At 72.7% G+C, this 113,753-nt stretch carries 102 protein-coding genes and 2 pseudogenes (1 of these 104 cut by a window edge); 43 read left to right on the plus strand and 61 right to left on the minus strand.

The features are described 5' to 3' along the window. Positions 1-557 carry the 3' portion of a YihY/virulence factor BrkB family protein gene (locus tag HNR68_RS21915; RefSeq protein WP_179723634.1) on the plus strand. It extends 607 nt beyond the left edge of the window, so the window shows 557 of its 1,164 coding nt (coding positions 608-1,164); the start codon falls outside the window, past its left edge; it ends in the stop codon at positions 555-557. A 21-nt stretch (positions 558-578) separates the two neighbouring features. Here the strand turns inward: HNR68_RS21915 and HNR68_RS21920 are convergent, their stop codons facing one another. Next, positions 579-827, minus strand: a complete 249-nt coding sequence (locus tag HNR68_RS21920; protein ID WP_179723635.1) for a DUF3039 domain-containing protein — start codon at positions 825-827, stop codon at positions 579-581. Between the two features lie 54 nt (positions 828-881). After that, a complete protein-coding gene (locus HNR68_RS21925) occupies positions 882-1,226 on the minus strand; it encodes a DUF3099 domain-containing protein (protein ID WP_179723636.1) in 345 nt (114 codons plus the stop codon). A 143-nt stretch (positions 1,227-1,369) separates the two neighbouring features. On the opposite strand from HNR68_RS21925, the gene HNR68_RS21930 reads away from it, so the two are divergent. Then, positions 1,370-2,041 (plus strand): 1-acyl-sn-glycerol-3-phosphate acyltransferase, encoded by a 672-nt coding sequence (locus tag HNR68_RS21930; protein WP_179723637.1) that lies wholly within the window; start codon positions 1,370-1,372, stop codon positions 2,039-2,041. Positions 2,042-2,059: 18 nt separating this feature from the next. On the opposite strand, the gene HNR68_RS21935 is transcribed toward HNR68_RS21930, so the two are convergent. Both HNR68_RS21935 and HNR68_RS21940 read right to left on the minus strand, forming a co-directional pair. Then, complete coding sequence (locus HNR68_RS21935; protein WP_179723638.1) at positions 2,060-2,371, minus strand: RNA 2'-phosphotransferase family protein; 312 nt, start codon at positions 2,369-2,371, stop codon at positions 2,060-2,062. Further along, on the minus strand, positions 2,326-2,907 hold the full coding sequence (locus tag HNR68_RS21940) for an HhH-GPD-type base excision DNA repair protein (RefSeq protein WP_179723639.1): 582 nt from the start codon (positions 2,905-2,907) through the stop codon (positions 2,326-2,328). The genes HNR68_RS21935 and HNR68_RS21940 overlap by 46 nt, the downstream gene beginning before the upstream one ends. A gap of 112 nt (positions 2,908-3,019) precedes the next feature. Between HNR68_RS21940 and HNR68_RS21945 the strand changes: the two genes are divergently transcribed. After that, entirely contained in the window at positions 3,020-3,904 is an 885-nt protein-coding gene (locus tag HNR68_RS21945; protein WP_179725362.1) for an aminoglycoside phosphotransferase family protein, read from the plus strand. A gap of 6 nt (positions 3,905-3,910) precedes the next feature. Here the strand turns inward: HNR68_RS21945 and HNR68_RS21950 are convergent, their stop codons facing one another. Continuing rightward, entirely contained in the window at positions 3,911-4,471 is a 561-nt protein-coding gene (locus tag HNR68_RS21950; protein WP_179723640.1) for a GNAT family N-acetyltransferase, read from the minus strand. Between the two features lie 174 nt (positions 4,472-4,645). On the opposite strand from HNR68_RS21950, the gene HNR68_RS21955 reads away from it, so the two are divergent. From HNR68_RS21955 to HNR68_RS21965, 3 genes are all read left to right on the plus strand, one after another. Then, positions 4,646-6,163, plus strand: coding sequence for a DUF7782 domain-containing protein (locus HNR68_RS21955; RefSeq protein WP_179723641.1), 1,518 nt, complete (start codon positions 4,646-4,648; stop codon positions 6,161-6,163). Then, positions 6,160-6,585 (plus strand): D-aminoacyl-tRNA deacylase, encoded by a 426-nt coding sequence (gene dtd / locus HNR68_RS21960; protein WP_179723642.1) that lies wholly within the window; start codon positions 6,160-6,162, stop codon positions 6,583-6,585. Before HNR68_RS21955 ends, dtd begins: the two co-directional genes overlap by 4 nt. A gap of 293 nt (positions 6,586-6,878) precedes the next feature. Then, entirely contained in the window at positions 6,879-7,850 is a 972-nt protein-coding gene (locus tag HNR68_RS21965) for a sigma-70 family RNA polymerase sigma factor (RefSeq protein WP_179723643.1), read from the plus strand. 293 nt (positions 7,851-8,143) lie between these two features. On the opposite strand, the gene HNR68_RS21970 is transcribed toward HNR68_RS21965, so the two are convergent. Further along, a complete protein-coding gene (locus HNR68_RS21970; RefSeq protein ID WP_179723644.1) occupies positions 8,144-9,634 on the minus strand; it encodes a carboxylesterase/lipase family protein in 1,491 nt (496 codons plus the stop codon). A gap of 210 nt (positions 9,635-9,844) precedes the next feature. Continuing rightward, positions 9,845-10,573, minus strand: a complete 729-nt coding sequence (locus tag HNR68_RS21975) for a tyrosine-protein phosphatase (RefSeq protein ID WP_179723645.1) — start codon at positions 10,571-10,573, stop codon at positions 9,845-9,847. Positions 10,574-10,756: 183 nt separating this feature from the next. On the opposite strand from HNR68_RS21975, the gene HNR68_RS21980 reads away from it, so the two are divergent. Further along, positions 10,757-12,412 carry a FumA C-terminus/TtdB family hydratase beta subunit gene (locus HNR68_RS21980; protein ID WP_179723646.1) on the plus strand — a complete coding sequence of 552 codons (1,656 nt, stop codon included), beginning with the start codon at positions 10,757-10,759 and terminating at the stop codon, positions 12,410-12,412. A gap of 253 nt (positions 12,413-12,665) precedes the next feature. Here HNR68_RS21980 and HNR68_RS21985 read toward each other — a convergent pair whose 3' ends face one another. Next, on the minus strand, positions 12,666-13,001 hold the full coding sequence (locus HNR68_RS21985; protein ID WP_246330512.1) for a hypothetical protein: 336 nt from the start codon (positions 12,999-13,001) through the stop codon (positions 12,666-12,668). A gap of 273 nt (positions 13,002-13,274) precedes the next feature. Here HNR68_RS21985 and HNR68_RS21990 point away from each other — a divergent pair, with 273 nt between their 5' ends. Further along, positions 13,275-14,522, plus strand: coding sequence for a YeeE/YedE family protein (locus HNR68_RS21990; RefSeq protein WP_179723648.1), 1,248 nt, complete (start codon positions 13,275-13,277; stop codon positions 14,520-14,522). A gap of 67 nt (positions 14,523-14,589) precedes the next feature. Here the strand turns inward: HNR68_RS21990 and HNR68_RS21995 are convergent, their stop codons facing one another. From HNR68_RS21995 to HNR68_RS22010, 4 genes are all read right to left on the minus strand, one after another. Next, entirely contained in the window at positions 14,590-15,492 is a 903-nt protein-coding gene (locus HNR68_RS21995; RefSeq protein WP_179723649.1) for an alpha/beta fold hydrolase, read from the minus strand. A gap of 42 nt (positions 15,493-15,534) precedes the next feature. Further along, positions 15,535-18,219 carry a GNAT family N-acetyltransferase gene (locus HNR68_RS22000; protein ID WP_179723650.1) on the minus strand — a complete coding sequence of 895 codons (2,685 nt, stop codon included), beginning with the start codon at positions 18,217-18,219 and terminating at the stop codon, positions 15,535-15,537. A 10-nt stretch (positions 18,220-18,229) separates the two neighbouring features. Beyond that, a complete protein-coding gene (locus HNR68_RS22005) occupies positions 18,230-19,405 on the minus strand; it encodes an acetoin utilization protein AcuC (protein ID WP_179723651.1) in 1,176 nt (391 codons plus the stop codon). A gap of 71 nt (positions 19,406-19,476) precedes the next feature. Next, positions 19,477-20,328 (minus strand): sulfurtransferase, encoded by an 852-nt coding sequence (locus tag HNR68_RS22010; RefSeq protein WP_179723652.1) that lies wholly within the window; start codon positions 20,326-20,328, stop codon positions 19,477-19,479. Between the two features lie 123 nt (positions 20,329-20,451). Here HNR68_RS22010 and HNR68_RS22015 point away from each other — a divergent pair, with 123 nt between their 5' ends. The 3 genes from HNR68_RS22015 to galE all read left to right on the plus strand — a co-directional run bounded on the left by HNR68_RS22015 (position 20,452) and on the right by galE (position 23,357). Beyond that, a complete protein-coding gene (locus tag HNR68_RS22015) occupies positions 20,452-21,147 on the plus strand; it encodes an iron-dependent transcriptional repressor DtxR (protein WP_179723653.1) in 696 nt (231 codons plus the stop codon). Then, positions 21,144-22,322: a galactokinase gene (gene galK / locus HNR68_RS22020; protein WP_179723654.1), complete on the plus strand. Its 1,179-nt coding sequence runs from the start codon at positions 21,144-21,146 to the stop codon at positions 22,320-22,322. The genes HNR68_RS22015 and galK overlap by 4 nt, the downstream gene beginning before the upstream one ends. Before the next feature lie 72 nt (positions 22,323-22,394). Then, the gene (gene galE / locus HNR68_RS22025; RefSeq protein WP_179723655.1) at positions 22,395-23,357 is read left to right on the plus strand and encodes a UDP-glucose 4-epimerase GalE; all 963 of its coding nucleotides are present in this window, start codon (positions 22,395-22,397) and stop codon (positions 23,355-23,357) included. 38 nt (positions 23,358-23,395) lie between these two features. Here the strand turns inward: galE and HNR68_RS22030 are convergent, their stop codons facing one another. Together HNR68_RS22030 and HNR68_RS22035 are read right to left on the minus strand one after the other, a co-directional pair. Beyond that, the gene (locus HNR68_RS22030) at positions 23,396-24,511 is read right to left on the minus strand and encodes a DUF4192 domain-containing protein (protein ID WP_179723656.1); all 1,116 of its coding nucleotides are present in this window, start codon (positions 24,509-24,511) and stop codon (positions 23,396-23,398) included. A gap of 246 nt (positions 24,512-24,757) precedes the next feature. Continuing rightward, positions 24,758-26,539, minus strand: coding sequence for a Xaa-Pro dipeptidyl-peptidase (locus tag HNR68_RS22035; RefSeq protein WP_179723657.1), 1,782 nt, complete (start codon positions 26,537-26,539; stop codon positions 24,758-24,760). Between the two features lie 157 nt (positions 26,540-26,696). Between HNR68_RS22035 and HNR68_RS22040 the strand changes: the two genes are divergently transcribed. Together HNR68_RS22040 and HNR68_RS22045 are read left to right on the plus strand one after the other, a co-directional pair. Beyond that, a complete protein-coding gene (locus HNR68_RS22040; protein WP_179723658.1) occupies positions 26,697-26,996 on the plus strand; it encodes a hypothetical protein in 300 nt (99 codons plus the stop codon). Between the two features lie 812 nt (positions 26,997-27,808). Continuing rightward, on the plus strand, positions 27,809-29,068 hold the full coding sequence (locus HNR68_RS22045; RefSeq protein ID WP_380574279.1) for an aspartate aminotransferase type Ic: 1,260 nt from the start codon (positions 27,809-27,811) through the stop codon (positions 29,066-29,068). Positions 29,069-29,304: 236 nt separating this feature from the next. Here the strand turns inward: HNR68_RS22045 and HNR68_RS22050 are convergent, their stop codons facing one another. The 4 genes from HNR68_RS22050 to HNR68_RS26985 form a co-directional block, all read right to left on the minus strand. Next, positions 29,305-29,886 (minus strand): hypothetical protein, encoded by a 582-nt coding sequence (locus HNR68_RS22050; protein ID WP_179723660.1) that lies wholly within the window; start codon positions 29,884-29,886, stop codon positions 29,305-29,307. A 134-nt stretch (positions 29,887-30,020) separates the two neighbouring features. Next, positions 30,021-32,840, minus strand: coding sequence for a vitamin B12-dependent ribonucleotide reductase (locus HNR68_RS22055; RefSeq protein ID WP_179723661.1), 2,820 nt, complete (start codon positions 32,838-32,840; stop codon positions 30,021-30,023). Between the two features lie 163 nt (positions 32,841-33,003). Then, positions 33,004-33,486, minus strand: coding sequence for a transcriptional regulator NrdR (gene nrdR, locus HNR68_RS22060; RefSeq protein WP_179723662.1), 483 nt, complete (start codon positions 33,484-33,486; stop codon positions 33,004-33,006). Positions 33,487-33,748: 262 nt separating this feature from the next. Then, positions 33,749-34,192 (minus strand): hypothetical protein, encoded by a 444-nt coding sequence (locus HNR68_RS26985; RefSeq protein WP_246330513.1) that lies wholly within the window; start codon positions 34,190-34,192, stop codon positions 33,749-33,751. A 217-nt stretch (positions 34,193-34,409) separates the two neighbouring features. Between HNR68_RS26985 and lexA the strand changes: the two genes are divergently transcribed. Continuing rightward, the gene (lexA, locus tag HNR68_RS22070; protein ID WP_179723663.1) at positions 34,410-35,126 is read left to right on the plus strand and encodes a transcriptional repressor LexA; all 717 of its coding nucleotides are present in this window, start codon (positions 34,410-34,412) and stop codon (positions 35,124-35,126) included. 61 nt (positions 35,127-35,187) lie between these two features. Here lexA and HNR68_RS22075 read toward each other — a convergent pair whose 3' ends face one another. From HNR68_RS22075 to HNR68_RS22095, 5 genes are all read right to left on the minus strand, one after another. Further along, on the minus strand, positions 35,188-36,219 hold the full coding sequence (locus HNR68_RS22075; protein WP_343050321.1) for an NHL repeat-containing protein: 1,032 nt from the start codon (positions 36,217-36,219) through the stop codon (positions 35,188-35,190). Beyond that, on the minus strand, positions 36,216-37,679 hold the full coding sequence (hflX, locus tag HNR68_RS22080) for a GTPase HflX (RefSeq protein WP_179723664.1): 1,464 nt from the start codon (positions 37,677-37,679) through the stop codon (positions 36,216-36,218). Before hflX ends, HNR68_RS22075 begins: the two co-directional genes overlap by 4 nt. A gap of 115 nt (positions 37,680-37,794) precedes the next feature. After that, on the minus strand, positions 37,795-38,637 hold the full coding sequence (dapF, locus tag HNR68_RS22085; protein ID WP_179723665.1) for a diaminopimelate epimerase: 843 nt from the start codon (positions 38,635-38,637) through the stop codon (positions 37,795-37,797). Positions 38,638-38,647: 10 nt separating this feature from the next. Continuing rightward, on the minus strand, positions 38,648-39,559 hold the full coding sequence (gene miaA / locus HNR68_RS22090) for a tRNA (adenosine(37)-N6)-dimethylallyltransferase MiaA (RefSeq protein WP_179723666.1): 912 nt from the start codon (positions 39,557-39,559) through the stop codon (positions 38,648-38,650). A 53-nt stretch (positions 39,560-39,612) separates the two neighbouring features. Further along, positions 39,613-40,089: a class III extradiol ring-cleavage dioxygenase family protein gene (locus HNR68_RS22095; protein WP_246330514.1), complete on the minus strand. Its 477-nt coding sequence runs from the start codon at positions 40,087-40,089 to the stop codon at positions 39,613-39,615. Positions 40,090-40,660: 571 nt separating this feature from the next. Here HNR68_RS22095 and HNR68_RS22100 point away from each other — a divergent pair. Next, a pseudogene (locus HNR68_RS22100) lies at positions 40,661-41,987 on the plus strand (DUF349 domain-containing protein). A 15-nt stretch (positions 41,988-42,002) separates the two neighbouring features. Here HNR68_RS22100 and HNR68_RS22105 read toward each other — a convergent pair. Genes HNR68_RS22105 through miaB form a run of 3 tightly spaced genes read right to left on the minus strand, consistent with a single transcriptional unit; the run spans position 42,003 to position 44,710 of the window. After that, a complete protein-coding gene (locus tag HNR68_RS22105) occupies positions 42,003-42,731 on the minus strand; it encodes a tyrosine-protein phosphatase (RefSeq protein WP_179723668.1) in 729 nt (242 codons plus the stop codon). Positions 42,732-42,776: 45 nt separating this feature from the next. After that, the gene (locus HNR68_RS22110) at positions 42,777-43,238 is read right to left on the minus strand and encodes an Rv2732c family membrane protein (protein WP_246330515.1); all 462 of its coding nucleotides are present in this window, start codon (positions 43,236-43,238) and stop codon (positions 42,777-42,779) included. Next, positions 43,235-44,710 (minus strand): tRNA (N6-isopentenyl adenosine(37)-C2)-methylthiotransferase MiaB, encoded by a 1,476-nt coding sequence (gene miaB / locus HNR68_RS22115; RefSeq protein ID WP_179723670.1) that lies wholly within the window; start codon positions 44,708-44,710, stop codon positions 43,235-43,237. Before miaB ends, HNR68_RS22110 begins: the two co-directional genes overlap by 4 nt. A 242-nt stretch (positions 44,711-44,952) precedes the next feature. Here miaB and HNR68_RS22120 point away from each other — a divergent pair, with 242 nt between their 5' ends. Genes HNR68_RS22120 through HNR68_RS22135 form a run of 4 tightly spaced genes read left to right on the plus strand, consistent with a single transcriptional unit; the run spans position 44,953 to position 48,183 of the window. Further along, the gene (locus tag HNR68_RS22120) at positions 44,953-45,681 is read left to right on the plus strand and encodes an amino acid ABC transporter ATP-binding protein (protein WP_179725368.1); all 729 of its coding nucleotides are present in this window, start codon (positions 44,953-44,955) and stop codon (positions 45,679-45,681) included. A gap of 28 nt (positions 45,682-45,709) precedes the next feature. After that, the gene (locus tag HNR68_RS22125; RefSeq protein ID WP_246330516.1) at positions 45,710-46,612 is read left to right on the plus strand and encodes a glutamate ABC transporter substrate-binding protein; all 903 of its coding nucleotides are present in this window, start codon (positions 45,710-45,712) and stop codon (positions 46,610-46,612) included. 60 nt (positions 46,613-46,672) lie between these two features. After that, positions 46,673-47,323 carry an amino acid ABC transporter permease gene (locus tag HNR68_RS22130; RefSeq protein WP_179723671.1) on the plus strand — a complete coding sequence of 217 codons (651 nt, stop codon included), beginning with the start codon at positions 46,673-46,675 and terminating at the stop codon, positions 47,321-47,323. Further along, positions 47,320-48,183 (plus strand): amino acid ABC transporter permease, encoded by an 864-nt coding sequence (locus HNR68_RS22135; RefSeq protein WP_179723672.1) that lies wholly within the window; start codon positions 47,320-47,322, stop codon positions 48,181-48,183. The genes HNR68_RS22130 and HNR68_RS22135 overlap by 4 nt, the downstream gene beginning before the upstream one ends. Positions 48,184-48,355: 172 nt before the next feature. Here HNR68_RS22135 and HNR68_RS22140 read toward each other — a convergent pair whose 3' ends face one another. Then, complete coding sequence (locus tag HNR68_RS22140; protein ID WP_179723673.1) at positions 48,356-49,834, minus strand: FAD-dependent oxidoreductase; 1,479 nt, start codon at positions 49,832-49,834, stop codon at positions 48,356-48,358. A 36-nt stretch (positions 49,835-49,870) separates the two neighbouring features. Between HNR68_RS22140 and HNR68_RS22145 the strand changes: the two genes are divergently transcribed. Continuing rightward, complete coding sequence (locus HNR68_RS22145; RefSeq protein WP_179723674.1) at positions 49,871-50,593, plus strand: TetR/AcrR family transcriptional regulator C-terminal domain-containing protein; 723 nt, start codon at positions 49,871-49,873, stop codon at positions 50,591-50,593. A gap of 4 nt (positions 50,594-50,597) precedes the next feature. Here the strand turns inward: HNR68_RS22145 and HNR68_RS22150 are convergent, their stop codons facing one another. Then, entirely contained in the window at positions 50,598-51,980 is a 1,383-nt protein-coding gene (locus HNR68_RS22150) for a DHA2 family efflux MFS transporter permease subunit (protein WP_179725372.1), read from the minus strand. A gap of 208 nt (positions 51,981-52,188) precedes the next feature. Further along, positions 52,189-52,803 carry a transporter substrate-binding domain-containing protein gene (locus HNR68_RS22155; RefSeq protein ID WP_179723675.1) on the minus strand — a complete coding sequence of 205 codons (615 nt, stop codon included), beginning with the start codon at positions 52,801-52,803 and terminating at the stop codon, positions 52,189-52,191. Between the two features lie 178 nt (positions 52,804-52,981). Here HNR68_RS22155 and edd point away from each other — a divergent pair, with 178 nt between their 5' ends. The 3 genes from edd (at position 52,982) to HNR68_RS22170 (ending at position 57,000) form a co-directional block, all read left to right on the plus strand. Further along, on the plus strand, positions 52,982-54,814 hold the full coding sequence (gene edd / locus HNR68_RS22160; RefSeq protein WP_179723676.1) for a phosphogluconate dehydratase: 1,833 nt from the start codon (positions 52,982-52,984) through the stop codon (positions 54,812-54,814). A 72-nt stretch (positions 54,815-54,886) separates the two neighbouring features. Then, complete coding sequence (gene eda, locus HNR68_RS22165) at positions 54,887-55,510, plus strand: bifunctional 4-hydroxy-2-oxoglutarate aldolase/2-dehydro-3-deoxy-phosphogluconate aldolase (protein WP_179723677.1); 624 nt, start codon at positions 54,887-54,889, stop codon at positions 55,508-55,510. A 137-nt stretch (positions 55,511-55,647) separates the two neighbouring features. Beyond that, positions 55,648-57,000 (plus strand): polysaccharide deacetylase family protein, encoded by a 1,353-nt coding sequence (locus HNR68_RS22170; RefSeq protein WP_179723678.1) that lies wholly within the window; start codon positions 55,648-55,650, stop codon positions 56,998-57,000. A gap of 160 nt (positions 57,001-57,160) precedes the next feature. Here HNR68_RS22170 and HNR68_RS22175 read toward each other — a convergent pair whose 3' ends face one another. The 3 genes from HNR68_RS22175 to recA form a co-directional block, all read right to left on the minus strand. Further along, positions 57,161-57,820, minus strand: coding sequence for an HAD family hydrolase (locus tag HNR68_RS22175; protein ID WP_179723679.1), 660 nt, complete (start codon positions 57,818-57,820; stop codon positions 57,161-57,163). A 247-nt stretch (positions 57,821-58,067) separates the two neighbouring features. Then, a complete protein-coding gene (locus HNR68_RS22180) occupies positions 58,068-58,688 on the minus strand; it encodes a regulatory protein RecX (RefSeq protein WP_179723680.1) in 621 nt (206 codons plus the stop codon). 19 nt (positions 58,689-58,707) lie between these two features. Beyond that, positions 58,708-59,754, minus strand: coding sequence for a recombinase RecA (gene recA, locus HNR68_RS22185; protein WP_179723681.1), 1,047 nt, complete (start codon positions 59,752-59,754; stop codon positions 58,708-58,710). Positions 59,755-60,022: 268 nt separating this feature from the next. Here recA and HNR68_RS22190 point away from each other — a divergent pair, with 268 nt between their 5' ends. Continuing rightward, positions 60,023-60,754, plus strand: a complete 732-nt coding sequence (locus tag HNR68_RS22190) for a DUF4383 domain-containing protein (protein ID WP_218888386.1) — start codon at positions 60,023-60,025, stop codon at positions 60,752-60,754. Positions 60,755-60,775: 21 nt separating this feature from the next. Here HNR68_RS22190 and HNR68_RS22195 read toward each other — a convergent pair whose 3' ends face one another. Further along, on the minus strand, positions 60,776-60,970 hold the full coding sequence (locus HNR68_RS22195) for a DUF3046 domain-containing protein (RefSeq protein WP_179723683.1): 195 nt from the start codon (positions 60,968-60,970) through the stop codon (positions 60,776-60,778). A gap of 37 nt (positions 60,971-61,007) precedes the next feature. Between HNR68_RS22195 and HNR68_RS27290 the strand changes: the two genes are divergently transcribed. Further along, positions 61,008-61,142, plus strand: coding sequence for a hypothetical protein (locus HNR68_RS27290; RefSeq protein ID WP_281377720.1), 135 nt, complete (start codon positions 61,008-61,010; stop codon positions 61,140-61,142). Between the two features lie 6 nt (positions 61,143-61,148). On the opposite strand, the gene HNR68_RS22205 is transcribed toward HNR68_RS27290, so the two are convergent. After that, the gene (locus HNR68_RS22205) at positions 61,149-62,966 is read right to left on the minus strand and encodes an Hsp70 family protein (RefSeq protein ID WP_179723685.1); all 1,818 of its coding nucleotides are present in this window, start codon (positions 62,964-62,966) and stop codon (positions 61,149-61,151) included. Positions 62,967-63,121: 155 nt separating this feature from the next. Here HNR68_RS22205 and HNR68_RS22210 point away from each other — a divergent pair, with 155 nt between their 5' ends. After that, positions 63,122-67,696 carry an ATP-dependent helicase gene (locus tag HNR68_RS22210; protein WP_179723686.1) on the plus strand — a complete coding sequence of 1,525 codons (4,575 nt, stop codon included), beginning with the start codon at positions 63,122-63,124 and terminating at the stop codon, positions 67,694-67,696. Positions 67,697-67,968: 272 nt separating this feature from the next. After that, positions 67,969-68,175, plus strand: coding sequence for a hypothetical protein (locus tag HNR68_RS22215; protein ID WP_179723687.1), 207 nt, complete (start codon positions 67,969-67,971; stop codon positions 68,173-68,175). Positions 68,176-68,188: 13 nt separating this feature from the next. Here HNR68_RS22215 and HNR68_RS22220 read toward each other — a convergent pair whose 3' ends face one another. The 3 genes from HNR68_RS22220 to HNR68_RS22230 are packed head-to-tail and all read right to left on the minus strand — an operon-like array spanning position 68,189 to position 69,975. Next, positions 68,189-68,707, minus strand: a complete 519-nt coding sequence (locus HNR68_RS22220; protein WP_179723688.1) for a GNAT family N-acetyltransferase — start codon at positions 68,705-68,707, stop codon at positions 68,189-68,191. A 54-nt stretch (positions 68,708-68,761) separates the two neighbouring features. Next, positions 68,762-69,532, minus strand: coding sequence for a maleylpyruvate isomerase N-terminal domain-containing protein (locus HNR68_RS22225; protein ID WP_343050327.1), 771 nt, complete (start codon positions 69,530-69,532; stop codon positions 68,762-68,764). Next, a complete protein-coding gene (locus tag HNR68_RS22230; protein ID WP_179723689.1) occupies positions 69,529-69,975 on the minus strand; it encodes an SAV_6107 family HEPN domain-containing protein in 447 nt (148 codons plus the stop codon). The genes HNR68_RS22225 and HNR68_RS22230 overlap by 4 nt, the downstream gene beginning before the upstream one ends. Before the next feature lie 334 nt (positions 69,976-70,309). Here HNR68_RS22230 and HNR68_RS22235 point away from each other — a divergent pair, with 334 nt between their 5' ends. Together HNR68_RS22235 and HNR68_RS22240 are read left to right on the plus strand one after the other, a co-directional pair. Beyond that, the gene (locus HNR68_RS22235; protein ID WP_179723690.1) at positions 70,310-70,879 is read left to right on the plus strand and encodes a GNAT family N-acetyltransferase; all 570 of its coding nucleotides are present in this window, start codon (positions 70,310-70,312) and stop codon (positions 70,877-70,879) included. Between the two features lie 108 nt (positions 70,880-70,987). Next, positions 70,988-71,983: an SGNH/GDSL hydrolase family protein gene (locus tag HNR68_RS22240; RefSeq protein ID WP_179723691.1), complete on the plus strand. Its 996-nt coding sequence runs from the start codon at positions 70,988-70,990 to the stop codon at positions 71,981-71,983. A gap of 42 nt (positions 71,984-72,025) precedes the next feature. Here HNR68_RS22240 and HNR68_RS22245 read toward each other — a convergent pair whose 3' ends face one another. Next, positions 72,026-73,705 (minus strand): DUF885 domain-containing protein, encoded by a 1,680-nt coding sequence (locus HNR68_RS22245; protein WP_179723692.1) that lies wholly within the window; start codon positions 73,703-73,705, stop codon positions 72,026-72,028. 97 nt (positions 73,706-73,802) lie between these two features. On the opposite strand from HNR68_RS22245, the gene HNR68_RS22250 reads away from it, so the two are divergent. Then, on the plus strand, positions 73,803-74,480 hold the full coding sequence (locus HNR68_RS22250) for a DUF3153 domain-containing protein (RefSeq protein ID WP_179723693.1): 678 nt from the start codon (positions 73,803-73,805) through the stop codon (positions 74,478-74,480). Between the two features lie 9 nt (positions 74,481-74,489). On the opposite strand, the pseudogene metF reads toward HNR68_RS22250, so the two are convergent. After that, positions 74,490-75,357: pseudogene (metF, locus tag HNR68_RS22255) on the minus strand (methylenetetrahydrofolate reductase [NAD(P)H]). Positions 75,358-75,465: 108 nt separating this feature from the next. Here metF and HNR68_RS22260 point away from each other — a divergent pair. Further along, positions 75,466-76,593 (plus strand): polyprenyl synthetase family protein, encoded by a 1,128-nt coding sequence (locus HNR68_RS22260; protein WP_179723694.1) that lies wholly within the window; start codon positions 75,466-75,468, stop codon positions 76,591-76,593. Further along, entirely contained in the window at positions 76,593-78,062 is a 1,470-nt protein-coding gene (crtI, locus tag HNR68_RS22265) for a phytoene desaturase family protein (protein ID WP_179723695.1), read from the plus strand. The genes HNR68_RS22260 and crtI overlap by 1 nt, the downstream gene beginning before the upstream one ends. A 42-nt stretch (positions 78,063-78,104) precedes the next feature. Here crtI and HNR68_RS26990 read toward each other — a convergent pair whose 3' ends face one another. Next, positions 78,105-78,470, minus strand: coding sequence for an Rv2175c family DNA-binding protein (locus HNR68_RS26990; RefSeq protein WP_343050328.1), 366 nt, complete (start codon positions 78,468-78,470; stop codon positions 78,105-78,107). A gap of 229 nt (positions 78,471-78,699) precedes the next feature. Between HNR68_RS26990 and pknB the strand changes: the two genes are divergently transcribed. Next, positions 78,700-80,646 (plus strand): Stk1 family PASTA domain-containing Ser/Thr kinase, encoded by a 1,947-nt coding sequence (gene pknB, locus HNR68_RS22275; RefSeq protein WP_179723697.1) that lies wholly within the window; start codon positions 78,700-78,702, stop codon positions 80,644-80,646. 159 nt (positions 80,647-80,805) lie between these two features. Continuing rightward, positions 80,806-82,365, plus strand: coding sequence for a polyprenol phosphomannose-dependent alpha 1,6 mannosyltransferase MptB (gene mptB / locus HNR68_RS22280; protein ID WP_179723698.1), 1,560 nt, complete (start codon positions 80,806-80,808; stop codon positions 82,363-82,365). A gap of 53 nt (positions 82,366-82,418) precedes the next feature. On the opposite strand, the gene HNR68_RS22285 is transcribed toward mptB, so the two are convergent. Both HNR68_RS22285 and HNR68_RS22290 read right to left on the minus strand, forming a co-directional pair. Further along, positions 82,419-83,807, minus strand: coding sequence for a class II 3-deoxy-7-phosphoheptulonate synthase (locus HNR68_RS22285; RefSeq protein ID WP_179723699.1), 1,389 nt, complete (start codon positions 83,805-83,807; stop codon positions 82,419-82,421). Between the two features lie 81 nt (positions 83,808-83,888). Beyond that, positions 83,889-84,362, minus strand: a complete 474-nt coding sequence (locus HNR68_RS22290) for a pyridoxamine 5'-phosphate oxidase family protein (protein ID WP_179723700.1) — start codon at positions 84,360-84,362, stop codon at positions 83,889-83,891. A 169-nt stretch (positions 84,363-84,531) separates the two neighbouring features. On the opposite strand from HNR68_RS22290, the gene HNR68_RS22295 reads away from it, so the two are divergent. After that, entirely contained in the window at positions 84,532-85,335 is an 804-nt protein-coding gene (locus tag HNR68_RS22295) for a hypothetical protein (RefSeq protein ID WP_179723701.1), read from the plus strand. A 1-nt stretch (position 85,336) separates the two neighbouring features. Here HNR68_RS22295 and HNR68_RS22300 read toward each other — a convergent pair whose 3' ends face one another. The 4 genes from HNR68_RS22300 to HNR68_RS22315 form a co-directional block, all read right to left on the minus strand. Next, entirely contained in the window at positions 85,337-86,794 is a 1,458-nt protein-coding gene (locus tag HNR68_RS22300) for an MFS transporter (RefSeq protein ID WP_343050330.1), read from the minus strand. A gap of 301 nt (positions 86,795-87,095) precedes the next feature. Further along, a complete protein-coding gene (locus HNR68_RS22305; protein WP_179723703.1) occupies positions 87,096-88,121 on the minus strand; it encodes a 6-phosphofructokinase in 1,026 nt (341 codons plus the stop codon). Between the two features lie 209 nt (positions 88,122-88,330). Beyond that, a complete protein-coding gene (locus HNR68_RS22310; protein ID WP_179725376.1) occupies positions 88,331-88,831 on the minus strand; it encodes a polyadenylate-specific 3'-exoribonuclease AS in 501 nt (166 codons plus the stop codon). Between the two features lie 75 nt (positions 88,832-88,906). Beyond that, positions 88,907-89,656, minus strand: a complete 750-nt coding sequence (locus tag HNR68_RS22315) for a 1-acyl-sn-glycerol-3-phosphate acyltransferase (protein ID WP_179723704.1) — start codon at positions 89,654-89,656, stop codon at positions 88,907-88,909. A gap of 182 nt (positions 89,657-89,838) precedes the next feature. On the opposite strand from HNR68_RS22315, the gene HNR68_RS22320 reads away from it, so the two are divergent. Both HNR68_RS22320 and HNR68_RS22325 read left to right on the plus strand, forming a co-directional pair. After that, on the plus strand, positions 89,839-90,606 hold the full coding sequence (locus HNR68_RS22320) for an alpha/beta fold hydrolase (protein WP_179725378.1): 768 nt from the start codon (positions 89,839-89,841) through the stop codon (positions 90,604-90,606). After that, complete coding sequence (locus HNR68_RS22325) at positions 90,603-91,067, plus strand: DUF308 domain-containing protein (RefSeq protein ID WP_179723705.1); 465 nt, start codon at positions 90,603-90,605, stop codon at positions 91,065-91,067. The genes HNR68_RS22320 and HNR68_RS22325 overlap by 4 nt, the downstream gene beginning before the upstream one ends. Here the strand turns inward: HNR68_RS22325 and HNR68_RS22330 are convergent. The 5 genes from HNR68_RS22330 to HNR68_RS22350 form a co-directional block, all read right to left on the minus strand. Beyond that, complete coding sequence (locus HNR68_RS22330; protein WP_179723706.1) at positions 91,064-92,017, minus strand: ROK family protein; 954 nt, start codon at positions 92,015-92,017, stop codon at positions 91,064-91,066. The genes HNR68_RS22325 and HNR68_RS22330 overlap by 4 nt on opposite strands. Continuing rightward, positions 92,011-92,373, minus strand: a complete 363-nt coding sequence (locus HNR68_RS22335) for a hypothetical protein (protein WP_343050332.1) — start codon at positions 92,371-92,373, stop codon at positions 92,011-92,013. Before HNR68_RS22335 ends, HNR68_RS22330 begins: the two co-directional genes overlap by 7 nt. Then, positions 92,370-93,581 carry an ArsA family ATPase gene (locus HNR68_RS22340; protein WP_179723707.1) on the minus strand — a complete coding sequence of 404 codons (1,212 nt, stop codon included), beginning with the start codon at positions 93,579-93,581 and terminating at the stop codon, positions 92,370-92,372. Before HNR68_RS22340 ends, HNR68_RS22335 begins: the two co-directional genes overlap by 4 nt. Positions 93,582-93,585: 4 nt before the next feature. Beyond that, positions 93,586-94,029 carry an SRPBCC family protein gene (locus tag HNR68_RS22345; RefSeq protein ID WP_179723708.1) on the minus strand — a complete coding sequence of 148 codons (444 nt, stop codon included), beginning with the start codon at positions 94,027-94,029 and terminating at the stop codon, positions 93,586-93,588. A 64-nt stretch (positions 94,030-94,093) separates the two neighbouring features. After that, positions 94,094-94,882 (minus strand): metallophosphoesterase family protein, encoded by a 789-nt coding sequence (locus tag HNR68_RS22350; protein WP_179723709.1) that lies wholly within the window; start codon positions 94,880-94,882, stop codon positions 94,094-94,096. A 219-nt stretch (positions 94,883-95,101) separates the two neighbouring features. Here HNR68_RS22350 and HNR68_RS22355 point away from each other — a divergent pair, with 219 nt between their 5' ends. Continuing rightward, positions 95,102-96,910 (plus strand): AMP-binding protein, encoded by a 1,809-nt coding sequence (locus HNR68_RS22355; protein ID WP_179723710.1) that lies wholly within the window; start codon positions 95,102-95,104, stop codon positions 96,908-96,910. A 116-nt stretch (positions 96,911-97,026) separates the two neighbouring features. Here the strand turns inward: HNR68_RS22355 and HNR68_RS22360 are convergent, their stop codons facing one another. The 3 genes from HNR68_RS22360 to HNR68_RS22370 form a co-directional block, all read right to left on the minus strand. Next, positions 97,027-98,277: a M48 family metalloprotease gene (locus tag HNR68_RS22360; protein ID WP_343050334.1), complete on the minus strand. Its 1,251-nt coding sequence runs from the start codon at positions 98,275-98,277 to the stop codon at positions 97,027-97,029. Positions 98,278-98,378: 101 nt separating this feature from the next. Beyond that, the gene (locus tag HNR68_RS22365) at positions 98,379-99,350 is read right to left on the minus strand and encodes an NlpC/P60 family protein (RefSeq protein WP_179723711.1); all 972 of its coding nucleotides are present in this window, start codon (positions 99,348-99,350) and stop codon (positions 98,379-98,381) included. Between the two features lie 454 nt (positions 99,351-99,804). Beyond that, positions 99,805-101,157 carry an NYN domain-containing protein gene (locus HNR68_RS22370; RefSeq protein ID WP_179723712.1) on the minus strand — a complete coding sequence of 451 codons (1,353 nt, stop codon included), beginning with the start codon at positions 101,155-101,157 and terminating at the stop codon, positions 99,805-99,807. Positions 101,158-101,246: 89 nt separating this feature from the next. On the opposite strand from HNR68_RS22370, the gene HNR68_RS22375 reads away from it, so the two are divergent. Next, on the plus strand, positions 101,247-102,965 hold the full coding sequence (locus tag HNR68_RS22375) for a DEDD exonuclease domain-containing protein (protein WP_179723713.1): 1,719 nt from the start codon (positions 101,247-101,249) through the stop codon (positions 102,963-102,965). A gap of 81 nt (positions 102,966-103,046) precedes the next feature. Here HNR68_RS22375 and qcrB read toward each other — a convergent pair whose 3' ends face one another. The 4 genes from qcrB to ctaE form a co-directional block, all read right to left on the minus strand. Then, complete coding sequence (gene qcrB / locus HNR68_RS22380; protein WP_179723714.1) at positions 103,047-104,708, minus strand: cytochrome bc1 complex cytochrome b subunit; 1,662 nt, start codon at positions 104,706-104,708, stop codon at positions 103,047-103,049. Next, positions 104,705-105,826, minus strand: a complete 1,122-nt coding sequence (gene qcrA, locus HNR68_RS22385; RefSeq protein WP_179723715.1) for a cytochrome bc1 complex Rieske iron-sulfur subunit — start codon at positions 105,824-105,826, stop codon at positions 104,705-104,707. Before qcrA ends, qcrB begins: the two co-directional genes overlap by 4 nt. Then, the gene (qcrC, locus tag HNR68_RS22390; RefSeq protein ID WP_179723716.1) at positions 105,823-106,629 is read right to left on the minus strand and encodes a cytochrome bc1 complex diheme cytochrome c subunit; all 807 of its coding nucleotides are present in this window, start codon (positions 106,627-106,629) and stop codon (positions 105,823-105,825) included. Before qcrC ends, qcrA begins: the two co-directional genes overlap by 4 nt. Positions 106,630-106,717: 88 nt before the next feature. After that, entirely contained in the window at positions 106,718-107,329 is a 612-nt protein-coding gene (gene ctaE / locus HNR68_RS22395; RefSeq protein ID WP_179723717.1) for an aa3-type cytochrome oxidase subunit III, read from the minus strand. Positions 107,330-107,415: 86 nt separating this feature from the next. Between ctaE and HNR68_RS22400 the strand changes: the two genes are divergently transcribed. From HNR68_RS22400 to trpD, 3 genes are all read left to right on the plus strand, one after another. Next, positions 107,416-107,862, plus strand: coding sequence for a hypothetical protein (locus tag HNR68_RS22400; protein ID WP_380574825.1), 447 nt, complete (start codon positions 107,416-107,418; stop codon positions 107,860-107,862). A gap of 113 nt (positions 107,863-107,975) precedes the next feature. Continuing rightward, a complete protein-coding gene (locus HNR68_RS22405; protein WP_179723718.1) occupies positions 107,976-108,383 on the plus strand; it encodes a response regulator in 408 nt (135 codons plus the stop codon). Between the two features lie 173 nt (positions 108,384-108,556). Beyond that, positions 108,557-109,603: an anthranilate phosphoribosyltransferase gene (gene trpD / locus HNR68_RS22410; protein WP_218888392.1), complete on the plus strand. Its 1,047-nt coding sequence runs from the start codon at positions 108,557-108,559 to the stop codon at positions 109,601-109,603. Positions 109,604-109,621: 18 nt separating this feature from the next. Here trpD and HNR68_RS22415 read toward each other — a convergent pair whose 3' ends face one another. From HNR68_RS22415 to ctaC, 3 genes are all read right to left on the minus strand, one after another. Then, on the minus strand, positions 109,622-109,906 hold the full coding sequence (locus tag HNR68_RS22415; protein ID WP_179723720.1) for an Lrp/AsnC ligand binding domain-containing protein: 285 nt from the start codon (positions 109,904-109,906) through the stop codon (positions 109,622-109,624). Between the two features lie 142 nt (positions 109,907-110,048). Continuing rightward, on the minus strand, positions 110,049-110,447 hold the full coding sequence (locus tag HNR68_RS22420; RefSeq protein WP_179723721.1) for a cytochrome c oxidase subunit 4: 399 nt from the start codon (positions 110,445-110,447) through the stop codon (positions 110,049-110,051). Positions 110,448-110,489: 42 nt separating this feature from the next. Then, entirely contained in the window at positions 110,490-111,446 is a 957-nt protein-coding gene (ctaC, locus tag HNR68_RS22425) for an aa3-type cytochrome oxidase subunit II (protein ID WP_179723722.1), read from the minus strand. Positions 111,447-111,788: 342 nt separating this feature from the next. On the opposite strand from ctaC, the gene asnB reads away from it, so the two are divergent. Continuing rightward, positions 111,789-113,717: an asparagine synthase (glutamine-hydrolyzing) gene (asnB, locus tag HNR68_RS22430; RefSeq protein ID WP_179723723.1), complete on the plus strand. Its 1,929-nt coding sequence runs from the start codon at positions 111,789-111,791 to the stop codon at positions 113,715-113,717. The last annotated feature ends 36 nt before the right edge of the window (positions 113,718-113,753 follow it).

A 113,753-nucleotide genomic window follows, 5' to 3' on the forward strand; every position in this document is an offset into this window, starting at 1 on the left:
TCGCCTGGCTGATCCAGGCGTTCTACTACCCGGCGACCGCGATCGGCCTGGTGCTGGCGCTGGCGACGCTGTACAAGGTGTCGCTGCCCCGCAAGCTGCCCTGGCACCGCGGCCTGCCCGGGGCGCTGCTGGCGATGGTGCTGTTCCTGTGCTCCAGCATCGGCCTGCGGCTCTACATCACGTGGGTGACCAGCACCGGCTACACCTACGGCGCGCTGGCCACGCCGATCGCGTTCCTGCTGTTCGCGTTCTTCATCGGCCTGGCGATCATCATGGGCGCGCAGTTCAACAACGCGATCCAGGAGATGTACCCGGCCAAGATGACCCGCCGGGAGCGGCGGCGGTGGCGACGGCTGGAGATGAAGCGCCTCGCGCAGCGCATGCACACCGAGGAGGGCTACCGGGCGTGGCGCAACGGCCCGGCGGAGCGCACCGAGGAGCAGGCGGCGCGGCCGACGGAGCAGGACGTCCCGCCCGAACCGGTCGCGGAGGTCCCGCGCAACGGTGTCCCCGTGCAGGAGTCGCCGCGCGAGCAGACCGAGCCGCGCGGCGGCTGAGGCCACCGCGCGGTCGACGGCTCAGTCGTCGCCGCCGGGCGGCAGCGATTCGAAGATCTCCTTGCACTCCGGGCAGACCGGCGACCCCGGCTTCGGCGACTTGGTGACGGGGAAGACCTCCCCGCACAGCGCCACCACGTACGTGCCCATGACCGCGCTCTCGGCGATCTTGTCCTTCTGCACGTAGTGGAACATGTCCGGACGGTCATCACTGGTCTGGTCAGTGGTCTCGGTCCGGGTGTCGGTCTCCGGCAGCGTCATCGTGCTCATGCGTCCATGATGCCGCACGACGGGCGCGGGCGGGCGCGGGCGCCGGGGCGCGCCTCAGCTCTCGATGACCTGGTGCTCGCGCGACTCCAGGGCGTGGTGCGAGCGCCGGAAGCGGTTGACCTTCTCGGTCTTCTTGGCCGGCCGGTCGTTGGCGATGAGCACCGCCATCCACGGCAACGGGATGGAGATGGCCAAGATGATCAGGGCCAGCCACGACAGCTGCCACACCTGGAACACCACCGCTGCCATCACCAGGCACGGGATCCGGCTGGCCATCATGATCGCGTACCTGCGGCGACGCATCGCCTGCTGATCGTCCAATGACGGCTGGGCCTCGGTGATCAGCACCGGGGAGTCGTCACGATGTGAGCTGTTCACGACGATACCTCCACCATTCATGCTCCCACTCGAAGCCCGCCGCCAACACCCTGGGGGCCGCGCGGATCCCGAGCCTCCGGCCCCCAGGTTGACCGGCAGGACGCACGCCTGAAACCTCGACGGGATAGATTCGGACGGGAGCCAGTCGTGGTGTGGAGGACGCAGTGCTGTACACGGTGAGCAAGAAGGTCGTCAGTGCGGTGGCGCGGACGATCTACCGGCCGACGGTGATCGGCGCGGACAAGGTGCCCACCACCGGTCCGGTCATCCTGGCGCCGAACCACCTCGCCGTGCTCGACAGCTTCATCGTCCCGCTGGTGCTGCCCCGACCGGTGGCGTTCCTGGCCAAGGCCGAGTACTTCCGCGGCAGCGGCGTCAAGGGCTCGCTGACGAAGTGGCTGTTCACCGCGTGGGGCGCCATCCCGGTGGACCGGGGCAAGGGGCGCGCCGCGAAGGAGTCGCTGGAGGCCGCCGAGAAGGTGCTGCGCGCCGGTGGCGCGTTCGGCATCCACCCGGAGGGCACCCGCTCCCCCGACGGCCGCCTCTACCGCGGCCGCACCGGTGTCGCGCGGCTCGCGCTGAGCACCGGCGCTCCGGTCGTGCCGGTGGCGCTGACCGGCACCGACAAGCTCCTGCCGCGCGGCAAGCGGATCCCGCGGCTGCACCCGGTCACGGTGCGCTTCGGCGACCCGCTGGACTTCTCCCGCTACGCGGGCATGGACAGCTCGCTGCCGGTGCTGCGGTCGATCACCGACGAGATCATGTACGCCATCGCCGAGCTCTCCGAGCAGGAGTACGTCGACCGCTACCAGCGCCCGGGCGCTGCGGCGGCCTGAGCCCGGCGGCCGGGCGCGTCAGGACGTCCGGGAGTCGTGGTACGGCGGCGCGACGTGCTCGGTGAGCCACACCCCGTTCGCGCTGCCCCGGAACTCGTGCCCGGCCGCGTGCACCGCGCCGGCCCGCACCGCCGGCACCATCGGGCGCAGCCCGTGCTCCCGGATCGCGGCGAGGGCGCGCTCGACGGTCCCGTGGTGGAACAGCTCGGGCGACCGCAAGGTCCAGGTCGACCTGCACCGCGTGGCCCGCCGCTCGTCCACAGTGCACTCCGAGGCGTCGCCCATCAGCCCTTGGCGGCCTTGGCGGCGGCCTTCTGCTCCTTCTTCCACGCGCGGACCTCCTGGAGGGTCTGCTCGTCGACGACGTCGGCGATCGACCGGCGCGCGCCCTCCTCGCCGTAGGCCCCGGCGGCCTCGCGCCAGCCGGCGGGCTGGACGCCCCGCTGCTTGCCCAGCAGCGCGAGGAAGATCCGCGCCTTCTGGTCGCCGTAGCCGGGCAGCGCCTTGAGCCGCTTCAGGACCTCCTTGCCGTCCGGGTCGCCCTCGGTCCAGATCGCCTCGGTCCGGCCGTCGTAGTGCTCGACCACGTACTGCGCCAACGCGTGGATCCGCCGCCCCATCGACCCGCCGTACCGGTGGATGGCCGGCTTCTGCACGCACACCTCGACGAACTCGTCCAGATCGGACTCGGCGATCGTGCGGACGTCGAACCCGCCCATCCGGTCGGCGATCTTCTTCGGCCCGGCGAACGCGACCTCCATCGCCACCTGCTGGTCCAGCAGCATGCCCGTGAGCAGGGCGAAGGGATCCTCGCTGAGCAGCTGGTCCGCGTCGGCGTCGCCGGTGAGGTTGAGCTTGTTCGGCATGGCGCCATCGTCGCACGCGCGGCCGCCCGGCGACCTCCTCACGCCCGTCCGCGGCCCACCACAAAGGCTTTGCGGGTGCTGATCGGCTCGTGTGAGGCTGCGCGGCGTGGACATGCACGTCGGGCAGCTGGCCGTCTCGCCGGAAACGGTGCGTGCGCTGGTGGACGAGCAGTTCCCCGCGTGGCGGGAGCTGCCCGTCCGGCGCGTGGACTCGCGGGGGACCGTCAACGCGATCTTCCGCATCGGCGAGCGGCTCGCGGCCCGGTTCCCGCTGCAGCCGGGTGACGCCGACGCGACGCGGCGGCAGCTCGCGGCCGAGGCGGACCGGGCCCGCGAGCTGCTGGGCCGCACCCGGTTCCCCACGCCTCAGCCGGTCGCGCTGGGCGAGCCCGGGGCGGGGTTCCCGCTGCCGTGGTCGGTCCAGACCTGGGTGCCCGGAACCGTGGCCACCGAGGCGGACCCGGGCGTGGCGCTCGCGCGCGACCTGGCCGAGTTCATCCGCGACGTCCGCGCCCTCGACACGCGCGGGCGCACGTTCTCCGGGACGGGCCGCGGCGGCGACCTGCGGGCGCACGAGGCCTGGGTGCAGACCTGCTTCCGCCGCAGCGAGCCGTTCCTGGACGTCCCGCGGCTCCGGCGGACGTGGCGGGACCTGCGGGAGCTGCCGCGCGGCTCGACCCGGGACGTCATGACGCACGGCGACCTGATCCCGGACAACCTGCTCGTCTCCGGCGGGCGGCTGGCCGGGGTCATCGACGTCGGCGGGCTCGGCCCGGCCGACCCCGCGCTGGACCTGGTCGTGGCTTGGCACCTGTTCGACGCCGGACCGCGGCGGGCGCTGCGCGAGGCCCTCGGTTGCGACGACCTGGAGTGGCAGCGCGGCGCGGCGTGGGCGTTCGTGCAGGCCGTGGGCCTGGTCTGGTACTACGCCGAGAGCAACCCGGGCATGAGCGAACTGGGACGGCGCACGCTGGAGCGCCTCCTGGGCGAAGGCTGAGCGCCGTCAGCCGGCCCGCTTGGCCGCCCGCCACTCCGGCGCCAGCACCGACCAGACCTCCACGTCCTGCCGCTCGCCGCGGTGCAGGGTGCTCTCGCGCAGCACGCCGTCCCGGACCATCCCCAGCCGCTGGGCCACCGCGATGCTGGGCCGGTTCGCCGACGCGACGTGCCACTCCACCCGGTGGATGCCGCGCTCCTCGATCGCCCAGTCGATGATCACCCGCGCGGCCCGGGTGACCAGGCCCCTGCCCACCGCCGACGGCTCCAGCCAGCAGCCCGCCTCGGCGGTGCCGCCCGGGACGTCCATGGTCCGGAAGAGCACGCCGCCGACCAGCTGGTCGTCCACCCAGATCCCGAAGATCCGCCCGGTGTCGGACGCCGCCCTCTCCGCGTACTGGCGGAGGAACGAACGGCTGGACTCCAGGTCGGTGACCGCGTCGGCCAGCCCGATGTACCGCCCGATGTGCTCGCGCCCGCGGTCCACGTGCGCCAGGAACTCCTCGGCGCGCCACGGTTCGAGCGGGCGCAGCTCCGCGTTGTCATCCCCCAGTGAGACCGAGAACATCGCACCCTTCCACGATCCGGGACGGTCAGGTCACAGCGAAGGCTGCCACACCGGGACCGCCGAGGTGACCGTTTCGCACGAGCCCGCTCCGACTCCGTGGGGAGTTCCCGCGCCGCTGCTCCGAGGTGGGCGCGGGCGGATGCGCCATCCGGCGGTCGTGTGAGGATCGGGAACGTGATTCCAGACCTGTCCCATGACCGCATCGATCGACTTCGCGACGCGTTCCGCGCCGCGCGCTACGACGCCGACGGCGTGGTGGAGCTGCTCGGCCCGGAGGCGCACCTCGCGCTCGGGCGCGGCGAACCGGTGCCCGCGCTGCGCGCCACGACCGACGCCGGGCCGCTCGGCACGCTCGTCCGGCTGTTCCTGCTCGGGCAGGCCGAGCCGCAGGACGCCGTGGAGGCCGCGCTCGCGCCGCTGTCCCTGGCCGACGCCCTGGCCGCCGGGATCGTCGTCGCCGACGGCGACCGGGTCCGCGCCGGGCTCGACGTCCGCCCGCACGGCGCCGACGACCAGTCGTGGTGGGTGGTGTCGGACCTCGACTCCGACCTGCGCGGCGGCCGCCCGGTCGAGCCCGACCACGTGCTCGGCGTCGGCCACGCCTCGCTGAGCCTGGTGCGGGCGACCTCCCGCCGGCCGGTCGGCTCGGTGCTGGACCTGGGCACCGGCTGCGGCGTGCAGGCGCTGCACGCGAGCACGCACGCGCAGCGGGTCACCGCGACCGACGTCTCCAAGCGGGCGCTCGCGCTGGCCGAAGCGACGTTCCGGCTCAACGAGGTCGACGTGGACCTGGCCGAGGGCGAGTGGTTCGAGCCGGTGCGCGGGCGCCGGTTCGACATGGTGGTGTGCAACCCGCCGTTCGTGGTGGGCCCGCCGCGCACCGACTTCACCTACCGCGACTCCGGCCTGGCCGGCGACGACGCGAGCGCGCTGGTGGTGCGCCAGCTGCCGTCGTTCCTCAACGAGGGCGGCACCGGGCAGCTGCTGGCGTCCTGGGTGCACCGCGAGGGCGAGGACTGGGAGGACCGGGTGACCCGGTGGCTGCCCCCGGGCGCCGGTGTCGACGCCTGGTTCGTGCAGCGCGACGTCGCCGACCCCGCGTTGTACGTGGGCACGTGGCTGCGCGACGCGGGCTACGACCTGCGCTCCCCGGAGGGCGTGCGGAAGGCCGGCGAGTGGCTGGACTGGTTCGAGGCCAACGGCGTGGTCGGCATCGGCTTCGGGTTCGTCACGCTGCGCCGCACCGACGCCGCGCACGGCGAGGTGGTGTGCGAGGACCTGCGGCACGCCTTCGACGACCCGCTCGGCCCGGAGTCCGACCAGTGGTTGCGGCGCGTGGACTGGCTGCGCGAGAACGGCTCGGACGAGGCCCTGCTGGCGGCCCGGCTGGTCACCGCGGACAGCACGGTGCTGGAGCAGGTCTCCGGGCCCGGTGACGAGGGCTGGCGCCCGCTGGTGCACCGCCTGCACCGCACCGACGGCCCGGGGTGGCAGCACGAGGTCGACGAGCTCGGCGTCCGGCTGCTGGCCGGGTGCCGCGGCGCGCTCCCGCTCGGCGAGCTCCTCGAGCTGCTCGCCATGGGCTTCGGCGAGGACGCCGACGAGCTGACCCGCGCCGCCGTTCCCGTGGTGCGGGAACTCGTCCGGCACGGAATGGTCGTTCCCGCGGAATGGGAGGGTGGTGCGCGATGAGAGCGGTCGCCACTCGGGTCACGCGCGCCTCGGTAACGGTCGACGGAGTGGTCGTCGGCAAGATCGAAGAGCCCGGGCTGTTGGTGCTATTGGGCGTGACGCATTCCGACGGTCGTGAAGAAGCCAGCAAAATGGCGCGCAAACTGCATGAGATTCGCGCGTTGCGCGACGAGGAGTCCTGTGCCACGACCGGGGCACCGCTGCTCGTCGTCAGCCAGTTCACGCTCTACGGCTCCACCCGCAAGGGGCGCCGCCCGTCGTGGACCGGGGCCGCGCGCCCGGAGCACGCCGAACCGCTGGTCGAGGCGGTCGTGGCGGAGCTGCGCGAGCGGGGCGCCCGGGTCGAGACCGGGGTGTTCGGAGCCATGATGTCGGTGGAGAGCGTCAACGACGGACCATTCACCCTCTTGGTTGAGGTGTAAATGACGTAACGGGGCTCCTCAGGAAATTCTCAGGCTTGGCGGCGCAACGGGTGTGACCGCCATGACGTCTCCTGGTCGAGAACTCCGGGAACGAATTCGGGACGCCGTTCGTTTTCCAGGTACCGATGCTTCGACGGCCATGCCGATCGGTGCCGGGGGCACCGATCGACACATCCGTGGGAGATGTCGACGCGCAAGCCCGTTACCACGAGCGTACGCGTCATCCGCACCGCGCAACGACGCGCGAGCGTGTGAATTGCGCCCGCCAAGCCAGCCCGTCAGGGAGGGAGCACATGACCGTCCCGCAGACCACCACGCCAGACGTCACCGTCGCCGAGGAACTGGACACCCAGGGCCCATCGGCTGACCTGGTGCGCGTCTACCTCAACGGCATCGGGCGCACCGCGTTGCTCACCGCGCAGGAAGAGGTCGACCTCGCCAAGCGGATCGAGGCCGGGGTGTTCGCCAAGCACCTGCTGGAGACCAGCGACGACCTCACCCCCGAGCGGCGTGCGGACCTGAACGCCGTGGTCCGGGACGGCCGCCGTGCCAAGAACCACCTGATGGAGGCCAACCTTCGCCTGGTGGTCAGCCTGGCCAAGCGCTACACCGGTCGCGGCATGCCGCTGCTGGACCTGATCCAGGAGGGCAACCTGGGCCTGATCCGCGCGGTGGAGAAGTTCGACTACACCAAGGGCTTCAAGTTCTCCACCTACGCCACGTGGTGGATCCGGCAGGCCATCACGCGCGGCATGGCTGACCAGAGCCGCACCATCCGGCTGCCCGTCCACCTGGTCGAGCAGGTCAACAAGCTGGCGCGCATCAAGCGCGACCTGCACCAGAAGCTCGGCCGGGAGGCCACCGACGAGGAGCTGTCCGAAGAGGCGGGCATGCCCGTCGAGAAGATCAACGACCTGATGGACCACTCCCGCGACCCGGTCAGCCTGGACATGCCGGTCGGTGCCGAGGAGGACGCCCCGCTCGGCGACTTCATCGAGGACGCCGAGTCCGCGGACGCGGAGAACACGGTGATCTCCGGCTTCCTCCAGGACGACCTGCGCCGCGTGCTGGCCACGCTGGAGGAGCGGGAGCAGGCGGTGATCCGGATGCGCTACGGCCTCGACGACGGCCAGCCGCGCACCCTGGACCAGATCGGGAAGGCCTTCGGCCTGTCCCGGGAGCGGGTCCGGCAGATCGAGCGCGAGGTCATGTCCAAGCTCCGGCAGGGTGACCGCGCCGATCGCCTGCGCGCCTACGCGAGCTGAGCCGGGGCCGGACTCCCGGCCCCGCGGTGCCGCCCAACCCCCGGTGGTGTGATGCCACCAGGGGGCCTGGCAGACCGAGCGCCCGTTTCCACCCGGTTGGCTCGTTGACCTCGTGCCCGGGGTCGGGCCAGCCTGTGGGTCGCGGGCGCTTCGCACTTCGCGGTGTTCGCACCGCCTCCCCCGGGAGGTCGGGGTCGTCGTCTGGACGGGTCCGACCTCCCGACCTCGTACGGCGTTCCGCGGAACGCTGACCAGACGGCCCGCCCCTGCGCCAGGGACGGGCCGTTCACGTGTCAGAACACGCCGTCCCAGACGGTCCGCTCACCCGGAGCCGGGTCGTGGACGAGGCGGGGTCGCTCGTCGAAGCGCTGGACCGGCCTGCTGACCAGGTCGTAGGCGGGCCAGCCCGGCTCGCCCGCGGCGACGAAGGACACCCAGGCCGCGTGCATCGCCTCCGCCAGCGACTGGGGCGGGGTCGGCCCGGTGAGCTGCTGGAACCGCGGGGAGTCGAGCAGGTCGAAGACGAACGGCACCTCCAGGTAGTGGCAGGCCCCCAGCAGGCCGTCGAACTGCGGGGAGCGCCAGGCGAAGTCGTACAGGTAGGTCGTCGAGCCCGTCCTCGCCCGCGCCTCGGCCAGGCGGTAGGACGGCGCCCGGTACCACCAGTCCCGTTGCAGCAGCGCCAGCAGGTCGCCCGCGGCCGCCCCCGGGTTGCCCTCCCGGTAGACCGCGAGGGCGCGCTCCACCGGGAGCTCGTAGAGCCGCGCGGCCTCCGCCAGCACCTCGTCGGTGGTCCGGCCGAGGCCGCCGAACGGGACCAGCGACAGACGTCCTTCTTCGGCGTTGCTGCCGATCAGCACGTCGACGTCCGCCCCCGCCCCCGCCGCGACCTCGTCGAGGGGGTTCGCCGGCAGGACCTGACCGTCGACCACCGGCTTCCACGCGGTCACCCGAGATCCCGGCTCGCCGTTCCAGCGGCGCGGATCGGGGTGGGCGGCCAGCTCGGCGGCCACCCCGTCCAGGGCCCTCAGCAGCCGGGGCATCGGCACGGCCGCGATCGCCTCCCGGGTCGGCGGGACACCCAGGACGCCGGCCAGGACCCGCCCGACGTGGTGCGCCGTCTCCGGGTCGACCACGGCGTTCCCCGCGCCGCTCTGCAGGATCGCGCGCCGGAACAGGCCGCGGGCGCGGGGCGCGGTGAGCAGCATGCCGACGAACATCGCCCCGGACGACTGGCCGGCGATGGTGACGTTGTCCGGGTCGCCGCCGAACGCCGCGATGTTGTCCTGCACCCACTCCAGGGCGGCGACCTGGTCGAGCAGGCCGAGGTTGACGACGCCGTCGTCGAGGTGCAGGAAGCCCTCCACGCCGAGCCGGTAGTTGAGCGTCACGCAGACCACCCCGTCGCGCGCGAACCGGCTGCCGTCGTAGCCGACGCTGCTGCCGCCCTCCATCCCGCCGCCGTGGAGCCACACCAGCACGGGGTGACCGGCCGCGCCGAGGTCGCTGGTCCACACGTTGAGGTTCAGGCAGTCCTCGCCGGGGACGGTCGGGTACTGCAGGTCCAGCTCCGGGGGCAGCGCGAAGGCGGGCTGGGGCGCGGTGGGCCCGTAGGTGAGGGCGTCGCGCACTCCCGTCCAGGGCTGCGCCGGTCGGGGTGGGCGGAACCGGTCCTCCCCGATCGGCGGCCTCGCGTACGGGACGCCCAGGAAGCGGTGGATGCCCGCGACCGTGCGGCCGCGGACGGCACCGGAGCGGAGCTGGACGACGGGACCTGCGCTCATGCCGGCGACCGCCCGCACCGCTCGATCACCGCGATGGTCGACACGACACCTCCTCCGGCCACGCACGCATGGCCTCACGCCGTGAGTTCCTGCCGCCGACAGCATAACTTACGTCGTAAGAATCTGGTTCGGTTCGCCGTGCTCGAACACGAACGGCCTGGTCACCCCCGTGTCGGGAGGACCAGGCCGTCCGGTCAGGCAGCGGGGCGGTCAGGCTCCGCCCGCGAACTTCTGGCGCCACCGGGTCAGCTCGTCCTCCGCCGCGCCGTGGGCCCGCAGCCAGCCCGCCGCCCGGTCCTCGTAGCGGGCGAAGGTGGCGAGCACGCTCTCGATCGCCTCCGTGGGGGTCGACATCAGCTCCCGGACCTGCTCCTCGTCCACCCCGGGCGGCAGCACCGGGGCGGCGTCGAGCCGCTGCAGCACCTTGAACATGTTCTGGTCGGTGACCGCGTAGTCGGCCACGATGGCGTCGTCGCGCACCCCGGCCGCGCTCAGCAGCATCGCCGCCGACACGCCCGTGCGGTCCTTGCCCGCCGCGCAGTGGATGAGCGCCGGGCCGTCCGCCTCCAGCACGGTGCGGAACACCTCGACCAGCTTCTTCGCCGCGCCCTGGACGATCGACTGGTAGAGCTTGGTCAGGTCGTGCGCCGAGTCGTCGACCTCGACGTCGGCGTGCCGGAGGTCCTCCAGCAGCGGGATGCTGCGCACCTCCGCGACACCGGACAGCGGGTGCTCCTCGCCCTCCGTCTCCCACGAGTCGCGCAGGTCCACCACCACCGCCGGCGGCCAGCTGGGCATGCCCTCCGGCTCGCGGTCGCCGCGGTGCGGGGCGTCACTCCGGTACACCACGCCCGGGCGTGTCATCGCACCGTCGCCGATGGGCTGACCGCCCAGGTCGCGCAGGTTGACCAGCCGGTCCAGCGGATCCGTCGTCGACAAAGTGACCTCCGTGGCGTTGGGCACCGTGCGGTGCGGCGACGAGTACGCCAGCAAGCGTCCCAGGTGGCACGCCCGACCGGAACGGGATCCGTCACACCTGGCCCTCCCCCCGTGGACGCGGTGATCCACCACGCGGTTACATGGGGCATCGCGTAACCCGAACGCGCGCAAAGGAGCCGCGACGTGACCACCACGAAGTTCGATTTCACCGAGGTACTGCCGCTCGGCCCCGACGACACCGAATACCGGCTCGTCACCGACGAGGGTGTTCGCGTGGTCGAGGCGGCGGGGCGGCGCTTCCTCGAAGTCGAGCCGAGCACGCTCACCGCCCTGGCGACCGAGGCGATCAAGGACATCCAGCACCTGCTGCGCCCGTCGCACCTGGCCCAGCTGCGTGCGATCATCGACGACCCGGAGGCCAGCCCCAACGACCGGTTCGTGGCGACCGACCTGCTGCGCAACGCGTGCGTCTCGGCCGGTGGCGTGCTGCCGATGTGCCAGGACACCGGCACCGCGATCGTGATCGGCAAGCGCACCGAGTCCGTGCTCACCGGTGGTCAGGACGAAGAGGCTCTGTCCCGCGGCATCTTCGACGCCTACCAGGACCTGAACCTGCGCTACTCCCAGATGGCCCCGCTGACCTTCTGGGACGAGCGCAACACCGGCACCAACCTGCCCGCCCAGATCGAGCTCTACAACAAGGCCGGCACCGACCCGGTCTACGAGTTCCTGTTCATGGCCAAGGGCGGGGGCAGTGCGAACAAGACCTTCCTGTACCAGGAGACCAAGGCGCTGCTGAACCCGACGCGGCTCGGCCGGTTCCTGGAGGAGAAGCTGCGGTCGCTGGGCACCGCGGCCTGCCCGCCCTACCACCTGGCGATCGTGGTCGGCGGCATGTCCGCCGAGTACAACCTCAAGGTCGCCAAGCTGGCCTCCGCCCGCTACCTCGACGGGCTGCCGCGCGAGGGCTCGCCGTCCGGGCACGCGCTGCGCGACGTCGAGATGGAGCAGCAGGTCCTGGAGATGACCCGGCAGTTCGGCATCGGCGCGCAGTTCGGCGGCAAGTACTTCTGCCACGACGTGCGGGTGATCCGGCTGCCGCGGCACGGCGCGTCGCTGCCGGTGGGCGTCGCGGTGTCCTGCTCGGCCGACCGCCAGGCCAAGGCCAAGATCACCCCGGAGGGCGTGTTCCTGGAGCAGCTGGAGCGCGACCCGGCCCGCTTCCTGCCGGACGTGGTCGACGAGCAGCTGTCCGACGAGGTCGTCAAGATCGACCTCAACCGCCCGATGGACGAGATCCGCGCCGAGCTGTCCAAGCTGCCGGTCAAGACCCGGGTGTCGCTGACCGGGCCGCTGGTGGTGGCGCGGGACATCGCGCACGCCAAGATCGCCGAGCGGCTCGAGGCCGGCGAACCGATGCCCGAGTACATGCGCAACCACCCGGTGTACTACGCGGGCCCGGCCAAGACGCCGGACGGCTACGCCTCCGGCTCCTTCGGGCCCACCACCGCGGGCCGGATGGACGCCTACGTGGAGCAGTTCCAGGCCGCGGGCGGCTCGCTGGTCATGCTGGCCAAGGGCAACCGGTCGGCGAAGGTGACCGAGTCGTGCCGCAAGCACGGCGGCTTCTACCTCGGCTCCATCGGCGGGCCCGCCGCCCGGCTGGCGCAGGACTGCATCCGCAAGGTCGAGGTGCTGGAGTACCCGGAGCTCGGCATGGAAGCGGTCTGGCGCATCGAGGTCGAGGACTTCCCGGCCTTCGTCGTGGTCGACGACAAGGGCGAGGACTTCTTCGCCGAAGCCACCAAGCCGGTCCTGCAGATCTCCTTCGCCCGCTGAGCCCGCCCGGTCGCGGCCGGGGACGCGGTGCGCGAGCACCGAGGGTCGTGCTCGCGCACCGCGCGGCGCCGGGCGCGACCACCCCGGCACCGGCGGTCCTCGTCAGCGCGACGGGAGCGTCCGAGTGACCGCCCAGCTCTGGCAGTGGTGAAACACCACGTTTCCCGCAGGAGCCCCACCTCCTGCGGGAAACGCGGTGTTTCCGGTCAGCTGCTGGTTCTCATGGGCAGGTTCTTCCTCGTCGCACCGGCGGTCAGCGCGGCACCTTCACGTCGCGCTGCTCCAGCACGATCTTCCGTCCCTCGACCGGCGCGTCGAGGCGCACGGCGACCGGCGGGTAGCGCAGGTCCATGGTGCAGATCCCGGGCGGGTCCGGGGTCTCCTCCACCAGCACGACCTTGACGTGGTCGGCGGTCTGCTCGGCCGCTTCGGCGTGCACCGTGCTGCAGCCGCCCTCCTGGCCGGTCGCGACCACGACGGTGCCGCCGTCCTGGGTCCAGACCTTGGTCGGGTAGCTCTTCGGCAGCGCCGAGGTGTCGAGCTGGGACTCGGCCACCGGCGTGCGTTCGGTCTCCGGTTTCGGCTCCACCGGGCCGGGCGGTGCCGGCGGCTGGCCACCGAAACCCACTTCGTCGTTCGGCTGCTGGGCGCAGGCGGCGAGAGCCAGGAGCAGAGCCCCCGCACCCACTGCGGTGTGTAGGCGTCTCATGCCCTAGGGACGGAGGGGGTGGCGCACGGGGTTGCGCGGGAACCTGATCAATTTTTCCGCCCGGTCTTTCCCACAGTCCGGGACCGGTGGTGATCACCCGCCCGAACGTGGTTTCGTCGGTGCGTTCGACTCCCAGCACTGGAGTGTCTCCGAATGTCCACCACAGCCACTTCCGCCACGCAGAGAACCGCCCCGCCGCAACAGGCGCAGGGCGGGGTGCAGTGGGTCCCGCTGACCGTCGGCGTGCTCGCCGCCGTGGCGCTGGTGATCGCCGCGGCCCTCGTGGTCGGGGTGAAGTCCGCCGTGCTGGCCGGGCTCGGCCTCGCGCTCGGCCTGACCCTGTTCCACTCCCGCTTCGGCTTCACCTCGGCCTGGCGCCAGCTGGTCTCCGTCGGGCAGACCGAGGGGATCCGCGCGCACCTGCTCATGCTGGGCGCGGCGTCGGTCCTGTTCGCCCCGATCCTGGCCGGTGGCGTGACCTTCTTCGGCGGCGAGACGGAGGGCAACGTCTCCCCCGTCGGCCTGGGCGTGGTCGTCGGTGCGGTGCTGTTCGGCATCGGCATGCAGCTGGGCGGCGCGTGCGCCTCGGGCACGCTGTTCGCCGTCGGCGGCGGCAACACCCTGCTGGTCATCACGCTGCTGTCGTTCATCACCGGTTCCGTGGTGGGTGCCCTGCACTTCCCGCTGTGGACCTCCGACGCGATCACCCTCGGCTCCTTCTCGCTGGCCGAGGACACCGGGCTGGGCTACTTCGGCGCGCTGGTCGTCCAGCTGGCCGTGCTCGGCGCCATCGGCTTCGTCGCGGTCCGCTGGGCCCGCCGCCACGACGCTCCCCCCGCCGGGCGCCCGCCGACGTCCCGCGGGCTGTGGCGGGTGCTGCGCGGCTCGTGGCCGCTGTGGGTCGGCGCGCTGCTGCTGGCCGCGCTCAACGCCGTCGTGCTGCTGACCCGCGGTTCGCCGTGGGGCATCACCTCGGCCTTCGTCCTGTGGGGTTCGAAGGTGCTGCAGGCGGTCGGCGTGGACGTGGCGAGCTGGCCCTACTGGCAGGGCGAGCGCGCCGAGCAGCTGGCCGGTCCGCTGCTGGCCGACTCCACCACGGTGCTGGACTTCGGGATCATCGTCGGCGCCCTGGTCGCCTCCGCCGCGTCGGGCGCGTTCGTGCTGGCCAAGCGGCTGCCGGCGAAGGCGGTGCTGGCCGCGGTGATCGGCGGGCTGCTGATGGGCTACGGCGCGCGCCTCGCCTACGGCTGCAACATCGGCGCCTACTTCTCCGGCATCGCGTCGTTCTCGCTGCACGGCTGGCTGTGGGGGCTGATGGCCCTGGTCGGCACCTGGATCGGGCTGAAGCTGCGCCCGCTGTTCGGGCTGGCCGTCCCCAAGCCGAGCGACTCGGTCTGCTGAGCGTTCCGCGACCGGAGTCCGCAGGGGCGGGTGGGCACGACCCACCCGCCCCTGTTCGCGTCTGCCGTCAGGAGCGCACGTGCGCGGTGGCGATCCAGTCCCGGACCCACCGCGACAGCTCGCCGCCGTGGCGCACCCAGTGGAAGTGGCCGAGGTCGTCCGCCCCGGCGTCCGCCCTCGTGTAGTGCTTGGTGGTGCGCAGCGCGTGCGGTGCCTTCGCCACCAGGTGGTCCACCGAGGAGCGCGGCGCCAGCCCGTCCCCCGCGACGGTGACGGTCAGCAGCGGGAGGCGCACCTCGCGCAGCGCCTCCTCGTAGTCGGTGGCCGAGCCGTTGAGGCGGTACACGCTGGTGCGGGCCTGGCGCGCCCAGTCCTGCACCAGGCTCGCTGCCTGCCGACCGCCGAAGCCGAACCGGTGGCCGGGCCAGTAGCCGAGCAGCGTCGCGGCGGCGGCCACCAGCTGGGTCCCGACCAGCGTGCGCACCCTGCCGAAGCCGGGGAAGCTGCGGTACCACACCGATCCCGACGCGACCAGCGCCACGCCCTGCACGCGCCCCTGGTGGCGCGCTGCGTGCAGCAGGGAGACCTGTCCGCCGAGGCTGTGCCCGAGCAGGAAGCGCGGCGCCTGCGGCAGCACCGACTCGACCAGGTCGAGCACGGCGTCGAGGTCGTCGATGAGGCTCTGGTAGCCGTAGCGCACGCGGCGCGAGGCGACCGGGGTGCTCTCGCCCTGGCCGCGCAGGTCGAAGGTCACCACGGTCAGCCCCTGGCGGTGCAGGTCGGCCACGAAGGGCCGGTAGTAGCGCGCCGGCACGCCCATCGCGGGGACCAGCACGACGACCGGGCTGGTCGGGTCGTCCTGCTGCGCCGCGCGGACCTTGATCCGGTGCGGGCCGGCCGGGACCAGCCCGAGCACCACCTGGGCGGGCGCGTCGGGTTCGGAGCTGCGGTCGGCGGTGTCGGTGTCCACGAGGGCCAAGATTAACGGAACTGTTCGGTCTCGAACAGCTCGTCAGCGGAGCCGCCGCGGCCCCGTGTCCGGCGCCACCGGGGAGGCCCCGACGGCCACCGTGGCGCCGGTGACCGCCGCCCCCGCCGGGGAGGCGAGCACCGGCTGCAACACCAGTTCGCGCACCTCCGGCAGGTCCTCGGCCAACGTCGCGACCCGCAGCACCAGGTCCTCCAGCGCGGCGAGGTCGGCCGGTTCCACACCGCGGTACCCGGCCAGCAGCGGCGCCGCCCGGGGCTCGCGGACCAGCGACGCCACGTCCACGTCGGACAGCGGCAGCGCGCGGTAGGCCTTGTCCCCGAGCAGTTCGCTGGCCACCCCGGAGAGCCCGAAGGACACCAGCGTGCCGAACGACGGGTCGTCGGTGAGGTCGATGACGCACGAGGTCCCGCGCACCGCCATCCGCTGCACGTACACCTCGTCGAGCCCGGAGACGCTGCGGATGTCGGTGTAGGCCGCCCGCACCGCGTCGGCGCTGCCCACGTCGAGCCGGACGCCGACCAGGTCGCTGCGGTGCCGGAGCCGGTCGCTGACCGACTTCAGCGCCACGGGGAAGCCCAGTTCCTCGGCCGCGGCCACGGCCTCCTCGACACCGCTCACCTTGCGGAACGGCACCACCTCGATGCCGTAGCAGCCGAGCAGCTGCAACGCGCGCTCGTCGTCGAGCTCGGTGATCCCCGCCTCCAGCCACGCCTCGACCAGGGCCCGGGCCCGCTCCGCGTCGACCCCCTCCGGACGGACGAAGTGACCTTGCGGGGCGGCCCGCCACTGCGCGTAGCGGGTCACCCGGGCCAGTGCCAGCACCGAGCGCTCCGGGCTCGGGTACGACGGCACGGAGCCCTTGCCCGCGATGCCGTCCGGGCCCGGCACCACCAGCTCGTCCGGCACGCCCTCGGCGGCCAGGAAGGTGGTCACCACGGGTTTGCAGCTCGCGACGTCGGCCTCCTGCAGGGCTTCCCGCATGGCCCGCGCGTACGCGGTCCCGGGCACCGCCACCGGGGGCGCGAACACCGTGACCAGCGCGTCGACGTCCGGCCGCAGGGCGGCCGCGCGGACGGCGGCGGCGAACTCCTCCGGCCCGGCCGAGGCGCCCACGTCGACCGGTTCCCCGGCCAGCTGCAGGCCCTGGGCCTGCGCCACGTCGGCCGCGATCATCCCCAGGGCCGAGGAGTTGCCGACGATCGCGACGCGGTCGCCCTGCGGCAGCGGCTGGTGCGCCAGCAGCAGCGCGGTGTCGAACATCTGCGCCACCGACTCGACCCGGATGACGCCGGACTGCTCGAACAGCGCCTGCACGCTGGAGTCGTCGATCTGCACCGAGGTGGCCGCCAGTCCCGGCCGCACCGCGTTGCGCCCCGACTTGACGACCACGATCGGCTTGGTGCGGGCCAGCCGGCGCGCCAGCCGCCCGAACTTGCGCGGGTTGCCGAACGACTCCAGGTAGAGCAGCACGACGTCGGTGGCCGGGTCGGTCTGCCAGTACTGCAGCAGGTCGTTGCCGGAGACGTCGGCGCGGTTGCCCGCCGAGACGAACGTCGACAGCCCCAGCCCGCGCTCGGTGGCGGTCTCCAGGATCGCCACCCCCAGCGCACCGGACTGGCAGAAGAAGCCGGTGCGGCCGCGGCCCGGCAGCTGCGGGGCGAGGCTGGCGTTGAGCCGGAACTCCGGATCGGTGTTGACCACGCCCAGCGCGTTCGGGCCGACCACCCGCATGCCGTGCACGCGGGCCGCGCGCACCATCTCGCGCTCCACCTCGCGCCCTTCCGGACCGGTCTCGCTGAACCCCGAGCTGACGATGACCAGCGTCTTGACGCCCTTCGCCAGGCAGTCGTCGAGCACCTCGGTGACGCCCGCGGCCGGGATCGCCACCACGGCCAGGTCCACCTCGTCGGGGATGTCCAGCACCGAGGGGTAGGCGCGCACGCCGCGCACCGAGCGGTGCTCCGGGTTCACCGGGTAGACCGGGCCGGTGAAGTCCGCGGTGAGCAGGTTCGTCAGCACCGCGTGGCCGATCTTGCGGTGGTCGGTGGAGGCCCCGATCACCGCCACCGACCGCGGCCGCAGCAGGTTGTGCACGCTGCGCGCCTCGGCGGCCTGCTCCCGGGCCCGCGCGACCGCGACCGACTCCTCGGTGGGGTCGATGTCGAACTCCAGGTGCACGACGCCTTCTTCCATCGCGCGGCTCACCTGGTACCCGGCGTCGCGGAACACCCGCACCATGGTCGAGTTCTCGGCCAGCACCTCGGCCACGAACCGCTGCAGCCCGCGTTCCCGGGCTGCGGCCGCGAGGTGCTCCAGCAGGATCGAGCCCAGACCGCGGCCCTGGTGCGCGTCCTCGACCACGAACGCGACCTCGGCCGACTTCTGCTCGCCCAGCCGGTCGTAGCGGCCCACCGCGACGATGTCGTCGCCGAGCAGCGCGATCAGCGCGACCCGGTTGACGTAGTCGACGTGCGTGAACCGCTCCACGTCGCGCCGGGGCATCCGCGGGTACGGGCCGAAGTAGCGGAAGTACCGGGTGCGGTCGCTGAGCCGGCTGTGGAAGGCGACCAGCTTGTCGGCGTCCGCGACCGTGATCGGCCGGATGTGCACCGTGCCGCCGTCGGAGAGCACCACGTCGGCTTCCCACTGCCGCGGGTACTCGACCGCGCCCGGGACTTGCTCCTGGTCCTCCACTGCTCCGTCCACTTCGGACTCCTCAGTCACGGCTGTCGGCCGGGTCGAGACCGTGCAACGGGAACACCGCGTGGCGGGTGTCGCGGATCGCGGTGTCCACCGAGGACGTGGTCACGCCCGCCCACCGCTCGAACGACGGGTCGGCTTCGTCGGTCATCGACGCCGGCACCGGCACGTTCCCCGCCACCCGCACCGCGTGCGCCATCCAATCCTCCGGGATCGTCGTCTCCGGAGCGATGTCCCGGTCCAGCAGGGTCGCCAGCAGGTGGGTCCAGGCGCGCGGCACGACGCGGTACAGCGAGTAGCCACCACCGCCCAGCGCCAGCCACTTGCCGCCGGCGCAGCTGTCGGCCAGCGACCGCAGGTCCTGGTAGGTCGCGCGCTGGCCGTCCACGCTCTTCGCCAGGTCCGCCAGCGGGTCGTCGCGGTGCGCGTCCGCCCCGCACTGGGTGACCAGCACCTGCGGCCGGAACGCCTCGAGCACCGAGGGCACCACGGCGTGGAACGCGCGCCGCCAGTCGGCGTCACCGGTGCCCGGCGGCAGCGGGACGTTCACCGCGGTGCCGTCCGCCGCTCCCCCGCCGACCTCCGTGCTGAACCCGGTTCCGGGCCACAGCGTCACCGGGTGCTGGTGCAGCGAGATGGTCATCACCCGCGGGTCGTCGTAGAACGCCGCCTGCACCCCGTCGCCGTGGTGCACGTCGATGTCGACGTAGGCGATGCGCTCCACGCCCTGCTCGAGCATCCACGCGATGGCGATCGCGCAGTCGTTGTAGATGCAGAACCCCGCCGCGCGGTCGGCCATCGCGTGGTGCAACCCGCCCGCGATGTTGACCGCCCGGTCCGCCTTCCCGGACACGATCTGCTCGGCGGCCCGGATCGACGCACCCGCGATCAGCGCCGCCGCGTCGTGCATGCGGTCGAAGATCGGGTTGTCCTCGGTGCCGAGCCCGTGGCCCACCTCCCAGCCGGCCATCGGGGCGGCGCGGACCGCCTCGAGGTACTCCGGGGTGTGCACCCGCAGCAGCTCGTCGTCGGCCGCCCGCTCCGGCGTGAGCACCTCGACCCCGTCCAGGACGCCGAGCGCACGGGCCAACCGCATGGTCAGGTCGAGGCGGACCGGGTGCAGCGGGTGGTGCCCGCCGAGGTCGTAGTCCAGCACCGACTCGTCCCACACCACCGCGCACTGAGAACCCATGGCCCGAAACCTACCCGCCCCTGTGGCCGCCAACACAGTGTTCCCGGCCACTGGGGCGGGTGGGCGCGCGGTCAGCCCGCGTCCGGCCCGGTGGCGGCGGGGCGGTCCGGGTCCGCGGACCAGTTCGACCACGAACCCGCGTACAGCGCAGCCGGGTGCTCCGGGTCGGTCACGCCGGCGACCTCCAGGGCGAGCAGCACCGAGCACGCCGTCACGCCCGAGCCGCAGTAGGCCCCGATCGGCGCTGACCGGTCGACGCCGACCGCGGCGAAGTGCGCCGCCAGCTCGTCCGCCGACCGCCACCGCCCCGAGTCACCCACGTGCGCGGCGAACGGCGCGTTCAGCGCACCCGGCACGTGCCCGGCCCGCGGGTCCATCGGCTCGACCTCGCCCCGGTACCGCTCCGGCGCGCGGGCGTCCAGCAGGGTGCCTTCGCGCGCCAGTCGCGCCGCACCGTCGGCGTCCAGCACCGGCATCGACCCCGGGCGGACCCGGACGTCGCCTCCAGTCGGCTGCGGTGGCTCGGTCGTGGTCGGGCGGGCCTCGGCGACCCACGCCGCGTAGCCGCCGTCGAGCACCGCGACCTCCCGGTGCCCGGCCCACCGCAGCAGCCACCAGGCCCGGGCGGCCGCGGAGCCGTTGTCGGCGTCGTAGACGACCACCGGTCGGCCGGTGCGCACACCGGCGCGCCGCAGGACGGCTTCGAGGGCGTCCGGTTCGGGCAGCGGGTGGCGGCCTGCCGGACCGGGTTCGGCGGCCAGTTCGGCGTCCAGGTCGACGAACACCGCGCCCGGCAGGTGCCCCGCGTCGTAGGCCTCCCGCCCGGGCGGTCCGAGCAAGGACCAGCGGACGTCGAGCAGGGTCGGGGGTGACTCCCCCTGCAACGCGGTCATGAGATCATCGGTACTGATCAAAGGATGCATCAGGACGCCCTTTCGTAGCCCGGCGACGAGGTCGGTTGGACATGCCGGCAGTCACTTCCCGACCGCTGACCGCTGTCGTCCGGGGCGACTAGCATCGTGGTTGGGACTGAATGGGGAGCCGACGTGAACGATCTCATCGATACCACTGAGATGTACCTCCGCACCATCTACGACCTCGAAGAAGAGGGCGTTGTTCCACTCCGTGCCCGGATCGCCGAACGATTGGAGCAGAGCGGCCCCACCGTGAGCCAGACGGTCGCCCGCATGGAGCGCGACGGACTGCTGACCGTCGCCGAAGACCGGCACCTCGAGCTCACCAAGGCCGGTCGCGCCCGTGCCATCAGCGTGATGCGCAAGCACCGCCTCGCCGAACGGCTCCTCGTCGACGTGATCGGTCTCGAGTGGGAGCACGTGCACAACGAAGCCTGTCGTTGGGAGCACGTGATGAGCGAGGCGGTGGAGCGCAAGCTCGTCAAGCTGCTCGGCAAGCCCACCACGTCGCCCTACGGCAACCCGATCCCCGGCCTCGACGAGCTCGGCGTGGACCACGCCGAGGCACCGACCGACGGTGACCTGCAGCGCGTCGACGAGATCGCTCGCAACGGTGGTGGCCGGGCGGTCATCCGCCGCATCGCCGAGCACGTCCAGCTCGACCCCGACCTGATGTGCGAGCTCAAGGAGGTCGGCGTCGTGCCGGGCAACGAGGTGGAGGTCATGTCGGTCGTCGGCTCGAACAAGCCGATCGAGGTGCGGGGCCAGAACGGCAGCACCGAGCTGTCTTCCAGCATCGCGCACGCGGTCATGGTGCACGCCAAGTGACCTCGGCCGAGCGCGCGGCGACGCTGTTCGCCGAACAGTACGGCGGCGCTGCCGACGTGGTCTGGTCCGCTCCGGGCCGGGTGAACCTCATCGGGGAGCACACCGACTACAACGACGGGTTCGTGCTCCCCTTCGCCCTGCCGCACCGGACCGCCGTCGCCCTCCGGCGGCGCACCGACCGTCGGTTGTCCATGGCGACCTTCGGCAGTGACGGGCGCCTGCACCGCAGCCCCGAGATGGCCCTCGACGACCTCCGCCCCGGCTCCCCCACCGGCTGGGCCGCTCACCCGGCCGGGGTCGCCTGGGCCCTGCGCGAGACCGGCCTGCCCCTCACCGGGGCGGACCTGATGATCGTCGGGAACGTGCCGACCGGCGCCGGGCTGTCCTCCTCGCACGCCCTGGAGTGCGCGACGGCGTTGGCGCTGCTCGACAGCGTGGGCTCCGCGCCGGGGCAGCCGGGCGCGCCGGGCCTCGACGAGATCGCGCGCCTGGTGCAGCGGGCGGAGAACGACTTCGTCGGCGCGCCGACGGGACTGCTCGACCAGACCGCCTCGCTGTCCTGCACCGAGGCGCACGTCCTGTTCTTCGACGTGCGCACCGGCGACGCCGAGCAGGTCCCGTTCGACCCGCGCAACGCCGGGCTGGAAGTGCTCGTGATCGACACCCGCGTGAAGCACTCGCACAGCGAGTCCGGTTACGGAGAACGCCGCCGGGGCTGCGAGCGCGCAGCGGAGCTGCTGGGGCGCAAGTCGTTGCGCGACGTGACCGCCTCGGAACTGCCTGCGGTCCTTCCGCAGCTGCCGGAGGAGCTGCGACCACTGGTGCGGCACGTCGTCACCGAGAACGACCGGGTGCTGGCCACAGTGGACGAGCTCCGCGCGGGGCGGTACGCCGAGATCGGCCCGGTGCTGACCGCCTCGCACACCAGCCTGCGCGACGACTACCGGGTCTCCTGCCCCGAGCTGGACCTCGCCGTCGACACCGCGCTCGCCGCGGGCGCGCTGGGATCTCGCATGATCGGCGGCGGATTCGGCGGTTCCGCCATCGCCCTGGTGCCCACCGCCGACCGGCCGGCGATCGAGCAGGCCGTGCTGGACGCCTTCGCCCGGGCGGACCTGACCGCGCCCCGGCTCTTCACAGCGGTACCCTCCGCCGGGGCGGGCCGGGACCGGTGACCACCGGACGACCCCGCCCGCTCCCCGGTCCACGGTGGTCGTACCAGAACTCGCACGGAAGGCTGTACCCAGTTGAAGCTCCTCGTCACAGGTGGCGCAGGCTACGTCGGAAGCGTGTGCGCCGCGCGCTTGGTGGAGGCCGGTCACGAGGTCGTCGTGGTCGACGACCTGTCCACCGGGCACGCCGACGCGGTCCCGGACGGATGCACGTTCGTCGAGGCCGACATCGCTGCGGCGGCGAGCGAGCTGCTCGCGGACCCGTTCGACGGTGTGCTGCACTTCGCGGCCAAGTCGCTGGTCGGCGAATCCATGGAGGACCCGCAGAAGTACTGGCACGGCAACGTGGTCACCTCGCTGCGGCTGCTGGACGCCATGCGGGAGCACGGCACGCCCCGGCTGGTGTTCTCCTCCACCGCGGCGACCTACGGCGAGCCGGAGGTCACTCCGATCACCGAGGACACCGCGACGCGACCGACGAACACCTACGGCGCGACGAAGCTGGCCATCGATCACGCGATCACCTCCTACGCGAACGCCCACGGCATCGGTGCCGTGAGCCTGCGGTACTTCAACGTGGCCGGTGCGCACGGCGCCTTCGGCGAGCGGCACACCGTCGAGACGCACCTCATCCCGATCGTTCTGCAGGTCGCCCTGGGCCAGCGGGAGCAGGTGCAGATCTACGGCGAGGACTGGCCCACCAGCGACGGCACCTGCGTCCGGGACTACATCCACGTCACGGACCTGGCCGACGCCCACCTGCTCGCCCTGGACAAGGCCGTCGCCGGCCAGCACCGGATCTACAACCTCGGCAACGGCACCGGGTTCTCGGTCAAGCAGGTGATCGACACCTGCCGTGCGGTGACCGGTCACCCGATCCCCGCCGCGGTGGCGCCGCGCCGCGCCGGCGACCCGGCGACGCTGGTGGCATCGAGCCAGCGCGCGCGGGACGAGCTGGGGTGGCAGCCGCAGCGGGCCGACCTCGAGGTCATCGTTCGGGACGCGTGGGAGTTCACCCGCGAGCGCCACGGCGCCTGACCCGCCCGGCCCGAGCAGCTGGGTCGTCCCGTCGTCCATCACCAGGCACCGTCCTCGGCGAGCACGATCCGGGCGTCCTCGGCGGCGTCCCGGGCGATGACGGCGAGGTCGGTGGGCGGCAGGCCGGTGTCGACGGCCTGCCGCAGCAGGGTGCCCAGGTGGTGGTCCGGCTGGGTCTGCTCGATCCGCTCCAGCGCGGCGTTGCACAACGCACCCTCGCCTCGCACGTAGGCGGAGAACGCCAGCAGCGCGGCGACCTCCGGCAATTCCGCGGCGGGGGCGCGGCGGACCAGGGTGAGCCAGAGCTCCTCGGCCGCCCCGGCCGTCTCGCCCAGCGCGGTGCTCAGGGCGATGTCGCGCACGCGCGTGTCGGACACCGCCAGCAGCACCCGCAGCTGGTCGTCCTCGGTGAGCGCGGACCCGTTGGCCGCGCGCTGGACGGCGGCGAGCACCAGCTGCACGTCGCGCGCCACCCGGTGCGGGTCGTCGGTGTCCATCCGCTCCTCGGCCAGGACGTCGAGCTTGGCCGACCAGCGCGCGACGGCCTCGGGCGACTCCGGCGCCACCAGGGCGCGCAGCTCGTCGCGGCTGCCGAAGGTCACCGCCCCCGTCGCGGCCAGCGCGGCCGCGACGGGTGAGGACTTCGGGTCGGGGATCTCCCCGGAGCACTCGGGTTCGGAGTAGCACTGCCAGGGCGCGGCGGCCTGGATCTCCGGTGCCCACAGGGCGTGCACCAACACGATCCCGGCTCGCTCGAAGGAGTCGCGCAGCACGTCGATGAGGTCGGCGTGCGGCGGACCGGTGCCGGCCCCGTCCGCGTCGGGTCCGTTGAGCAGGGGGCGCCGACAGGCACCGGCGCAGTTGTCGTCACAGGCCTCCGCGTGCGGCTCGGTGCCGACCACGACGAGGACCACGCCTTCGACCCGTTGCCGACTGAGGGGCCCGGACAGCAGCCGCTCGCCGAACCCGCACAGCTTCATCGAGCAGGGCAGGTCCGTGCGCAGGGTGACGCCGAACTTCGGGGTGGACGCGACGTCGTGGAGCGTGAGCACCACGAGCGAGTCGGTCGGGTGGAACCCGAGCATGTGCGGCACGGCGGCCAGCACGTCGGCGGGGTCGGTCAGCGAGACGGTGGTGTTGAGTCGCGTTGCCATGCCACCACCATCGGCACCGAGAGCCGCTGCCGGAAGGGCGTTTCCGCGATCTGTGGACTACCGGGGTCTGATGTGGATGGTCAACGCCGGCGACGAGCGGAAGTCCACTGTGGTGTGTCATCCGAGCCAGCGAATTCGATCACCCGTCGGGAGATCACGCTCCGCGCACCGCGCACCAACGTGAACCACTGTCCAAAAGGGGCGGCCGGAGTCGGAACCCCGGCCGCCCCGTGAGGCACTCGGCCGCTACCCGATCGACCCGACCACCGGCAACGTGATCGAGGTCCGGGCCAGGTCCATCGACAGCCCCGTCCCCGGCTTCGGGCGCAGCGTGAAGTCGTGGTCGCTGGAGAGCACGACGACGCCGAGCCGGTGCCCGGGCGCGAACACGTAGTCGTCCGGCTGCATGGTCACCTGGACCCGGTACGTCGTGCCCGGCTCGATCGGCGAGGTCCGGTCGATCGCGTGCCGGTTCTGCGGATCGGTCCACCCCCGCGTCACCACGGACACCGCGCCGTCCGGCGCCTGGTCCACCAGCAGCGCGGTCACGTTGGCCGCCGGGCGGTCGAAGGCCAGCGCGAGCTCCGCGCGCACCGTTCCGCTGACCCGGACCTGCTCCGCCAGCGGTTCGGTGACGTAGGCCAGGCGGTTCGGCGAGCTCGGGGCCGCCGCCAGGTCCTCGGCCGTCCGGGTCGCGTCGTCCTGCAGCGATTCGACGACCCGGCCGGGCGTCCGCGCCGTGGTCAGGCCGCCCCGGTCGGCACCGCCGGGAGTCGGCCGCAGGACCACGTCCTCGGCCTCCGGTGCCGGCCACTCCGGTTCCTCGACCCAGCTGCCGTTCTCGCGCTGGACGGTGGCGCGCGGCTCGTCCTCGACCCCGTTCGGCACCTGGTACAGGTACCGGGTGAACCAGCGGTTCAGCTCACGCAGCCACTCCTGCTCGCGGAGCGTGATCAGGTCGGTGTGGCCCGACTGGTGCCACCAGATCTTGTGCGGCACGCCGTTCTCGCGCAGCGCCTCGTACCACTGCGCGGCCTGCCTGGTCTTGACGTTCCAGTCGTTGAGGCCGTGCACGGCCAGCACCGCCGCCCGCACCCGGTCCACGTCATCGAGGTAGTTGCGCTCGTCCCAGAACGGGCTGTAATCGCCGGTGACCCGGTCCTGCTCGGCGGTGAGCTGGTCGATCACCGCGCGGCACGGTTCGCGGTCCGCCCGGGTGTGCACGTACTTCGCCAGCACGTCGGCGTCCTCGCCCTGGTAACCGCCGGGCGCGACCACGGCCCCGTCGCTGCGGTAGTAGTCGTACCAGTTGGAGATCGCCCCGATCGGCACGATCGCCTCCAGCCCCTCGACACCGGTGCTGGCCACCGCGTTGGGCAGGGTGCCGTTGTAGGACACGCCGATCATGCCGACCTTGCCCGTCGACCAGTCGGCCACCGCGGGAGCGCCGCCGGCGTCGTGACCCGGAGCTCGCGAGTTCAGCCAGTCGACGACCGCCTTCGCGCCGATCGTCTCGTTCTCCGCCCCGGTGGTCGGGCACCCGGTGGACTCCCCGGTGCCCAGGGATTCCGCGTACACCACGGCGTACCCCCGGGACAGCAGGTACTCCTCGTAGGCCCACTCGATGTCCACGGCCGCTGCCACGCGCTGGTCCCCCACCGTGGTGCGCAGCGACCGGTGCCCCGGACGCTCGGGCACGTAGAGCTCGGTGTCGACGTTGTGGTTCGGCACGTCGTTGCCACCGGAGTAGTAGGGACTGGCCTGGTAGACGACCGGAACCCGCAGGCCCTGCTCGGTCTCCGCCGGTCGCACCACCTGGACGTGCACCCGGTCGCGCTGCCCGTCGTGGTCGCTGTCGACCGGCGCGGTCACGAACAGGTCCTCGCGCACCGCCTGGGCCGGGTCGAACACCGGTTGCGCCTCGCCGTCCTCGAAGACCGGGCCCTGCGGCGGTTGCGCCGCCGCGGGCACTCCGCTCAGCGGCAGGACGCACACCGCAGCCAGCAGAACCGTTCGAAAGCGCCGCATGCAGGCTCCCGGGATGCCGAAGGGACCGGACAACAGCACTGTTCATAGCGCAAAACCCCTGGGGTGGCACCTCTCCGGCACGTTTGCGCCACGACCGCCCGGTCATCACCCGGTAGAGTCGCGGGTGCAAGTCCGCTGCCAGCTGCGAGGAGTGCGCATGTCCATCCCGCCCAGCCTGCTGACCTCGGCCGGTTTGATCGGCGGTTTCGCAGTCGCCCGCGCCACCAAGCACCGGCATTGGGGCGGAGTGGTCGCGGCCGGCGCGGGCCTGGCCGCGGCGGAGACCTGCCGCCGCCGGACCGGGTTGGGACCGGCCCTCGCGCTGGGCGTCACCTACGCGGCGGCGCTCACCGGCTCGCACCCGCTGGCCAAGAAGATCGGTGCGTGGCCGTCGGTCTTCTCCGTCACCGGCGCGACCGCTGTCGCCGCACAACTGCTGGCCAGGCCCCGCGGCTGAGCCGTCACCGCTCGGCGAGGAACGCGTCGGAGGACACGCGGCCGACCACGTGGGCCGGGCCAGCTGACCGCCGCGGCGGAAACCGGCGACGGCCTCCCGGCAGCACGAGCCGACGGCGTCCCGTCGCGGCCAGGTACGCGCGGGCCAGGTCGCCGTGACTGCGGATCTCCGGCCCCCGTCCAGCACGCGGCCCGCTGGAGCGCCGACCGCGTGCCCGACCTGGCGACGACGCGGAGCCCCGCCCGGCGAACCGCGTCGAGCAGGTCCTCCCGCGTGCGCAGGCCGAGGCGTTCGGCGAGGTCGGAGAGGACCAGCCCGCCCTCACCGCCCGGGTCCGGGTGGTCGGTCAACCCGTCCAGGAAGCCCAGCAGCACCCGGCCCGCATCGCCGACACCGCCTCCACCACGGTGGCCGCGCTCGAACCGCGTCGAGGCGGCCAGGCGCACCACGTCGCCGACGACCACCCCGTCGACGTGGGCGACTTCGTGTCCGCCGTGGCGGAGACCGCCGGAGGGGCCGCTCCCCGCCCGCGCGGAGACGAGCGAGTGGTAGCTGCGTCACGTGGGGGGGCGGACGGGACTGCCCACCGACGTCCGCGAGAAGGGCGGCCGGGCAGGACGCTTTCCGCCTGATCAGCCGGGCGCGGGAAGGCTTCCTGCGTCCGTGACCAACGCCACGTCGGCGGTCCCTCTGCGCAGGTCGGCGCCACCCCCGGTGCTGTCCGCGAGCCCCCGGGAGGTCATTAGGGTGTACGCGTGGCCTGTTCCACGGACGAAGGCGAAGGGACTCCGGTGAACGCTCCAGCATCGACCATCGAAGAGCTGACCGCCCAGCGCGATCGCGCCAGCCAGGAGCACGCGACCCTGGTCGCGCGCGGCCTGAAGCTGGACCTCACCCGGGGCAAGCCCTCGCCGCGCCAGCTCGACCTCACCAACGACCTGGTGCAGGTCGACGGCCCGCTGACCTCCGCCGACGGCACCGACCTGCGCAACTACGGCGGGCTGCAGGGCCTGCGCGAGCTGCGTGAGATCTTCAGCGGTGAGCTGCAGGTGCCGGTCGAGCAACTGCTCGCCGCGGGCAACTCCAGCCTCGAGCTCATGCACGACGCCCTGGTCTTCGCGCAGCTCGGCACCGTCCCCGGCGGTGAGCGCCGCTGGGTCGACGAGCCCGAGGTCAAGTTCCTGTGCCCGGTCCCCGGCTACGACCGGCACTTCGCGTTGTGCGAGCGGTTCGGCATCACGATGGTCCAGGTCCCGATGACGCCGGACGGCCCGGACATGGACGTCGTCGAGCGCCTCGTCGCCGAGGACCCGGCGGTCAAGGGCATCTGGTGCGTGCCCAAGTACAGCAACCCGGACGGCACCGTCTACTCCGACGAGACCGTGCGCCGCCTGGCGGCCATGCGCACCGCGGCCCCGGACTTCCGCATCTTCTGGGACAACGCCTACGCGGTGCACCACCTCACCGACGAGCCCGCGGAGATCGCGGACCTGCTCGCGCTGTGCGCCGAGCACGGCAACCCCGACCGGGCGTTCGTCTTCGGGTCCACCTCGAAGATCACCTTCGCCGGTGGCGGCGTCGCCTTCTTTGGCTCCTCCCCGGCCAACGTCGAGTGGTGGCTGAGCTGCACCTCCAAGCGCCACATCGGCCCGGACAAGATCAACCAGTTGCGGCACGTCCGGTTCCTGCGCGACGCCGACGGCCTGCGTGAGCACATGCGGCAGCACGCGGCGCTGATCCGCCCCAAGTTCGAGGCCGTCGACAAGATCCTCACCGAGGAGCTGGGCGGCACGGGCCTCGCCTCCTGGACCAAGCCGGCCGGTGGCTACTTCATCAGCCTGCGGGTCCTCGACGGCTGCGCCCGCGCGGTGGTGGCCAAGGCCAAGGAGGCGGGCATCGCCCTCACCCCGGCCGGTGCGACCCACCCCTACGGCGACGACCCCACCGACAGCGTGATCCGCATCGCGCCGACCTTCCCGGAGCAGGCCGAGCTGGAGGAGGCCATCAAGGGCTTGGCCACCTGCGTCCGCCTCGTCTGCACGGAGAAGCTCCTCGCCGACCGCCAGAACTGACCGCACGGGGTGGGGACGGCACCCGCGTCCCCACCCCGCCCGGTGAGTGTCCACACAGGACAGCGATCAGCTGACTCGCCCACGGGGCGGAACGGCACTCGGCTCCCCCTCGGACCGGCGACCCCGCCCGGTCGCCGGCGGAACCGTCGCCACCTCGCCGAGGACGTCTCCACGCAGGGCGAGGGCGTCGAGTCCCCGGTCAGCGGGGCCGGTTCGCCGCGCTCACCACCGTTCGGTCACACCGGCACGTCGACCAGCTTGGCCGCGACCCAGTAGAAGACCTTCGGCTCACCCGCCCCCGACTCCGTGAGCCAGGCGGCAGCCCGGCGCGCGTCCTGCTCGTCCTGGACCAGGCCCCACTCGCCGGGACGGACGCCGGTCGCGTCGTAGACCTCGCGGACCAGGCCGCCGATGCACGTCCAGGTGTGCCAGAGCCCGCACTCGTACCCGACGAGTTCGAACCCCAGCGGCTCGCCGTCGGCAGCCGGCTCGCGGCGGGCGAGCCGTTCCAGCAGAGTGCCCGCTGCAGCCTCCGACCCGCTGTCGGTGATGTCGGCCGTCACCTCCGGGACGTCGGGAACCGCGAACCCCACACCGAGCACGTGCGAGCCGGACCGTCCCGACTGGACGCGCGCCCGTTCGGCCGCTCCCGGACTGCCGAACCAGTCGTCCCACTCGTGCGGGTCCGTGTACAGCACGTCGACCACGCACCCGCTCATCGACACCAGCTCCCCCTCCGGCAAGCTGCTGTCCTGCCACTCCTCGCGCACGTACCGCGGCGCGACGCGGTACCCCGCCAAGACGTAGTCGGTGCTCACGGGACCAGTGTCGCGGCCGCGGCAAGCGGGTTCCCGACGAACGACGTCCGGACGAGAAGGAAGGGGAGCCGACCAGACGGCCGACTCCCCTTCCTCAGGCACCGTCGCTCAGGTGCTCACCTCTCCGTCCCGGCTCAGCTGCAGCCGGAGGTGGAGCCGCAGCCCTCGCAGAGGTAGCAGGAGCCCGACGGACGCATCTTCGTGCCGCAGGTCATGCACAGCGGCGCGTCCGCCGCCTTGCCCAGGCGCAGCTCCAGCAGCTCGGTCGAGCTGCCCGCGCGCTGCACCTCCTCCTGCTTCTCCTCCTTCTGGTAGTCCACAGTGGAGCGCAGGGTGTCCAGGACCTCGCTGGGCTGCTCGGCCGGGGCCGCGTCAGTGCCGTTGACCTGCGCCTCCCGCTCCTCAGCGGTGAAGATGCCCAGCTGGGCGCGCTTCTCGTAGGGCAGGTAGTCCAGCGCCAGGCGGCGGAACAGGTAGTCGAGCACGCTGCTGGCCATCCGGACGTCCGGGTCGTCGGTCATCCCGGCCGGCTCGAAGCGCAGGTTCTGGAACTTCGAGACGTAGAACTCCAGCGGGATGCCGTACTGCAGACCCACCGAGATCGACATCGAGAAGGCGTCCATGACGCCCGCCAGGGTCGACCCCTGCTTGCCGAGCTTGACGAAGATCTCGCCCAGCCCGTCGTCCGGGTACGAACCGGCGTGCAGGTAGCCCTCGGCACCGCCCACGGTGAACGACACCGTCTGGCTCGGCCGCTTCTTCGGGAGCCGCTTGCGGACCGGGCGGTACTCGATCTGCTTCTCGACCTCCTTCTCCTTCTCGGCCTTGTCGCCCTTGCCCGCCGACAGCGGCTGCCCCACCTTGCAGTTGTCGCGGTAGATGGCCAGCGCCTTCAGGCCCAGCTTCCAGCCCTCGAAGTAGAGCTGCTCGACGTCCTCGACGGTCGCCGACTCCGGCATGTTCACCGTCTTGGAGATCGCGCCCGACAGGAACGGCTGCACCGCGGCCATCATCCGCACGTGCCCCATCGGAGCGATCGAGCGCTCGCCCATCGCGCAGTCGAAGACCTCGTAGTGCTCCGGGCGCAGCCCTGGCGCGTCGACCACGTGGCCGTGCTCGGCGATGTACTCGACGATCGCCTCGATCTGCTCTTCCTGGTAGCCCAGCGCCTGCAGCGCCCGCGGCACCGTCTGGTTGACGATCTGCATGGAGCCGCCGCCCACCAGCTTCTTGAACTTGACCAGCGCCAGGTCAGGCTCGATGCCGGTGGTGTCGCAGTCCATCATCAGGCCGATGGTGCCGGTCGGGGCCAGCACCGAGGCCTGGGCGTTGCGCCAGCCGTTGCGGGCACCGATCTCCAGGCACTCCTGCCACACCTTGGTCGCCAGCTTGTGCACCGTGGCGTCGTTGTGGTGGTAGGTGCGGACCAGGTCGTTGGCCGCGGCGTGCTTGCGCATCACCCGCTGGTGCGCCTCGGCGTTGCGGGCGTAGCCCTCGTACGGGCCGACGACACCGGCCAGCTCGGCCGACCGCTTGTAGGCGGTACCGGTCATCAGCGAGGTGATCGCCGCCGCCAGGGCCCGGCCGCCGTCCGAGTCGTAGGCGTGGCCGGTGGCCATCAGCAGCGCGCCCAGGTTGGCGTAGCCGATGCCCAGCTGGCGGAACTTGCGGGTGGTGTCGCCGATCGCCTCGGTCGGGAAGTCCGCGAAGCAGATCGAGATGTCCATCGCGGTGATGACGAACTCGACCGTCTTCTCGAACAGCTCCGCGTCGAAGGTCAGGTCGTCGCGCAGGAACTTCATCAGGTTCAGCGACGCCAGGTTGCAGCTGGAGTTGTCCAGGTGCATGTACTCCGAGCACGGGTTCGACGCGGTGATCCGACCGGTCTCCGGCGAGGTGTGCCAGTCGTTGATCGTGTCGTCGTACTGGATGCCCGGGTCGGCGCACTCCCACGCCGCCCGCGCCATCTTGCGGAACAGGTCGCGGGCCCGCACCGACTCCAGCACCTCGCCGGTGGTGCGAGCGCGCAGCCCGAAGGTGCCGTCGCTCTCCACCGCGCGCATGAACTCGTCGGAGACGCGCACCGAGTTGTTCGCGTTCTGGTACTGCACCGAGCTGGCGTCGGCACCACCGAGGTCCATGTCGAAACCGGCGTCGCGCAGGGCGCGGATCTTGTGCTCCTCGCGCGCCTTGGTCTCGATGAACTCCTCGATGTCCGGGTGGTCGACGTCGAGCACCACCATCTTCGCCGCGCGGCGGGTCGCGCCACCGGACTTGATGGTGCCCGCCGAGGCGTCCGCGCCGCGCATGAACGACACCGGGCCCGAGGCGGTGCCGCCCGAGGACAGCAGCTCGCGGGAGGAACGGATGCGGGACAGGTTCAGGCCGGCGCCGGAACCGCCCTTGAAGATCAGGCCCTCTTCCTTGTACCAGTCGAGGATCGACTCCATCGTGTCGTCCACCGACAGGATGAAGCAGGCCGAGACCTGCTGGCGCGAGCTGGTGCCGACGTTGAACCACACCGGCGAGTTGAAGCTGAACACCTGGTGCAGCAGCATCCAGGTGAGCTCGTGCTCGAAGATCTCGGCGTCGGTGTCGGTGGCGAAGTAGCCGTGCTCGACACCGGCCTTGACGTAGGTGCCGACCACCCGGTCGATGAGCTGCCGCAGGCTGTTCTCGCGCTCATCGGTGCCCACCGCGCCGCGGAAGTACTTGCTGGTGACGATGTTCACCGCGTTCAGCGACCAGAAGTCGGGGAACTCGACACCGCGCTGTTCGAAGTTGACCGACCCGTCCCGCCAGTTGGTCATCACCACATCGCGGCGCTCCCACGTGACCTCGTCGTACGGGTGCACCCCCTCCGTGGTGTAGACGCGCTGCACCCGGATGCCCTTGCGGGCACCTGCTTCCGGCTCCCCCGCTGCGCCGGCCGGGCTGCCGACGGTCTCTGTCATGACCTGACCCTCTTCCTTGTCACTCGCTCGTCGTGCTTGGTCGGCCCCGTCCGGGCTCCCCGTCCGGTTCGGTCGTGCCTGTGACTCCAGCGACGCCCCTGGTCGGCGCGCTGGGTGGTGTTTCGCGTTCCCGGCACCGCGGCGAACCGCGCGCCGGCGAGACTTACTCACGCTCGCTCTCCACCCCGTCCTGCGCGGCCGGCCGAGCGGCCCGCAGATCGGCGATCTCCTTCTCGAAGTCCTCCACCGAGGAGTACGCCCGGTACACGCTCGCGAAGCGCAGGTAGGCGACCTCGTCCAGCTCGCGCAGCGGACCGAGGATCGCCAGACCGACCTCGTGGCTGGGCAGCTCGGCCACGCCGAGCGACCGGACGGTCTCCTCCACCTTGTGCGCCAGCTGCTGCAGCGCGTCCTCCTCGACCGGGCGGCCCTGGCACGCGCGGCGCACCCCGCGCACCACCTTCTCCCGGCTGAAGGGCTCGGTGACGCCGGAGCGCTTGACCACCGACAGCACCAGCTCCTCGATCGTCGTGAAGCGCCGACCGCACGTCGAGCACGATCGCCTGCGCCGGATCGCCTGGCCTTCTTCGACCTCGCGCGAATCGACGACCCGGGAGTCCTCCCCGCGACAGAATGGGCACCGCACCGGCACTCACCCCCTTCCCCCACGCCGTCGCCGCGTCCGCGGCAGCCGACGACGAACTCACGCTCCGTGGGCGCATGAACACCTGGGAAGCCCAACCTGTGGACTAAATACACGGGCGTAACTACTAGATGTTGTGGTCGACTCTAGACCGCGCCCGATCGCGACGCAAACTCGGGAGGGCCTTCGGAGCGTCGCCCGCGCCACCCCCGGACACCGCCTGGCGAAACCCCAGGTCGCCCGTCCCGAACCCCCGCCGGGGGGCTCAGTCGTCCACCGGGACGAGCAGGAGCCGACCGGGTTCCGCGGCCGCCGCGCCGGGCCCGTTGACCTCCACGATGCGGTCGACCACCGCCCGCGGATCGGCGCCCGGCACCACCCGCTCGGCGATCTCCCGCAGAGTGTCCCCCGCCCGGACCTCGACCAGCGCGGCACCTCCCGTCGTCGGCGCGTCGCGGACGCCGAAGAGCCCCACCAGCATGACGATGAGGAACGTGGAGATCGCCACCGAGGTCAGCCACAGCCAGTCGCCGCTCCGGCGCCCGGCGTCGCCCGCCGCCGGCTGCGGCGCGCGCGGCACCACCCGGCCGACCGGCCACCGCTCCCGCCCCGGCCGGACCGCGCCGGCCGCCCTCCGGCCCGGCACCCGCGCGGCGGACCGCCGCTCGACCCGGCACGGCCGCCCCGCCGCATCGATGGACGTGGTCATGCCGCCTCCCGCACCCCTGGGACCATGATCGAATGCATGTTCGATCGAACCTGCGTGCGATTGTGTACCAAGAGACCCCCATAGGGCGATACTTGGGGCGGAAATTAACTCGAACAGGTGTTTGATCTCTGTGTTTGCGGCGTCTACTGTGGAAACCGGGCGGCCAGAACCGTCGCCCCGCGATCAGCACCGCAGTTCAGACGGACAGGAGGCAGCGGTGGCGAGCAATGCGACCGGCTCGATCGAGGGCCGGGTACACGACGTCAAGGACTCCGAGGCCGACGTGCACACCCTGCCCGAACAGGCCAGCGGGGCCGAGGAGCTCAGCGATCGCCAGCTCCGGGTGCTGGAGGCGATCCGCAAGTGGATGCGCGAGCACGGGTACCCGCCGAGCGTCCGCGAGATCGGCGACGCCGTCGGGCTCACCTCGACCTCGTCGGTCGCCTACCAGCTCCGCGTGCTGGAGCGGAAGGGCTACCTGCGCCGGGACCCGCACCGCCCGCGCACGGTCGGGGTGCTGGTCGGCGGCGAGTCCGAACCGGAGAACACCGGGCAGGCCAAGCCCGCCTACGTGCCGGTGGTCGGGCGCATCGCGGCCGGCGGCCCGATCCTGGCCGAGGAGTCGATCGAGGACGTCTTCCCGCTGCCGAAGGAGATCGTCGGCGACGGGACGCTGTTCCTGCTCAAGGTCGTCGGCGACTCCATGATCGACCTCGCCATCACCGACGGTGACTGGGTCGCGGTGCGTCAGCAGCCCGACGCCGAGAACGGCGACGTGGTGGCGGCGATGATCGACGGCGAGGCGACGGTGAAGACCTTCAAGCGCACCGACGAGCACGTCTGGCTGATGCCGCACAACTCCGCGTACGAACCGATCCTCGGCGACGAGGCACAGATCCTCGGCAAGGTGGTCGCGGTCCTGCGTCGGCTCTGACGCAGCAGGCCCTTCCTCGTGGCGCCGAGCAACGCTGGCAGCCGGGCTCACGGGTGTCCGGTCAGCGGTTGCGGCGCAGTCGGCCCGCGAGGAAGACGAGCAGCCCGGCCAGCACGGCGGCGAACACCATCGCCTGACCGGTGGGCGCACCGGTCTCGTCGGTGGGTTCGACCCGTTCGGTGGGCTGCGATCCGGCACCCCTGTCCTCCGGCGGTGCGGTAGCGCGATCGGCGAGCAGCCTCGCGGCTCCGGGGATGCGGCGGACTGGTTCGTGTCCTTCTGATGCGGACAGCACGGCGCCGTCGGGCTCCCACGCGATGGCTTCGCCCTGAGGTTCGTTCGGCAGCGCGATGCGCAGGGGTTCTCCGCGCAGCGCGGCCACCACATCACCGTCCGGTGCGCTGTAGAGGTAGACGTCGGTGTAGGTGCGGATCGCGACGGTCCTGCCGTCGTGGCTGACCGAACCGCCGGTCACCAGGGTCGAGCCGATTGACGGCGACACCGGGCCTCCAGGCGTCCCGGTCGAGCGCAGGGCGATCGAGCCGACCCGTTCCAGCGGCACCGTGCGTTCGGGGTCCAGCGGTTGCGCCGGGCGGTAGACACCAGCGACGCCCAACGGTTCCTTGGTGACGATGAAGGGCACACCCGCCCGGTCGAGCAGCAGCGCCTCCGCATCGTGCGCGCCGTCCGGGTAGGACAACCGGTGCAGCACGACACCACCCTCGGGCGACATCACGTGCAGCGCGACGGTGTCGCGACGGCGGCGGTTGTCCCCGACATCGGCCAGCCACACCGACCCGTCCGGGCCCAGCGCCAGGTCCTCCACGTCGTACGGATCGACCGGGCTCGTGCGCACGTCCCGCACCGAGCAGTCGGCCGGGTCCAGGACGTAGACCCGCAACGCACTGCCACCGTCGTTGGTCGCGTACCAGGAACGCCCGTCGGAGGCCAAGCCGGAGAGCTCTTCCAACCGGTCGTCCCGCACCCGGCACTGCTCGACCGGTTCGGGCGCCTGCGCGGCCGCCGGTGACGCCGTGACGGAACCCGACGTCACCAGCAGCAGCGCGGTCGCGACCGCACCGACCGCGTTCACCCGGTGAACGGCTCCAGCGCGCTGGCCAGGTCGGGCCGGACCTTGGCACGGAGCCGGGTGCCCTCCGGGGTGTGCTCCTCGTCGACGACCTCGCCCTCGGAGTGCACGCGCGCGACGAGCTCGCCGCGGGTGTAGGGCACCAGCACGTCGACGAAGACGTCCGGCCGGGGCAGGCGGTCCGCGATGGCTTGGCGCAGCTCCGCCACGCCCGTGCCGCTGTGCGCGGAGACGAACAGCGCCTCCGGCAGCAACCGCCGAAGCTCGGCGATGCGCGTCTCGTCCACCGAGTCGACCTTGTTCACCACCAGCAGCTCCGGCGGCACCTCCGACCCGTGCTCATCGCTGATCTCGTTGAGCACCTGGCGGACCGCGGCGACCTGCTCGTGCGGCGACTCCTCGGAACCGTCCACGACGTGCACCAGCAGGTCCGCGCCGGTGACCTCCTCCAGCGTGGAGCGGAACGCCTCGACCAGCTGGTGCGGCAGGTGGCGCACGAAGCCGACGGTGTCGGTCAACGTGTAGGCGCGCCCGTCCGGGGTGGTGGCCCGCCGGGTGGTGGGGTCCAGGGTGGCGAACAGCGCGTCCTCGACCAGCACCCCCGCGCCGGTCAGCGCGTTGAGCAGGCTGGACTTGCCCGCGTTGGTGTAGCCGGCGATGGCCACGCCCGGCACCGCGTTGGCCTCCCGGCGCCCGCGCTTGGTGCCGCGCACCGTGCGCATCGCCGCCAGCTCCTTGCGGAGCTTGCTGATGCGCTTGTGGATGCGCCGCCGGTCGGTCTCCAGCTTGGTCTCACCGGGACCGCGGGTGCCGACGCCGCCGGTGGCGCCACCGGCCCGACCGCCGGCCTGCCGGGACATCGCCTCACCCCAACCACGCAGGCGCGGCAGGAAGTACTGCAGCTGGGCCAGCTCCACCTGCGCCTTGCCCTCCTTGGAGCGGGCGTGCTGGGCGAAGATGTCGAGGATCAGCGCGGTCCGGTCGACCACCTTCACCTTCAGCTTCTCCTCCAGCTGGCGCAGCTGGCCGGGCGAGAGCTCGCCGTCGCAGATCACGGTGTCGGCGCCGGTCGAGGCGACGATGTCGCGCAGTTCGAGCACCTTGCCGGACCCGATGTAGGTGCCGGGGTCCGGGCGGTCGCGGCGCTGGATGACGCCCTCCAGCACCTCCGAGCCCGCGGTCTCGGCCAGGCGCGCCAGTTCGGCGAGCGAGGCGTCGGCGTGCGCGGCGTCACCGTCGGTCCAGACCCCCACCAGCACCACGCGCTCCAGGCGCAGGCGGCGGTACTCGACCTCGGTGATGTCCGCGAGCTCGGTGGACAGGCCCCGGATCCGCCTCAGCGACGCGCGCTCGGCGAGCTCCAACTCACCCGTGGAGGGCTCGGCAGACGCAGGGACTTCGTTGTCGTCGGCGTCGACCACGTCGTGGTCGAGGTCGGCGGACCAGGTCAAGGAATTCTTCATATCGAGGCCATTGTCCCACGCCCCGCGACCCATTTTCACGCCTCGAACCCGCGGTGACCCGTTCGCGCCGGTGGGACGCCACGAACGGCCGCAGGCCGGCTCCCGCTGGACCGTCCTACGGGTGCTCCCACCAGCCGGCGTCGAGGCGCCCGCGGGCGACGAGCACGGCCGGCCCGGTGAGCGTGGTGGTCGACGGGGTGACCTCCACCTCGACGGTGCCGCCGGGGACGTGCACCACCCGCCGGCCGGTGTCCGCACCGGCCGCGCGCAGCGCCGCCACGGCCGCCGCGACGGTGCCGGTCCCGCAGGAGCGGGTCTCCCCCACGCCCCGCTCGTACACCCGCATCTGCACGTGGTCGCCCTCCCGCGGCCGGACGAACTCGACGTTGACGCCGTGCGGGAACAGCTCGGGGTCGTGCGGCGGCCGGGTCGTCAGGTCCAGCTCCGCCAGCTCGACGTCGTCGACGCAGGCCAGGTGCGGGTTGCCTACGTCGACGGCGATCCCGGTGAAGGTGCGTCCGGACGCGCTGGTGGTGGACTCGCCGAAGACCTTGGCCGCGCCCATGTCCACGGCCACCTGGCCGTCCTCGCGGATCCGCACCGGGCGCACGCCCGCCCGGGTGCCGACCAGCAGCTCACCGGCCTCGGCCAGCCCGGCGTCGGCGAGGTAGCGGGCGAACACCCGCACGCCGTTGCCGCACATCTCGGCGATGGAGCCGTCGGCGTTGCGGTAGTCCATGAACCACACGTCCGCGGGGACGTCGGCGGGGGCGTCCGGCAGCGCACCGGTCCGGACCACCCGCAGCACGCCGTCCGCGCCCAGGCCGCGGCGGCGGTCGCACAGCGCCCGCACCCGCTCCCCGGTCAGCGCCAGCGCGCCGTCCGGGTCGGGCAGGATGACGAAGTCGTTCTGGGTGCCGTGGCCCTTGAGGAACTCGGGCCCGTCAGGAGTGCGCACGGGCCCGAGTCTACGGAGCCAGCGCGGCCCGGACGTCGGCGACCAGGCCCGGGTCGGCGGCGTCGAACCAGCGGATCCGGCTGTCGCGGCGGAACCAGGAGCGCTGGCGGCGGACGAAGCGGCGGGTGAGCTTGGCGGTCTCGGCCGCGGCGGCCGCCATGTCCTCGGCACCGTCGAGCTCCGCGAGGACCTGCTGGTAGCCCAGGGCCCGGCTGGCGGTGCGCCCCTCGCGCAACCCGGCCTTGGCCAGGGTGCGGACCTCCTCGACCAGTCCGGCGTCGAACATGCGCGTGACCCGCTGGTCGACGCGCTCGTCGAGGGCGCCGACCGGGCGGTCCAGGCCCACCAGGACCGCGTCGTAGCGCGGCGGCCCGGGCTTGGGCAGGTTCGCCGAGAACGGCTTGCCGGTGATCTCGATGACCTCCAGCGCGCGCACGATGCGCCGCCCGTTGCTGGGCAGGATCGCCGCCGCGGCGGCCGGGTCCAGCTCCTCCAGCCGGCGGTGCAGGGCGGCGGGGCCGACCCGGGCCAGCTCGGCCTCGTACGTGGCCCGGACCTCGGGGTTCGTGCCGGGGAAGGACAGGTCGTCGACGACGGCCTGCACGTAGAGCCCGGAGCCGCCGACCAGGATCGGGGTGCGCTGCCGGGCCAGGACGTCCTCCACGGCGGCGCGGGCGTGCCGCTGGTAGGCGGCCACCGAGGCGGTCTCGGTCACGTCGAGCACGTCGAGCAGGTGGTGCGGGACGCCCTGGCGCTCCTCCTCGGTGAGCTTGGCGGTGCCGATGTCCATCCCCCGGTAGAGCTGCATGGCGTCGGCGTTGACCACCTCGCCGTCGAGGTCCTGCGCGAGCTGCACGGCCAGGTCAGACTTGCCGGTGGCGGTGGGACCGACGATCGCCACCAGGTGGGGGAGGGACTGCACGCCTCGACCCTAGTTCGGCGCCCGCGGCGCCGGCACGGGCGGGGACGGGCCGGTCAGTCCTGCCGGGTCCAGGTGGCGACGTGGTAGGTGACGCCGTGCGGGGTCGCCGAGTAGAGGAGCTCGCCGCGCCAGGTCCCGCCGCCGGCCGCCACGACGCCCGGCAGCACCTGGAGCGCGGCGCGCCCGTCGACACCGAGTTCCGCGCACAGCCGCGGGTCCAGCGCCCGGAGCCGGTCGACGTCGACCTCGGCCAGCGCGGTGCGGAGCTGCTCGTCGAGCGGCGCGGCGCGCTCGTCCGGGGGACGGGGAGAGCGCTCGCCGGAGCAGTTCGTGCCGTCCGCGAGGACCAGCAGGCCGTCCGCCTCCGCCACCAGCGACTCGCCGAGCCGTCGGCTCTCCTCCGCCGGGGTGTCCGGGGCGAGCAGGCGCACCGTGGCGGAGGAGGCCCCGGCCTGTTCTCGCAGCAGGCCGGTGACCAGGACCGGGAGCGGCAGGCCCGGGTCCACCGGCGCGGTGCCGCCCAACGTCACGCGAACGTCCCTACCGAACCCCTCGAACGTGCCAACCGTGTCGGGGCCGAACGCGACGGGACCCGACGGATCTGTGCCAACGGCCACCCATTCGGCTGCACGTTCCGTCAGACTGGAAACGGCGCGCGAACAGGCGCCCCGCAGACGCTCGGTCTCCGCGTCGGCGCGCACGGTCAGCGCGGGGACGAGCAACGGCGGGCACGGCACCACAGCGACACAGGTGATCACACCTGTGCACGGTAGAGGCACTGGCGGACGTGATGGTGCGGGGAGCGGCGACCGACGGCGGAGCGGTCACGTCCACCCTGCCCGCTGCACCCGAACAGGTGCTTGATGACAATGAAGCCGTGCAGGTCAGCGGAGTGCTGTGGTGGCCGCGCAGGGTGGTTCGCCGCTGCTTCGGCGCGTCGTTCGCGCGACGGAGTACCGATTCGCGCTGTGACCTGTTTGAATGCGCCAGCGGAGGCCGGACCGCCGAGGGGTTCGGGTCGCCGCTTGCTGGGCCCCGCCGCCGCGGGGCGCCCGTGCCGGGCACGGGCATCGGAGCGGGCACGCAAGGAGGAAGCCGGCCATGACGCACCAGGACACGACCCCCGAGCCGGTCGCGAGCAAGGCGACCGAGGACTCGACCACCGGCACCACCCGGTCGACCACGGCCGCGCCCGCGGTACCGCCCGCGTCCGCCGATCCCGCCCGGTGGGGCCGCGTGGACGCCGACGGCACCGTCTACGTCCGCACCGCCGACGGCGAGCGGGCGATCGGCTCCTGGCAGGCAGGTGACGCCGCCGAGGGCTTGGCCCTGTTCGCGCGCAAGTTCGACGACCTGCTCACCGAGGTCGAGCTGCTGGAGACCCGGCTGAGCACCCGCGCCGGCGACCCGAAGCACACCTTGAGCAGCGCCAAGCACCTGCACGAGTCGCTGCCCGAGGCGGCGGTGGTGGGTGACCTCGACGCGCTGACCGCCCGGGTCGAGCACCTGCTGGCGCGGGCCGAGCAGGCCGTCGAGGGCGCCAAGCACGAGAAGGAGCGGGCGCGCGCCGAGGCGATCGCGCGCAAGGAGGCACTGGTCGCCGAGGCCGAGCAGATCGCCGCCGAGGCCACGCACTGGAAGAGCGCCGGCGACCGGCTCCGCGAGATGCTCGAGGAGTGGAAGACCATCCGCGGCGTCGACCGCAAGACCGACGAGCAGCTGTGGCGGCGGTTCTCCAAGGCGCGTGACGCGTTCAGCCGCCGCCGGGGCTCGCACTTCGCCGAGCTGGACCGGCAGCGCGCGGCGGCCAAGGCCCGCAAGCAGGAGCTCGTCGAGGAAGCGGAGTCGCTGACCGAGTCGACCGACTGGGGGCGGCACCGCGAGCCGCTACAAGCAGCTGATGGCGGAGTGGAAGGCGGCCGGGCGGGCGCCGAAGGACAGCGACGAGGCGCTGTGGCAGCGGTTCCGCGCCGCGCAGGACCGCTTCTTCAGCCGCCGGTCCGAGGCGTTCTCCGAGCGCGACGCCGAGTTCGCCGCGAACGCGAAGCTCAAGGAAGAGCTGCTCGTCGAGGCCGAGAAGATCGACCCGTCCGCCGACCTCAAGGCCGCCCAGGCCCAGCTGCACCGCATCCAGGAGCGGTGGGACGAGATCGGCAAGGTGCCGCGGGAGCGGATGCGCGAGCTGGAGGGCCGGTTGCGGGCGGTGGCCGACAAGGTCCGCGCGGCCGCCGACGCCCAGTGGCGGCGCAGCGACCCGGAGGCGCAGGCGCGGGTCGACCAGTTCCGCGAGCGGGTCGAGCAGTTCGAGGCGCAGGCCCAGAAGGCGCGCGCCGCGGGCGACGAGCGGCGCGCGAAGGAGGCCCAGGAGCAGGCCGACCAGTGGCGGGAGTGGCTGGCGGCCGCGGAGCAGGCGATCGCCAGCCGGTAGTCGCGGCTCGCGCGGTCACTCCGGCGGCGCGAGCAGCCGGTCCCGCAGTGCCTCCAGGTCGGCCTCGGTGCACCCGCCGGCGCGGAGGTGGGCCTCGGCGTCGAAGCCGTCGAGCGCCGCGTGGAGCGCCTCGCGCCTGGTGGTGCCGTGCTGGGCGAGGACCTCGGTGATCGCCGGTGCGTCGTCCGGCCAGCCCAGCCGTGCCCACAGCGGCCTGAGCCCGGCGCTGCTGAGCTCGTAGTCGGCGACGATCTCCTCAGCCGGGACGCCGGCGAAGGCCAGCAGCAGCACGGCGACGATCCCGGTCCGGTCCCGGCCCGCGCGGCAGTGCACCAGGACGCCGCCCGGTCGGGCGTGCGCGATGGCCTTGGCGACCTCGGCGGTGTGCGCGGGGTACCGGTCGAGGAACGGCCGGACGTACAGCGGTGTGCCGTGCAGACCGGTGCCCCAGTAGCTCCAGAACTCGGTGTCGTGCACCGGGTCCAGGGGTACAACGAGGTTCTCCAGGGCCTCCGGTCTCGGGGCGAGGTCGGCGGCGGGCTCGTCCTCACCGGCCAGGTCGATGACGGTGCGGACCCCGTGGTCCCACAGCTGCGCCCACCCCGCCTCGGTCAGCAGGGACAGGTCTGCCGAGCGCACCACCGCGCCCCAACGCGTCCGGCGTCCGTCGACGGTCGGCAGACCGCCCAGGTCGCGCACGTTGTACCCGCCGTCCCAGTGGAGTTGTCGTGGTGTGGTCGACATGCCCGTGGGACGCGCACGGGTGACGCCGGGTTGCCCGGCGGGAGCTCAGTCGCGGGACCAGAGGACCCTGATCCACTGCACGGCCAGGACCGCCATGCAGAGCACCGCGAGGACCAGGCCGATCGCCGGTCCGTGCTGACCGCTGGTCTGGCGGGACCAGATCGCCATGATCCCCTCGAACGACACCACCACCCCGGCCAGGCCGGCGACGAAGGCCACCACCCAGCGGCGGCTGATCAGCGCCAGCGTGCCGAAGCCCAGCCCGACGACGGTGGAGTTGAGCGCGAACAGCCACGGCAGCAGGCCGATGTCGAGCTTCGGGTCCGCCTGACCGGTCAGCACCTCCCAGCCCGCGGCGTCCCCGGTCCAGGGCAGCAGCGAGCAGAGGACCAGCACCAGCATCACCGAGGCGATCACCAGCGCCCGCGCACCGGGGTCGATGCGGCGCAGCAGGTCGCGCTGTTCCCGATCGGCGTTGTCCCTCATCACGTCCTGCGCTCCGCTCAACACGCACATCCCTGTTCCGCGCTCGGCTGCGGGGCCGGGGCCCCGAAGGACGGCAACCCGAGCGTCACGCCCGAGGTCTTCGGCCGCACGCCCTCTTCCCAGTGGTCGCCCGCCCGGGTGCGCCGGTGCGCGGTGATGTCGGTGTCGGCGACCAGGTGGTGCGGGGCGGCGCGGGTGATGGTGGTGTGCACGACGTCCCCGGGCCGGACCTCGCGGTCCACGGCACCGGTCGGGGTGAAGTGCACCAGCCGGCCGTCGCGGGCCCGGCCGGTCAGCCGGTGGGTCTCGGCGTCCTTGCGCCCCTCCCCCTCGGCGACCAGCAGCTCCACCGAGCGGCCGACGAGCTCCTTGTTCTCCTCCCAGGAGATCTCGTTCTGCAGCGCGACCAGCCGGTCGTAGCGCTCCTGCACGACCTCCTTGGGCAGCTGGTCGGGCAGCTCCGCGGCGGGCGTGCCGGGCCGCTTGGAGTACTGGAAGGTGAACGCGCTGGAGAACCGGGCCTGCCGGACGACCTCCAAGGTCGCCTCGAAGTCCTCCTCGGTCTCCCCGGGGAAGCCGACGATGATGTCGGTGGTGATGGCCGCGTCCGGCATCGCCTCGCGGACGTTGCGCAGGATGTTCAGGTACCGCTCGGACCGGTAGGAGCGGCGCATCGCCTTGAGGATCCGGTCGGAGCCGGACTGCAGCGGCATGTGCAGCTGCGGGCACACGTTCGGCGTCTCGGCCATCGCCTCGATGACGTCGTCGGTGAAGTCGCGCGGGTGCGGCGAGGTGAAGCGGACCCGCTCCAGGCCCTCGATCTCCCCGCAGGAGCGCAGCAGCTTGCCGAACGCGAAGCGGTCGCCGAACTCGACGCCGTAGGCGTTGACGTTCTGCCCGAGCAGCGTCACCTCGAGCACGCCCTCGGACACCAGCGCCTGCACCTCGGCGAGGACCTCGCCGGGGCGGCGGTCCTTCTCCTTGCCGCGCAGCGACGGCACGATGCAGAAGGTGCAGGTGTTGTTGCAGCCCACCGACACCGAGACCCAGCCGGAGTAGGCGGATTCGCGGCGGGCCGGCAGCGTGGAGGGGAAGACCTCGAGGCTCTCCAGGATCTCGACCTCGGCCTCGTCGTTGTGCCGCGCGCGCTCCAGCAGCGCAGGCAGCGACCCCAGGTTGTGGGTGCCGAAGACGACGTCCACCCACGGGGCGCGCTTGACGATCGCCTCCCGGTCCTTCTGCGCCAGGCAGCCGCCCACGGCGATCTGCATGTTCGGGTTGCGCTCCTTGGCGGGGCGCATGTGGCCGAGGGTGCCGTAGAGGCGGTTGTCCGCGTTCTCGCGGACCGCGCAGGTGTTGAACACGACCACGTCCGCATCGCCCGAGTCGGCGCGCACGTACCCGGCGTCCTCCAGCATCCCCGCGAGGCGCTCGGAGTCGTGCACGTTCATCTGGCAGCCGAAGGTGCGGATCTCGTAGGTCTTCGTGCTCACCGTTCCACGGTAGCGCCTGGTCAGATCGCGGATTCACCCGCCTGGCGCGCGGACGGCGACCGATCTGGGCACGGAGCGTCAGCGATCCCGCACGAGAAGCGACTGCGGAGCGTAACCTAGTTGCAACCTGGCTCTGTCCGTTCCGTCTGGACTATCCCCCGAAGGAGGCTTAAGTTTCGGCCATCACATCCACTGCAGAGCGTTCAGGAGTGTGCATGACCGCAGCTCCCACGGACACGCCGATGATCCGGATGTCCGCGGTCGACAAGTACTTCGGTTCCTTGCACGTGCTGCGGGAGATCGACCTGGAAGTGCCCCGCGGGCAGGTCGTGGTCGTCCTCGGGCCGTCCGGGTCGGGCAAGTCGACGTTGTGCCGCGCGATCAACCGCCTGGAGCCGATCGACGCGGGCCGCATCGAGATCGACGGGGTCCCGCTGCCCTCCGAGGGCCGGGCGCTGGCTGAACTGCGCGCTGACGTCGGCATGGTGTTCCAGCAGTTCAACCTGTTCGCGCACAAGACGATCCTGGAGAACGTGACCCTCGGGCCGGTCAAGGTCCGCAAGCAGGACAAGGGCGCCGCGCGCACCACCGCGATGGAGCTGCTCGAGCGGGTCGGCATCGCCGACCAGGCCGACAAGTACCCGGCGCAGCTCTCCGGTGGCCAGCAGCAGCGCGTCGCGATCGCCCGCGCGCTGGCGATGAAGCCGAAGGTGATGCTGTTCGACGAACCCACCTCGGCGCTGGACCCGGAGATGGTCAACGAGGTGCTGGACGTCATGACCGACCTCGCCGCCGAGGGCATGACCATGGTGGTCGTCACGCACGAGATGGGCTTCGCGCGCCGGGCCGCGCACCGGGTGCTGTTCATGGCCGACGGCGAGATCGTCGAGGACGCCGAACCGGACGCGTTCTTCGACCACCCGAAGAGCGACCGGGCCAAGGACTTCCTCGGCAAGATCCTCACCCACTGAGTGCGCACTGCGCAGGGAGGCACAAGGAATGCGAGCCAAGAAGATGCGGTTGGTGACCGTGCTGGCAGCGTCGCTGGCGCTGGCACTGACCAGCTGTGGCCGGGAAGGCGCGCCCGGGGGCGGTGACGAGTCGCAGGTCCAGTTCGAAGTGGCCCAGAACGTGCAGGTCGAAGGCTCGCCGACGTTCGACCGGATGAAGCAGCGGGGCCGCGTCGAGGTCGGTGTCAAGGAGGACCAGCCGGGGCTGGGCTTCCGCGACCCGGTGACCAACCAGTACTCCGGCTTCGACATCGAGATCGCCCGGATGATCGCCGCGCAGCTCGGGTTCGACCCGAACACGCAGATCGACTACAAGCCGATCCCCTCCACCGCGCGCGAGCAGGCGATCTCCACCGGTGAGGTGGACTACTACGTCGGCACCTACACGATCAACGACAAGCGCAAGGAGCAGGTCGGGTTCGCCGGGCCGTACTACATGGCCGGCCAGGACCTGCTGGTCCGCGCGGACAACACCGACATCACCGGCAAGGACTCGCTCAAGGGCAAGAAGGTCTGCTCGGCGACCGGGTCGACCCCGATCCAGAAGGTCAAGAGCGAGCAGCTGACCGAGCCGCAGAACATCGTCGAGTTCCAGCGCTACTCCGAGTGCGTGCAGCAGCTGCTCGACGGCCAGGTGGACGCGGTCACCACCGACGACGCCATCCTCAAGGGCTACGCGGCCCAGGACCCGGACAAGCTGAAGGTCGTCGGCAAGACGTTCTCCGAGGAGCCCTACGGCGTCGGCCTGTCCCGCGACGACACCGCGCTGCGCAACAAGATCAACGACATCCTGGAGCAGGCGGCGAAGAGCGGCGAGTGGAAGCGCATCTACGACGCCACGCTCGGCAAGTCCGGCAGCACCGCCGAACCGCCCGCGGTGGACCGCTACTGATCCGTCATCGGGTGCCCGGGGTCGCGCGCCCCGGGCACCCGGTCCCTCCTGGAGCACGCATTGTTCGACATCTTGGTGGAGTACGGCGACGTCCTCGCCAGGGGGTTCCTGCGCACCATCGAGCTCTTCCTGCTGTCCGCGGCGGGGTCGCTGGTGCTGGGCACGGTCCTGGCGACGTTGCGGGTCAGCCCGGTCCCCGCGCTGCGGGCGGTCGGCACCGGGTACGTGACGCTGCTGCGCAACACCCCGCTGACGCTGGTGTTCTTCTTCTTCGTCTTCGCCTACCCCAAGCTGGAGCTGGTCCAGTTCCCGTTCTTCACCGCGGCGGTGATCGCGCTGACGATCTACACCTCGGCGTTCGTCTGCGAGGTGGTGCGGTCGGGCATCAACACCGTCCCGGTCGGGCAGGCCGAGGCGGCGCGTTCCATCGGGCTGGGCTTCGGCCAGTCGCTGACCCAGGTGATCCTGCCGCAGGCGTTCCGCGCCACGGTGCCGCCGCTGGTGAGCGTGCTGATCGCGCTGTTGAAGAACACCACGGTCGCGGCCGGGTTCAGCGTGAACGAGGTCGGCTCGGTCATCCCGTTCCTCAACGAGCAGGGTGAGCCGACGCTCAACGCCTTCATCTGGATCGCCGTCGGTTTCCTCGTCCTGGTCGTCCCGCTGACCCTGGTGCAGCGCAGCTTCGAGAAGCGGTGGAGCGTGTCCCGATGAGCAGCGTCCTGTTCGACACCCCCGGGCCGCGCGCCCGCGCGCGCAACCGGCTGATCAGCGTCATCAGCGCGGTCGTGGTGCTGGGACTGCTGGGCTACGTGCTGCTGCGGTTCTACGAGACCGGCCAGTTCGACGCCAGCAAGTGGGAGTGGCTGCTCTACGAGCAGATCCAGCTCGAGCTGCTGGGCGCGCTGTGGAACACCGTTCGCGCGTTCCTGATGGGTGCCGTGCTGGCCCTGGCCTTCGGCGCGGTGTTCGCGCTGGGCCGGCTCTCCGACCACGCCTGGTTGCGGGTGCCGTGCGCCGCGGTGGTGGAGCTGTTCCGCGCGATCCCGCTGGTCGTGCTGATCTTCTTCCTGTACTACGCGGCGCCGTCACTGGGCGTGAACTTCGGCCAGTACTGGTCGGTCGTGCTGGGCCTGACGCTGTACAACGGCTCGGTGCTGGCCGAGGTGTTCCGGGCCGGGGTCACCGCGCTGCCCAAGGGGCAGACCGAGGCCGCCTACTCCATCGGCATGCGCAAGAACCAGGTCATGCGGACCGTGGTGCTGCCGCAGGCGGTGCGCATGATGCTGCCGGCGATCATCAGCCAGCTGGTGGTGCTGCTCAAGGACAGCGCGCTGGGCTTCCTGATCACCTACCAGGAGCTGCTGTACTACGCGCGCTACCTCGGCGGCATCCCGACGCTGGACCGGCCGATCATCCCGGTCAGCCTGGTGGTGGCGGCGATCTACATCTCGATGTGCCTGCTGCTGGCGTGGGTCGCGAACTACCTGGAGCGGCGCAACCGCCGGGCGAAGAAGACCGAGCAGCTGGCCCCGGCCGCCAAGCCGGTGGCGGAAGCCACCGTCGGCGACTGACGCTCGAGCACCTCCGGCCGCGGCCCCGGTGCGGAACCCCAGCGCCGGTGCCACCTGACGGGTGAGAGGTGAAGGACACCTCCCGCCGATCCGTTGGTGGCAGGTGCCCTTCACTCCGGTCCGCGGTGGGAGGGGCGGCGCTGCTGTCCCTCGCCGGAGGTGCTCCGTCGTCTCAGCCGGCCAGCAGTTCGGCCCGGACCGCGGCCGGGGCGGTGGGGTCGGTGCCGCGCCAGGCGACCACGTCGTCCGGCCGGAGCAGCAGGCCTTCCCCCGGGGACAGGAAGTCGGCGTCCAGGCGGTGCACCGGGACGCCGTCGGTCCGCCAGCGGTGCGGGTCGTCGGCCACCGCGAGCGCCCACCCCGGACCGGCGAGGTCCACCGTGGACAGCGTGCGCCCGGGGCCGAGCCACCGGTGCGGGACGCGGGTGGCGACTCGCCCGGCCGGGGCGAACTCGGTGACCGGTTCGGCCTCGCCGCCGTCGCCGACGAACGCCCCGGCCGGGTACTGGAACCCGCCCGCGGCGAGCACGAACGGGTGGGCCAGCGCGGCGTCCGGTTCGGACGTCACGTCCGCCGAGCGCCGACTCGACTGGTCGGCGGCGAACCGCCCCGCCGGGCGCCGCTCGGCGTCGTAGCTGTCCAGCAGCGCGGGCGCGGCGGTCCCGGAGAGCACCGCGGCGAGCTTCCAGCCGAGGTTGTGCGCGTCGTCGATGCCGGTGTTCGCGCCGAGCGCGGCGAACGGGGGCATCACGTGGGCGGCGTCCCCGACCAGGTGCACCCGCCCGTCGGAGTAGCGGTCGGCGACCAGCTCCTCCGGCTGCCAGCGCAGCACGCTGCGCACGTCGAGGTCCGGTGCGGGAACGCCGAGGACGGTGCGCAGCAGCGCGGGCCAGTCCCGGTCGGGGTCACCGCCGTTCGCCAGGAACACCCAGCGGGTCCGCCCGTCCACCGAGGCCAGCGCGCCCGGTGCGGCCGGGTGCTCCAGCCTGCAGAGGTTGAACTCCCGGCCGCGCACCACCGCGGACAGGTCGGCGTGGAAGTAGACGCTGACCTGCGGCCCGCCGATCGCGCCGCGCCCGGAGCGCGGGATCCCCAACGCGGCCCGGACCGGGCTGCGCGCACCGTCGGCGGCGACGAGGTGCGCGGCGCGCAGGCTGCTCTCCCGCCCGGCCCGGTCGCGCAGCGCGGCCAGCACCCCGTCGGCGTCCTGCGCGAACGAGGTGAGCTCGGTGCTGAACAGCACCCGAGCCCCGGCGTCCTCGGCCGCCCGGCGCAGGACCGGCTCCAGCACGTCCTGCGCGACCAGGCACGGCAGTTCCGGGCTGGCCTCGACCGGCTGCTCCCCCGGCCCGGTGGGCTGCCACAGCGGGAGCTGCCGGGCGTCGGCGAGCGTGCGCCCGGTGGCCATGTGGTCGTGCTCGGCGAGGTCGCGCGCGGCCTCGCGGACGGCTGCGGCGAGCCCGAGCTCGCGGAAGACCTCCATGCTGCGCATGTGGAGCCGACGTGCCTTGGGCTGCGGTGAGGTCGTGGCGCGCTTCTCCACGAGGGTCACGTCGACGCCGTGGTGCCGCAGGACGAGCGCCGTCGTCAGGCCCACCAGGCCACCGCCGACCACCAGCACCTGACCATCGCGTGTACGTTGTACATTCACGATGTACGTTGTACACCACGCTAAGATCCCGAGCCAATGCCTCCTGCGAAACACGGTCTGGTCTGGTTCGACGAACCACCGCCCCCACCCGCCACCGAACAGCTCAGCCGCGAACGCGTCGTCGCCGCCGCGGTCGCCCTCGCCGACGAGAGCCCCTCGGGCGAGGTCACGATGCGCGCGATCGCGAGCCAGCTCGGGACGCGCAGCCCGATGGCGCTGTACCGCTACGTCGGCAGCAAGGACGGGCTGACCGACCTGATGGTCGACGAGGTCTACGGCGAGGTCACCGTGCCGCCGCCCGGCGACTGGCGGACCTGCCTGCGCGAGATGGGCCTGTCCGCGTGGGCCGCCGTGCAGCGGCACCCGTGGTTCGCGCGCCTGGCGTTCAGCCGCCCGCCCCTCGGCCCGAACGCGCTCCGCCTCTACGACTCCGCGCTGGCGGCGGTCGACGAGCTCGGGCTCGACGCCGCCACCCGCATCGGGTTCGTCAACACCGTCCTCGGCCAGGTCTTCGGCTCCGGGCTGGCGCTGCTGGAAGAGCTCACCACACGGCACCGGACCGGGCTGGCGTCCGACGCCGAGCTGACCGAGGCCGCGCGGCCGTACCTGGAGCGGATCCGGGCGGACGGCCGGTACCCGCACTTCTCCCGCTGGCTGGGCGAGCCGGACCCGACGGCCGAGGTGGTGACCTTCGAGCAGCAGCTGGAGTGGCAGCTCGACGGCCTGCAGCGGCTCGCCGAGGAGCGCCGCCGGCGCTGACCGCTCAGTGCACCGGCGCCCGCTCCGCCGCGGTGTCCGGCGTCCGCAGGAACAACGACGTGACGAACGCCAGCACGCCGACGCCGCCCGCGACGACGAACGCCGTGCGCAGCCCGGCCGCGTCCGGCGCGCCGCTCCCGGCCGCGCTGCCCAGGGCGGAGACCGTCACGAACACCGCGGTGCCGAACGCGCCCGCCACCTGCTGCAGGGTCGCCAGGATCGCGCTGCCGTGCGAGTAGAGGTGGTCGGGCAGCGCGCTCAGCGACGCGGTCATCAGCGGCGTCATCATCAGCCCGAGACCGCCCATCAGCACCACGTGGATCGCGATGACCGTGGCCAGCGACGAGTCCGGGCCGAGCGTGGCGAACAGGCACAGCGACACCGCCAGGGCCGCCGCGCCGGGGATCACCAGCGGCCGGGCGCCGAAGCGGTCGAACAACCGGCCCACCGGGCGCCCGAGCAGGCCCAGCACCAGGCCGCCCGGCAGCACCGCCAAGCCGCTGACGAAGGTCGTCTCGTGCAGCACCGTCTGCAGGTACAGCGGCAGCAGGATCGCCCCCGCACCCAGCAGGCACATGAACAGCAGGGCGCTCAGCACCAGGGCCACGCCGAAGGCCCGGTTGGTCAGCGGGCGCAGGTCGAGCAGGGCCCGGTCGTGGCGCTGCAGGCGGACCTGCCGCGCCCCGAACGCGGCCAGCGCCACCGCGCCCACCGCGATGGGGATCCACGGCGCCACCTGCTGCTGCCCACCGGACTCACCGATCGAGGACAGGCCGTAGAGCAGGCCGCCGAAGCCGACCGCGGACAGCAGCACCGAGAACAGGTCCAGCGGCACCGACCGCGTCTCGCCGCCCAGCCGCATCCACACCGCCCCGATCGCCAGCGCGATCACCGCCAGCGGCAGCACGATCCAGAACATCCAGCGCCAGCCCAGCGACCCCAGCACCGCGCCGCCGATCGTCGGGCCGACGGCCGGGGCGACCGCGATGACGATGGTGATCGTGCCCATCGTCGCGCCGCGCTTGTCGGCCGGCACCAGCCGCATCACCGAGGTCATCAGCAGCGGCACCATCACCGCGGTGCCGCACGCCTGCACCACGCGCCCCACCAGCAGCACCGCGAAGCCCGGCGCCAGGGCGCTGAGCAGGGTGCCTGCGCTGAACAGCGACTGCGCGGCCAGGAAGACCTGGCGCGGCGTGAAGCGCTCGAGCAGGAAGCCGGTGGTGGGGATGACCACCGCCATGGTGAGCAGGAAGCCGCTGGTCAACCACTGCGTGGTCGTGGTGCTGACCCCGAGGTCGCGGGTGAGGTCGCGCAGCGCGACGCTCAGGATCGTCTCGTTCAGGATCATCACGAAGGCCGAGACGACCAGCACACCGATCAGCATCGGTGCGCGCGGCGGGGTGGTGCCGCGGGCGGCGTTCACGGTCGCGGGACGGTTCACGGTCTGGTTGCTCCTCGCACGTCATCGACCGGTCCGACCGGCGCGCGGCAGCACGGGGCCCGGACTCGGCGTCCGTCCAGTCTGCGCACGGGACGTGAGTTCAGCACGCGAATTTCGACGACGAGCGGGCAAGCTCACGTCGGAGCGGCGATCAGGGCCGGGGCCGGGCCTCGATGCCCGCCGCGCCGAGGGTCGTCTCGTAGGCGCGCTGCCAGGCCCCGTCGGCGACCGCGGCGTCGAGCATCCGCCGCAGCTCGTCGGCCCACAGCGGGTCGTCGGCCCGGATCACGACGTTCCGCTCGGCGTCGGTGACCGCGTACGGCCCGACCGCGGCCAGCTGCGGACCGCCGGCCGTGCCGCCGAGCAGCAGGTCGACGTCGCCGGAGAGCACCGCGTTCTGCAGCTGGGTCGCGGGCAGGCGCCGGAACTGCACGTCCTCCGGCCGCAGGCCGAGGCGCTGGGCGAGGTCGCGCGCGATCTCCGCGTCGAAGCCCGTGTAGCCGCCGGCCGGGTCGCGGCTGAGGAACGCCGGGGGCGCGTCGACGCGCACGCCGACCCGCACCTTCCGGCGCTGCTGGATCTCCCCCAGGGTCGGCGAGGTGGACAGCTCCACCGACGTGCCCGCGGACGGCGCCGGGGTCGCGGCGGACGTGGCGGGAGCGGGCGGCCGCTCGGGCACCGCGTTCTGCGCGACCTCCGCGTCCTGGCCGCCGCAGCCCGCCAGCACCGCGGTCAACGACGCCAGCGCGAGCACGCGAATGCGCATCACAGCTCCTCCCTCTCGCCGCTGCTGCCCATGATCGCGCACCGGACCGACAGCGCGGGGGCGGATCGGCGCGAGGGCTGGATCGATTGTGAAACCCGGATGCCACCCGTTAGTGTGATTGCGGTCATGTGGCGCCAACGTTGTCGCCCGGTTACGAGATCTTCCCCGGAGGCGATCCATGGCGCGGTCAGTGCAGCACGTCGTCCACCAGGTCACCGAACGCATCGCGGAGCGCAGCGCCCCGACCCGCACCGCCTACCTGCAGCGCATCCGCGCCGCAGCCGCCGAAGGACCGGCCCGCACCGAACTGCCGTGCAGCAACCTCGCGCACGGGTTCGCCGCGTGCAGCGGCCCCGACCGGCTCGCGGTGCGCGGAGCCACCAAGCCGGGCGTGGCGATCGTCTCCGCCTACAACGACATGCTCTCCGCGCACCAGCCCTTCGCCGAGTTCCCGGCCTGGATCAAGGACGCGGTGCGCGAAGCCGGTGGTGTCGCGCAGTTCGCCGGCGGGGTGCCCGCGATGTGCGACGGCATCACCCAGGGCCGGACCGGCATGGAGCTGTCGCTGTTCTCCCGCGACGTCATCGCGATGGCCACCGGGGTGGCGCTGTCCCACGAGATGTTCGACGGGGCGCTGCTGCTCGGGGTGTGCGACAAGATCGTGCCGGGGCTGCTCATCGGCGCGCTGTCCTTCGGCCACCTGCCGACCCTGCTGGTGCCCGCCGGTCCGATGCCCTCGGGGCTGCCGAACAGCGAGAAGAGCCGCGTCCGGCAGCTGTTCGCGGAGGGCAAGGCCACCCGGGAGGACCTGCTGGAGGCCGAGTCGGCGTCCTACCACTCCCCCGGCACCTGCACCTTCTACGGCACCGCGAACTCCAACCAGCTCGTCGTCGAGGTCATGGGGCTGCACCTGCCGGGGGCGAGCTTCGTGCCGCCGGGCACCCCGCTGCGCAAGGCGCTCACCGAGGAGGCCGCCCGGCGCGTGGTCACGCTGGACACGCCGATCGGCGAGGTCGTGGACGAGCGCGCCATCGTCAACGGCGTGGTCGCGCTGCTGGCCACGGGCGGCTCCACCAACCACACGCTGCACCTGCCCGCCGTCGCCGCGGCTGCCGGCATCGAGCTGACCTGGGACGACTTCTCCGAGCTGTCCGCGGTCGTGCCGTCGCTGGCGAAGGTGTACCCGAACGGTTCCGCCGACATCAACCACTTCGCGGCCGCGGGCGGGGTGCAGACGCTGGTCGGCGAGCTGCTGGACGCGGGCCTGCTGCACGCCGACGTCAACACCGTCGCGGGCCCGGGCCTGGACCGCTACCGGCAGCAGCCGTTCCTCGAGGACGGTGAGCTGGTGTGGCGCGACGGCCCGCGCAAGAGCCTCGACCCGGACGTGCTGCGCGGGGTCGACGACCCGTTCGCGCCCGACGGCGGGCTGCGGGTGCTGGAGGGCAACCTGGGGCGCTCGGTGATCAAGGTGTCGGCGGTCCGCGCCGAGCACCGCACGGTCACCGCCCCGGCCCGGGTCTTCGACGACCAGCACGAGTTCACCGCGGCGTTCCGGGCGGGCGAGCTGGACCACGACGTCGTCGTGGTGATCCGCAACCAGGGTCCGCAGGCCAACGGCATGCCCGAGCTGCACGGCCTCACCCCGGCGCTGGGCGTGCTGATGGACCGGGGGCACCAGGTCGCGCTGGTCACCGACGGCCGCATGTCCGGCGCCTCGGGCAAGATCCCGGCGGCCATCCAGCTCACCCCGGAGGCCAGCGCGGGCGGGCCGCTGGCGCGGGTGCGGGACGGGGACGTCATCCGCCTCGACGCCGACCGCGGGACGCTGGAGCTGCTGGTGCCCGACGACGAGCTGGCCGAGCGGGAACCCGCGCCGGGCGCCGACCGGGCGCCGTTCGGCACCGGACGGGAGCTGTTCTCGGCGTTCCGGCAGGCGGTCGGGCGGGCCGACCGCGGCGCGAGCGTCTTCACGCAGCTGCAACCGCAGCGCAGCGACGTGCCAGCATGAGCCGTGACCACCACGCACCCACGCCCGCACCCCTGACGCCCCGGCACGCACCTAGGACGGATGAACACCCTGATGAACACTGCTGCTGACGTGCTCGAACTCTCGCCGGTGGTCCCGGTCGTGGCGCTGGACGACGTCGCGCACGCGGTCCCGCTCGCCGAAGCGCTGCTGCGCGGCGGCATCCGGACCATCGAGGTCACCCTGCGCACGCCGGCCGGGCTGCCCGCGATCGAGCGGATCGCCGCCGAGGTGCCCGAGATGGTCGCCGGGGCGGGCACCATCACCGAACCCGGCCAGGCCCGGCGGGCCGTCGACGCCGGTGCGCGGTACCTGGTGACCCCGGGCACCACCGACAGGCTGCTCGACGACGTCGAGGCCGCCGGCGTGCCGTTCCTGGCCGGCGCGGGCACGGTGTCCGAGGCCATGCGGCTGGCCGAGCGCGGGGCGACCGCGATGAAGTTCTTCCCCGCCGAACCCAGCGGCGGCGTGGCGTTCCTCAAGGCGATCGCCGGACCGCTGCCGGAGCTGCGGTTCTGCCCGACTGGCGGGATCAGCCCGCGGACCGCTCCGGACTACCTCGCGCTGCCGAACGTGGGCTGCGTCGGCGGCTCCTGGCTCGCCCCGGCGTCCTTGCTCGCGGCGGGCGACTGGGCGAAGGTCGAGGAGCTGGCCCGCGAGGCCGCCGCGCTGCGCTGAGCTGCGAAGGTGGTGGGCGCGCCTGCCACCTCCGCCCCGCGGGGTAGCTCGCGCACCGCACGCGCCGGATCCGGCGGCGTCGCCACCGGTCGTAACGTGCCGGAGTCGGGTGTATCGACCCCGTTTGGTGGTCAGCGATGGATGCGCGGACGCTGCTGGACCGAGCTCTCACCTGCGCCGGGGCCGTGCTGCTGGTACTGGTCCTCGGGGCCCCGCCGGTCAGCGCCGCTCCCCCGCCCCGTACCGTGGTGAGCTTCACCGTCGACGACGGCACCGCGTCGCAGACCACCGGCGCCCGCATCCTCGCCGAGCACGGGATGCGCGGCACCTTCTACGTCGTCTCCGGCTCCATCGGCCGGCCCGGCTACCTCGACCTGCAGGACCTCCGTGACATGGCCGCGAGGGGGCACGAGATCGGCGGGCACACCGTCAACCACCCCGACACCCGCACCATCGGACCGGACGAGCTGCGGCGCGAGATCTGCCAGGACCGCGCCAACCTCACCGGGTGGGGCTTCCGCACCACCTCCTTCGCCTACCCGTTCGGCACGCCCGACCCCAGCGCCGAGCGGGCCGCGAGGGACTGCGGCTACACCAGTGCCCGCATCACCGGCAGCATCCGGAACCCGCGCGGCTGCGAGGCCTGTCCACCGGCCGAGACCATCCCCCCGCAGAACCCGATGGCCGTGCGGGGCTCGGGGATGGTCGACCCGAGCTGGACGCTGGAGGAGCTCCAGCAGCTCGTGCTCGACGCGGAGGCCGAGGGCGGCGGCTGGGTCCCCGTGGTGCTGCACCAGGTCTGCGACTTCTGCGGGTCGATGGCCATCAGCCCGCGGGTGCTGGACCAGTTCACGACGTGGCTGGCCGCCCGCGAGGACCGCGGCACCGTGGTGCGCACCGTCGACCAGGTGATGGGCGGCGAACCGCGACCGCTCGTCCCGCCACCGGCACCGGCACCGCGCGCCGGGCTGGTCAACGCCTCGCTCGAAGAACCCGGGCCGCGCGGCTGGGTGCCCAGCAGCTGGGGCCAGAACAGTCCGACGTGGACGCTGGTGCCTCACGCCCGCAGCGGCCGGTGGGCCCAGCGGCTCGACCTGGCCGACCACACCAGCGGGGACGCCAAGCTCCTGGTGCGGATGGACATGGGCGAGGTGTCGCCGCCCGCGCACGAGGACAACACCTACACGCTCAGCACGTGGTACGTCTCGACCGCGCCGACGCAGTTCGCCGTCCACTACCGGGACCGGGCCGGGGCCTGGCACTACTGGACGACGAGCCCGTTCTTCGCCCCGGCGGCCGAGTGGACCGAGGCGCGGTGGACGACCCCGCCCGCGCCACCCGGGACCACCGGGCTGAGCTTCGGGCTCGCGCTGTCGACCTCGGGGTCGCTGACCACCGACGACTACGCGCTCCAGGAGCACCCCCGGGTCAGCCACGAGCGGTTGTGCGGCCGGCTGCCCTGGACGCCGCTGCTGCGGTGGCTGTGCTGAGGACGGCACCGCCGGCGGCTCCGGGCAGGGCCGGGTCCCCGCCGACTCGTCGTCGGTGACGGGCACGCGAGCACTGCGCCTGTCGCGGTGCGGCACCGGACGCCGGCGATCGCGCCGGTCCCCGCGAGTCGGACGCCCGCGGGACCGGCGCGCGGGACCGTCAGTCGGCGAGGAGGGCCAGGGCTTCGGGAATGGAGTCGACGACCGGGCGCCCGGTCTCCTCCAGGGCGGCCCGGCTGGTCACCCCGGTGGTCACCAGCACGCACCGCGTCCCGGCCTGCTCGGCCGCGTGGGCGTCGTCGAGAACGTCCCCGATGAGCACCACGTCCCGGGCGTCGAGCTCCAACGCGTCCAGGTGGCGGTGCAGGTGCTCGACCTTCGAGCCGCCGCCGACCTCCGCGCGCAGGCCGTCGACGCGCACGAACAGGTCGAACAGGCCCCGTGCCGTCACCAGTTCGACGAGCTCGTCGTGGAACCACATGGACAGCAAGGACTGGCTGCGGCCGGTGTCCGCCCACTCGCGCAGCGCTTCCGGGACGCCCTTCGCCAGCTCGCAGGTGTCCAGCAGCGTGCGGTACGCGTCGTGGTAGAGCACGTCGATCCGGGCCCAGTCCTGCTCGTCCAGCGACCGGCGCAGCAGGCGCTCGTAGCACTTCAGGAGCGGTCGGCCGAAGAGCGCGCGCCACTCGTCGATGTCGATGGGTTCGCGCTCGAACGCGGTGCAGACGGTGTTCACCGCCGAGACCACGGCGTGGTTGTCGTCCAGCAGAGTTCCGTTCCAGTCCCACACGATGTGCCGCGTGCCAGCGAGAGTCGTCATGGCCCGCGACTCTATGAGCTCGCACCGACGTCCCAGTACCGCCGATCCGATCTGAGAGGAGGCGCACGCCCGGCGCACCGCCCGCGGCACGGCGACCGCGCAGGTCCCGCCGGACCGCGTGCGCGGGAACGGCGTTCGCGCCACCGAGCGGACGCGCCCGAAGCGTCGGACGGCACCACGGCACGGCGCCGAGCGCGCAGTCCTGCCTGGAAGCGGGGCCCGCGCCCGCGCGGGAGGTCCCGCCCGGTCAGGGAAGGTCGAACTCCGGTGGTCCTTCCCCGGAACGTTCGAGCTCCTCGCGGACCACGCGGAACGCCAGGCCCTCCGCATAGCCCTTGCGGGCCAGCATCCCGACCAGGCGGCGCATCTTCGCCGTGTGGTCCACCGACCCCATCGTCCGGAGCTTGCGCTGCACCAGCTCCCGGGCCCGCTCGGCTTCCGCATCGGGATCCACAGTGGACAGGGCCGCTTCCACCAGGTGCTCGTCGATGCCCTTGCGGCGCAGCTCGTACCCCAGCGCCTTGCGGCCCAGCCCCTGCGCCCGCTGCCGGGAGTTCACCCACTCCTCGGCGAAGGAGGCGTCGTCCACCAGTCCGGCGTCGACGAACTTCTGCAGCACGCGGTCGGCGACGTCCTCGTCGATCTCCTTGCGCAGCAAGGCCTGCCGCAGCTCCGCGCGGCTGCGCGCACGCGCCGCCAGGAGGCGGTACACGGTGTCGCGCGCCCGCTGCTCCGGGGTGTCGGCCTTCCGCCGCGTCGACTCCGGTACCTCGCCCCGAGCCGCCTGGTCCCGCGGCCCGTCCTCCGGGTGCTCACCGTCGGGGAAGCGGTTCCGCGCACCGCTCCCCCGACTCCTGCCGTCGTTCATGCTCACCAGCGCGGGACGATCAGAACTCGACCGGGGCCGGCTCGGCCTCCTTCTCCGCCTCCAGGGTCGCGCCGATGCCGAGCTTCTCCTTGATCCGCTTCTCGATCTCGTTGGCGACGTCCGGGTTGTCCCGCATGAACCGGCGGGCGTTCTCCTTGCCCTGGCCCAGCTGGTCGCCCTCGTAGGTGTACCAGGCACCGGACTTGCGGATGATGCCCTGCTCGACACCCATGTCGATCAGCGAGCCCTCGCGGCTGATGCCGACGCCGTAGAGGATGTCGAACTCGGCCTGCTTGAACGGCGGCGCGACCTTGTTCTTGACCACCTTGACGCGGGTCCGGTTGCCGACCGCGTCCGAGCCGTCCTTGAGCGTCTCGATCCGCCGCACGTCCAGCCGCACCGACGAGTAGAACTTCAGCGCCTTGCCACCCGTGGTGGTCTCCGGGGAGCCGAACATCACGCCGACCTTCTCGCGGAGCTGGTTGATGAAGATCGCGGTGGTCTTGGCGTTGTAGAGCGCGGAGGTCAGCTTGCGCAGCGCCTGGCTCATCAGCCGGGCCTGCAGGCCCACGTGGCTGTCGCCCATCTCGCCCTCGATCTCGGCGCGCGGCACCAGCGCGGCCACCGAGTCGATGACGATGATGTCCAGCGCGCCGGAGCGGATCAGCATGTCCGCGATCTCCAGCGCCTGCTCACCGGTGTCCGGCTGGGACACCAGCAGCGAGTCGGTGTCCACGCCGATCGCCTTGGCGTACTCCGGGTCCAGCGCGTGCTCGGCGTCGATGAACGCCGCGGTGCCGCCCTGCTTCTGCGCGTTGGCCACCGCGTGCAGGGCGACCGAGGTCTTGCCGCTGCTCTCCGGACCGTAGATCTCCACGATCCGGCCACGCGGCAGACCGCCGATGCCGAGCGCGACGTCGAGCGAGATGGACCCGGTGGGGATGACCTCGATCGGCGCGCGCGTCTCCTCCCCGAGCCGCATGACCGACCCTTTGCCGAACTGCTTGTCGATCTGGGCGAGCGCCAGCTCGAGCGCCTTGCCCTTGTCCGGTGTCGCTGCTGCCATCGGGGTCCACCTCGGTCGAGTCGTTCTTCTGTCGTCGTTGTTCCGGATCAGACGCTACGGGCAGGGACCGACAATCCGGCCGCGGGGTTCGCCACTCGATCCGTGCCTCACATCTTAGGCGAACGGATGTTCGATCAAGCTCCCGACACGCCCGGTGAATAACTCGGATGTGTGACGGTGCGATCAGTCCCGTCGCGGAGCACACTCGAAGTCCCACCCGGCGCTCGCCCGGTCACGCGTCCCGAGGAGGAGGTGCCGACCCGTGCGCATGGACCGCTACCTTCCGCCGGACCACCCGCTCAGCCGGTTCTACCGCATCGCAGCGGCCATCTTCGGGGCCTGCCTGATGGCCTTCGGGGTGCTGGGCGTGGCCAACCGGGTGCCCCTGTTCACCACCACCGGCATCGACATCCTCGGGCTGTCCAGCAACGGCCTGCTCGCGGTGGTCTCGATCGTGGTCGGCGCGGTCCTGGTCGGCGCCGCCGCCTGGGGCGGGTGGGTCGCCTCCACCACGACGGCCGCGATCGGCGTGCTGTTCTTCCTGTCCGGGCTGGTCAACCTCGGCCTGCTGGACACGCGGTGGAACATCTTCGCGTTCGAGCTGCCGAACGTCGTGTTCAGCTTCGTCGTGGGGCTGGTCCTGGCGTTCTTCGGGTTCTACGGGCGGGTCAGCGGCGGCCTGCCCGAGGACAACCCCTACGTCCGCTACCGGCACCACGAACCGCCCGCCGAGGAGGTTCCCGAGCAGTGGCGGTCCTACGAGCAGCGGATCACCGAGCTCACCCCGCTGGCACGCGACGAGATCGCGATGGCCGAGGGCCACCCGACCCCGGACCAGGCGCGGCGGCTGCGCGCCGAGGCCTGGCGGCACCTGCAGGAGGACCGCCGCCGCGCGTACCAGCACTACCAGGAGGCCGGGCGCCGGGACGACGTCAGCGCCCAGAACCTGTGGGCGGACTTCGACACGCCCGAGCAGCCGCGCCGGGAGGAGAAGCCCTGACACCGCGCCCGGCGGTGACCTTCAGCGGCGCTCGACCGGGACCTCGAAGGCCTCGCAGACCGCCTTCCAGACCTCCTTGGTCGACACCCCGGCCTCCAGGGCCTGGTCGACGGTGCGCCCGCCGAGCGACGAGAAGACGTGGTCCTGGGCCAGCATCTCGGCGCGGACCCGGCCGAACTCCTCGGCCATGCGTTGGCGGAAAGCTGTGTGGCGCATCGCGCTCCAGACTACGCGCCGCCACTACGCTGGGGGCGTGCTCCTCCTGCTGCTGCAGGCCGACCCGACGGGCCTGTCCACGCCGCTGGGCAGGGTCGTGATCGGCCTCGGGCTGCTGGCCACGGTCGTGGTCCTGGTGCGGTTGCTGTGGCAGTACCGCAACCGCCGCTGAACCCCGTCACCCCAGGCCCGGCTGCACGGCCCGCTCGAACTCGTCGGCCAGGTCGTCGGGCCGCAGGTCCGCGTTCGGGTCGGGCCGCAGCACCATGCCGACCAGCGGTCGGTCGTCGACGGTGAACACCAGGGTGCCGAAGTCCACCCCGGTGACCGCGCGGTAGGTGCCGGACAGCCCGTTGCCGGTCCAGTCGGCCTCGACCTGGTGGCTGCGCACCCCGTTGAACGACAGCAGCAAGTCGGCCCGCTCCGCCGCCGCCTCCTGCGACTCCAGCTGCGTGTAGACGACCTGGGTGCCCTCGGTGGGGTTGCCGAACGAGCAGGAGACGACGGTGCCGCTGAGCTCCCGCAACCCCGGCATGACCCGCTGCCAGCCGGGTGCGCAGTTCGCCCGCTCCGGGACGGTGCCCGCGAGGTCGCGCAGGCACGCGGTGAACCCCTCGCGGTCCCGCGGACCGGGTCGGGAGCACTCGGCCGCGCTGGGCGCCGGGGAGCCCGAGAACCGCACGACGATCGCCACCACGGCGAGGAGCACCGACACCACCGCCAGAGCGCCCAGGCCGATCAGCAGGTTGCGCCTGGGCTGGGCCGGTGCCGCGGGCGTCGGGACCGGCGGTGGTGGCACCGGCGCCGGTGCCACCTGCGCAGGCGGGACCTGGGGCGGCGGGACGACCGGGCGCGTGCGCACCGTGTCGGGCTCGCGGTAGCCGGCCTGCGGTGCCGGGCGGAGGTCCTCGGTCCCCGTCGCCGCGGCGTCGCGGACCACGTGGTGCGCGCCGAGCGCCACCGCGGTCTCCGGTTGGTCGAGCGTGGTCGGCACGACCCGCAGCTGCTCGGCGATCAGGGTCGCCACCAGCGGCAGCCGGCTGGACCCGCCGACCAGGTAGATCCCGGCGAGCTGCTCGGGCGCCAGGCCGTTGGAACGCACCACCGAGGCCAGCAGCTCGACGCTGCGCAGCATGGTGGGACGCACCAGGGCCTCCAGCTCCGCGCGGGTGACCAGCACGTCGTCGAAGGGCTCGGGCATCGGCACCTCGGTCTGCGGGTGCCGGGACAGCGTCTCCTTGGCCGCGCGGACGTCCTCGCGCAGCGCCCGCTGGGCGCGGCGGTCGGCGGTGGTGTCCGGCCGCAGCAGTCGCTGCCAGCGCTGCGGGTCCGCGCGGGAGACCTGCCGCCCGACGTGCTCCAGCAGCGCTTGGTCGACGTCCAGACCGCCGAGGTCGCCCAGGCCGTCCTCGGCCAGCACCACGAACCCGCCCGGGCCGGTCCCCACGAGCGCGCAGTCGAAGGTGCCCGCGCCCAGGTCGTAGACGGCCAGCACCTGGCCGCCGCCCCACGTCCGGTCCGGGAACGAGGCGAAGTGCGCGGCGGCCGCGACCGGTTCGGGCACCAGCACGAGGTTGCCGGTGAACCCGGCCAGCCGCGCCGCCGACAGCAGCACGTTGCGCCGGACGGTGCCCCACTGCGCGGGGTGGGTGAGGCGGACCTCGTCGGGCTGGGCACCGCCGAGCTGGCGGGTGGTCTCCTCGGCGACCCGGTGCAGGACGGCGGCGAGCGCGTCGGTGACCGTGATGACCTGGTCGCCGAGCAGCAGGGTGCCCTCGTCGACGCGGCGCTTCGGGTTCGGCTCGTAGCGGGACGGGTCCAGCCGGGCGCGGCGCTCGGCGTCCCGGCCGACGATGAGCCCGCCGTCGTCGGTGGCGTACACCGCGGACGGCATCGTGGCCGACCCGTCCACCTCGACCACGCGCGGCGGTCGTCCGTGCGCGGCCAGCACCGCCACCGTGTTCGAGGTACCGAGATCCACCGACAGGACGCGCACCCGTCCTCCCTCCAGACGATGACCTTCCCCGCGCAGATGCTGCCACGCGCGGGACGGGCGGAGGTGCGGATCCGGCCACCGGCCGCCGATCCGGTCCGCTGTGGGACGTCGGCGTGCGGAGTCGCGGTGTCGGACCGCTGGTCCAGCATGGAGGGGTGCGCGACGTGCTGGACCTCTTCTCCCCCGCGACCCGCGACTGGTTCCGCGGCGCCTTCGCCGCGCCCACCGAGGCGCAGCGCGGGGCGTGGGAGGCCATCGCGGCGGGCGAGCACGCGCTGGTCGTCGCCCCGACCGGGTCCGGCAAGACGCTCGCGGCGTTCCTGTCCGCCCTGGACAAGCTCGCCGTCGAGGGGGTGCCCACCGATGCCCAGCGCCGCTGCCGGGTGCTCTACGTCTCCCCGCTGAAGGCGCTGGCCGTCGACGTGGAGCGCAACCTGCGCGGGCCGCTGGCCGGCATCCGGCAGGCCGCGCAGCGGCTCGGCCAGACCCCACCGGACGTCACGGTCGGCCTCCGCACCGGTGACACCCCCGCCGACCAGCGGCGCGCGTTCCAGCGCACCCCGCCGGACGTGCTGGTGACCACCCCGGAGTCGCTGTTCCTGCTGCTCACCTCGGCGGCGCGGGAGTCGCTGCGCGGGGTGGAGACGGTGATCGTCGACGAGGTGCACGCGGTGGCGGGCACCAAGCGCGGGGCGCACCTGGCGGTCTCCCTGGAACGGCTCGACGAGCTGCTGGCCGCGCCCGCGCAGCGCATCGGGCTGTCCGCCACGGTCCGCCCGGTCGAGGAGGTGCGCACCTTCCTGGCCGGTGGCCGCCCCGTCCGCACCGTCCAGCCCGCGCACCCGAAGGAGGTCGAGGTGCGGGTCGAGGTCCCGGTGCCGGACATGGCCGAGCTGGGCGCGCCGACCGGCGAGGTGGAGGGCCCCGCGGCGGGCGCGGAGCAGCACACCTCGATCTGGCCGTCGGTGCAGGAGAGGATCTTGGAGCTGATCCGGCAGCACCGCTCGACCATCGTGTTCTGCAACTCCCGGCGGTTGGCCGAGCGGCTGACCGCCGGGATCAACGAGCTCGCCGCCGAGGAACCGCTGCCGGAGGGGCCGTTCCCCGCCGAGGCGGTGGGCGGTTCCGGGGTCGCCGCCGGAGCACCGCCGGTGGTCGCCAAGGCGCACCACGGCTCGATGTCCAAGGAGCAGCGCGCCGACGTCGAGGAGGAGCTCAAGTCCGGCACGCTGGCCTGCGTGGTGGCCACCTCCTCGCTGGAGCTGGGCATCGACATGGGCGCGGTCGACCTGGTCATCCAGGTGGAGACCCCGCCGAGCGTGGCCTCCGGGCTGCAGCGCATCGGCCGCGGCGGGCACCAGGTCGGCGCGGTGTCGCGCGGCGTGGTGTTCCCGAAGTTCCGCGGCGACCTCGTCGGGTGCGCGGTCGTCGCGGAGCGGATGGCCGACGGGCTGATCGAGTCGATCGCCTTCCCCCGCAACCCGCTGGACGTGCTGGCCCAGCACGTGGTGTCGATGGTCGCGATGGACCCGTGGCCGGTGTCGCAGCTGGCCGCCGTGGTGCGCCGCGCCGCGCCGTTCGCCGGGTTGCCCGACTCGGCGCTGACCGCGGTGCTGGACATGCTGGCCGGGCGCTACCCGAGCGAGGAGTTCGGCGAGCTGCGGGCGCGCATCGTCTGGGACCGGGTCAACGACGAGCTCCGCGCACGGCCGGGCGCGCAGCGGCTGGCCGTCACCTCGGGCGGCACCATCCCCGACCGCGGGCTGTTCGCGGTGACCACGCCGGGCGACGACGCCGCGGGCAAGGGCGGGGTGCGCGTCGGCGAGCTCGACGAGGAGATGGTCTACGAGTCGCGGGTCGGCGACACCTTCCTGCTGGGCACCTCGGCGTGGCGGGTGGAGGACATCACCCACGACCGGGTCGTGGTCACCCCGGCGCCGGGCCAGCCCGCCCGGATGCCGTTCTGGAAGGGCGACTCACCGGGCCGGCCGCTGGAGCTGGGGCGCGCGCTCGGCGCGTTCGTCCGTGAGCTGACCAGCGCGGACACCACGTCGGCGCGGGAACGCGTCGCGGCCGCCGGGCTCGACCAGTGGGCGCAGGACAACCTGCTGTCCTACCTGGCCGAGCAGCAGCAGGCCACCCGGCACGTGCCCGACGACCGCACGATCGTGGTGGAGCGGTTCCGCGACGAGCTCGGCGACTGGCGGCTGGTGGTGCACTCGCCGTTCGGGGCGAAGGTCAACGCCCCGTGGGCGCTGGCGATCGGGGCCCGGATCCGGGAACGGCGCGGCATCGAACCGCAGGTCGCCTCCTCCGACGACGGGATCGTGCTGCGGCTGGCCGACGCGCTGGACGACTCCGGTGCGGAGGTGCTGCCCACCGCCGAGGACGTGCTGCTGCCGCCGGAGGAGATCCAGCAGGTGGTGACCGACGAGGTCGGCGGCTCGGCGCTGTTCGCCGCGCGGTTCCGGGAGTGCGCGGCGCGGGCGCTGCTGCTGCCGCGCCGCGATCCGCGCCGCCGCACCCCGCTGTGGCAGCAGCGGCAACGAGCCGCGCAGCTGCTGGCGGTGGCCTCGCAGTACGAGCAGTTCCCCGTCGTGCTGGAGGCGATGCGGGAGTGCCTGCAGGACGTCTACGACCTGCCGGGGTTGACCGAGCTGATGTCGCAGGTGGCCGCGCGGAAGGTGCGGGTGGTCGAGGTGGAGACCCCGACGCCGTCGCCGTTCGCGCGCAGCCTGCTGTTCGGCTACATCGGCATGTTCCTGTACGAGACCGACGCGCCGCTGGCCGAGCGCCGGTCGGCGGCGTTGAGCCTGGACTCGACGCTGCTGGCCGAGCTGCTCGGCTCGGAGGCGCTGCGCGAGCTGCTCGACCCCGAGGCGCTCGAGGAGATCGAGCAGCAGCTGCAGCGGCTCGCGCCTGACCGGCACGCCCGCGACGCCGAGTCCGCGGCGGACCTGCTCCGCTTCCTCGGCGACCTGTCCACAGCGGAGGCCGAGGCGCGGGGTGTGCGTCCCGAGTGGCTGGCCGAGCTCGCCGAGCAGCGGCGCGTGCTGCGGGTGCGCATCGCCGGGCAGGAGCGCTGGATCGCGATCGAGGACGCGGGCAAGGTCCGCGACGCGCTCGGGGTCGCGCTGCCGGTCGGGGTGCCGGAGGCCTTCACCGAACCGGTCGCCGACCCGCTGGGCGACCTGCTGATCCGGTACGCGCGCAGCCGCGGGCCGTTCACCGCCGACGCCGCGGCCCAGCGCTTCGGGCTGGGGGTCGCGGTGGTGCACGGCGTGCTGGACCGGCTGACCGGGACCGGACGGCTGGTCCGCGGCGAGCTGCGGCCGCTGGAAGCCGGCGGCGGTCGGGCCCTGGAGTACTGCGACGCCGAGGTGCTGCGGCGGTTGCGGCGGGCCTCGCTGGCGCGGTTGCGCGCGGAGGTCGAGCCCGTCGAACCCGCTGCGCTGGGGCGGTTCCTGCCCGCCTGGCACGGCATCGGGGCGCGGCTGCGGACGGCGCCGACGGTGGACGACGTGTACTCCGTCGTCGAGCAGCTGGCCGGGGTGCCGGTCCCGGCCAGCGGTCTGGAGTCGCTGGTCCTGCCCGCGCGGTTGCCCGGCTACTCGCCCGCGCTGCTCGACGAGCTGACCGCGGCCGGGGAGGTGACGTGGGTCGGGTCCGGCGCGCTGCCCGGTGGCGACGGCTGGATCGCGTTGGCGCCCACCGACGTCGCGGACCTGCTGCTGCCGGACCTGCCGGAGGAGTCCGGCACCGACTCCCCGCTGCACCGGGCGATCGTGTCCGCGTTGGACGGTGGGGCGCTGTTCTTCCGGCAGCTGGCCGACCGGGCCGGGGAGCTGCTGCGGGAGCAGGGCGAGGAGGCGCCCGCCGACGACGCGGTCATCTCGGCACTGTGGGACCTGGTGTGGGCGGGCGCGGTCACCAACGACACGCTCGCCCCGCTGCGCTCCCTGGTGTCCGGCCGGGGCGCTGCGCACAAGCCGCGGCGGCGCGCGCCGCGCGGGCGCTACGCGCGGCTGCGCGCCGGGCGCCGGGCGATGCCGAGCCGCAGCGGTCCGCCGACGGTCGCCGGGCGGTGGTCCCTGGCTCCGCAGCCGGCGGACGAGCCGACGCGCCGCGCGCACGCGCGCGCCGAGGCGTTCCTGGAGCGGCACGGCGTGCTCACCCGCGGGGCCCTGGACGTGGAGCGCGTCACGGGCGGGTTCTCCGCCGTGTACAAGGTGCTCCGGGCGATGGAGGAGTCCGGGCGCTGCCGTCGCGGCTACGTCGTGGAGGGGCTGGGCGCGGCGCAGTTCGCGGTGCCCGGTGCGATCGACCGCCTGCGCGCGCTGTCGCGCGACGAGAACGGCGACGGTGAGGCCGTGGTGCTGGCCGCCGCCGACCCGGCGCAGCCCTACGGCGGTGCGCTGGAGTGGCCCGCCGTGATGGGCGAGACCCGGCACCGGCCGGGCCGCAAGGCCGGCGCCCTGGTGGTGCTCGTGGCCGGGGAGGCGGTGTTCTACGTCGAGCGCGGCGGGAAGTCGCTGCTGTCGTTCACCGAGGACGAGTCGGCCTTGCGGGCAGCCGCGGACGGTCTCGTCCGCGTGGTGCGCGACGGCTGGCTGGACCAGCTCGCGGTGCAGCGCGCCGACGGCGAGGGCGCGTGGGGGTCGAAGCTCGCCGCAGTGCTCACCGAAGCGGGTTTCCGCGCCACCCCGAAGGGTCTGCGCCTGCGCGCCTGAGGCGCTCGCGGGAACGCCGGTCGGGCGCGGACCGGCGGGCCGGTCGTGGGAGTGGTCGAGGCCGCGCCGGTGGCCACCGCGCTCGCGGCAGGCGGCTCGACGCTGCACCGTCTGCTGCGGCGGCACGGCTGGCAGGTCGCGTGGCAGGTCTCCGGTCTCGTCAGCAGCGCCGCGCTGGTCGGTGTGCTCACCTGCTCCGCGACGCTGCGCGTGAGCGCCCGGTTTCCCCGTTCCCGGGCGAGACCGGGCACCCGGCGACCGACAATGCCCGGGTGGACTCGTTCCTGATCACGCTGCTGGCCATCGCGGTGCCGACGGGCGGGCTGAACCTGTACCGCACGCTGCGGCAGCACGGCTGGCGGGGCGGATGGCGCTTCGCCGGCTCGCTGGTCAGCTCCGCGCTGCTCGGGATCCTCGTCGCCTACGCGACCACCCTCATCTGGGTCCTGCTGCTCGCGGCCGTGCTCTCCCTGCCTTGACCCGGTGCCGCGGCTACAGCTCCAGGAAGGGCTTCGGGTAGGTGAACTCGCCCCGCATCGCCGGGTCGTAGGAGCTCAGGGTGCGGACCTGCAGGTGCGAGGCCCACTCGGGGACCTGCGGGGTGATCCCGTGCTCCACGGCGGGCTCGAACCCGAACCTCGGGTAGTACTCCCGGTGTCCGAGCAGGACGACAGCCGGTTCGCCGAGCGCGTCCGCCGCGCCGAGGACCGCGTGCACCAGCGCTGACCCGACGCCGCGCCGCTGGAGCTCCGGCAGCACCCCGAGCGGTCCCAGCGCCAGCGCCGGGACGTCGGCGATGTGGCCGCGGGTGCACACGACGTGCCCGACGACCCTCCCGTCCTGCTCGGCGACCAGCGACAGCGCCGGCAGCCAGGCGTCGTCGGCGCGGAGCGCGTCGACGAGCCCGGCCTCCACCGGGACCACGTCCGGTCGGTCGGCATCCGCGAAGGCGGCCGCGTGCACCGCGTGGATGGCGGAGACGTCGGCGGGAGTTTCACGTCGGACCAGCACCCGCCCACGCTGCACGCCGCCGAGCTCGCCGTGCAACCGGATTTCCGGACTCGGTCAGCGGGTGGCGAGCTGCAGCAGCCCCCACAGCTGGGCGACCGCGTCCGGGTCGCCGCTGATCTCCACCGCCCGGTTCGGCAGCCGACCCCACGTCCACAGGTAGACCGCGGCGGGGTCTCCGCTGACCACCGCGTCCGGCGTGGTGGTTGCGACGTCGTCCGAACTGACCACGGCGGTGCTGCGCTCGTCCGCGGTCACCAGCCAGTTGCGCCCGGCCACGTGCACCCCGACCGAGCAGGCGTGGCTCGCGGTGATGCCGAGGGCGTGCAGCCGGTGGGCGAACCACACCCGCAGCACCTCGTCGACGCCGTCGACGGCCACGTCGGTCTCGATCGCGGTGCGCTCCACCCCCGCCGCCGTCTGCACGTCCACCCGGTGCACCGTGGTGGCGTGCAGCATCCGGCGCACCCAGAAGCGCACCTCGTGCTGCTCCGGCCACCAGGTCGGGCAGGGGTCGTGCGGTGGCCGGGACCCGAACTCCGCGAGCAGCGCGGCCAACCGGACCGCGAACCGGTTGGTCACCTCGCGCAGCTCGGGACGCTCCGGCAGCTCCCACGGCCGCTCCACCTCGGAGGACCCCAGCCAGGACAACGCGTCCTCGCACAGGTCGCCCAGGTGCCGCACGGTCTCCCCCAGCGTCCGCCCGGAGGCGCTCCACACCGGCTGGTCCGGGTGCGCGTCGTGCGTCGCCGCGATGAGCAGCTGCGCCTCGATGCCGAGCAGGTCCAGCATCCGCCCGTGGTCCACGCCCACTCCCGTGCCGTTCACCGCGCCACCCCCAGCAAGCTGCGTCCGACGATGTCCAGGAACTCCCGGCTGCGCGCCAGCAGGGCGTCGGCGTCGAGCCAGGTGATGGTCGGCGCCCCGGCCTCGGCGGCCGCGCGCCGGTCCGACCGCGCCGCGAAGTAGGCCGCCCACTCCCGCAGTTCCGGCGCGGCGTCCGTCACCAAGCGCCACACGCTGGCCGGTCGCTGCTCCCCGCACTGCCGGGAGCGGGCCACCACCACGGCCGTGGCCGCGCGCAGCGCCGCCACGTGAGCGGCCACGTACCGCTCGGCCGGGCGGTCCGCCTGCTCCGCGTCGTGCAGGCAGGTCCGCGCGTGGAGCAGCAGCGACAGCGAGCCCGCCGGGGTCTCCGCCTCAGGGGTCGGGCCCTGGTCCTCCACGGCGCTCCGCGGAGCGGGTATCGCGAGATCGGTGGAAAAAGACATCGGCGCTCTCCTCTGCACGACGAAGTCGTCCGCGCCCACCAGGGCTCCCCTCCGCCGCCTCCGGTCCGGGGCGGCCGGTCCGGCGGCGGAGCGCTTCCCCCACTCCGCCGCCGGACCACTGTTCGAACCTCAGTTCGTCGAACTCGCGTTCGAACACAGCCAGACTAGCGCCCCCGACGGCCCACCTCAAGCACTGCGCGATAGCTCACCTGTTCGAGGGATGATCAGCGGCGATGATCACCCGGAGGGAGGCGCCGGACGCCGGGTGACCGCCTCGCCACGCGCGGGACACGCCAGGAAGGACGCCGCGCCGCACACCGGTTAGTGTTCGGCCGTGACCGCCGCTCCTTCACCCCGCCGCGAACGGATCGCCGAGCTGACCGCCGACCAGCTCCGGGCCCGCCTGCCCGAAGCCCTGCAGATCTACGTGACCGCGATGGGATACCCGCCCTCCACCGTCCAGCAGCGCGCCCCGATGTGGTCGGCGCACATGCTGCGCGCGGGGTGGCGCTGCGTCGGCGCGTTCACCGACCAGGACGAGCTCATCGGCATCGGCTACGGCTACCTCGGCGCCCCCGGTCAGTGGTGGCACGAGCAGGTCCGCCGCGGCCTGCTGAGCAGCGGGGCCGAGATTGGCGACTGGCTGGACGACTACTTCGAGCTGACCGAGCTGCACGTGCACCCGTCCGGCCAGGGTGCCGGGCTCGGCGAGGAGATCCTGCGCCGCCTGCTGGCCGGCGCCCCGGGCACCAAGGTCCTGCTGTCCACCCCGGAGGGACCGACGCGCGCCTGGCGGCTGTACCGCCGGGTCGGCTTCACCGACGTGCTGCGCAACTACCGGTTCGCCGGCGACCCGCGCCCGTTCGCGGTGCTCGGCCGCCCGCTGCCGCTGGAGCCCCGCTAGGCCCGGCATCCGGGCGAAAAACGCGAATAACTTTCACGAAGATCTTGCCCCGCGCCGTGTGATCGTCTTCACTGCGTCACCAGCAGGTGACGACGGGTGGAGGTGGCGATGGGCCGGGTGGGACTGCTGCGCAGAGCGGGGGCGATCGCGGTGTCGGTGGTGGCGGGCGTGTCCCTGGCGGCCGCCCCGGCCACGGCCGGACCCCGGTACCAGCACTACGTCGCCCTCGGCGACTCGTTCACCTCGGGGCCGCTCATCCCGTGGATGCGGCTGGACCCGCTGCTGTGCGGGCGGTCCACGAACAACTACCCGGCCCTGCTGGCGCGCGAGCTCGAACCGGCGGAGTTCACCGACGTCAGCTGCGGCGGCGCGGACACCACGGACATGACCAGCGCCCAGGACTGGTACACCGGGCCGCAGTTCGACGCGCTCACCGAGGACACGGACCTGGTCACGCTGGGCATCGGCGGGAACGACTTCGACGTCTTCAGCGACGCCATCAACGTCTGCTCCAGCCTGCGGGCCACCGACCCGGTCGGATCACCGTGCCGGGAGCACTTCGCCGTCGACGGCGGCGACGACCTCATGCGGCGCATCGAGCTCACCGGGCACCGCGTGGCGGAGGTCGTCCGGGGCGTGCGGGAGCGCTCGCCGCAGGCGCGGGTCCTGGTCATCGGCTACCCGCGCATCGTGCCGGAGGAGGGCTACTGCCCGGACGTCCTGCCGATCGCCGACGGCGACTACCGCTACGCGGACGAGGTCGAGCAGGCGCTCAACGCCGCGATCGCCGACGCGGCGCAGCGCACCGGCGCCACCTTCGTCGACACCTACGGCCCGTCCGAGGGACATGACGCGTGCGCGACCGGGGACGCGGCCTGGATCAACGGCCAGCACCTGAGCCCGGTGGCGGCGCCCTACCACCCGTTCGCCTCGGCGATGGCCGCGCAGGCCAGCATCATCGCCGACGTGCTGCGCGGCGCGGAGCCGGACGTCGCCGCGGCCGAGCGCGCCGCCGACCGCGCGGCCGAGGAGACCGCGCGCCAGGCCGACCGCACCGACCCCGCGGCCCGCGCGCGCCTGCTCGAGCACCAGCGGACCTGGTGACGGGCGCCTCCCGCCGGGGTGAGCCGGCGGGAGGCGTGCCGTCTACAGCCGCGCGAGCTGTTCGCGGAGGGTGTCCAGCCCCATGCCGCCCATGCGCAGGGCCGTCGTGTGGAACTCCTTGACGTCGAAGTCCGCGCCGTGGCGCTGCTTCGCCTCGTCGCGGGCCGCCCGCCAGAGCCGCTCGCCGAGCTTGTACGAGGGGGCCTGGCCTGGCCAGCCCAGGTAGCGGTCGATCTCGTCGCGGACGTGCTGCGGGTCGGTGATCGTCCGGCTGAGCATGAACTCCAGGCCCAGCTCCGGGGTCCAGCGCTCGCCCTCGTGGAAGCCGGTGCCCGCCGGGATCTCCAGCTCGAGGTGCATGCCGATGTCGACCACCACGCGCGCCGCGCGGAACAGCTGGTCGTTGAGCATGCCCAGCAGGTCGCCGTCGTCCTCGAGGTAGCCCAGCTCGCGCATCAAGCGCTCGGCGTAGAGCGCCCAGCCCTCGCCGTGCCCGGACACGAAGCAGGCCAGCCGCTGGAACTTGTTCAGCCGCTCCGCCTGGTGCACCGCGGTCGCCACCTGGAGGTGATGCCCCGGGACGCCCTCGTGGTACACGGTCGAGACCTCGCGCCAGGTCGGGAAGTCCTCCTTGTCGGCGGGCACCGACCACCACATCCGGCCCGGCCGGGAGAAGTCCTCGGTCGGCCCGGTGTAGTAGGCGCCGACTCCGCCGCCCGGGGGCGCGATCCGGCACTCGAGCTCCATCAGCGGGTCCGGGATGTCGAAGTGCGTCCCGCGCAGGTCCTGCAGCGCCTGGTCGGACAACCGCTGCATCCACTCCTCGAACGCCTTCTGGCCGCGCACCCGGTAGCGCGGGTCGGCGTCGAGCGCCGCGGCGGCCTCGGCCAGCGTCGCGCCCGGCTTGATCCGGTCCGCGACCTGCTTCATCTCCGCCTCGATGCCGGCGAACTCCTCCCAGCCCCACTCGTAGGCCTCGCGCAGGTCCAGCCGGGCGCCGGTGAAGTACCGCGACCACAGCCGGTACCGCTCCTCGCCGACGGCGTCCTTCGCCGGCGCCTTCGGCAGCAGCTCGGTGCGCAGGAAGTCGGCGAGCCCGGCGTAGGCCTCGGCGGCCGACTCCGCCGCCGTGTCGAGGTCGCGGCGCAGCGGCTCGTCGACGCCCTCGGCGCGCTCCACCATCGCGGCGAAGAACGACTTCCCGCCGCGTCCGGCCCAGGTGTCGCACTGCTCGGCGACCTTGGTGACCTGCCGCGCCGCCGCCACGTTGCCGTCCGCGGCCGCCGCCAGCAGGCCGGCGCGCAGCCCCAGCACCGCCTCGGGCACCACCGACATGCGGCGGGCGATGGTGCGCCAGTGCTCCGGGGTGTCGGTCGGCATCAGGTCGAAGACCTGCCGCAGGTCCTGCGCCGGCGAGGCGATCACGTTGAGCGCGGACATGTCCGCACCGATCTCGTGCAGCTCCAGGTCCAGTCCCACCCGCTCGGTGAACACCGCCTGCGCGATGCGCTCCGAGTCGTCGCGCGGCTCGGCGGCCTGCACCGCCGCCAGGCTGCGGCGGGCCAGCTCGGCGCGCGCCCGGTGCCCGTCCGGCGAGTAGTCGGTCAGCTCGTCTTCCCCACCTGGCACACCCAGGTACGTCGCGGCGATCGGGTCGAGCGCGGCCAGCTCGTCGACGAACCGGTCGCTGATCTCGTGCACGCCGTCGTGGTCAACTCCCATGCCGCCACGCTATCGCGGTCGGTGTCCCCGCACGCACTGCGACGATGGGGGGACGCGCGGTCGGCAGGATCGGCCGCCAGGTGCGAAGATCCCCCAGGTGGAGGGTGGGAAACCGCGCCGTCGCGCGGCATCGCTGCTGGTGCTGTTCACCGTGCTCGGTGCGCTGCTCAGCGGGTGCCTGCGCGTCAACGCTTCGGTCAACGTCTCCGGGGACGACCTGGTGTCCGGCGAGGTGCTGGTGGCCGCCGAGACGCTCGACGGCACGCCGCCGTTCGAGCTGCGCCCGCCGGAGGCGCTGGCCGACCGGGTCGAGGTCACCCCGTACCGCGGCGAGGGCCGCGCCGGACACCGGCTGTCGTTCCACGACCTGAGCTTCGCCGAGGTGGAACACCTGGCCGCGGCGCTCACCCAGTCCGACTCCCGGTACCGGCTGGAGCTGTCCCGAGCGGGCTCGCTGGTCATCTTCGACGGGTCGGTGGACCTGACCCCGCTGGCCGACACCGCCTCCACGGTGGAGCTCACGGTCAGCGCCCCGGGCGAGATCACCAACGCCAACGGCCAGGAGTCGGCGGGCACCGTCAGCTGGACGCTGGAGCCGGGGTCGGTCACCGAGATGTCGGCGACCTACCAGTACTCGAGCGCGGCCGGGGACTGGCTCGGCTGGGCGCTGCTGGTCGGCGCCCTCACCCTCGTCGCGGCGGCTCTGGTGGGCGTGCTCGCGCTGCGCACGCACCTGCGCACCCGCGCCGAGCAGGAGGTCGAGGCGAACGTCTGAACCCCGCCGTCACAACCCGAGCGAGGCCACCACCTGGCGCGTCGCCTTGGAACGGTTGAGGGTGTAGAAGTGCAGCGCAGGCACCCCTTCCGCGATCAGCCGCTCGCAGAGCCGGGTCACCACGTCCACCCCGGCCTGCCGGAACCCGGCCGGGTCGTCGACCAACGGGAGCAGTCGGTCGGCGATGGCCCGGGGCACCGGCACCCCGGCGAGCTCGCCGAACTTCGCCAGCACCCGCGGCGTCGTGATCGGCATGACCCCCGGCAGCAGCGGCACGTGGCAGCCGCGCGCGGCCATCCGGTCGCGCAGCCGCAGGAAGTGCTCCGGCTCCAGGAACAGCTGGGCGATGGCGAAGTCCGCCCCGGCGCGGACCTTGCGGACCAGGTGGTCGGCGTCGGTCTCCAGGTCGGTCGACCGCGGGTGCCCGTGCGGGAAGGCCGCCACGCCGACGCAGAAGTCGCCGAGCTCGCGGACCAGCCGCACCAGCTCCTCGGCGTGCTCCAGCCCCTCCGGGTGGCGGACCCACGGGCCGGTGGGGTCGCCGGGCGGGTCACCGCGCACCGCCAGCACGTTGCGCACCCCGGACGCGGCGTACCAGCCGACGGCGTGGCGCAGCTCGGCCACGGAGTGGTCGACGGCGGTCAGGTGCGCCACCGGGGTCAGCGTGGTCTCCTGCGCGATGCGCGCGGTGGTCCGGACGGTGCGGTCGCGGCTGGAGCCGCCCGCGCCGTAGGGTCACCGACACGAACGCCGGGTCCAGGGGCTCCAGGTCGCGCACCGCCCGCCAGAGGACGCGCTCCTCGTCGTCGTTGCGGGGAGGGAAGAACTCGACCGAGAAGGTCGTCCGCCCGGTGCGCAACCGGTCCACCAGTGCCATGCGGCGCAGCATACGAGCGTGGCTACGCTCCGAAGTCTTCTCAGTGACTGGGAGCGAACCAGTGGCCCCGAGCGGGCGAGCCAGAACAACATCGCGGAGGATGGTGGGATGCCCCCATCACATTCGGTTACCGCGCAAGCGACCAACGAGGACACCGTCGTGGAGTCGAACCTTCCCGAGCAGGTCCAGCAGGAGCTGACCGAATTCTTGCGGTCCCGCCGCGCCGAAGCGGACGACCTCGACCCGGCCTTCCAGGCCGCGGTGGTGGAACTGGCCGGCTTCGTGCTCGGCGGCGGCAAACGGATCCGCCCCACGTTCGCCTGGTGGGGGTGGCGTGCTGCCGGCGGTGGCGCGGAGGGCCGGGAGGCGGTGGCGATGCTGCGCGCCGCCAGCGCCCTGGAGCTGCTGCAGGCCTGCGCGCTGGTGCACGACGACCTCATCGACGGGTCCGACACCCGGCGCGGCGGCCCGACCGTGCACCGCCGGTTCGAGCAGGTGCACCGGGAGTCCGGCTTCGCCGGTGACGGCGAGCAGTTCGGCATGGCCGCCGCCGTGCTGCTCGGCGACCTCGCGCTGTCCTGGGCCGACGACATGCTGCACGGCGCCGGCATCCCGCCGGCCGCGCTGGCCCGGGCGCTGCGGCCGTGGCGCGCGATGCGCACCGAGGTGCTCGCCGGGCAGTACCTGGACGTGCTCGGCCAGGTCCGCGGCGACGAGACGCCGCAGGCCGCGCTGCGGATCTGCCAGCTCAAGTCCGCCTCCTACACCGTGCAGCGCCCGCTGGAGCTGGGCGCGGAGGTCGCCGGGGCGAGCCCGGAGGCGCTGGAGGCGCTGCGCCGGTTCGGCTCCGACATCGGCGTCGCCTTCCAGCTGCGCGACGACCTGCTCGGCGTCTTCGGCGACCCCGGCGTGACCGGCAAGCCCGCGGGCGACGACCTGCGCGAGGGCAAGCGGACGGTGCTCATCGCCGAGGCCGCGGCCACCGCCCGGGAGAAGGGCGACCAGGAGGCCCTGGACCTGCTGCACGGCGTCCTCGGCGACCCGGACCTCGACGAGCAGCGCGTGGAGCAGGCGCGGGAGGTGCTCACCCGGCTCGGCGCCGTCGCGGCGGTGGAGGAGCGCATCACCGACCTGACCGCCTCCGCGCTGCACGCGCTGCACGGCGCGGACCTGGCCGAACCGGCCGCGTCGCGGCTCGCCGAGCTGGCCGTCGCGGTCACCGACCGGACCCGCTGATGCGCACCACCAGCGGCCGCAGCGACCGCGTGCTGGTCGTCGGCGCCGGGCTCGCCGGCCTGGCCGCGGCGCTGCACCTGGCCGGGGCGGGGCGGCAGGTGACGGTGGTGGAGCGGGCGCCGGCGCCGGGCGGCCGCGCCGGGCTGCACCAGCTGGACGGCTACCGCATCGACACCGGCCCGACCGTGCTGACCATGCCGGAGCTGGTCGACGAGGCGCTGCAGGCGGTCGGTGCGTCGCTGGCCGACCGCCTCGACCTGGTCCCGCTGCACCCGGCGTACCAGGCGCGCTTCGCCGACGGCTCGGTGCTGGACGTGCACACCGACGCCGAGGCGATGGAGCAGGAGGTGCGCCGGTTCGCCGGGCCCGCGGAGGCGGCCGGGTACCGGCGGCTGCGCCGCTGGTTGGTCGAGGTGTACCGGGCGGAGATGCACCGGTTCATCGACGCGAACTTCGACTCCCCGCTGGACCTGCTGTCACCGGAGCTGCTCCGGCTGGCCGCGCTGGGTGGCTTCGGCCGCCTCGGCGCCGCGGTCGGCCGCTTCCTGGGCGACGAACGGCTGCGCCGGGTGTTCTCCTTCCAGGCCCTCTACGCGGGCCTCGACCCGCGGCGCGCGCTGGCGCTGTACGCGGTGATCTCCTACATGGACACCGTCGGCGGCGTGTGGTTCCCGCGCGGCGGCATGCACGCGGTGCCGCGGGCCCTCGCCGACGCCGCCGCGGACGCCGGGGTCGCGTTCCGCTACGGAACCGAGGTCACCGACCTGGAACGGCGCGGCGACCGCGTCGTCGCGGCACGCACCGCGACCGGCGAGCGGCTCCGCGCCGACGCCTTCGTGCTCACCCCGGACCTGCCGGTGGTGCACCGGTTGCTGGGACGGCGGCCCCGGCGGCGGCTGCGCTGGTCCCCCTCGGCCGTGGTGCTGCACGCGGGGACCACGCGCAGCTGGTCCGAGGCGCACCACACGATCTCCTTCGGCGCCGCCTGGGAGCAGACGTTCACCGAGATCATCCGCGACGGCGCGCTGATGAGCGACCCGTCGCTGCTGGTCACGCGGCCGACCGCGACCGACCCGACGCTCGCGCCGGCCGGCCGCGAACTGCACTACCTGCTCGCCCCGTGCCCGAACCTGGCCACCGGGCCGATCGACTGGGCGCGGGTGGGCCCGGCCTACCGCGACGAGCTGCTGCGCACCGCGGAGCGGCGCGGGTTCACCGGCCTGGAGAGCTCGATCGAGGTGCAGGAGCTGGTCACGCCCGCGGACTGGGCCGCGCAGGGGCACGCCGCGGGGACTCCGTTCTCCGCCGCGCACACCTTCCCGCAGACCGGTCCGTTCCGCCCGCGGAACCTGGTCCGCGGGCTGGGCAACGTCGTGCTGGCCGGCTCCGGGACCACCCCCGGGGTCGGCGTGCCCCCCGTGCTGGTCTCCGGCAAGCTCGCGGCGCAGCGCATCACCGGCAGGCGGTGAGCGCGCAGCCGTGCGCAGCACCGCTGCGCGCCCGCGGGCGCGTCAGAAGCCCATCGCCTGGGCGCGGCGCTTGACCTCCCGGCCCCGGTCGCCGCGCAGGGCCTCGATCGGGGTCCCCGGCAGCGAGTCGTCCGGGGTGAACAGCCAGCGGAGGATCTCGTCGTCGTGGTAGCCGGCGTCCCGGAGCAGGGTGATCGTGCCGGGCAGTCCCTTCACGACCTCGTTCCCGGCGAGGAACGGTGCGGGCACGCCGAGCACGGAGCCGCGGCGCAGCGCCAGCAGGTGTCCATCACGAATCATCTGGTGCACCCGGGTCACGGACCGACCGATCCGCTCGGCGACGGTCTCCAGCGGAACGACCTCCACATCGGGAGCGAGAACGTCCGGGGCAGCTGGGATCGCACTCACGCTGATACTTTGCCACACCGCGGGGTCGGACGCCGAGCACCCGCACGGCGGGATCCTCGTGCGCAGGACCGTCGGCGCCGCCCCGCGACGACGATCATGGACCTCCCTCGACCTGGCCTCGGCACGTCGGCCGCACCTGCCACAATCGGGGGTGGAACGGTTACCCGGCGGTTGGCGGACAATGACTTCTGAGACACGGCGCGGACGCGGCCCGAGCCTCGTCGGAGCCATGCTCGAACGCCGGTACCGGGTCGATGCACTGCTCGCCCGCGGCGGTATGTCCACCGTCTACCGGGGCCTGGACACGCGGCTGGACCGGCCGGTGGCCATCAAGGTCATGGACGAGCAGTACTCCGGTGACCGGTCGTTCGTGCAGCGCTTCGAGCGCGAGGCCCGGGCCGCGGCCAAGCTGCACCACCCCGACATCGTGGCCGTCTACGACCAGGGCGTGGACCACGGCAGCGACGGCGACCACGTCTTCCTGGTGATGCAGCTGGTCGAGGGCTGCACGCTGCGCGACCTGATCGTGGACCGCGGCGGACAGCTGCCGCTGCCGATGGCGCTGAGCGTCATCGAGCCGGTGCTGTCCGCGCTGGACGCCGCGCACCGGGCGGAGATGGTGCACCGCGACGTCAAGCCGGAGAACGTGCTGATCGGCTCCGACGGCTCGGTCAAGGTCGCCGACTTCGGGCTGGTCCGCGCGGCCGCCGAGGCCGGGACGACCAGCGGCAGCGTCATCCTCGGCACCGTCGCCTACCTCTCCCCCGAGCAGGTCACGACCGGTGCCGCCGACGCGCGCACCGACGTCTACGCGGCCGGGATCGTGCTCTACGAGATGCTCACCGGCCGACCGCCGTACGTCGGCGACACCGCGCTCTCGGTGGCCTACCGGCACGTCAACGACGACGTGCCGCCGCCGTCCGAGCTGGTCCCCGACCTGCCGCCGGCCATCGACGAGCTGGTGGTGCGCGCCACCCGGCGCGACCCCGCGCAGCGCCCGCAGAGCGCCGAGGCGTTCCTCACCGAGGTGCGGAAGGCGCGCGAGGAGCTCGGCATCTCGCTGGTCCCGGTGCCGGCCCCCGAGTCGGCCGAGCGCACCGCCCAGATCCCCGCCATCACCGACGACCCGCCGACCGCGCAGATCCCGGCCGTCCAGGACGCACCGCCCCCACCGCCGCCGGCCGCGCCGCAGCGGACCCGGGCGATGCTGCGCCCGGCCACCGGCGACGAGGACTACGCGCAGGACGCCGGGCCGGTCCCGCCCCCGCCACCGGCCCGCCCGCGCCAGCGCGGGCGGCGGACCGTCGCGATCTGGACCGCGGTCGTCCTGGCGCTCGCCGCGCTCGTGGGCGGCGGGGCGTTCTGGCTGGGCTCGGGCACCTTCGTCGAGGTCCCGAAGGTCGTGGGCCAGACGGAGGCGGCCGCGCAGCAGGCGCTCACCGCCGCCGACCTGGTCGGCAACGTCACCCGGGAGCACGACAACGTCGTGCCGGAAGGCACGGTGATCAGCTCCAACCCCGAGGAGGGCACGCAGGTCCGCAGCGGCAGCACCGTCGAGCTGGTGGTGTCGCTGGGCAAGCCCGAGGTGCCCGAGATCGCCGAGGGCACACCGCTGGCCGAGGCCGAGAGCCTCATCCGCAACGCGAAGCTGGTGCCCAAGCACGACGAGTCCGCCGACCAGTACCACACCACCGTGCCGGAGGGCCGCGTCATCAGCGTCGACCCGGCACCGGGCACGCCGCTGAACATCAGCAGCGAGGTGACGATCATCGTCAGCAAGGGGCCGCCGCCGGTCCCGGTGCCCGACGTGCGCGGGATGAGCCGCGACGAGGCCTTCGCCACGCTGGCCGCCGCCGGTTTCGAGCCCTACGAGCTGGGCCGCGAGTTCAGCGCGGACGTGGAGGCCGACCACGTCATCAGCACCGATCCGGAACCCGGCACCGAGGTCCGGCTGGCCGGCAAGCCCCGGGTCGGGGTGCTGCTGTCCAACGCGGTGACGGTGCCCAACCTCAGCGGGGTCACCGTGGAGCAGGCGCAGCAGCAGGCCGCGGCGCTGGGGTTGCGGCTCAACGTGAACGCGATCTTCCACCGGCAGAACATGGTGGTCTTCGGGCAGTACCCGCTGCCCGGGTCCAAGGTCCGGCCCGGGAGTGAGATCCACGCCACCGCGTTCTGATGTGACGTTGATCTCCACGGGGTTGCGTAACGTTTTCCGGTCGTTGGGACCTACCTGCGGCGACTGACCCGCCGGAGATCACCTGATCCGGGACTGCTCGGCGGATCTGGCCTGGTCACAGCCGCGCAGCCGGTTCGCTGTGGAAACATTGGGCGCACGATGTCCCCGACTGTCTCCACCGAGTCGGCCCCCGACTGGTCCGAACGGACCGACAACACGACAGCCGACCTGGCCAGCGGCGGACGGCGTGCGGGCCGTCCGCTGCCGCTGCGCACCATCGCGCTCGGCGCCATCGGGTCCGCGCTGCTCGTGGTCGGGGGGTTCGGCGCGGGCGGCACGCTCGTGCACGACCCGTTCCTCGGCTCCGGCCCGCTGTCGGTGCTGCGCTACGGGCACGGCCAGGACGTCGCCGTCGCCGTCGTCTACCTCGGCTTCGCACTGCTGGTGTGGGCGTGGGTGCGGCTCGGGCGCGGGGTGCTCGCGCACCTGGTGACCTCCCGCGGCGTGCTGTGGGCGACGGTCGCCTGGCTGGCGCCGATGCTCATCGCCCCGCCGCTGTTCACCCGCGACGTCTACAGCTACCTCGGACAGGGGCTGCTGGCGCTGCACGGGCTCGACCCCTACGGCGTCGGCCCGTCCGCGCTCACCGGCCCGATCCCGGAGAACGTGCACCCGACCTGGCAGACCACGCCGGCCCCGTACGGGCCGCTGTTCATGGGCGTGGCCAAGGGCGTGGTCCTGCTGGCCGGGCACGACATCATCGCCAGCGTCATCGTGATGCGGCTGGTGCTGCTCGGCGGCCTGGTGATGCTGGTCTGCGCGCTGCCCGGCCTGGTCCGCCACCTCGGCGGCCGGCTGCCGGTCGCGCTGTGGCTGGTCGCGGCGAGCCCGATGACGGTGGTGCACCTGGTGGGCGGCCCGCACAACGACATGCTGATGATCGGGCTGCTCGCGGTGGGCACCCTGCTGGCGCTGGAGGGGCGCAGCGCCGCCGGCATCGCGCTGGCCTCCGCGGCCATGGCGGTCAAGGCCACCGCCGGGCTGGCGCTGCCGTTCCTGGTGTGGCTCTGGGCGGCCCGGCTCACCGGGCCGCTGTGGCAGCGGTTCGTGCGCGCGGTGGTCCCCGCGCTCGGGGTGTTCACGGTGGTCTTCGGCGGGTGCACGCTGCTGGCCAAGGTCGGGCTCGGCTGGCTGTCCGGGCTGTCGGCCCCCGGCATGATCGTGAACTACCTGTCCGCCCCGACCGCAGTCGGCCAGGCGGTGCACAGCCTGGTGTCGCTGTTCGGCGAGACCAACATCTGGCCGTTCGTGGGCACCACCCGCACGCTCGGCTCCGCGCTGCTCGTGGTGCTGCTGGTCTGGCACTGGTGGCAGGCGCGCGAGGGCGGCCCGGACGCGGTGCGCCGCGCGGCGATCGTGCTGTGCTGCGGCGCCCTCCTGTCCCCGGTCCTGCTGCCCTGGTACACCACCTGGGGCCTGGCGCTGGGCGCCGCGTTCGCCTGGACGCCCCGGGCGCTGTCCTACGTGGTCGGCGCCTCGATCGCCCTGGTGCTGGCGTACTACCCGGACGGCGAGCAGGCGATGTACAACTGGCCGTTCGTGGCGGTGGGCATCGGCGCGGCGCTGCTCGGCGGGCTGTCCCTGGTCCGCTTCGACCCGCTGGGCCTCAGCGAGGTCGTCGGCCGCGCCTCCCGCGCACCGCTGGCCTCCCGCCGGTAGACGACGGGCCCCGGAACCGCGAGGGTCCCGGGGCCCGGTCGGACGGTCGTCGGTCAGCCGCGGAGCATCTCCGCGACCAGGAACGCCAGCTCCAGCGACTGCTGGGTGTTCAGCCGCGGGTCGCAGGCCGTCTCGTAGCGGCCCGCGAGGTCGGTGTCGGAGATCTCCTGCGCACCACCCAGGCACTCGGTGACGTCCTCGCCGGTCAGCTCCACGTGGATGCCGCCGGGGTGCGTGCCGAGCCGGTGGTGCACCTCGAAGAAGCCCTGGACCTCGTCGACGATCCGGTCGAAGTGGCGGGTCTTGTAGCCGGTGCTGGACTCGTGGGTGTTGCCGTGCATGGGGTCGCACTGCCAGATCACCTGGTGCCCGGAGGCGGTGACCTTCTCCACGATGGCCGGCAGCACGTCCCGCACCTTGCCGTTGCCCATCCGGCTGATCAGCGTCAGGCGGCCCGGCTCGTTGTTCGGGTCCAGCCGCTCGACGTACTCCACGGCCTGCTCGGGCGTGGTGGTCGGGCCGATCTTGATGCCGATCGGGTTGGAGATCAGCTCGGCGAAGGCGACGTGCGCGCCGTCGAGCTGGCGGGTCCGCTCCCCCACCCACAGGAAGTGGCCGGACAGGTCGAACAGGCGCGGCCGGTCACCCGTGGTGTCCAGCCGGAGCATGGCGCGCTCGTAGTCCATCACCAGCGCCTCGTGGCTGGCGTAGAACTGGACCGCGTGCAGGCTGGAGTCGTCGACCCCGCACGCCGCCATGAAGCGCAGGCCGCGGTCGATCTCGGCGGCGACGGACTCGTAGCGCTCCCCGGCCGGGGAGTTGAGCACGAAGTCCTTGTTCCAGTCGTGCACCTTGGTCAGCGCGGCCATGCCTGCGCTGGTCAGGGCGCGGGAGAGGTTCATCGCCGCGCTGGCGTTGGCGTAGGCCCGGATCAGCCGCGACGGGTCGTGGCGGCGCGCTTCCTCGGTGGCCACCAGCGAGTTCACCATGTCGCCGCGGTAGGACGGCAGGCCCAGCGCGTCGGTGTCGCTGGAGCGCGGCTTGGCGTACTGCCCCGCGATGCGGCCGACCTTGACCACCGGCATGCTCGCGCCGTAGGTGAGCACCACGGCCATCTGCAGCAACGTGCGGATGTTGCCGCGGATGTGCGGCTCGGTGTTGTCCGCGAAGGTTTCCGCGCAGTCACCGCCCTGGAGCAGGAAGGCCTCACCCCGGGCGACCGCGGCGAGGTGCTCGCGCAGCTGGTCGACCTCGGAGGGCACGGTCACCGGAGGGACGCTCTCGAGCACCTTCCGGACGTTCTTCACCTGCTCGGGGTCCGGCCACTTCGGCTGCTGGGCAGCGGGCCGGGACAGCGCGTCGTCGAGCCGGGCGCGCAGCTCGGGCGGCAGCGGAGGCAGTTCGGGCAGGTCATCCACGGGGACGTCGACGGTCCAGTTCACGTGCCCAGGATAGGCGGTCGACGCTGGAGCACTCACTCCGGGAAGCCGGTCCCACGATGCGGAAGCCCAGCAGAGCTCGATTCAGTAGGCGCCGCCGAGCTTGCGGTGGTCCCAGCTGATCGTCCGGGTGGGGGTGAACCGGATGCCGACCCGCTTGGCGGCCTTCGCGCGCAGTGCGGCGCGGGCCTGCTCGTCACTGAGGTCCAGCGGCGAGGCCGTGCCGTAGCGCACGGCGAGCCCCGTGCCGATGCGCTCCACGTCCTCCGGCGACTCCAGCAGCTCCACGTCGCACTCCAGCGACACCCCGCGCAGCTCGCTGTACCCGGTGCCGGCCTCCAGCAGCAGCGTGGCGCGCGGGTCGCGGCGCAGGTTCCGCGTCTTCTGCGCGCGTGCGTAGGACCACACCTCGATGACCGGGCCGTCGTGCACGAACCACATCGGCACCAGGTGCGGCCGCCCGTCGGGCTTCACCGTGGCCAGCACCACCACCCGCCGCTGGCCGATGAACTCGACGACCTCGTCCTCGGTCATGGTGATCTGGCCGCGTCGCGACATCCGCTGCTCCGTTCCCGCCGGTGGTGGTGACCGCCGATCGTGGTCCGGCGAACGGCGCCCCGTCAACGCGGTGCGGGCGAGCCAGATCACCCGTTCGTCCGGAAAGCGGCCCTGACCACGCACCGCCACCGCTAGGCTCCGTTCCGTCCACGTCGAAGGAGGAGCAGCGGTGACGGGCGCGCGCGTGGAGCCCCAGGGACGACAGCGGGAACGCAAGTCGGTGGGACAGCGGCTGTGGCCGGTCGGGATCGTCGCGGACGTCGCCGCGGTGGTCACCCTGCTGACCGGGCCGACGACGGCCCTCGCCCTGGTCATCGCCGCGGTCGCGCTGCTGCTCGGCGCGGTGCACCTGGTGTCGAGCTACGGCAAGCGCGTCGACCAGTGGGTCCTGGTGGCGGTCGTCGGGGTGGTGGCGGGCGCGGCGGTGATCACCGCGATCGCCACCCAGTCCCTGCTCGCGGCGACCTCCCCGACACCGCCCGCCCAGCCCCCGTCTCCTCCCGCCGGGACGGCCGCACCCGCGCCGAGCTCGGCTGCTGCCACGACGAGCTCAGCCCCGACGACCTCGTCCTCGGTGCCGAACGGCTCGATCACGCCCCCGGTCCGGCGCGAGACCGGCGACCACCCCATCGTGCTGACCGACGGGTACGCGCTGGACCTGGACTCCACCGATCCGCTCTGGCCCGCCGAGGAGGCCCTGAAGAGTTCCGACGAGGACCTCGTGAACTACTCCGGCGACCTCCACGCGAGGAACGACCTCGCACCCGCAACACCCGACGCCACCTACGCGGACTGCGTGCGCGCCGGCTACGTCGACACCGTCGAGTCCTCGAGCCTGAGGCCCGGCGCGGCGTTCTGCGTGAAGACCGACGACGGCGCCTACGCGCGGGTCGTCGTCCGCTCCTTCCGCAACAGCTCGGACAGCGCCTACCGGATGGAACTCGACATCACGGTGTGGGAGCAGCCGGGCTAGCTCACGCGGCGGGCTCCCGCTCCCACCGGGCCTGGACCGCGTCGGCGTCGTAGCCCACCGGCTCCCACCGCTTGGCCAGCAGGGCGACCAGGCCCATCAGCGGGGCGAGCGCGATCACCCAGAACACGCCGCTGCCGAGGGCCGCGCTGAGCACCGGGAAGAAGAACAGCGCCAGCGTGGAGCCGACCCGCAGGGTGCCCTGGTTGAAGCCGATGCCGGTGCCGCGCATCTCGGTCGGGTAGCTCAGCGAGGCGAAGCTCATGAAGTGCGCGCCCGGCCCCGACGCCTGGGCGAACATGAACGCGCCCAGCGCGCCGATGGCGAACAGCACGTACGCGGTCGCCGAGGGCTCCCCGATGAGCGCCAGCACCACCAGCGAGGCGAACTGCACCGCGAAGCCGGAGAAGGTCATCGTCCAGGCACCGGCCGCGTTGGCCAGCCGGATGCCGAGCAGCCCGCCGGTGACCGCGAAGACCAGGTTGAGCACCAGCGACGCGGTGATGGTGTTCAGCGCGCCCTGGGCGAGGATGCTGGCGATGATGATCGGCAGGCCGTAGGCGACCGCGTTGTAGCCGAAGGTCTGGGCCAGGCCGATGGTCAGCGCCTGGACGGTCCGGGCGCGGTAGCGGCGGTGGAACAGCCGCGCGAAGTCGCGCAGGCCGCGGCGCTCGGCCTGCTGCGTCCCGGCCACCTCCGCGTCCGGGGCCACCACCGCGTTGACGCCGTAGGAGGAGCGCAGGATCTCCGCGGCGCGCTCCAGGTCGCCCTGGTTCGCCGCCCACGAGGGCGACTCGTTCATGTACTTGTTGCGCACCAGCAGGATCACCAGCGCGGGCACCGCGCCGAAGCCGACGGTGAACCGCCACAGCAGGTCGTGGTGCTGGTCGGGCAGCGCGAAGTACAGCGCCATGATCACCAGGTAGCAGGCGCTGGTGGCCCCGTACCAGGCCGGCGACCAGGCGGCCGTGCGGGAGCCCTTGCTGCCCTTGCCCTTCAGGCGGGAGAACTCGGCCAGGAAGGCCATGGCGACCGGGATGTCCATGCCGACGCCGAAGCCCATGAGGAACCGGCAGACGACCAGGACCTCCACGTTCGGCGCGAGCGCGCAGCCGAGCGCGGAGACCACGAAGAACAGCATGTCGGCCATGAACACCCGGTAGCGGCCGAGCCGGTCCACCAGGACGCCGCCGAGCCAGGCGCCGAAGATGGCGCCGACGCTGATGGAGGCGGTGACGGTGCCCGCCCCGACCGGGGAGAGGCCGAACTGCTGCTTGATGTCGGTGATGCCGTAGGCCAGCGAGGTCAGGTCGTAGGCGTCGAGGAAGATGCCGCCGAGCGCCAGCAGCACGATCACCTTCGCGTGGCTGCCCCGCGCGGCGCCCGAGTTGACCAGGTCGGTGACGTCCCGAGCCGAGCGGATGAGCACCTGCTCCCCGCCGGCCACCGGTTGCGTGGACACTGCTTCCCCTCCGCGTCGAACGATCGTGCTCGGGCGGGGGCTCGCGCAGGCGCGGCTCCTGCCGCGTGCGCGGCACCTGCGCCCGTTCGCGAGGGGCCAGCCTAACCGTCCGGAACCGGCCGTCCACATGCTGGAACACGCCGCTCGCGGCGTGCCTCGGGGCACCGGCGCTCACGCGACTCCCCGGGGAACCAGGTGTCCGATTGCCCGGGAGATCGCGCCGCCCCGGACACGGCGTCGGCGTGTCCGGGGCGGCGTGCGGGTGTGGGTCGCGGTCGACGGGCCGCGACCGCAGATCGGGTCAGCCGAAGAGGACCTCGGCCTCGGCGTAGCGCTCCAGCGGGACCGTCTTGAGCCGGGCCGTGGCTTCGCGCAGCGGCACGCGGACGATGTCCGTGCCGCGGAGGGCGACCATCTTGCCGAAGTCGCCCTCGGTGACCGCGTCGATGGCGTGCAGGCCGAAGCGAGTCGCCAGCACCCGGTCGTAGGCGGTCGGGGTGCCGCCGCGCTGCACGTGGCCGAGGACCACCGCGCGGGACTCCTTGCCGGTGCGCTTGGCGATCTCGTCCGCCAGCCAGGTCCCGACCCCGCCCAGCCGGACGTGCCCGAAGGCGTCGCGCTCGCCGGTGGCCAGCACCTCCTGGCCGCCCTCCGGCACCGCGCCCTCGGCGACCACGATGATCGGCGCGTACTGGCGCTCGAAGCGCTGCTCCACCCAGTCGCAGACCTGCTCGACGCGGAACGGCTTCTCCGGCACCAGGATCACGTTGGCGCCGCCGGCCAGGCCGGAGTGCAGGGCGATCCACCCGGCGTGGCGGCCCATCACCTCCACCACCAGCGCGCGGTGGTGCGACTCCGCCGTGGTGCGCAGCCGGTCGATGGCCTCGGTGGCGATGTGCACCGCAGTGTCGAAGCCGAAGGTGTAGTCGGTGGCGTCCAGGTCGTTGTCGATGGTCTTGGGCACGCCGACCACCGGCACCCCGTCGTGGGTGAGCTGCTCGGCGACGCCGAGGGTGTCCTCGCCACCGATCGCGATGAGCGCGTCCACGCGGTGCTCCGCCAAGGTGTTCTTGAGCTTGGCGATGCCGTCGTCGACCTTGTACGGGTTGGTCCGGGAGGAGCCGAGGATGGTGCCGCCGCGGCTCAGGACGTCCTCGACGCGGTCCAGGGTGAGCGGCATGGTCAGGCCCTCCACCGGGCCCAGCCACCCGCTGCGGAAGCCCAGGACCTCGTGCTGGTGCACCGAGATCCCCTTGCGGGTCACCGCCCGGAGCACCGCGTTGAGGCCGGGGCAGTCGCCGCCCCCGGTGAGCACTCCGACACGCATTCCAGCGGGCATGGTTTTCGCCGCCTCCTCAGTGAGCCTGGTTGTGACAGAGGTCTCCCCCTGACACAGCCTGGCACGGACTGGATCGTTGCAGCAAGCAACCGCACCCCCACCAGCCGCGACCGCCCCCAGTTCACCGACGGCGCCGCACCCCTGGCTCGAGCCCCCACCACCGGCACCGCCAAGCGAGGCGAGCACACGCCGCCGGATCAGATGGCGAAACCGCGCTTCTTGCGCACTTCCTCGATGACCTTCCACCGCTCCAGGTTGTGCCGGGCGTCGGCGAGCGCGTCGTGCGCGTTCTCCGGGGCGGCGGGCAGCTTCGGCTTGCCCACGTCCTCCCAGCGCTGGCGGAGGTCGCGGGTGAACTTCGGGATCCGCGACGGCAGCATCGGCATCGCGCCCCACAGCTGGGCCAGCGCCACGTGGTCGTAGGCCGCGTACCAGGCCCACAGCTCGGGGTTCGAGCCGCGCGAGGTCATGAACTCGTAGAGGTCTTCGCGGATCCGGGCGCGCGAGCGCCAGCACGGGTCGGCGGGCGGCGGCAGCTGCGGCAGCACGTGCTGCCGGACCCAGGCGCCTGCCCGGGACGCGTCGAACTCGGTGGACACCGCGTAGAACTCGCGGCCGGACTCGTCGACCATCCCGATCGACACCAGCTCGATGGTCTGTCCGTCCTCGATGAACTCGCAGTCGTAGAAGAACCTCACCAGATCAGCGTAGGTGCCGGTCATCGCGCTGCGTGTACGGGGAGGGACCGCGCACCGCGACCGCGGCCCGGCGGGTCAGCCGGCCTTCGACTCCGGCAGCCGGTCGCTGGACCCGCTGGGCTTCCAGCCCGCGATGTGCTTGCCCTGCGCGGCCATGTCGTCCTTGACCTTGGCCGCGTAGACGTCGACGTACTCCTGGCCGGACAGCTCCATCAGGGCGTACATGATCTCGTCGGTGATCGACCGCTCGACGAACCGGTCGCCGGCCATCCCCTCGTAGCGGGAGAAGTCCAGCGGCGGCCCGACCTTGACCACGACCTTGTGCGGGTACCACATCTTCGAGCCGATCGGGTTGACCCGGTCGGTGCCGAACATCGCGATCGGGATCACCGGGGCACCGGACTCCAGCGCCATCCGCGCCACCCCGGTCTTGCCCTTGTACAGCCGGCCGTCCGGCGAACGGGTGCCCTCCGGGTAGACGCCGAGCAGCTTGCCCTCGCGGAGCAGCCGGACGCCGGTGTCCAGCGCGGCCTGCGCGGCGGCGCCGCTGGAGCGGTCGATCGGCACCTGGCCGACGCCGGAGAAGAAGTACTTCTTGAGCTTGCCCTTGAAACCCTTGCCGGTGAAGTACTCGCGCTTGGCCAGGAAGGTGACCCGGCGCGGCATCATCAGCGGCATGAAGAACGAGTCAGCGACCGCGAGGTGGTTGCTGACCAGGATCGCACCACCCCTGCTCGGCACGTGCTCGGCGCCGTGGATCTCCGGACGGAAGAACAGCTTCAACCAGGGCCCGAGCAGAACGTGCTTCATCACCCAGTACAACACCGCGCCGCCGCCTCCCTGCCCAGCAAGATTCCGCTGCTCAGCCTACGGAGCACGCGCGACCAGCACAATGCGATCGCGACGATGGTGATCTACCCGATTCCCGGATCCGCGAGGCGGCCCCGTTCGTCGGCATCCCGTGCGACGATGACCCTACCGGCACACCGATGCTCAGGGAGGCTGTGGTGCCCGTGCCCTCCGGCGCCGAACCGTTCGCGCACGACGGATCGGAGGACGTCGGCGTCCTGCTCTGCCACGGTTTCACCAGCACACCGCAGAGCATGCGGGCCTGGGGCGAGCACCTGGCCGCGGAGGGCGTGACGGTGCGCTGCCCGCTGCTGCCCGGGCACGGCACCCGCTGGCCGGACCTGAACCGCACCACCTGGCAGGACTGGTACCGGGCCGTCGAGGACGAGCTCGCGGACCTGCGCGGGCGGTGCACGTCGGTGTTCGTGTTCGGCCAGTCCATGGGCGGTACGCTCGCGCTGCGGCTGGCCCAGGAGCACCCGGACGTGGCGGGCCTCGTGCTGGTCAACCCGTCGGTGCTGACGCAGCGGAAGGCCGCGCGGCTGGTGCCGCTGCTGAGCCGCGTGTGGCCGTCGGTCGGCGGCATCACCGGCGACATCGCCAAGCCCGACGGGTTCGAGCTGGCCTACCACCGGCTGCCGCTGCGGGCGATGGCCAGCCTGCAGCAGCTGTGGGACGTCGTCCGCGCCGACCTGCGGCGCGTCCGGCAGCCGGTGCTGCTGTTCCGCTCCGCGGTCGACCACGTCGTCGAACCGGCGAACGCCGCGACCGTGCTGGACGGGGTGAGCAGCGAGGACGTCACCGAGGTGGTGCTGGCGGACAGCTTCCACGTCGCGACGTTGGACCACGACGCACCGCAGGTGTTCAGCGGTAGCGTCGAGTTCCTGCAACGGATCCACCGCTACCGGGCCGAGGAAGCCGTATGAGCACGCGCCGCGACAACCCCGACGGGCCGGAGGACATCGACGCCGCCTTCGCCGAGATCGTCGCCGACCTGGAACGGGACGCGACCTTCGCGCGGTGGCCCGAGGACGCCGACCCGGGCGACGAGGACGACCGGACGGAGACGCCGCCTGCGGTCGAGCCGACAGCGGTCGCGCCGGTCGAGAGCGGGCCGCGGGACTGGACGCCGTCGGCCGACGAGGACGACGAGCACTACGTCCCGCCGGAGCCCCCGCCGCTGCCGACCCCGCGCGCGGGCACCCTGGTGGGCATCGTGGTCGTGGTGGTCGGCGTGCTGGTCACGCTCGGGTCCGGCCTGGCCGGGCTGTCGGGCGCGGTCGCGCTGCCGCTGGGCCTGGTGCTGATCAGCGGCGGCATCGGCTGGCTCCTGCTGCGCCTGCGCCAGCCCCCGCGCGGGTCCGACGACGACGGCGCCCAGGTCTAGCCGCCGAACGGGGCCTTGGGCGCCTGCAGGACGTGCTCGCGGGCCAGGGCGGCCGCACCGATCATGGCCGCCGGGTCGCCGTACCGGGCGACGACGACGTCCGCCAGCGGGCGGTGCCCCGCGCCGGTGACCGTCCGCGCGTAGTGCTCGCGCGCCGCGTCCAGGTACAGGTGCGCCGAGCTCGACACCCCGCCCGCGATCACCACGACCTCCGGGTCGTAGACGTCGGCGACCAGCGCCAGCCCTTCGCCGAGCCAGCGCGCCAGGTCGGCCATCGCGCGCCGCGCGAGCGGGTCGCCGGCCTCCGCCGCCTCGGCGACGTCCACACCGGTCGGTTCGGCCAGCTCCCGCAGCACGCTGGGCTCGTCCCCGGCGCGCAGCAGCTCCGCGGCGGTGGCGGCCAGCGCCGTCCCGCTGCAGTAGCGCTCCAGGCAGCCGCGCTTGCCGCACGAGCACTGCCTGCCGTCCGGGACGACCCGCAGGTGCCCGAGCTCCGGCGCCACGCCGCGGGCGCCGCGGAAGACCTCCCCGTCGATCACCAGGGCGGCCCCGATGCCCGTGCCGATGGCCACCAACGCCGCCACCCGGGCGCCGATCGCGGCGCCGAACCGGTGCTCGGCGATGGCCGCCGCGTTGGCGTCGTGCTCCAGCACGACCGGCAGCCCCAGCTGCGCGGAGAGCTCGTCGGCGACCGCGACGTGCCGCCACGCCAGGTGGGGCGCGAACCGCACCATGCGGCGGTCTTCGCTGACGAAGCCCGCCACGGCGAGCCCGACCGCGGCCACCGGGTACCGGTCGGACAGCACCCGCACCGTGCTGGCGATCGCGTCGTTGAGCTCCGGGCCGCCGGACGGGGTCGGCACCCGGTGGGTCTCCAGGACTTCGCCGTGCTGGTCCACGACGGCGGCGCGCACGCTGGTCCCGCCGACGTCCACTCCGATCGTCAGCACTGCGCTTCGGCCCCGTCCAGCACCGTGCCGCCCACCCGCCGCACGTGGATCCGCTGCACCTTGGTGGGCTCCTCCGGTGCGCGCTCCGGCTGCGCCGGCTCCGGCTCGGGATCGGCCACCGCCTGCCGCAGCAGCTGCACGATCCCGAGCAGCTGGTCGTTGAGCTCGGGGCGGCGCCCGCGCACCAGCGCCACCGCCGCGCACAGCGGGCACCAGCCGCAGCCGCGCTCCTCGGCCTCGGCGCGCGTGCCGCACCCGCGCAGGTACTCCTCGGCCCTGCCCGCCAGCGCGTCGAGCAGCAGCCGCAGCTCCTCGACCAGTTGCTCGTGCTTGCCCGTTCCGTCCACCGCTCTCACCGCATCCACTGTTCCGGATCGGGCCGGAAGCGCACGGTCAGCCCGTCGTCTCCGGCGATCGCCGAGGTCACGACGCACCGCCGCAGCACGGCGGGCAGCGCGACCAGGCGGCGACGACCGTCCACTGTGATCGCCAGCTCGTCCCCCACGCGCGCCAGGTCCAGCTCGGCTCCGGGGTGCAGGGGCAGCCCGATCTGCAGCTCGTACTCGGCGTCCAGCGACCGCCCGCCGCCGACGACCCGCATGACCGGCGCGCTCGACGGGTCCTCCAGCGGGTCCGCCTGCCCGTAGAGCTCGGCGCCGAGCGCCTGGAGCGCCTCCGCGCCCACCGGTTCGGCGGCGCGGTGCTCCACGACGCGCACCGGCAGGTCGGTCGCGGCGCGCAGGGAGTCGAGGACGGCTTCCTGCTCGCGGCGCCGGGTGCGCAGCCACTGCGCCGCCGCGCCCCGCGCCGACCCCGGGTCCGGCACCACGCGGTTGGCCACCAGTCCGTCCACCCGGACCTGCTGCAGCGCCAGCGCGGTCAGGGTCCGGCGGGTCTCCGCGGCGACCACCGATTCCGGGGTCAGCACCAGCCGCACGCTGGTGCCCGGGCCGGTGAGCAGGTCCTTGAGCGCGGCCAGCCGTTCCGCCAGCCGCCCCAGGCCGTCGGCCACCGCGTCCCAGCGCTGCACCTGGTCGCTGCCCGCGATGCCGGCGAGCAGTCCCCGCACCGCCCTGCGGTGCGCCGGGAACAACCGTTCCAGGTAGCCGGCCAGCGATTCCGGCAGGGCGAGCAGCCGCAGGGTCTCCGCGGTCGGCCCGCAGTCGACGAGCACGGTGTCCCACAGCCCGCTGGCGGCCAGCCGGTGCACCTCGGTGAGCGCGAGCAGGTCCTCCACCCCGGGCAGCACGGTCAGCTCCTCGGCGTCGACCTCGTCCACCCCGGCGCCCTGGAGCACCGTCCGCAGGTGCTCGCGCAGCACGTCCCAGGTGCCGTCGACGAGCGCGCGGGTCTGCACCTCGGCGGCGTGCAGCACCGCCTGGTCCAGCCGCACCTCCGCGGGCTCGGCGCCGAGCTCGACACCGAGCGCGTCGCCCAGCGAGTGCGCGGGGTCGGTGGAGACCACGAGCACCTTGCCGCCCGCTCGGGCCACGTGGGTGGCCGTGGCCGCGGCGAGGGTGGTCTTGCCCACTCCGCCCTTCCCGGTGAACAGCAGGGTCCGCAACGGCTCACTCGGCCCGTTCGACGCGGCGCTTGAGCTCCTTCAGCGCCGTGTCCATGATCATCTTCTCCGCCTTGCGCTTGAACATCCCGATCATCGGGATGGCCAGGTCCACCGCGAGGCTGTAGGTGACCTCGGTGCGGTCGTCGGACAGCGGGTTGAGCCGGTAGCTGCCGCGCTGCGCCTTCTGCACCTGCCCCTCGGTGAGCTCCCAGCTGACCGACAGCCCGTCGGCCGCCCAGTCGTAGGCGTTGACGTAGGTGTCCTTGACCACCCCCGCGTCCAGCACGAAGCGCACCTGAGCGGCCTTGCCGTCCGGGGTGCGGGAGAGCACCTCGGTCTCCTTCACCGCTTCCGCCCACTCCGGGTAGGCGGCGAAATCCCCGATGACGTCCATGATCCGCGCGGCGGGGGCCTCGATCACGATGGACTGGGTGGACTGATCGACCATGCGCCGCAGGTTACCGGTTGCCGGTGCGCCCAGCGCCGCCGAGGACCTCGGTGTTCGACCTCCGTCACCACTGGATGACGTACGGGCGTCCGGTCCGCTTGAAATGCCCGACGTTGACGCACTCGGTCCGGCCCAGGCGCACCCGCGGCGCCAGCGGTTGGTGCACGTGGCCGAACAGCGACCAGCGCGGCCGGTCGGCGGCGATCCGCTCGACCAGCGCGGCCGACCCCAGCTCCGGCCGGCGGGCCACCACGTCGTAGGTCAGCTCCGGCACCGCGGGCGGCAGGTGGGTGCACAGCACGTCCACCCGGGGCAACGCCGCCACGGCCGCGTCGTAGTCCTCGGCCTGCCGCAGGTAGGGCACCCAGGCCGCGTGCTTGCGCAGCACCGCGCCGGGCGGGAGCACCGTGCCGCCGACGAACCCGAAGGTCAGCCCGCCGATCTCCACGCTGTCGCCGTCCAGCACGTGCACCCCGGTGCCGGCGAACTCCGGCCACAGGTGCGGCGCGTCGACGTTGCCGGGGGTGGCGTAGGTGGGGGCGGTCATCGCGCCGAACAGCTCGGCGTACTGCTCGCGCACCGCCTCCTCGACCACCCGGGCGGGGTCGGTCAGGCTCCCCCACAGGGACCGCACGTAGGCGCCGAACTCCGCGCTGTGCGCGCCGCGGCGCAGCTCGGCGAACCGGGCCACCTTCTCGGCGCCGAACACGCGCCCGAGGATCCCCTTGCCGTGGTCGTGGTAGTCGACGAAGTCGATCAGGTCACCGAGGACCACGAGCGCGTCGGCCCCGTCCCCCGCACGCTTGAGCGCTTCGACGTTGCCGTGCACATCCGAAACGACGTGGACCCGCATCCGACTCCCATCACCCGCGACTGCTCCCCTCGAACGTAATCCGTCCCGGGGGCGTCGCCCACCGCCCGTGGGGCGGGAGGGGACCGGAGTCACCGGGTCGATCACGTCGGGATCTAGGCTGGGTCTCGCTGAAGGGGCAGGACCGGAGGGGACTACCGCTCAGTAACCATCGGCGTTAGGTTGTGGCCCACTGACTGGCGTGTTTTCGGAGGTTTCGACGTGCGAGAGTTCAGCGCACCTGCCACCACGGCGGTGGCCGATGACGAGAACCTCACCGACATGGTGTGGGCCAACGCGGAGCGCTTCGGGAGCACGGTGAGCTTCCGGCGCCGGGTGGACGGCACCTGGGTCGACGTCACGGCCGCCGACTTCGCCGCGCAGGTGCTGGCGGTGGCGAAGGGCCTGGTGGCCAGCGGCCTCCAGCCGGGAGACCGGGTCGGGCTGATGTCCCGGACCCGCTACGAGTGGAGCTTGCTGGACTTCGCGATCTGGACCGCGGGCTGCGTCACGGTGCCGATCTACGAGACCTCCTCGGCCGACCAGGCCGAGTGGATCCTCACCGACTCCGGTGCGAAGGCGGTCTTCGTGGAGACCGAGGCCCACCGCGCCGAGGTGGACAAGGTCGTGGACAAGCTGCCCGAGGTCTCCCACGTGTGGCAGATCGAGGGACCGAGCAGCGGCGGCGCGGCCACCGCGGTCGACGAGCTGACCGCCCTGGGCGCCGACGTCGACGAGCGCGAGGTGCACCAGCGGCGCCGCGCGGTGAACGCCGACGACGTGGCCACCCTGATCTACACCTCGGGCACCACCGGCCGCCCCAAGGGCTGCGTGCTGACCCACCGCAACGTGCTCGCCGAGGTGCGGGCCGACATCGAGGCCTTCCCGCAGCTGACCAAGCCGGGCAACTCGATGCTCATGTTCCTGCCGATGGCGCACGTGCTGGCCCGCGCGATCACCGTGATGTGCGTCTACGGCCGCGTGACCCTCGGGCACACCAGCGACGTCAAGGAGCTGGTCGCCGACCTCGGCTCGTTCCGGCCGACGTTCGTGCTCGCGGTGCCGCGGGTGTTCGAGAAGGTCTACAACACCGCCAAGCAGAAGGCGCACAGCAGCGGCAAGGGCAAGATCTTCGACACCGCCGAGGAGACCGCCGTCGCCTACAGCCGCGCCCTGGACTCCGGTGGCGCCGGGCTGGCGCTGAAGCTCAAGCACCTGGTGTTCGACAAGCTCGTCTACGGCAAGCTGCGGGCCGCGCTCGGCGGCCGGTGCATCGCCGCGGTCTCCGGTGGCGCGCCGCTGGGCGAGCGGCTGGCGCACTTCTTCCGCGGCGTCGGCGTGCCGGTGCTGGAGGGCTACGGGCTCACCGAGACCACCGCCGCGGCGGCGGTGAACGTGGAGAGCGCGTTCAAGGTCGGCACCGTCGGCCGGCCGATCTCCGGCACCACGATCCGCATCGCCGAGGACGGCGAGGTGCTGATCAAGGGTGACGTGGTGTTCCGCGAGTACTGGAACAACCCGCAGGCCACCAAGGAGGCCCTGGAGGACGGCTGGTTCCACACCGGCGACCTGGGCTCGCTCGACGAGGACGGCTTCCTGCGGATCACCGGCCGCAAGAAGGAGATCATCGTCACCGCCGGCGGCAAGAACGTCGCCCCGGCCGTGCTGGAGGACGCGCTGCGGTCGCACCCGCTGATCAGCCAGTGCATGGTGGTCGGCGACAAGAAGCCGTTCATCGGTGCCCTGATCACGCTGGACCAGGAGTTCCTGCCGTCCTGGCTGGCCAACCACAACCGCCCGGAGGACACCCCGGTCGCCGACCTGGTGGACGACCCGGACCTGCGCGCGGAGGTGCAGAAGGCGGTGGACGAGGCCAACAAGGCGGTGTCCCGGGCCGAGCAGATCAAGCAGTTCCGCATCCTCCCGGTGGACTTCACCGAGGCCAGCGGCGAGATGACGCCGAGCATGAAGCTCAAGCGCAACAAGGTCGCCGAGAACCACGCCGCGGCCATCGAGTCCATCTACTCCTGAGCCGCTCCCGGCTCGACCGCCCACCGGCTCGGGGCGGGGTGGTGCCAGCTCCCCAGGACCTGCCACCACCCCGCCCCGAGTCGCACCGGCCCCGGCGGTGGTGGGCCTGGCCGGCGTCAGCCGAAGGTCGTGGCGAGGTCGGTGGCCCAGCCCCGGGTGAGTTCGGCCGTGGTGAGGCCGGTCTCCTCGCGGAGGGCTGCTTCGGTCTGGTCGGGTGCGCCGGTGGCCGCGACGCGGTGGTAGAGGCGCACCAGGCGCTCCTCCCCGAACCGCTGCGCCAGGTGCCGGACGAACGACCACGACAGCTGGTAGGCCAGGCGCAGCTGGCGGTCCGCCTGGTGGAAGTCCTCGTCACGCGGCAGTCCCCGGGGCGGACCGCTGGTGCGCACGTACCGGACCAGGTCGGGGGCGATCTCGCGCGGTGGCACCCGGCTGTCGCGGTAGCCGACGTAGTCGGCGAAGCCCTCCCGCATCCACATCGGCGCCTCGTCCACTGTGTACGCGCGCGAGGCGATGTGGGTGATCTCGTGGCGCAGCACCACCCGCAGCGCCGCGTCGGACAGCTCCTCGGTGGCCCGCGGGTTCAGCACCACCCGCGGCCCCTCCACCCGCCGAGCCGCGACGTCCACCCAGTCCGCCACCGCCACCGCGGCGATGCCCTCCGCGGTGAACCCCGGCCCCACCAGCGCCAGCAGTTCCTCGCGCGTGGCCGGCACCAGCACCCCCACCCGCTGGTCCCAGCCCGGCCCCCAGACCTCGGTCACGTCGCGGACCGCGGCGTCCAGCTGCCGCGCCACCCGCTCGACCGGCTCCCGCTCGTGCCCGATCACCAGCCCCGTGGCCGTGCGCTCGACGTGGCACGGGCCGAAGTCCCAGGGGCCGCGCCACCGGTGCGCCCCGGCGTCGTCGGCCACGTACCAGGAACCGCCCCGCCGCACGAAGGACTGGGCCACCGGCCGGGTGGTCGGGACGCTGTCCACCCCGGCCAGCGCGTACCGGAGCACGACGTGCGGGGACCAGCTGTCCCCCGCCGGTTCGGTGGTCGCGTCGAGCCGGTAGGACCACTCGGCGAGCGGGACCTGAGCCAGCGCGCGGAACCAGGCCAGCTGGCGCTGCCGGAACTCCGCCGGCGCCCAGGGGTCCACTGTGGCCGCGAAGGCGGCCTCGTCCCCGGCGCGGACCGCGGCGGCGCGCTGCGCCAGCAACCGCCGCACGGCGAGCTCGTGCGGCGGCGCGGACGCCGCCAGCGGGGCGTGCTCGACGACCGCGCCCGGCGTGGCGGGCAGTCCGAGGACCGCCACCCCGGCCAGCACGGCACCGGAAGCGACGGCAGCCAGCCATGCGCGAAAGCGCCCCGACCCCAGCACAGGGCGCATCGTAGGGCCGATCACGAACCAGACGTCGCGCGGCCCGCCGGAACGGCCGTCGGGGCCGGCACGTCGTCCGTGCCGACCCCGGTGCGATCAGCTCAGCCGGCGATGCGGCGGATGGTGTTCACCGGACCGATCTTCTTGTAGTCGGTGACCTTGACGACGTCGCCCGTGGTCGGGGCGTGCACCGCCTTGCCGTTGCCGATGTACATGGCCACGTGGCTCACCGGGCTGTAGTAGAAGATCAGGTCGCCCGGCTTCAGCTGGCTGGCCGAGACCGCCCTGCCCTGGGTGACCTGGGTCTTGGTGGAGCCGCCGATGGTGACGCCGGCCTGCTTGTAGGCCCAGTACATCAGCCCGGAGCAGTCGAACGACGACGGCCCCTTGGCACCCCACGAGTACGGCGCGCCCTGCTTGCCCAGCGCCGCGTTGACCGCCTTGACCGCCGCGCCGGAACCGGCGATCAGGCCCACGCCGAGCTCGCCGTCGGACTTCAGCGAGTCCTGGTCCTCACCGGAGAGCTCGGCGTAGCGCTCCTCGACCTTCTCGATCTGCTCCTGCATCTCCTCGGACTTCACCTTGAGGTCCTCGGCGATGCGGGCAGCGTCCGCCTCGGCCTGCGCCGCCCGGTCGCGGGCTTCGTGCGCGGCCCGCTCGGCGGCCTCCGCCTGGCGACGGGCCGAGACCAGGGCCTTGACCGCGTCGTTGTTGTCCTTGGCCAGCGCGTCCAGCGCGGACGCGCGGTCGAGGAAGTCCTCGGGGGTCTCACTCACCAGCAGCGCGGACAGCTTGTTCAGCCGGGCGCCCTGGTAGGAGGCCTGGGTCAGCCGGTCGACCTTGACCCGGAACCGCTCCTCGTCGGCCCTGGCCTGGTTGGCGACCTGCTCGGCCTGGGCGGCTTCCTCGATGGCGCGCTGGTGCTCGGCCTTCTTGGCCTCGTGGTCGTCCTCGGCCTTCTTCTTGTCCTCGGTGATCTGCACCGCCTGCCTCTGCAGGTCACGCACCTGCTTGGCGGCGTCCGAGAGGTTGTCGGGAAGTGGTGGGTCTGCGAGCGCTGGCCCGGAGGACATGCCAACGACGGCGACTACCGCGGTCGCGGTAAGGGCTCCTCGCAGAGATCGCTTCAGTCGGTGCGACGCCACGTCGCGCACAGCTCCTTCTGCTTCTCCACCCGCTTGCCTGCCGGATGCCCCCGTACCCGGCTCGGCCGACTCCCCCGACAAGTCGTTCAGCGGTGCCCCGCGGGTCGCCCGGTCTGGGCAACTGATCGCCACGAGGTCCCGGTCAGGTTACGAAAGGTGAGCCGCGACGTCCAGAAGCGGGGTCGAATTCTTGTGCACGGCCGCACAAGACCTCTATCGGACGAGATCCGTGCGCTCACAGTGACCAGATCTGCGGGCCATTGACCTGGACTCATGAAGATCGCCGCCGGGCGAGACGAAGATCGACGACGCCGCAGTTCCCCCTGGTGAGATCGGCCACGCCCGTCCGATCGCCGGGCGGTCGATCCCCGTCGCTGAACCGTCAGACGCGGTTCAGCCGGGCCAACAACGTCGCCGACGGCACCGCGTACGCGCCGCGCCGCTGCACCGAGGTGACCACCGCGCGGTCCGAGGTCGCCACCACCACCTGGCGCCCCTTCGGCTCCGCCGAGACCAGGTCGCGGATCACGTCGTCGGCCTGCACTCCGGGCTCGCTGAACAGCACCCGCACCCCGCGCGGTCCGGCCGTCGGCACGGACAGCACGTCGGCGCCGTCGAACACGACGGTCACCTCCGCCCCGGTCCGCGCGGCCAGCGCGGCGAGCTGGTGCGACAGCCGGTCGCGCTGGTCGGACAGCGGCAGCTCCGGGTACCCGGTCTTGGTCACGTTGTAGCCGTCCACGACGAGGTGCACGGCGGGCAGCGCCAGCAACCGGTCCAGCGTCGCCACGTCCGGCACGCCCCCGGTGGCGCCGGAGTGCTCCCGCACCCGCTGCACGACGTCCGCGGGCCGCGGCCCGCTGCCGCTGGCGCCGAGCTCCCGCCGCAGGCCGCCCACGGCGCCCTCCAGCGTGTCCAGCAGCAGCGCCAGGCGCACCTCGTCGCCCTGCCGGGCTTCCCGCGCGCTCTGCCGCGCCACCTCGACCTCGGCGCTCGCGCGCTCCGCGCGCCGCCGCTCCTCCTGCGCCCGCGCCCGTTCCCGGTCGCGCTCCGCGGCGATCTCCGCGACGGCCGCGTCGCGCTCCGCCCGCACCGCCGCCAGCTCGTCGTCCGCCCGCTCCGCGGCGTCCCGGGCCTCCTTGAGCCGAACGCCCTGCTCGCGCAGCCGCTTGCGCAAGCGGTCGGCCTCGCTGTTGTTCTCCTCCCCCACCCGGGCCGCGGCGCGGCGGGCTTCGGCGAGCTCGCCGCGCAGCCGGTCCACTTCGGCCGCCAGGCGCTCGGCCCGCGCCACCGCGGAGTCGCGCTCGGTGCGCAACTGCCCCTGCTCGGCGCGGAAGCCGATCAGCTCCACGTAGTGCGGCGCGACCGGCGAACCCTGCAGGACCGCCGCGGCGGCGACCACCAGCGGGTCGGGATCGTCCAGGGCGAGCGCCTCCGGGTGGTGGTTGCGGCACCAGTCCACCACCGCGGTGCGGAAGACGCTGGAGTCGCGCAGCGCGTCGAGCAGCGCCGGCTTGCCCAGCTTGGCGCGCTTGGCGGGGGCGAACTTGACCACCGGGCGCAGCTGCGCGGGCACGTCGGTCGGGCGCATCTCGCCGAGGGCGCCCGCGGCCAGTTCGGCGAGCCGCGCGCGCAGTGGTCCGGGCAGCTCGTCCCAGTGCACGGTCGAACCCGTCTGCTGTGCACTGTCCACAGCAGACTCGGCGGGTTCGGGGGTGTCCGCTGACCCCGGCATCGGTGGCGCCACCCCCACAGGCTAATGGGCTGGTCCCCGGAACCCCGCATCCACCGCACTGTCGGAGGCGGGACGTACCGTGATCGTCGATGTCCGCGCACCCGCAGTTGTCCTTCGACGAGATCCTGACCAGCGAGGAAGTCCCGCTGCACGAGGTCACGTTCGTGGTCGTCGACCTGGAGACCACCGGCGGCGACCGCGCGCAGGACGCGGTGACCGAGATCGGCGCGGTCAAGGTCCGCGGTGGCGAGGTGCTCGGCGAGTTCGCGACCCTGGTCAACCCGGATCGGGGCATCCCGCCCTCGGTGGTGACGATCACCGGCATCACCGAGGCGATGGTCGTCGACGCGCCCCGCGTGGACGCGGTGCTGCCCGCCTTCCTGGAGTTCTGCCGCGGGTGCGTGCTGGTCGCGCACAACGCGCCGTTCGACATCGGGTTCCTGCGCGCCGCCTGCGAGCGGCTCGGGTTGCGCTGGCCGCGCCCGCAGGTGGTGGACACCGTCCGGCTCGCCCGGCGGGTGCTGACCCGGGACGAGACGCCCAACTACAAGCTCGGCACGCTCGCGCGGGTGCTGCACGCGCGGACCGAACCGGTGCACCGGGCGCTCGACGACGCCCGCGCCACCGTCGACGTGCTGCACGCGCTGCTGGAGCGGGTCGGGTCGCTGGGCCTGCGGACGCTGGACGACCTGCTCAGCCACCTGCCGGACGTCACCCCGCAGCAGCGGGGCAAGCGCGGTCTCGCCGACGCGCTGCCGAACGCGCCCGGGGTGTACCTGTTCCGCGGCCCCCGCGACGAGGTGCTCTACGTGGGCACGGCGACCGACCTGCGGCGCCGGGTCCGGCAGTACTTCACCGCGGGCGAGCGGCGCAGCCGCATCAAGGAGATGGTGGCGATCGCCGAGCGCGTCGACCACGTCGAGTGCGCGCACCCGCTGGAGGCCGCGGTGCGCGAGCTGCGGCTGCTCGCGGCGCACCAGCCGCGCTACAACCGCCGCTCGAAGCAGCCGCAGCGCGCCTGGTGGGTGGTGCTGACCGACGAGCCGTTCCCGCGCCTGTCGATCGTGCGCACCCCGCGTCCGGGGGCGCTGGGGCCGTTCAGCTCCCGCGGCGCCGCCGCCGACGCCGTCGAGGCGCTGCAGGCCGCGACGGCCGTGCGCCGGTGCACCGAGCGCATCTCCGCACGCGCCCCGCGCGGGCGCCCGTGCGCCCTGCACGAGCTGGGACGCTGTGGCGCGCCCTGTGCGGGCCTGCAGAGCGCCGAGGAGTACGAACCCGAGGTGATCGCCGTCCGCGAGGTCATCGGGGGCCGCAGCGCCGTCCTGCTGGAGCGGCTGCGCGCCGAGCTCGACCGCCTCTCGGACGCCCAGCGCTTCGAGGACGCCGCCGCGCACCGCGACCGGCTCGCCCGCCTGGTGCGGGCGCTGGACCGCGGACAGCGGCTGGCCGCGCTGGCCGCCGTCGAGGAACTGGTCGCGGCCCGGCCGGACGGCCGGGGCGGCTGGCACCTGGCGGTGGTCCGCCACGGCAGGCTCGCGGCCGCCGGCACCGCCCGCCGCGGGGTGCCCCCGATGCCGGTCGTGGAGGCGCTGCGGGCCTCGGCGGAGACCGTCGTCCCCGGCCCGGGTCCGCTGCGCGGCGCCACCGCGGACGAGGCCCGCGTCGTCTACCGCTGGCTGACCACCGGCGGCACCCGCCTGGTCCGCTGCTCCACGCCCTGGGGCGAACCGGCGGGCGCGGCGGGCTCCTGGCACGCCTGGCTGGACAAGGCGGTCAACGGCCGCACCGCCTACGCCGCCGTCGACTGATCCCGCGGTGCCGCCCGGGACGTGACGAGGCCCGGCACCCCTCGGGGTACCGGGCCTCGTTCGGTGACAACGACCTGTGGGTCACTCGGTGGGCTGCTGCGGCTTGCCCGCCGTCAGCTCCCGCTCCTCGGCCTCCTCCTCGCTCTTCAGCTGCTCGTGGCGAGCCCGCTCCAGCGCGGTGGTCTCGTCCACCGGGTCCGGGCGGAGCAGGCTGCCCGCGACCGGGCTGCCCGCCGCACCGAGCTTGTTCATCTTCTTCGGCACCGGAGCGCCCTGGTAGGGCAGCGGCTCCGGGTGGCCGTGGTCGTCCACCGGGCCGAGCGGCTGGTGGACCTCGATGAACTCACCGTGCGGCAGCCGCTTGATGATGCCGGTCTCCACGCCGTGCTCCAGCACCTCGCGGTCGCTGTGCTGCAAGCCCAGGCAGATCCGGTAGGTGATGTAGTAGGCGATCGGCGGCAGCACCAGCAGGCCGATGCGGCCGAACCAGGTCATCAGGTTCAGCGAGATGTTGAACTGGAACGCCACGATGTCGTTGGCGCCCGAGATGAACAGCACCCCGAAGAACGTCAGCGCCATCACGCCCAGCGCGGTGCGGACCGGGGTGTCCCGCGGCCGCTGCAGCAGGTTGTGGTGCGCGTTGTCCTTGGTCAGCTTGCGCTCGATCGCCGGGTACAGGAACAGCGTGGTGAACAGCACGCCCATGCCGATGATGCCGGCGAAGAACACCGGCGGCACCGTGTACGGGCCGAGGTAGAGCTCCCAGGCCGGCCAGACGCGCAGGATGCCGTCCGCCCACATCAGGTACCAGTCGGGCTGCGAGGCCGCCGACACCTGCGAGGCGTTGTACGGGCCGATGTGCCAGATCGCGTTGATCTGGAAGACGCCCGCCATGATCGCGCAGACGCCGGTCACCAGCGCGAAGAACGCACCGGCCTTGAGGGCGAACACCGGCATGATGCGCACGCCGACCACGTTGCCCTCGGTGCGCCGCACGCCCGGGAACTGGGTGTGCTTCTGGTACCAGACCAGGGCCAGGTGCGCCGCGACCAGGCCGAGCATGATGCCCGGGATGATCAGCACGTGCAGCACGTACAGCCGCGGGATGATCTCGGTGCCCGGGAACTCGCCGCCGAACAGGGCCCAGTGCAGCCAGGTGCCGATCACCGGGATGGACAGCACGATGCCCGACATGGTGGCGCGGATGCCGGTGCCGGACAGCACGTCGTCCGGCAGCGAGTAGCCGAAGAAGCCCTCGAACATGCCCAGCATCAGCAGCAGGGCGCCGATGGTCCAGTTGGCCTCACGCGGGCGCCGGAACGCACCGGTGAAGAACACCCGGAACATGTGCAGCATCATCGCGGCGACGAAGAGCAGCGCCGCCCAGTGGTGCAGCTGCCGGATGAACAGGCCGCCGCGGACCTCGAACGAGATGTCCAGCGTGCTCTCGAACGCGCGGGACATCGGGATGCCCTGCATGTTCTGGTACACGCCGTTGTAGACGACCTCCTCCATGGAGGGGTCGAAGAACAAGGTCAGGTAGACGCCCGTGACGATCAGGATGATGAACGTGTACAGGCAGATCTCACCCAGCAGGAACGACCAGTGCGTGGGGAAGACCTTGTTCAGCTGCCGGCGCACGCCCTTGGCCATCCGGTAGCGCGAGTCGAGCTCGTCAGCCGCCGTGGCGATCTTGCGGTACGCGGCGCTCTCCGATTTCGTCGGTTGGGTGATCGAGCTCATGCGTTGCGCTCCCAGTAAGCCGGACCCACCGGTTCGATGAAGTCGCCCTTGGCCACGAAGTAGCCGTCCTCGTCCACCGTGATCGGCAGCTGCGGCAGCGCTCGTGTGGCCGGGCCGAAGACCGGCTTGGCGTAGGTGTTGACCACGTCGAACTGCGACTGGTGGCACGGGCACAGCAGGCGCCCGGTCTGCTGCTCGAACAGCGAGGTCGGGCAGCCCACGTGGGTGCAGATCTTCGAGTAGGCGTAGTAGTCGCCGTAGTTGAAGTCCTCCTGCCCCTTGCGCTTGATCGGCTTGCTGCCCGGGCGCAGCCGGATCAGCATGACCGGCGCGTCGCCCTTGCGCAGCGAGGTTTCCAGCTCCTCAGTGCCGCGCATGGACTCGCGGAAGGGGTAGACCGTCTCGAAGCCGCCCGCGTCGATGTCCTCGGGGCGGACCAGCGAGACCTCGTGCTTGTTGCCGGTGTCGCGGCGCAGGTAGGTCTTCTCGCCGGTCTCCGACAGCCAGCCGGTGTGCTGGAGCGACTCCGGACCGGTGGTCGCCCACGGGTTGCGGACCAGGCCGCCGACGGCGAACACGCCGGCGCCGAGGCCGAACGCACCGACACCGAACCCGGCGGTCCGCTTGATCAGCGACCGGCGGGCGATGCCGCTCTTGTCACCGGCGTCGGCCAGCAGGGCGGCGGTCGTCTGGCGGTCGACCTCCTCCGAGCCGTGCCCGTCGTGGCGCTGCTGGACCGCGACCTCCTGCGGGATGAACTTCTTCTGGTACTGCACCACGCCGATGCCGACGGCCAGGATCGCCAGGCCGAAGAAGAAGCCGACCAGCGGGTTGTACAGCGAGTAGATGAAGTGCCCGCGCTCGTCCGACGGCGGGACGTAGTCCCACGGCCAGAAGATGAAGACCGCGATGAACGCCAGCGCCGACAGACCCGCCAGCGCGAACCAGCCCGCGACGTTCCGCTCCGCGCGACGCTCCGCGCGAGTGCCCTTGACCGGCCACTGCTCCCGGTACTCGACGAGCTCGACGTCGTCGAGCGCCAGGCCGAGCCGCATCTTCTCGTCGCGGCTCATCTCGGCCAGCTCGGCCTCCGTGTATTCCTTCTTCTGCTCACTCATGCCCTGGCTCCGATCCACAGGGTGAGGCCGACGAGCGCGCCGATGCCCACCACCCAGGCGATGACGCCTTCCGGTCCCGGACCATAACCACCGAGGTCGTTGCCGCCGGGGTTGTTGTTCCCGTTGGTGACGGACTTGACGTAGGCGATGATGTCCTTCTTCTCCTCCGGGGTGAGCTGCCGGTCCGAGAACTTCGGCATGTTCTGCGGCCCGGTGAGCATCGCCTCGTAGATGTCCTGCTCGGTCGACCCGTGCAGGTTGGGCGCGAACTTGCCGGAGGACATCGCGATGCCGCGCCCGGTGAAGTTGTGGCAGGACGCGCAGTTCAGCCGGAACAGCTCAGCGCCGCGCGCGGGGTTCTCGCCCCGCAGCGCCTCGCCGGTCTGCTTCGGCGACTCGGGTCCGCCACCGTAGGTCTGCACGTACGCGCTCAGCGCGTCGATCTCCTCGGGGGTGAACTTCGGCGGCTTGCGCATCGCCTGCGCCTCCTGCCGCACCATCGGCATCCGGCCCGTGGAGACCTGGAAGTGCACGGCGGCTTCGCCGACGCCCACCAGGCTCGGTCCGCGGTCCTGGACGCCCTGCAGGTTGGCGCCGTGGCAGCTGATGCAGGCGTTGTTGTAGAGCTGCTCGCCCTGCCTCACCAGAGCCGGCTCCGCAGCGGCCTGCGCGGTCTGCGGCTCGGGAGTCACGACGGTGTACAGCCCACCGGCACCCACCAGCGCGATGCCCAGCGCCAGTACACCGGAGATCCGCCGCTTGAGCTTCGAGCCCGCGCGGTTCCGTTTCTTGTTGGTGGTCATGAGTGCGGCAACCCTTGCTGTCCGGTTCGGGGTGTTCGGTTTCGACCTCGTTCGGGGGTGCCGAGCGGGACCGCCCGGCTCCTCGCCATCACGGGACGAGGTAGATCACGGCGAACAGGCCGATCCACACGATGTCGACGAAGTGCCAGTAGTACGACACGACGATGGCGGCGATGGCCTGAGCGGGGGTGAACTTGCTCATCTTCGTCCTGATGATCAGGAAGACGAAGGCGATCAGCCCACCGATGACGTGCAGCCCGTGGAAACCGGTCGTCATGTAGAAGACGGTCCCGTAGGCCGACGACGCGATCGTGGTCCCGTGCTCGACGACCAGCTGGAAGTACTCACCCGCCTGACCGAGCACGAAGATCGTGCCCATGACCAGCGTGATGACGTACCAGCGGCGCAGGCCGAAGACGTCTCCCCGCTCCGCCGCGAACACGCCCCACTGGCACGTGAACGAGGACGCCACCAGGATGATCGTGAACGGGAGGGCGTACGGGAGGTTCAGGTGGGTGGGCGGTGGCGGCCACGGGCCCTCGTTCTGCGCCTTCACCGTGAAGAACATGGCGAAGAGCCCAGCGAAGAACATCAGCTCGCTGGCCAACCAAACGATGGTGCCCACGCTGACCATGTTCGGCCGGTTCAGCGAGTGCACGCGTTGACTGATAGAGGGCGCTGCCGTTGTCACGCGACGCATTATGTCTTGCGACTTTTCCGCTCGCGCCTTCGGGTCCACCTGGTCGGCCCCGGGGTGATCGGATCGCAACCCGGAGGTGACGCACCGTGAAAGGCACCCTCGCCCGCTGGGCCGCCCGACTGACCGGCCGCGGGACCGGCGGCAAGCCCGCCACCAGCATCGATGACCCGGCTCTCCGCATCGTGGTGATCGCCTACGACGAGACCGAGGCGGCCTCGTCCGCGTTAGCCCGAGCGGAGGAGTGGGAGGCCGCACGACCTGCGGTGCTGCGCCACCACCTGGCGCTGCCCGACCGGTCGGTCGAGCCGGCTCGCGAGCTGCTGGCCGCCGACGGCTGGGAGCTGCGGCCCGGCGGGCGCGGCGCGGAGCTCGCCGACGCCGGGCTGACCCCGCTGGTCGCCCTCCGTGTTCAGCATCTCGATGCGTTGCATTGCTCACAGGAGAGCTCGCGGATGGCCGGCCTCGCCCAGCGGCACGGCGGCCAGGTCTTCGGGTGGGACGCGCTGCAGCCCGGTCCGGGCGCGTCGAGCTGATCGATTTCGGCCGGGCGACTACTGCCGATGCCGGTCCGGCCGATAGCATCCGGGGTGAGTTCGCGATCGCCAGGCCACCGCCGGGGCGTCCCGCAGACACTGAGGAGCCGTCGATGAGCGCACCGACCACCACCGTTCTCGTGTTCAGCCACCGCCCCGAGGTCCGGGAGGCGATCATCACAGCGATCGGTCGGCGCCCGGCCCCGGACCTGGGCCGCGTGACCTACGTCGAGGCGGGCACCGTCGCGGACGTCATCAGCGAGGTCGACGCGGGCCGTCCGGACCTGCTCGTCCTGGACGGCGAGGCGCAGCCCACCGGCGGCATGGGCGTGTCCCGGCAGCTGAAGAACGAGATCGACGACTGCCCGCCGGTGGTCGTCGCGGTCCGCCGCAAGGACGACCGGTGGCTGGCCACCTGGTCGCAGGCGGACGCGGTGCTGGTGCACCCCCTCGACCCGCTGGCCGCGGCCGAGACCGTCGCCGAGGTGCTGCGCACCCGCGGCAAGCCGGTCCCGGCCTGAGCAGACGCTCCCCGCGGCCCGCGCCAGGCACCGACCGTCCGCGGCGGGTCCTCGGGGCTCTCCTCCCGCCTGCGCTCCCCCGCACTCGTGGGTGGCTCGGGGACCCCTCCGGGCGGCCACCTACGTAGAGTGAGTCCGAACGAGCACGAGCACGGAGAAGAAGCGTGGGAACCATGGCGGGAAGTTGGGCGGGACTGCTGGGCAGCCTGGTCGCGGGTGAGGACCTGTCCGCGGAGGACACCGCCTGGGCCATGGACCTCATCATGTCCGGGGAGGCGACCCCGGCGCGGGTGGCGGCGTTCGTCGTCGCGCTGCGCGCCAAGGGCGAGACGCCGACCGAGATCCGCGGCATGGCCGACGCCATGCTCGCCCACGCCCGCAAGCTCGACATCGCGCAGCGCGCTGTGGACATCGTCGGCACCGGGGGCGACCGCTCCGGCAGCGTGAACATCTCCACCATGGCGTCGATCGTGCTCGCCGCCTCCGGCACCACCGTGGTCAAGCACGGCAACCGGGCCGCCTCCTCCAAGTGCGGCACCGCCGACGTGCTGGAGGAGCTGGGCGTGGCCATCGACCTGCCGCCGGAGGGCGTGCGCCGCTGCGTCGAGGCCGTCGGCATCGGGTTCTGCTTCGCGCCGGTGTTCCACCCGGGCTTCAAGCACGCCGGCGGTCCGCGCCGCGAGATCGGCATCCCGACCGCGTTCAACCTGCTGGGACCGCTGACCAACCCGGCGCGCCCGGTGGCCGGGCTGATCGGTTGCGCCGACCGCCGGATGGCGCCCGTGGTGGCCGAGGTGTTCGCCGCCCGCGGCGCGTCGGCGCTGGTGGTGCGCGGCGACGACGGCATGGACGAGATCACCACCACCACGGCCAGCACGGTGTGGGTGGCGCACGACGGGACGGTGCACGAGACCCGCGTCGACCCCCAGGACCTCGGCATCGCCTACGCCCGCCCGGAGGACCTGCGGGGCGGCGACGCCACGGTGAACGCCCAGGCCGTCCACGACCTCCTGGCGGGCACCAAGGGCCCGGTGCGCGACGCCGTGCTGCTCAACGCGGCCGGGGCGCTGGTGGCCCACGAGGGGCCGGGAGAGGACCTCACCGGCCAGCTCCGGGCCGCGCTGGACCGGGTGGCCGAGGCCGTCGACTCCGGCGCCGCAGCGCAGCTGCTGAGCCGCTGGGCGACCCGCTCCAGCGCGCTCAAGGCCGAGCTGGGCTGACCGGCCCGCCGCGCGGGCTCACTCCTCCTCGAGGCCGATGGCGAACGCCGCTTCCTCGTCGCGCCGGGAGTAGGAGCGGAAGGCGATGTGGGTGTCGGTGTCCAGCACCCCCGCCACCTTGTTGATCCGGCCCGGGACGATGTCGGCCAGGTCCTCGTGGCGGCGGACCCGCAGCATCGCGATCAGGTCGACGTCGCCGGCGCAGGAGTAGACCTCGTCGACCCCGTCGATGTCGGCGATCTCCTGGGCCGCCTCGGTGAGGCGGTCGGCGGCGGTCTGGATCAGCACGATCGCGGTGATCACGGGCGAACCTCCTGCAGGGCCTGGGTGCGTCAACCGATGCTAGACGACCGGTCCTCCGGGCAGCAGCCGTGATCCCCCCGGCGTGCGCGCAGCAGGAGGCCCCCGAGCCGCGGGACTCGGGGGCCTCCTGCGCAGTCGTTCCTCAGTGGTGGCCGGGGCCGGTGTGGTACTCGAACACCAGCCCGGCGACCATGATCAGCACGAAGCCGACGGCCAGCACGATCATCCAGGCGTGGAAGAACGCCAGGGAGATGCCGGCGAAGGCCGCGGCCGCCGCCAGGCCGGCCGGCCAGTAGCTGCCGGGGCTGAAGAAGCCCAGCTCGCCGGCGCCGTCGCTGATCTCCGCGTCCGGGTTGTCCTCGGGACGCTGCTCGATGCGGCGCGCCACGAAGGAGAAGTAGCTGCCGATGATCAGCGACAGACCGCCGACCAGGATCAGCGCCACGGTACCCACCGGCTCCTTGGCCCAGACCCCGTACACGACCGCGGACAGGAAGAAGAAAACGGTGATGATGTTGAAGATCCGAGCTTCGATCTTCATGGAGTCCTCGCTCTCACGCCGTACGCCCTGTCGAGGGCACCGCTACTTGGTCCCGACCTGCTGACCGGAGGGTGCTCCGCCGGTGCGTTCGGTGTTGAACGGAACGCCGGTCACCGCGTACGGCTCGCACAGCTCACCGCAGTCGGCGCGCTCCTCGCCCAGCTGGGTGAGCGCCTCGGCCGCCGTGTAGGGCTGGCCGGTCTGCGGGTTGACCTGCGTGCGCAGCTGCATGTACCGGTCGAACTTGTCCGGGGACAGCGCCCGGACCTCGAAGTTCATCATCGCGTGGTAGGTGCCGCAGAGCTCGGCGCAACGGCCGACGAACGCGCCCTCCCGCTCGATGGTGTTCTGGAAGACGTCGTCCTGGTTGTTCTTCTCCGGGTGCGGGAAGGTGTCCCGCTTGAAGTGGAACTCGGGGACGAAGAACGAGTGGATGACGTCGGTGGAGCGCAGGTGGTACTCGATGCGCTCCCCGGTCGGCAGGACCAGCAGCGGGATCTCGCTGCTGCTGCCGACGGTGCGCACCGGCTGCCCGTCCGGCGTCGTGTACTCGGGGTAGTTGAACTCCCAGTTCCACTGGTACGAGATCACGTTGACCTTCTGGTCCGGGCTCGCCGGCTTGGCCAGCACGTAGTTCTGCGTGACCGCCGTGAAGTAGAACAGCACGACCACCAGCACGAACGGGATGGCGGTGTAGATCATCTCCAGCGGCAGGTTGTACTGGAACTGCCGCGGGAGCTCCTCGTCACCCTTCTTCTTGCGGTGGAAGGCGACCGACCAGAAGATCAGCCCCCACACGATCACACCCACCGCGAGTGCCGCGATGACCGACCAGGTCCACAGGGTCCGCATCGACTCGGCCTGCGGGGTGACACCCTCCGGCCAGCCGAACCGCAGGACCTCATCGGTCGTGCAACCCGTGGCCGCGACACCAACCAGGCCGATCAGCCCAGCGACTTTGACCAGCCGTGGCACTCGGGTCCCCTCCTTCAGGCCCACTGCGCGACGCCTCCTCGTGCAAAACTCACCGGTGCGGCCGGGTGATCCGCGTCCGGTCCGGTGACCGGACCGCCGGACCTGCCGCCGGAATCCTGCGCAGAGCCTAGCCCAGGTGTAGCCGCGATACTGCTCCGGGGGCGTCGATCGCCTCGCTCGTTCGCGCGACCGGTCGCGGAGCGCGACGCCGGACCCCCTCTCGGCTGCGACGTCACGACCGCGCACGCACCCCGGCGCGTGCGCGCGGCCACGTGCGTGCGCCACGCGGGCGGGCGGCATACTGGGGCGAGCCCCCAGGGGGAGGCACCAGACGACATCGCCGACTCGAAGAGGTGCACCAGACGCGTGTGCGGCCTGCTTGGACTGATCTGTCCCACGGAAGAGAACGCCGGATTCGCGGTGAACGCGGTGGCCAACGCGCTGCCGTGCCAGCGACACCGGGGTCCGGACGAGAGTGACACCTGGCACGGCGGTGAGGTCGTCTTCGGCTTCAACCGGCTGTCGATCATCGACCTGGAGCACTCGCACCAGCCGTTGACCTGGGGTCCTCCGGAAGCCCCGCAGCGCTACACCATCAACTTCAACGGTGAGATCTACAACTACCTCGAGCTGCGCGCGGAGCTGATCGAGCGCTTCGGCGCCCGGTTCAGCACCGACGGCGACACCGAGGTGATCGTCGCCGCCTACCACTACCTCGGCACATCCATGGTCGGGCGGCTGCGCGGCATGTTCGCGTTCCTGGTCTGGGACAACGAGCGCCGGGTGCTCTTCGGCGCGCGCGACCCGTTCGGCATCAAGCCGCTGTTCTACGCCAGCGGCCCGGGCGGCACCGCCTTCTCCAGCGAGAAGAAGAGCCTGCTGAACCTGACCAACACGCTGCGCATCGCCGAGGAGCTGGACCACAAGGCGATGCAGCACTACCTGCAGCTGCAGTACGTGCCGGAGCCGGAGACGCTGCACCGCCAGATCCGCCGCATCGAGTCGGGCACCTCGTTCACCGTGTCCCCCGGCGGCCAGCTGGTCACCGAGCGCTACTTCCAGCCGAACTTCCGCCCCCGGCCGGTCAACACCGACGCCGACGCGCGGCGGCTGCACAACGAGATCGTCGAGGTGATGCGCGACTCGGTCGCCAAGCACATGCGCGCCGACGTGACCGTCGGGGCGTTCCTGTCCGGCGGCATCGACTCCACCGCGATCGCCGCGCTGGCCAAGGAGCACAACCCGAACCTGATCACCTTCACCACCGGGTTCGAGCGGCAGGGCTACTCGGAGATCGACGTGGCCGCCGAGTCGGCCGCGGCGATCGGGGTCAAGCACGTGGTCCGCACCGTCTCCGCCGAGGAGATGATGGAGGCGCTGCCGCTGATCGTCTGGTACCTGGACGACCCGGTGGCCGACCCGGCGCTGGTGCCGCTGTGGTTCATCGCCCGCGAGGCGCGCCAGCACGTCAAGGTGGTGCTCTCCGGTGAGGGCTCCGACGAGCTGTTCGGCGGCTACACCATCTACCGCGAGCCGCTGTCGCTGGCGCCGTTCGAGAAGGTGCCCGGCGCGCTGCGCAAGGCGATGGGCAAGGTCTCCACGGCGATCCCGGAGGGCGTGCGCGGCAAGGACCTGCTGCGCCGCGGCGCGCTGAGCCTGGAGGACCGCTACTACGGCAACGCGCGGATCTTCCGGGACGACCAGCTGCGCACCGTGATGCGCAGCTTCGACCCGGGCGTGTCGCACCGGGACATCACCGCGGGCCCGTACCGGCAGTCGGCGGGCTGGGACCCGGTGACCCGGATGCAGCACGTGGACCTGTTCACCTGGCTGCGCGGCGACATCCTGGTCAAGGCGGACAAGATGACCATGGCCAACTCGCTGGAGCTGCGCGTGCCGTTCCTGGACCCGGAGGTCTTCCGGGTGGCCAGCTCGATCCCGCTCGAGCAGAAGATCACCAAGGAGACCACGAAGCACGCGCTGCGCCAGGCGATGCACCAGGTGGTCCCGGCGCACGTGCTCAACCGTCGCAAGCTGGGCTTCCCGGTGCCGATCAGGCACTGGCTGCGCGACGAGATGCACGACTGGGCGCGCAACATCATCCAGCAGTCCCAGACCGACCACCTGCTGGACCGCTCCGCGATCCTCCAGCTGCTGGAGGAGCACCGCTCCGGCGTGCTGGACCACAGCCGCCGCCTGTGGGCGCTGCTGGTGTTCATGCTCTGGCACGGGATCTTCATCGAGGGGCGCCTGTCGCCCGAGGTCCCGGAGCCGCACTACCCGGTCCGCCTCTGACGCTGACGCACGCGAACGGCCCGTTCACCTCCCGAG

The organism is Saccharopolyspora hordei, from assembly GCF_013410345.1.
Lineage (GTDB): Bacteria > Actinomycetota > Actinomycetes > Mycobacteriales > Pseudonocardiaceae > Saccharopolyspora > Saccharopolyspora hordei.

What these genes read in the sequence shown, in the direction of transcription:
- recA (WP_179723681.1), bottom strand. Translation starts at nt 59,754, where the DNA reads ATGGCAGCAGCGACACCGGACAAGGGCAAGGCGCTCGAGCTGGCGCTC.
- mptB (WP_179723698.1), top strand. Translation starts at nt 80,806, where the DNA reads ATGTCCCCGACTGTCTCCACCGAGTCGGCCCCCGACTGGTCCGAACGG.
- crtI (WP_179723695.1), top strand. Translation starts at nt 76,593, where the DNA reads ATGCGCACCACCAGCGGCCGCAGCGACCGCGTGCTGGTCGTCGGCGCC.
- HNR68_RS22155 (WP_179723675.1), bottom strand. Translation starts at nt 52,803, where the DNA reads ATGCGCATTCGCGTGCTCGCGCTGGCGTCGTTGACCGCGGTGCTGGCG.
- HNR68_RS22125 (WP_246330516.1), top strand. Translation starts at nt 45,710, where the DNA reads ATGCGAGCCAAGAAGATGCGGTTGGTGACCGTGCTGGCAGCGTCGCTG.
- HNR68_RS22420 (WP_179723721.1), bottom strand. Translation starts at nt 110,447, where the DNA reads ATGAAGATCGAAGCTCGGATCTTCAACATCATCACCGTTTTCTTCTTC.
- HNR68_RS22055 (WP_179723661.1), bottom strand. Translation starts at nt 32,840, where the DNA reads ATGACAGAGACCGTCGGCAGCCCGGCCGGCGCAGCGGGGGAGCCGGAA.
- HNR68_RS22325 (WP_179723705.1), top strand. Translation starts at nt 90,603, where the DNA reads ATGAGCACGCGCCGCGACAACCCCGACGGGCCGGAGGACATCGACGCC.
- HNR68_RS22030 (WP_179723656.1), bottom strand. Translation starts at nt 24,511, where the DNA reads ATGGCAACGCGACTCAACACCACCGTCTCGCTGACCGACCCCGCCGAC.
- HNR68_RS22190 (WP_218888386.1), top strand. Translation starts at nt 60,023, where the DNA reads ATGGACCGCTACCTTCCGCCGGACCACCCGCTCAGCCGGTTCTACCGC.
- HNR68_RS22345 (WP_179723708.1), bottom strand. Translation starts at nt 94,029, where the DNA reads ATGGTCGATCAGTCCACCCAGTCCATCGTGATCGAGGCCCCCGCCGCG.
- HNR68_RS22180 (WP_179723680.1), bottom strand. Translation starts at nt 58,688, where the DNA reads ATGAACGACGGCAGGAGTCGGGGGAGCGGTGCGCGGAACCGCTTCCCC.
- qcrC (WP_179723716.1), bottom strand. Translation starts at nt 106,629, where the DNA reads ATGACCACCAACAAGAAACGGAACCGCGCGGGCTCGAAGCTCAAGCGG.
- HNR68_RS22135 (WP_179723672.1), top strand. Translation starts at nt 47,320, where the DNA reads ATGAGCAGCGTCCTGTTCGACACCCCCGGGCCGCGCGCCCGCGCGCGC.
- HNR68_RS22040 (WP_179723658.1), top strand. Translation starts at nt 26,697, where the DNA reads ATGTCCATCCCGCCCAGCCTGCTGACCTCGGCCGGTTTGATCGGCGGT.
- HNR68_RS22245 (WP_179723692.1), bottom strand. Translation starts at nt 73,705, where the DNA reads ATGGGAGTTGACCACGACGGCGTGCACGAGATCAGCGACCGGTTCGTC.
- HNR68_RS22405 (WP_179723718.1), top strand. Translation starts at nt 107,976, where the DNA reads ATGAGCGCACCGACCACCACCGTTCTCGTGTTCAGCCACCGCCCCGAG.
- HNR68_RS22365 (WP_179723711.1), bottom strand. Translation starts at nt 99,350, where the DNA reads ATGTCCTCCGGGCCAGCGCTCGCAGACCCACCACTTCCCGACAACCTC.
- HNR68_RS22370 (WP_179723712.1), bottom strand. Translation starts at nt 101,157, where the DNA reads ATGCCGGGGTCAGCGGACACCCCCGAACCCGCCGAGTCTGCTGTGGAC.
- pknB (WP_179723697.1), top strand. Translation starts at nt 78,700, where the DNA reads ATGCTCGAACGCCGGTACCGGGTCGATGCACTGCTCGCCCGCGGCGGT.
- qcrA (WP_179723715.1), bottom strand. Translation starts at nt 105,826, where the DNA reads ATGAGTGAGCAGAAGAAGGAATACACGGAGGCCGAGCTGGCCGAGATG.
- HNR68_RS21990 (WP_179723648.1), top strand. Translation starts at nt 13,275, where the DNA reads ATGTCCACCACAGCCACTTCCGCCACGCAGAGAACCGCCCCGCCGCAA.
- HNR68_RS22120 (WP_179725368.1), top strand. Translation starts at nt 44,953, where the DNA reads ATGATCCGGATGTCCGCGGTCGACAAGTACTTCGGTTCCTTGCACGTG.
- HNR68_RS21940 (WP_179723639.1), bottom strand. Translation starts at nt 2,907, where the DNA reads ATGCCGAACAAGCTCAACCTCACCGGCGACGCCGACGCGGACCAGCTG.
- HNR68_RS22240 (WP_179723691.1), top strand. Translation starts at nt 70,988, where the DNA reads ATGGGCCGGGTGGGACTGCTGCGCAGAGCGGGGGCGATCGCGGTGTCG.
- ctaE (WP_179723717.1), bottom strand. Translation starts at nt 107,329, where the DNA reads ATGCGTCGCGTGACAACGGCAGCGCCCTCTATCAGTCAACGCGTGCAC.
- HNR68_RS22350 (WP_179723709.1), bottom strand. Translation starts at nt 94,882, where the DNA reads ATGCGGGTCCACGTCGTTTCGGATGTGCACGGCAACGTCGAAGCGCTC.
- HNR68_RS22305 (WP_179723703.1), bottom strand. Translation starts at nt 88,121, where the DNA reads ATGCGTGTCGGAGTGCTCACCGGGGGCGGCGACTGCCCCGGCCTCAAC.
- dtd (WP_179723642.1), top strand. Translation starts at nt 6,160, where the DNA reads ATGAGAGCGGTCGCCACTCGGGTCACGCGCGCCTCGGTAACGGTCGAC.
- HNR68_RS22005 (WP_179723651.1), bottom strand. Translation starts at nt 19,405, where the DNA reads ATGGGTTCTCAGTGCGCGGTGGTGTGGGACGAGTCGGTGCTGGACTAC.
- HNR68_RS22230 (WP_179723689.1), bottom strand. Translation starts at nt 69,975, where the DNA reads ATGTCTTTTTCCACCGATCTCGCGATACCCGCTCCGCGGAGCGCCGTG.
- HNR68_RS22145 (WP_179723674.1), top strand. Translation starts at nt 49,871, where the DNA reads ATGCCTCCTGCGAAACACGGTCTGGTCTGGTTCGACGAACCACCGCCC.
- HNR68_RS22290 (WP_179723700.1), bottom strand. Translation starts at nt 84,362, where the DNA reads ATGTCGCGACGCGGCCAGATCACCATGACCGAGGACGAGGTCGTCGAG.
- eda (WP_179723677.1), top strand. Translation starts at nt 54,887, where the DNA reads ATGAACACTGCTGCTGACGTGCTCGAACTCTCGCCGGTGGTCCCGGTC.
- qcrB (WP_179723714.1), bottom strand. Translation starts at nt 104,708, where the DNA reads ATGAGCTCGATCACCCAACCGACGAAATCGGAGAGCGCCGCGTACCGC.
- HNR68_RS21945 (WP_179725362.1), top strand. Translation starts at nt 3,020, where the DNA reads ATGCACGTCGGGCAGCTGGCCGTCTCGCCGGAAACGGTGCGTGCGCTG.
- HNR68_RS22010 (WP_179723652.1), bottom strand. Translation starts at nt 20,328, where the DNA reads ATGCATCCTTTGATCAGTACCGATGATCTCATGACCGCGTTGCAGGGG.
- HNR68_RS22375 (WP_179723713.1), top strand. Translation starts at nt 101,247, where the DNA reads ATGTCCGCGCACCCGCAGTTGTCCTTCGACGAGATCCTGACCAGCGAG.
- HNR68_RS22105 (WP_179723668.1), bottom strand. Translation starts at nt 42,731, where the DNA reads ATGTCGACCACACCACGACAACTCCACTGGGACGGCGGGTACAACGTG.
- HNR68_RS21970 (WP_179723644.1), bottom strand. Translation starts at nt 9,634, where the DNA reads ATGAGCGCAGGTCCCGTCGTCCAGCTCCGCTCCGGTGCCGTCCGCGGC.
- HNR68_RS22260 (WP_179723694.1), top strand. Translation starts at nt 75,466, where the DNA reads ATGCCCCCATCACATTCGGTTACCGCGCAAGCGACCAACGAGGACACC.
- HNR68_RS21950 (WP_179723640.1), bottom strand. Translation starts at nt 4,471, where the DNA reads ATGTTCTCGGTCTCACTGGGGGATGACAACGCGGAGCTGCGCCCGCTC.
- trpD (WP_218888392.1), top strand. Translation starts at nt 108,557, where the DNA reads ATGGCGGGAAGTTGGGCGGGACTGCTGGGCAGCCTGGTCGCGGGTGAG.
- HNR68_RS22150 (WP_179725372.1), bottom strand. Translation starts at nt 51,980, where the DNA reads ATGCTGATCGGTGTGCTGGTCGTCTCGGCCTTCGTGATGATCCTGAAC.
- HNR68_RS22195 (WP_179723683.1), bottom strand. Translation starts at nt 60,970, where the DNA reads ATGCGCCACACAGCTTTCCGCCAACGCATGGCCGAGGAGTTCGGCCGG.
- HNR68_RS21920 (WP_179723635.1), bottom strand. Translation starts at nt 827, where the DNA reads ATGAGCACGATGACGCTGCCGGAGACCGACACCCGGACCGAGACCACT.
- HNR68_RS22170 (WP_179723678.1), top strand. Translation starts at nt 55,648, where the DNA reads ATGGATGCGCGGACGCTGCTGGACCGAGCTCTCACCTGCGCCGGGGCC.
- HNR68_RS22175 (WP_179723679.1), bottom strand. Translation starts at nt 57,820, where the DNA reads ATGACGACTCTCGCTGGCACGCGGCACATCGTGTGGGACTGGAACGGA.
- HNR68_RS21925 (WP_179723636.1), bottom strand. Translation starts at nt 1,226, where the DNA reads ATGAATGGTGGAGGTATCGTCGTGAACAGCTCACATCGTGACGACTCC.
- HNR68_RS21965 (WP_179723643.1), top strand. Translation starts at nt 6,879, where the DNA reads ATGACCGTCCCGCAGACCACCACGCCAGACGTCACCGTCGCCGAGGAA.
- hflX (WP_179723664.1), bottom strand. Translation starts at nt 37,679, where the DNA reads ATGAAGAATTCCTTGACCTGGTCCGCCGACCTCGACCACGACGTGGTC.
- HNR68_RS22035 (WP_179723657.1), bottom strand. Translation starts at nt 26,539, where the DNA reads ATGCGGCGCTTTCGAACGGTTCTGCTGGCTGCGGTGTGCGTCCTGCCG.
- HNR68_RS26985 (WP_246330513.1), bottom strand. Translation starts at nt 34,192, where the DNA reads ATGACCACGTCCATCGATGCGGCGGGGCGGCCGTGCCGGGTCGAGCGG.
- edd (WP_179723676.1), top strand. Translation starts at nt 52,982, where the DNA reads ATGGCGCGGTCAGTGCAGCACGTCGTCCACCAGGTCACCGAACGCATC.